The organism is Bacillus cereus ATCC 14579, assembly GCF_000007825.1.
In the GTDB taxonomy this organism is placed as follows: domain Bacteria; phylum Bacillota; class Bacilli; order Bacillales; family Bacillaceae_G; genus Bacillus_A; species Bacillus_A cereus.
Genome location: NC_004722.1, coordinates 412,844 through 510,000 on the forward strand (window position 1 = coordinate 412,844; position 97,157 = coordinate 510,000).

Consider the following 97,157-nt stretch of genomic DNA (forward strand, 5'->3'; position numbering starts at 1 on the left):
AAGATGTGCAGCAAAGAATTATAGATACATTAACAGGCTACTTTAATGATATATGTGAAGAATGGTTACAGCGTATACAGGCCGTAGCTGGTGATCTGGGAGAAGAGTATCTTGGGATGAGCGAAGAAGAATTTATGTTCATCAGTTCTAAGATGGATACGATAATTCATTGCGGTGCAGATGTAAGACATTTTGGAGATGTAAAACAATTTGAAAATATAAATGTCCAAGGAACTAGCCGTATGCTAACATTAGCGGAGAAAGGTGCTACATTCCATTTTATTTCTACAATTGGTATCCCGTTAGAATTAGCGGTAGATCAATGGGATACATACATGAAAACTGGTGATTTTAATTACAGTGTAGACTTAGAGAATGTATATTCAAATAGTAAACTACAAGCGGAAAACATTGTTCGTGAAGCAATGAAAAATGGTTTGCGTGGAAATATTTATCGTGCAGGTAATTTAGCATGTCATTCAGAAACAGGTTCGTTCCAACAAAATATTGAAGGAAACGCATTTTATCGTCTTATTAAAACAATGCTATTAATTGGGAAAGCACCAAATGTGAAGTGGAAAGTTGATTTCACACCAATTGATTTTGCTAGTAAATCAATTGTATCGTATTTGCAAGATGCGCAAATTATAGGAGAGACGTTACATATTTGTCATCCACATCAAATTGAGTTTGAACAATTTATACAGATAATTGGAGAGTGTGGATACAATCTTGAAATGGTTCCACTTTCAGAATATGTAAATACCGGACTTGCATTAGCGAAGGGAAATGAAGTAATAGCAGAGTTAATTGCTTCTCAAGTTGCAGGAGATGGAGCGCAGCAATCTGAAATTGTAATGGGTACGCGTAGAACGAATAAATGGATTAAGAAAAAAGAATTGATAGTACCAGCAATTAATAAAGAATTTATTCAGCAGTTATTAGCTCATGGTGAAAAAGTTGGTTATTTTCCAAAAATAATGAAATGATTATGCATGCTTTTGTTTGTTCAATAAAATAAATCATGCTACAATGAAAACGAATTAAGGACCGGGGAGCCAATTGGCTGAGAGGATGTAAGTAAACATCGACCCTCAACCTGATCTGGATAATGCCAGCGTAGGGAGTTACTTAAAGTGATGTAGCATATGTTATTCTGTAATAACTTGCATACAAGGCTTTCCTACGCAGTAGGAAAGCCTTTTCTTATTTTTGAAATTTATTTTTATAAGGGGGATTTTATTATGTCACAACAAGTTACAATGTCATTTTCAGTAGTACCACAAGCAAAAACGAAAGATGTATATTCTGTTGTCGATAAAGCAATTGAAGTTGTGCAACAATCGGGAGTTCGTTATGAAGTAGGGGCCATGGAAACAACTTTGGAAGGAGAATTAGATGTACTTCTTGATGTCGTTAAACGTGCGCAACAAGCTTGCGTCGATGCTGGAGCAGAAGAAGTGATTACTTCTATTAAAATCCATTATCGTCCAAGCACTGGTGTAACGATAGATGAAAAGGTTTGGAAGTACCGTGATGAATATGCAAAACCAGAAGCAATCTAAACTTATTACAACTATTTGGCTTATCCTTCTCATTGCGATATGGGAAGGATCTGTTTCATTATTTAAAATCGAACCGTGGATTTTACCAAAGCCTTCTGCCATTGTTCAAGAATTAATTGGGATGAAAGATTTACTATTACCAAATACGATGCAAACACTGCAGGAAGTTATAATTGGACTATTCTTTGCAATTTTATTGGGGACGAGCATCGCAATTATTATGGACGTTATACCGTTATTTCGTATTTTAATAAATCCATTGCTCGTTATTTCGCAAACAATTCCAATTGTTGTACTTGCACCGCTATTTATTATTTGGTTTGGATATGGGATGTTGCCGAAAGTAATGGTCGTAATACTCGTTTGTTTCTTCCCAATTGCGCTTAGTATTTTAGAAGGTTTTCAAACAGTAGATAAAGACATGCTGAAACTGTTACAAACAATGAAGGCGACAAAATGGCAAGTTTACCAGAAAGTAAAATTTCCAGCAGTGCTTCCATACTTTTTCTCAGGTTTAAAAATTGCAGTTACATATAGCGTAATGGGGGCAATTATCGGAGAATGGCTCGGTGCAAGTGAAGGATTAGGCGTTATGCTTACGAGGGCTACAAAATCCTTTTTGACTGCCCGAGTATTTGGTGTTGCAGCAATCATCGTTATGGTGACATTATGCCTGTATTTTATCGTAGAGTTTATGGCAAGAATAACAGCACCATGGATATATAGAAAGGACGGCAGAAAATGAAAAAAGGTTTGAAAGTTATGTTAGCTGCCTTAGTAGCGGTAGGTGTGGCTGGATGTAATCCGGCGAAGAAAGAAGAAAGTGCAAGTAAAGATCAAAAAGTAAAAGTAGTATTAGATTGGTTTCCAAATACGAATCATACTGGCTTGTATGTAGCGCAAACGAAAGATTATTACAAAAAGCAAGGATTAGATGTAGAAATTATTCAACCAGGTGACAATGTAACAGCAGAGCAAATGATAGCATCAGGAAAAGCAGACTTCGCAATAAGCGCACAAGAAAATGTAACGTTAGCTCGTGTGGAAGGAATTCCTGTTGTATCTGTAGGAGCGATTATTCAGCATAACACTTCAGCGTTTGCATCGCTTAAGAAAGATAATATGACGTCACCGAAAGATTTTGAAGGTAAACGTTACGGCGGCTGGGGAGGACCAGCGGAAGAAGCGACATTAAAGACGATTATGGATAAACATCAAGCTGATTTTAATAAAGTTGAAAAAATCATCTTAGGACAAACAGATTTCTTTAAATCAATCGGTCGTGATGCAGATTTCGAATGGATTTATTACGGTTGGGATGGTATTGAAGCAAAGCGCCAAGGAAAAGAGTTAAATACGATTATGGTGAAGGACTTAGATCCAGCGCTTGATTTCTATAGTCCTGTTATTATTACGAGTGAAAAACATACGAAGCAAGATAAAGACTTTGTGAAAAAGTTTATGAGTGCAACGACAGAAGGTTATAATTTTGCAATTAAGGACCCGAAAGAGGCTGCTGATATTTTAATTAAAGCTGTTCCAGATGTAAATAAAGATTTAGTTCAAGAAAGCCAAAAATGGTTAAGTACGAAGTATCAAGATGATGCTAAAGCATGGGGAGTACAGAAGGAAGAAATTTGGACGAATTACATGAATTTCTTATATGACAACAAAGTTATTAAAAAGAAAATCGATGTAAAAGATGCTTTTACAAATGAATTCCTTCCAAGTGAAAAATGAGCGGATTACAAATAAAAAATATAGTGAAATCTTTTGACGGAAAGAATGTATTAGAGAATATTAGTGCCTCTATACAAGAGGGAGAGTTTGTTTCCTTTGTAGGACCGAGTGGTTGCGGGAAAAGCACATTATTAAACATGATTGCAAATGTTGAAAAACCAACAAGCGGGAACGTAACGTATAACGATAAGCAAGTACAAGAGCAAGATGTTGTTAGTTATATGCCACAACAAGATTTATTACTACCGTGGCGATCAGCTTTGCAAAATATCGTTCTTCCGTTAGAAATTGAAGGAAAGCCGAAAAAACAAAGGCTGACAGAAGGAATGGAAGCATTAAAGCAGTTCCAACTAGATGAATATGCAGACCATTATCCAGATGAATTATCTGGTGGTATGCGTCAAAGAATTAGTTTTCTGCGCACATATTTATGTGAAAAGCCAATTATGCTGCTGGCTGAGCCTTTTGGTAAATTAGATGCATTTACAAAAATGGAAGTACATAGCTGGCTTTTAAACTCTTGGCATCAAGAAAAGCAAACAATCGTTATGGTGACACATGACTTAGATGAGGCAATCTTGCTTTCAGATCGCGTATTTATTTTATCTCAAAGACCAGCGTCAATAGTTGGCGAGGTACAAGTGAAATTACCTAGGCCGAGAACGATGGATATGTTAACATCACTCGAATTAAAAAAGGATAAAGAAGAGATTTTAAGTGTGTTAGCTCCTTATATGAAAAAATAGAAAAAGCTGATGTTTTAATTTTAGACGAACCGACTAATCATTTGGATGTAGAAACTAAGATGGCTTTACAGGAAGCGTTACAACAATACAAAGGAACGGTTTTAATTGTCTCACATGAACCTTCTTTCTATGAATCGTGGATAACAAAAGTATGGAATATAGAAGATTGGAATACTGAACAATATGAATAAAGAAAAGGCATTAGCTTTTAGGAGCTAATGCCTTTTCTTTGTGATTAACATGATTTTCGAGAACTCTTACATGAGAATTGTATGAAGAAGCACTCTTATGGTGCGCTTATAAGCGTGCTTTTTCTTTTGTTATATTTATAATACGAAAGCCTTTCCCTAACAGGTGACTATCTTTCTTTATATATATAGATAGTTCAAAATGGAATGAAAATAATTCCTTTATGTAAAGGATAATATGGATATTATAGGAAGACAATAGAAATTAAAGGAAATTCATGTAAAATTCAAATGAACTTCATATAAACTTCATATTAGAAATTAAATATAATTATAATAGGTTATTATGATATTTTTGATTTTTCGTAAAATTAAAAGTTTGAATTTAGGAGGTATTGCTCAAACCTAAATTCAAACTTTAGTGAATTAATTAATGGATATTACGTCTAGTTTTCGCTAATGACGGTATTTAAAAGTTCGGCAGGATTACCTGTTCCTGCACCGCCAATTGTAATAGATCCACCAGGAGGAATTTCACCATTCCATCCTGCATTCGTAATTACATAATGATTATTTGTTTTACTACTAATTTTAGAATCCCAAACTTGTGTTAAATTACCGCTATAATCAAATTCTAATTTCCAATTTTTAATAGGAGTCGTTCCATTATTTTTGATTATAATCGAGAAGTTATAACCGCTGCCCCAATTCGAAGTGACTGAAAATGTAGCAGTACCATTTCCATCAGGAGGTGTCGTATTAGCTTCATCCGTTTTGACAGTAAGAGCGGTAGGTTGTGATTTATTTCCAGCAGCATCTTTGGCAATTATTGAAAATGTGTATTCCGTATTAGGTTTTAAGTTTTTAATTGTAATGCTATTTGTTGTTGTACTCCATTTCTCTTCTCCAGCAGTAATTTCATATTCCGTAACCCCTACGTTATCAGTAGATGCAGTCCAGTTTAATTGAACTGAGTTTGAATTTTTATTCGTAACTACAATATTTTTAACATTCGTTGGTGGCTCAGTATCTTTTTGACTAATAGGTCCACCAAGTAATTCTTTTACTAGCGTATCAAGTAATTTTGGACCACTACAACTATATTTTGGACTTGTACGGCAATCCCCGCTTAGTTCCCAAAACATTGCTCCACTTAAACCCTTCGTCTTTATATAGTCTGTTTTATATTTCATAGATTCATTGTCATCGTAGCTAATAAATGTGCCTGTAGTCGCATTATATAAGTAAGGTACTTTAGCTGTGTCATTCCAGTAGCGTACAAAACCATTTTTATTAACGTAATTGGCTGCTAAATCACCGTAATCATACACACCTGTGTCACCGGTAGAATAATCATCCCAAGTACCTTTAGAAGCAAGTTTCCCATCGCTACCTGGTTTGCAAGGTTGATATTGTCCGTTATTTTCTTTGCCACAACTTTTCCAGCCACGTCCGTAAAAGGGTACGCCTAATACTAGTTTATCGACTGGAACACCTTCATTTGTATAAACATTTATAGCACCATCTACGTAAAAATTCGTATTTGCTGCTGGGTCATTTGGATCCTTATATAGAGCTGCATTATGATTAGAAGTAGCTTCCCATCCGCCGTGGAAATCATATGTCATAATATTAATCCAATCGAGTATTTGAGAAATTTTCTTTAGCTCTGTATGATCAGCGTAGCGTTGGCTTGCGCCTGAAGCGATTGTTAGTAAATATTGTTTGCCATCTTCAGCACCTGCTTTATTCAAAGCATTTCGGACATCTTGAAGAAGGAGAGTGAAATTTTGTTTATCTTCAGGACGATAACTACCACCAGGAATCGTTTCAACGCCCGGATATTCCCAGTCTAAATCTACGCCATCAAACCCATATGCGCGAAGAAAAGCTACTGTAGATTCAGCAAATACTTTTCTTGTTTTTTCATCAGCGGCCATATCAGAAAAGCGGTTAGACCAAGTCCAGCCACCAACGGAAATAATTGTTTTTAAGTGAGGATATTTAGCTTTTAATCGTTTTAGTTCCCCGAAATTTCCGCAACGGGCATATTTATCGCAATCTTCCCAAGTTGTCCCTGAGCCAGGATACGATTTGGTAACATCAGCCCATGGTTCACCGAGTACGAGAGTACCATTAGGAACCTCTTTATTTTGCAATGGTACACCAGATTCTTTACAGTTCCACGTTTGTTTATTTGGATTATCAGGATGAGTAGAAGGGTTTCCATGTTTTCCATTCCAACAAATATCCGCGAAAGCATAGTTAAGGTGAGTAAGCTTTGATGCATCAATGTCAGCAACTTGATAATTACGTCCGTAAACGCCCCACGAAGGAAAGTACCCAACAATTTTTTGACTTTGCTTTGGTGAATCTGCTAATGCGAGATTTGGAGTAATAAAATTTGTGAGAAAAAGAGGTAAGAAAAGTAGTAGAGATAGTAATAGCAGTGTGAATTTTTGAGACCTCATAGCCATTTCTCCTTTCAAAATAAAAGATATATTTAAAGGCATACGCCAATAAACCAAAATGAATCTAGACGTATGAAACGTCTAGATAAAATGATCAGACATCACGAAGTCTATACAAGGGAGCTGGGGGTGATTAAATCGTAACAAATGTAAGATTTAGTGTAAACGCTTTATTAAGTTGAAAAAGACTTTCTCAATACAAAAAGGCTTGAATACAAACTATATATGAAAACGAAAGATTGGTATGGGAAGAAAAAGCTCATTATAAATAAATTTGAGAAAAAATTGTATGGAGCCAATTATTAAAGACGTAGAAAGATAAGGAAATATCATGTAAAATAATAGTAAAAATATGTAAAGGAGGGAATGGTGTGGATGTGTTTTTGAACATTGCTGAAGAAAAAATTCGACAAGCAATACGGAATGGTGATCTTGATTATCTTCCGGGAAAAGGAAAACCACTACAATTAGAAGATCTTTCAATGGTACCTCCAGAACTTAGAATGAGTTATAAAATTTTAAAAAATGCGGGAATGATTCCACCAGAAATGGAACTACAAAAAGATATATTAAAAATAGAGGATTTAATTGCTTGCTGTTATGATGAAGAAGAGAGAAAGAAATTACGAGAAGAGTTAACAGCAAAAACTCTTCGTTTTCAGCAGGTAATGGAAAAGAGAAAGATTAAAGATAGTTCAGCTTTTCGTATGTATCAAGGCAAATTATTTCGTAAATTACGCTAAGAGGGATAAGATGACTACATTTAAAACGATAGAAGAATTAGCGACCTATATCGAAGAACAACAATTGGTACTTCTGTTTATTAAAACGGAAAATTGTGGTGTTTGTGATGTTATGCTAAGAAAAGTAAATTGCGTATTAGAGAATTATGATTACGTAGAGAAAATAGAAATATTACTACAAGACATGCAAGAGATTGCGGGGCGATATGGAGTATTTACAGGGCCAACAATTTTATTATTTCATAATGGAAAAGAAATTCTTCGTGAATCACGCTTCATTTCACTTGAAAATCTAGAGAGGATCATTCAATTATTCGAGGAATAGGGGAGGCTTTTATATGGGATTTATTATTGTCATACTATTATTTGTTGTAGTTGGAATAATCGTAACAGCAGTTCGATCGAACAAAAAGAAGGTGAACTTGGCGAAACAAAATAACATACATAATTCATCTAACAGCTCATCACCATTATTTTTCTTTGCTGGATCGGATAATGATAGCTCGCATGATGGCGGTTCACATGATTGTGGAGGCTCTTTTGGGGGAGATAGCGGAGGAAGCTGCGGTGGCGGTGGGGATTGATGAAAATGCGCCTTATATAGGCGTATTTCTTTTTAAACAAACGTTTGATTAGTCGGCTTACATATACATAAACACAGTTAAACAAACGTTTGATTAATATTTTTAACATACTAAGGGGAATGGAAATGAAAAGGGAACCGAAAGTGAAAAATAAGGGGAAAGTAGTGTTATTTTTATTAGCTGCGGGAGGCGTATTTCTTGTTAAATTAGCATTTAAATTTGGAACAATACATATGATTCGAACTTGGTTTGAAAGTACGTTTTCTTAAATAAGGAATATAGCCTCTTGCGATAGAGGTTTTTGATTTGTTATTATTAGACTGAACGGTCGGTTTAAAGAGGTGTGAATATGAGAAGAAGCGCAGAAGAGATAAAGAAAGAAATTGCATACAAAGCAGAAAGTCTATTTTCACAGAAGGGCTACGCAGCTACATCTATGGAAGAGATTTGTGAAATTACAGAGCGAAGTAAAGGAAGTATTTATTATCACTTTAAAAGTAAAGAAGAATTATTTTTATTTGTAGTGAAACAGCATACGTATGATTGGCTTGAAAAATGGAATGAAAAAGAGAAGTTGTATAGCACTAGTACTGAAAAACTATATGGTCTCGCGGAATATCATGTAGAGGACATACAGCAACCAATTTCAAATGCCATAGAGGAATTCTCTATGAGTCAAGTTGTAAGTAAAGAGATTTTGGAGGAACTATTAGCTTTAACTAGAGAATCATATGTTATGTTTGAGAAATTAATTGAAGCAGGTATACAGTCTGGAGAGTTCCGTGAAGATAATACTCGTGATCTTATGTATATTGTGAATGGATTATTATCAGGGCTTGGAGTACTTTACTACGAGCTAGATTATAAAGAGTTGAAGCGTATTTATAAAAAGGCAATAGATGTATTGTTAAAAGGAATGGCAGCTGAATAATAGGTCAGTTGCTTTTCTTACAAAATAAATTAGACTGAACGGTCGGTTTGTGAAAGGGGAATGAAAATGAACGCTTTATTTAAAAACCGAGCATTTATGCTCGTTATGGCGTCTGATATTTTACAACAATTTGCAATTTGGATCAGAAATATGGCTCTTTTGTATTTTATAATGGAGCGAACGAATAATGATCCGGTTTCTGTTTCTTTGTTATCAGTTATGGAATATGCACCTATTTTTATTTTCTCGTTTATCGGTGGTGCGCTAGCTGATCGCTGGAATCCGAAAAGAACAATGGTCACTGGAGATGTGTTGAGTGTACTGTCTATTATAGGAATTGTCCTGTTGTTAAAGCTGGATTATTGGCAGGCTATATTTTTTGCAACACTCATTTCCGCGATTGTAGGTCAGTTTTCTCAGCCCTCATCTTCGCGTATATTTAAGCGCTATGTAAAAGAAGAACAGGTAGCAAATGCGATTGCATTTAACCAAACATTACAGTCATTATTTCTAATTTTTGGACCAGTGGTAGGATCACTTGTGTATACACAACTTGGTTTATTTACGTCACTATATAGCTTAATCATTTTATTTTTGTTATCTGCTATCGCCCTTTCATTTTTACCAAAATGGGTTGAAAAAGAGCAAGTGGCGAGAGATTCATTAAAAAATGATATAAAAGAAGGTTGGAAGTATGTTCTTCATACGAAAAATTTACGTATGATTACGATCACTTTCACCATTATAGGCTTAGCTGTTGGATTAACAACTCCATTAGAGGTGTTTCTTGTAATAGAACGCCTTGGAATGGAAAAGGAAGCAGTTCAATATTTAGCTGCAGCTGATGGAATAGGTATGTTAATTGGTGGTATTGTTGCTGCAATTTTCGCTTCAAAAGTGAATCCGAAAAAAATGTTTGTATTCGGTATGGGCATATTAGCAATGTCATTTTTAGTAGAAGGGCTATCTACATCATTTTGGATTACTAGTTTCATGAGGTTTGGAACAGGTATTTGTTTAGCTTGTGTTAATATTGTTGTCGGTACGCTTATGATTCAACTTGTACCAGAAAATATGGTTGGAAGAGTAAATGGGACGATTTTACCACTGTTTATGGGGGCAATGCTAATTGGAACTTCACTAGCTGGAGGATTAAAGGAACTAACTTCACTAGTTACTGTGTTTTGTATAGCAATGGCACTTATTTTATTAGCGATAGGGCCAGTTCTACGTATGCAAATAAAAAAAGAAGATGTTGCTAATAAAGAGGCACTAACAAATTCGTTAGCTTCGAAATAACTATTGTAAGGGAGCAATATTGCTCCCTTTTTCTTTGAGGAACTTTTGACAACTATATGAGCCAATTATATACTGATGTTGTAAAAACGATTTTACAGGTTAGGAGCAATGGTGTGAAAAATCAAATCTATGAATTACGCACTGAAAATAATATTTCACAAGGCGCATTAGCTGATAAATGTAAGGTTTCTAGACAAACGATAAATGCAATTGAGAATAATAAGTATGATCCAAGTTTAGCGTTAGCATTCCGTTTAGCTGAAGTATTAGGAACAACTGTTGATAAATTATTTTTGTACAAGCAGTAGAGTCGTTCATTATAAGTCGCACCTTTAAAAATAAAAAAGATCCTCTTCTTATGAGAAGAGGATCTTTTCTTATAGCGTTTTAGTCTTTGGACTAGGTGGTGTAACGGATGTATTATTTTCTGGAACTCTAGTTAGTAAAAATCCTCCGATAATAAACAGAACAATAATACTAAGAACACCAGCGTTTGTTTTTCCTGTTAATTGGGTTGTAACACCGACTAATACCGGACCCATAATTGCGGCAAACTTGCCAAATATATTATAAAATCCGAAGAATTCATTAGCAGATTCTTTAGGTACTAGTTTTGCAAAGTATGAACGACTTAGTGCTTGAATACCACCTTGAGATGTAGCAACTAACATTGCTAAAATCCAAAAATCAAGTGTCGTTTTTAAAAAATAAGCATATGTGCAAATAATGATATAAATAATGATACCGACATATAACATTTTTTTACCAGTAAATGTTTCAGATAATTTTCCGTATAGTAAAGCAAATGGACAAGCGACAATTTGTGTTACAAATAATATAATTAATAGATTCGTTGCACTAATACCGAGATCGGTTCCGTAAGCGGTAGACATAGTAATAATTGTGTCGACTCCGTCAATATAGAAAAAGTAAGCGATTAGAAACATAAATACAGTTTTATATTCTTTAATATTTTTAAAAGTATCAGCAAGACGTTTGAAGCTCATTCTAATAGGTCTTGGATGACGCTCAATATAGTGTGTTTGCTCTACGTTTTTTAGCATTGGAATTGTAAATAATCCCCACCAAAGAGCTGTTATTGCAAAGGAAATTTGACTAGCAATGCCGACCGATAAGGGAATAGTTCCTTTTTGGGAAAGAATAATAAGAGCGATACAACCGATAAAAGGAATTGTACTCCCGATATAACCTAATGCAAATCCTCTTGTAGAAATTCGGTCCATTCTATCTTCAGAAGTGACGTCTACTAAAAATGCATCATAGAAAATATTTGCTCCAGCAAAGCCGATTAAGGCGAGCATATAGCACCCTAGCAATAAGTACCACTGAGAGGTTGGAACGACTGCTAACATACTTGTAAATACGATACCGAGTCCAAAGAAGAATGTGAAAAAACGTTTTTTAAATCCTTTATAATCAGCAACTGTGCCAAGAATAGGAGCAAGTATAGAAATTAAAAGTGTTGCGAATGAGTTTGCATATCCCCAATATGCTGTTGAAGTTGCCCCAGATAGTCCAGCTTCTTTTGCAGCTGCTTTAAAGTAAATTGGAAATAATGCAGTTGTAATGACGAGCGAGTATACAGAGTTCGCCCAATCGTATAATATCCAGCTTTTTTCTTGTCTGGACATTTTTTTCATATAATGTTCCCCCTTAAATTTGTTTTACTAACAGTGTACAAAAATAAAAATTATAAAAAGAGAAACAGTGATGAATTTTACATAACTTTTACATATATACACTGTTCTTTACAATTGGAGTAAATCCTCTACAATTGCTCCGTCTGTTTCACCTAAGTGTAAACCGAGTAGTCTAGCGATAGTTGGACCTTCATCAATAAGTCTCATATACGGGACGGTAACGCCACTTTTTATTCCTTTCCCAGCAGCGATAAAAATTGTTTCATAGTTAGGTTTTGTTGGAGAGTATCCATGCGTACCAAATGTATATTTTTTACTAAGCGTAACATCTTTTTCGGTAATTTCTTTTATAAAATCTCCTGTATAGTTTTCAGTGAAATAATACCCTTCTCGTGCTTCTAACATGAATAAACAATTACCGTCTGCACCGCAGTCTTTCGCAGCTTCATCATGAAGTATAAATTCAATTCCGTTTTGTTTATTTTGAAGTAGCTCTTCAAGGAGTAGTTGTACCTCCCGAATTGTATCCGTATCATTTTTGTCCTTTACATATACATAGGCAGAGCCGTCGCAACTTTGGCAATAGGCTTTCCAGTCTACTAATTTTCTTTTTTTATTAAGGGATATAAGTCCTCTTTGATGGAATAGCACATTTAATTGTATGGATTTGTTTTCACTTAAAGCGCTATGATCACCAAGGGCAATAATTGTACTTTCTTCGTATAAGTCACTTTCTTTTAGTGCTTGAATAATTTTCCCTAGACGTTCGTCGTGTCTCTGGATAGCAGCTATTGTTTCGTTAGATTCAAAGCCGTGATAGTGTCTTTGTGTGTCTAGATCGGTGAAATGTACGAACATGATATTAGGCTTTTTCGTCTGGATTGTATGCACAGCAGAGGCGAGGACGAAATCATCCAGCTCTGGTTGTGATAAACCATTTCTTATATGGCCGAAACGACGATTTAAATCTAATTGGTATAGTGGGCTACCGCTAAATAAGGAAACTAACACTTGATTTTGCCAAGGTCTATTTGGAAAAATTTCTGGTAAATTGTAATCGATGTTCGCTCTTCCAGTAACAGGCCATAGAAGGGCAGCTGTCGTTAAATTTGCTTTGCGCGCTTCATCATACAATGTTGTTCCTTTTATTGATTTTCGGTACCAATGCCAATCAGGTGATTCACGCCCTGGTTGAAGTAACGTATTGCTAACAACACCGTGCTTGTTAGGGTAATTACCGGTTACGATTGTTGAGTGGCTTGGATATGTTACAGAAGGATAAATTGGTTCTACTTTTTCGACAACCGTGCCCTTTTTTATTAGAGATTGGAAATGAGGTAGTTTTTGTAGTATAGGAAAATCTAAAGCTGATAAACAGTCGAATGATAAAATAATGACATGGTTTGTTAATGCTTTATCCATAAAGTTACCTCCTGATTATATAAAACCTATTCTTATATATTACTATTAATACCTAGTAATAAAAATATATTTTTATGTGAAAATTTATTATTTATTTTCAGAAAAATTAAACATATAATTAAGTATAAGGGAATCTATGGAAGGAGGAAACACTATGGATTGGTTAGATGGATTTGGTATCTTTTACATCATTGGCGGAATCACGATTATCCTTGTATTTGCTATTTCATATTTACTAAAGAAACGGTTTCCAGACAAACAGTTCGATATTATATTTGCACTTAGTTTAATACTTCTTTGCTTAGCGTCCTTTCCCGTTACAATGATTGTTATTGGTGGGTGGGAAGGAATGGGATATGGATTTATTGGTTTCTTCGTCCTACTTGGTACACTTATCGGTATGATTGCACATCAACTTGTGAAAATTACGCGGAAAAGCTACGTATAAAACTGCAAAAAATGAAAAGAATATATAAAAATAAGAAAATTAGCTATTGTTTTAAAAAAGAATTTGTATTATGATAATCAACAAATTTATTTCGTTATAACGATGAAAAAGGACTAGTACATGTTCAACCTTTTTAGCAGAGAGAGAATCCGTCAGGCTGAAAGATTCTTAAAAAGGCAATATGGAACCTGCCTTTGAGTTCTGCATATGCAGCGGGAATTTCCCGTTATCAAAAAGAGAGCATGCGCAATTTTTGTGCATGAATCAGGGTGGTAACGCCGACAAAGCTCGGTCCCTATTTAGGGACGCGGGCTTTTTTGTATTTTCTAGAAGGAGGAAGACTGACTATGGCAAAAGAACAAGTGCAAGCCATTACGAAGATGGAAGAGGACTTTGCGCAGTGGTATACCGATATTGTAAAAAAAGCCGAACTTGTTGATTATTCAAGTGTAAAAGGATGCATGATTTTACGTCCGTATGGTTATGCCTTATGGGAGAATATGCAGAAGGTGATGGATGAGAAGTTAAAAGAAACTGGCCATGAAAATGTATATATGCCAATGTTTATCCCAGAGAGTTTATTGCAAAAAGAGAAGGATCATGTTGAAGGATTTGCTCCTGAAGTAGCATGGGTTACGCATGGTGGAGATGAAAAGTTAGCGGAAAGACTTTGTGTACGTCCTACATCTGAAACTTTATTCTGTGAGCACTTTTCAAAAATTGTGCAATCCTATAATGATTTGCCAAAGTTATATAATCAGTGGTGTTCAGTAGTTCGTTGGGAGAAGACAACTAGGCCGTTCCTTCGTACGACTGAATTTTTATGGCAAGAGGGTCATACAATCCATGAAACGGCAGAAGAATCGCAGGCTGAAACATTAAATATTTTAAACTTATATGCTTCTTTCTGTGAGGATTATTTAGCAATACCAGTTATTAAAGGACAAAAAACAGAAAAAGAGAAGTTTGCTGGAGCAAAGGCAACTTATACAATTGAAAGTTTAATGCATGATGGAAAAGCACTTCAAACAGGAACCTCTCATAACTTTGGGACGAATTTCTCAGAAGCATTTGATATTAAGTTTTTAGATCGTAACGGTAAGTGGCAATATGTGCACCAAACATCTTGGGGTGTATCAACAAGAATGATAGGCGGGCTAATAATGGTTCATAGTGATAATAATGGACTTGTACTGCCACCAAAAGTCGCTCCAGTGCAAGTTGTTATTGTACCAATTGCTCAGCATAAAGAAGGAGTTTTAGCAAAAGCAACAGAGTTACAAGCACATATTCAAAAGGTTGCACGAGTAAAAATAGATGCTAGTAATAAAACACCAGGCTGGAAATTTAATGAGTATGAAATGAAGGGGATCCCAATTCGATTAGAAGTTGGCCCTAAAGATATTGAAAAGAATCAAGTTGTACTTGTAAGAAGAGATACGAAGGAAAAAGAGTTTGTACCAATGGATCAATTAGAAGAACGTATTCCAGCATTACTTGAAGAAATTCATATTGCTTTATTTAATAAAGCAAAAGCATTTCGCGATGAGAATACGTATGTTGCGACAAATTTCGAAGAGATGAAAAAAATAGCTGATGAAAAGCAAGGCTTTATTAAGGCAATGTGGTGCGGGGAATTAGCTTGTGAAGAAAAACTAAAAGAAGAATTTGGCGTATCTTCACGTTGTATGCCTTTTGAGCAAGAGCATTTAGCTGAAGAATGTATTTGTTGTGGTAAAGAAGCTAAACAAATGGTGTATTGGGGAAAAGCGTATTAATACTTTTTCTGATAGGTGATAAAAGGACTTTGGGCTGCATAATAAAATGTAATCCAAAGTCCTTTTTAGTTTTATACAGTATTTCATGTACTTTTTAGATGGAAGGATGTTGTTCTTATTTTACGTTTTTACGACGAATAAACAGTAACATACCAATTAGGAATGTTGAAAGCCCCATTAAAATAGATATAGGGTAATGCGTTGCAGTATTAGGTAATTTATCACCTTGTTTTTTCGTATTATCTTTTACATTACCCCCTTGAGAACCGGTGCCCTCCTGAGAATTGCTATCGCCTTTAACACGATTGCCACCTTGAGAGCCATTACCCCCTTGAGAACTGCTATCACCTTTAACACGATTGCCGCCTTGAGAGCCATTGCCGCCAGAACCGTTACCACCAGAACCGTTACCACCAGAACCGTTACCGCCAGAACCATTGCCACCAGAACCGTTACCGCCAGAACCATTGCCACCAGAACCGTTACCGCCAGAACCATTGCCACTAGAGCCATTGCCGCCAGAATCGTTACCGCCAGAACCATTGCCACCAGAGCCATTGCCGCCAGAACCGTTACCGCCAGAACCGTTGTCACCAGAGCCATTGCCGCCAGAGCCGTTGCCACCAGAACCATTGCCACCGGAACCGCTGCCGTCAGAGCCACTACCACCAGAACCGTTACCGCCGGAACCGTTGTCACCAGAACCGTTACCGCCGGAACCGTTGTCACCAGAACCGTTACCGCCGGAACCGTTGTCACCAGAACCGTTACCGCCGGAACCGTTGTCACCAGAACCGTTACCGCCGGAACCGTTGTCACCAGAACCGTTACCGCCGGAACCGTTGTCACCAGAACCGTTACCGCCGGAACCATTGCCACCAGAGCCACTGCCACCAGAACCGTTACCGCCGGAACCATTGCCACCAGAACCATTGTCACCAGAACCAGTATCGTCCTGAGAACCGTTATTTCCTGGAGGTATATTATTATCCTTTGAGTTTCCTTCTGCAAAATGATCGCTATTTTGTACAATGGCGTTTGTTAATGGTTGGAAATTTTCAGTTGTAGTATTACCGATATTTAAACCGCTAAAAAAAGATAAAGAGAGTGTTGATGCTAAAATGAAGATTTTCGTCATGGTTTTCCTCCTAAGAAATTAATGTTCCATCTAAAATACATCCCTTTGTAATATTTCTTAGGAAAAAGAGTTTTATGCAAAAAAAACTATATATAGAAAAAGGTGGTGTATTTGTCAAAGCAGAAAAGAGTTAATGTAGATTTCCTACAAATAGTAGAGGGGGAGAATTTACATTCATAACGGTAGAGGAAGTGGCAGCAGATGAAAGAGTATATAGCGTTTGATATTGGCGGTACGCAAATTAAGTATGGTATTGTTTCAGAAATAGGGAGAGTATTAAAGCGTCAAACAGTTGCAACAGAAATTCATTTAGGCGGAGAACAAATTATTCAAAAACTTATATATGTATCCAAAAAAATAATGAATGAACATACTATTACCGGAATCGGTATTAGCACTGCGGGAATTGTTGATATTAATAAAGGAATTGTGACGGGAGGTGCGGATCATATTCCGGGATATAGTACTATTCCTATTATTGATAGATTGCAAGAGATATTAAAAGTTCCAGTATCGATTGACAATGATGTGAATTGTGCAGCGTTTGGAGAAAAGTGGAATGGTAGTGGAAGAGAGAAAGATAACTTTATTATGCTCACCCTTGGAACAGGGATTGGGGGAGCAATTTTTATAGATGGAAAATTGTACCGAGGACATTCATTTAGTGCTGGTGAATGGGGGAATATGTTAATAGAAGAAAAAACGTTTGAAGAGGTTGCTTCGATTTCAGGATTAATTCGACTTGTAAGCAAATATAAAGGCAAAGGCAAGTGGAATGGGAAAAGAATTTTCGAGTTGTATGATAAAGGAGATCGGGAAGTTGCTCAAGCAGTTGGGATTTTCTTTAAACATTTGGCAATCGGAATTAGTAATCTTGCTTATATTTTTAATCCAGAAACGATTATTATTGGTGGAGGAATTACCGATAGAGGAAATGAGTTTTTAAAAGAAGTAAAAGAAGAGGTCAGTAAATACTTAAATCAAGAGATTTATAATAATTGTGAGATTGAACTTGCGCAAAACGGTAATTGTGCAGGAATGATTGGTGCTATTTACCACTTCTTACATCATCATAAGTAAATTATATGAATGTTTTCATATAACTGAGAATTTATCCTTTTTATCGCTAGGTAAATAATGCTACAATATAAGAGAAGAATACAATATTTTCCGATTCGGAAAATGCTTTGTAGAAAGGGAGAAACTTCATGCCTATTATTTTAGAAAAAGGTCAAAAGATCGATTTAACGAAAGGACAACCAAAAGTAGCAAAACTACAGGTTGGCTTAGGCTGGGATCCAATTGGGCAATCAGGTGGATTTCTGTCTTCATTATTTGGAAGTAAACCAAATGTAGATTGTGATGCATCTGTTGTTATGTTAGAAGGAAATCGTTTTTTAAACAAAAATGATTTAGTTTACTTCGGAAATAAACTTTCTACTTGTGGTAGTATTATTCATTCAGGAGATAATTTAACAGGTGAAGGCGCTGGTGATGACGAAACAATTTTCGTAGAATTACATAAAGTTCCAAGCCGTATTAATCGTTTAGTATTCGTTGTAAATATTTATGACTGTGTAAATCGTCGTCAAGATTTCGGGATGATTCGTAATGCATATATTCGTATTCAAAACCCGCAAACTGGTGAAGAATTAGCACGCTATAATTTATCGGATAATTATGCTGGCAAAACAACTCTAATTGCAGGTGAAATGTATCGTCACGGAAGTGAATGGAAGTTTTCAGCAGTTGGAGAAGGCACGCAAGATAAAAACTTAAGTGAGATTGTATCACGTTATCAATAAAATAACCGAGGAGGAATTGTATATGGCATCAATTTCATTGAAAAAGGGACAAAAGGTAGACTTAACAAAAACGAATCCAGGTCTTTCGAAAGTTCTTGTAGGACTTGGTTGGGACACGAATCGTTATGACGGACAAAACGATTTCGACTTAGATGTTAGTATTTTCTTAGTAGGCGCGAATGGTAAAGTTTCAGGAGCTGAAGATTTCGTTTTCTATAATAATCCAAAAGGTGCGAATGGTGCTGTAGAGCATTTAGGAGATAACCGCACTGGTGAAGGTGAAGGCGATGACGAAGCGATTAAAGTAGATTTGAAAAATGTTCCTGCTCACATCGAACGTATTTGTTTCACAATTACAATTTATGATGGAGAAGGCCGTAGCCAAAACTTCGGACAAGTTTCTAATTCTTTCGTACGTATTCTTGATGAAGAAAAGAATGCAGAATTAATTCGTTACGATTTAGGAGAAGATTTCTCTATTGAAACAGCCGTAGTAGTAGGTGAATTATATCGTCATGCAGGTGATTGGAAATTCAATGCAATCGGAAGTGGATTCCAAGGTGGATTAGCGTCTCTATGTAATAACTTTGGTTTAGATGTAGAGTAATAGATTTGATTTATATATCCATCGGTGAAATGTATGTTTACTGATGGATATATTTTTAAAGATAAAAATATAGAGGTGAATATAGATGGTTATTCAATTACAAAAAGGCCAGAAAATCGATTTAGGTAAGACAAGCCCTGGTTTAACAAAAGCAGTAATTGGTCTTGGATGGGATATTAAATCTTATGACGGCGGAGCCGATTTCGATTTAGATGCATCTGCCTTTTTATTAGATGCAAACGGAAAATGTACGAAGGAAACTGATTTTATCTTCTATAATAATTTACAGTCTCCTTGTGGATCTGTTTTACATACAGGAGATAACCGTACAGGTGAAGGTGAAGGTGACGATGAGCAACTTGTTGTGGATTTGAAGAAAGTTCCAGCAGATGTGCACAGAATTGCTATTACAGTTACGATTTATGATGCAGAAGGCCGTAGTCAAAATTTTGGGCAAGTAGGAAATGCGTTTGTTCGTTTAGCGAATGAAGAAACGAGTGAAGAAGTTCTTCGTTTTGATTTAGGGGAAGATTTCTCCATCGAAACAGCAGTTGTCTTTTGTGAATTATACCGTCATAATGGACAGTGGAAGTTTAATGCAGTAGGAAGTGGATTCCAAGGTGGTTTAGGTGCGCTTGTAAGAGCGTATGGCTTGGATGCATAGAAAGGAAACGATATTCGTTTCCTTTTTTTGACCTTTCTATAAATCTAGCAAAGAATAGGGGATAAAGGTAAGATGAGTATTTTGCAAGGAATCCTTGATACGTATGCTCAGTTTTTCGACTTGGACATGTGGATTAAAGTGTTGCAGGATCCAGTATCTTGGGGATTAATTGGTACACTTGTTGTACTTGAAGGATTATTATCTGCTGATAACGCACTTGTGTTAGCGGTAATGGTAAAACATCTTCCGGAAGAAAAACGTAAAAAAGCATTATTCTATGGACTTATTGGAGCTTATGTGTTCCGCTTTATTGCGATTGGAATCGGAATGTTCTTAATTAAATTATGGTGGGTAAAACTTCTTGGTGCACTTTACCTTGCTTGGTTATCAGTAAAATACTTTATTGATAAGCGTAAAGGTGCAAGTGAAGAAGACGAAGCTCACGGTATGAATCAAAATAGTATTCTCTTTAGAATGTTTGGTGTCTTCTGGGGAACAGTTGCGATGGTTGAATTAATGGATATCGCATTCTCTGTAGATAGCGTACTTGCTGCATTTGGTGTATCTAATGAAGTTTGGATTTTACTATTAGGCGGAATGCTAGGTATTTTAATGATGCGTGGTATTGCTGGTGTATTCTTAAAATTGTTAGAGCGTATTCCAGAGCTTGAAACGACAGCATACATTTTAATCTTAATTATTGCAGCAAAAATGTTACTGTCTTTAATCGAGATTGAGATTAGTCATACACTATTCTTTATTATTTTAGTTGTAGCATTTGGAGCAACATTTATACTTCACTACATGAAGAATTCTGGACAAGCTAGAGAAGAAGTTGCAGCTACTAAAGAAGACAATAAATAATTGAAATGGGTTTGCTCGTTTTGCGAGCGCCCATTTTTTATAACCAAAAATAGTTTATAATAGAAGAAGGACTTAGAAAAAACGTAAATGTTTTTGGAGGTGAACTGTTGTGTTTTCACGTTTTACACTTCAACCATATGCATTAAAAGACGAATCAGATTTAAAGCAATTTGAAACGCTTTTAGAAAAACGCCCACAATATGAGCTGACAGAGAATGAGATGAAATTTAGTTATATAGCATGTCGAATCCTTGGCGTTCCTAATGATGTAGATGAATATTTTAATGAACTGTTTGATTATAGTGAAGCGAAAGGAATCGAAGTTTTACACGAACAAAATTTAAACAAAGTGATTGATTCGGAAAAGCTTCGTCATATTCAAGAAGTGTTCGGATTACATCAAGAAGCACCAAATGGTCTGACAGTAAATAGGCTAGTTGCACACTTATCTGGGAAACAACTTTTACCGAAAGTAGACAATCCTGATTTACAGCATTACATACATACGACGTTTATTTCACTATTGAAATTATATGAGAAGCAACATAATCAGTCGTTAAAGACAGAAGGCTTCCGTCGTTTCTTAATCGACATAATTAAACTAAGCGAAAATTACGTAGCGAAGTGGTTCTCTACGATTAATTATAAGAAACAAATGCCGCGTATCATTTGGTACGGTGATGCACAGGAAAGCCGTATATATTTCTTATACTTTCTTATTATGCTCGGTTGTGATGTGCTTTATTATCACCCAGAAGGAAAAGATGGATTTGAAAATATTGATGAAGAGGGAAGAACTTTTGTTGTATCTCATTCAAGTCGCATTTCGCTTGAACCATTCCCTGATCGTCGCCGTGAGCGTGTTGCAACAGTAGCGTATCAAGCTTCGAAAGAAATTGAACAAGTACTTCACCACGATAATTCACTGCTGTACAAGCCGTGGCAATTCCGTTCCTATACACCTGTAGCACGTACGTTAAAAACGACATATGATGAACTCTTTTTAATTACGAAAGAAAAGGCATTTGTACGCCCAACATTCTTTGTTGAAAATAAACATATTTATATTCCTTCTTTATTTGCGAAAATATCAGGCGTTTCAAAGAATGATAAAGAATATTTTCAACGATTAAAGGCTGTTACATCATTTGATAACAGTTTACTAATTAATACATTCCCATTTACGAAAGAGCAAAAAGCAAACTTCCAATATCATTATCGAGATGCATTGGACCGAGCTGGAAAATTGCATCCTGATCTAATTATGAATAGCCATTGGTGGCCGCATAAGCGTTTACCGGAAGGTTTACAGCATGGGATTGCAGAGGCGATTATCCATACGTGCGAAAGTGAAATGTGCAAACCAATTGCGAAAGAGACGAAACAAGATGTAGCGCTATATGTTTTCGCACAACTTTCTCAAATACCACCGAATATTTTAGAACAGCTTGAGAAATTTGATTATTCACAAGATGTACCGAAAATTGTTATATTTAATAATGAGAAGAGCGGAGAATTAACTCGTTCTGACGCTGTTTTATTACTATTTTTGAATCAAATTGGAGTAGATGTATTCCATTTCAATCCAACGGGAAGAAACGATATTGAACCGTATATTGAAGCGGGGGCATTTGATTCACATTGGCTTGAAGAGGTTAATTTCGATCTTGAGTTTCATGGTTCATCAGCCTATAAAAATTTATCAAAAACAATAAAAGGACTATTTCGTCCATTTTTATAAGGAAAGGGAGAATACCATATGAATAACCCAGTCGTACTAGATCCGAAAACAGAATTAAATGAACAAACAGCACAAGATGTTCGCTTACAACTTAGACAAGATGCGGATGTACAACGTATTTATAATGCGGTAGATATTAAAGATCAATTAGAATTAATTGAACTTGGAAAAGAACCTTCTATGGAAATTTCACGTTTTGCTGATCAAATTTTACATACAATGTCATTATCAAAGATAGAAGATTCTGGTGAATTATTAAAACAGCTTGGTAAAATTATGGACCGATTTGATAGTAAAGACTTTGCGGAAGAAAAAAGTGGTTTCTTCTCACGTATGTTCAAAAAAGCGGATAAAATGATAGAACAAATCTTTAGTAAATATCAAACGATGGGCCGCGAAATTGATAAAGTTTATGTGGAAATTACGAAGTACCAAGATGAGATGAAAAAATCAATTGGTACGTTAGATGGCTTGTATGAGCAAAACTTAAAATATTATTTAGACTTAGAGAAGTACGTAGTAGCAGGAGAAATGTTATTAGAGCGTTTAAATACAGAGTTAGTTCCGATGTATGAAGAGCGTGTACGTAATAATGATCAATTAGCAGGTATTGAATTAGAGTCGCTTAAAAACTCTGTTGAAATTTTAGAACAGCGTATTGACGATTTAGAAAAAGCACGTATGGTTGCGTTACTTACAGCACCACAAATTCGTATGATTCAACGTGGTAATAATAAATTAATTGGTAAAATCAATACAGCATTTATTACAACGATTCCTATCTTTAAAAATGGTATCATTCAAGCGGTAAATGCCAAGCGCCAAAAGCTTGTTGCAGATTCTATGGCTGAACTGGATCGCCGTACAAATGAATTACTTAAGAAAAATGCACAAAATATCGCAACGCAAAGTGTAGAAGTAGCGAGATTATCAGGTTCTTCTAGTATTAAGATGGAAACACTTGAGGAAACTTGGAACATTATTTCAAGAGGTATGCAAGAAACACAACAAATTGAAGAACAAAATAAACGTGAGCGTGAAGAAAGCCGCAAGCGTATGGCTACATTAACAGAGAATATCAAAAAAGAATTACAAGGATAAAGTGAAACTTTAATCAGTGGGGTTTTGTTCATCACCACCGATTATTAGCCTTCACCAATTGGACACTTATGGGCAGTTAATCCATCACCTAACTTCTTTGCTCAAACTGAATTTTGAGGTGGGAGTTTTACTGCACGGAAAATAGCAGGATAAATGAAAAGGCAATGAGGAATATTCCTCATTGCCTTTTAGTTTTTCTTCACTAATTTAATGATTTCATTCACAACAAGCGGAATGATACTTAATAAGAGAACAAATCCCCAATCTCGCATCGTTAATGCATGTACACCGAATATATTTGCAAGGGGCGGGATGGAGATGATACAAACTTGCATAAGAACACCGATAAGGAGGGAGAAGACTAAATATTTATTTGTAAAGATCCCAATTGAAAAAATCGATTTCGTTCTTGAACGCAAGTTAAATGAATGAACGAGCTGAGAAAAACTAAGAACGACAAATGCCATCGTTTGAGCGTGTAATAGAGCATCGTCATCAATTCGCTCTGGGAAAAGAGGAAATAAATTTGTATCTCCAGTATAGAATTTTGCTCCGGCGATAAAAGCTATTAGCGTTAAAAGTCCAATGATAACTCCATTGAAAATCAGGAAAGGAACGCTGCCGCTAAATAAGCTTTCTTTTGCATGTCGTGGTTTTTCCTTCATCACATCTGGGTCTTCAGGATCAACCCCAAGTGATAATGCAGGCAGTGTATCTGTAATTAAATTCACCCACAAAATGTGAATAGGTCGTAGTGGTGTTGCCCAGCCGAGTAAAATGGCTAAAAATAAAGCGATAATTTCTCCGAAGTTACAAGAGAGTAGGAAGAGAATTGATTTTTTTATGTTGCGATAAATATTTCTACCTTCTTCAACGGCTTTCACGATAGATGAGAAATTATCATCTGTTAACACGACATCTGCTGCCCCTTTTGCAACGTCTGTTCCTGTAATGCCCATCGCTACGCCAACATCAGCTTGCTTTAAAGATGGTGCATCATTGACACCGTCACCAGTCATAGAAACGATATTTCCTTTCGCGCGTAATGCCTTTACAATTTTCACTTTATGCTCAGGAGAGACTCTAGCGAATACATTTAAATGATTAATTTTGCTAGCTAGTTCTGTATCAGAAACGTTATCTAATTCAGTTCCAATCATAATTTCCGATATTTCTTCAGCAATGCCAAGTTCTTTGGCAATTGCAAAGGCGGTATCTTTATGGTCACCAGTAATCATAACTGTGCGAATACCGGCTTTTTTACATTCTTTAATTGAATCTTTCACTTCAGTTCGTGGTGGATCAATCATACCGACAAGACCAATAAAGATAAGATTTTCTTCAAGATGATTTATATCCACATCGTTTGAATCGTATTGTTTAAATGCGAATGAAAGTACTCTTAAAGCTTCTTGAGACATTGATCCGGCAGCTTCTAATATTTGATTTTTATCAGAATCAGTTAAAATCTCGATTTTGCCGTTTTTAAAAATATGGGTACATCGAGGTAAGAGCTTATCAATAGCGCCTTTCGTCATGCTATAGTAACTTTCATTGTACATATGTACGGTTGACATCATTTTACGATCTGAATCAAAAGGTACTTCGTTAACACGTTCATGTATTTTTTCTAAATGATCTTTTTGCATGTTAAAAGTGGTTCCAGCAACGAGAAGTGCAATTTCAGTCGGGTCTCCCGTTTGTGATTCGTTATTGTAAGACGCATCATTACATAGCACCATATTTTCTAACAATAGACGTTGCGCATCATTATTTACATTTAAACTTTCTAAGCGATCATATGTGTTATCACTATAAAAGTGAGTAACGGTCATTTTATTTTGCGTTAACGTACCTGTTTTATCTGAACAAATAATTGTGACAGAACCGAGGGCTTCAACAGCTGGTAGTTTCCGAATGATAACGTTTTGTTTAATCATACGTTGCACACCAATTGCAAGAACGATGGAAACGATAGCTGGCAAGCCTTCTGGAATAGCTGCGACAGCTAAACTAATAGCAGTCATAAACATTTCTAACGTATCCCGGCCTTGTAAAAAACCGATGAGAAACATAACGATACAAATAGCTACAGCAACAAAGCCTAAATATTTTCCGACTTGTGCTAAGCTTTTTTGAAGTGGTGTCATATCATCGTCTGCTTCATGTAAAAGGGTAGCAATCTTACCAATTTGTGAGTTCATTCCAGTTTCAACAGCAACACCGACGCCTCTTCCATATGTGACAAGAGTAGACATAAAGGCCATGTTTTTTTGATCGCCGAGTGGTACTTGCTCATCACTTCGCATAGAAGGGTGGTAGATTGCATCTTTATCAACAGGGACAGATTCACCAGTTAGAGCAGATTCTTCAACTTTTAAATTTGCGGTTTCAATAAGGCGTAAATCGCATGGGATATATCGTCCGGCGTCGAGCATAACGATATCCCCTGGAACGACGTGCTCAGATGGAATTTCTTTTAGTTCACCATTTCTCTTGACGATAGCTTTAGGTGTTGCCATCTTTTTCAATGCCTCTAAAGCTTGTTCTGCTTTCGATTCTTGGACAACACCGATAACAGCATTTAAAACTACAACAAGCGCGATAATACTGGCATCCGCCCATTCACCTACAAAGGCAGAAATAAGGGCAGCAATAATAAGGACATATACGAGGACGTCATTAATTTGGGCGAAAATACGCTGCCATAAAGTGCGTTTTTGTTTTGTAGCTAATTCATTAGAACCGTATTGCTTTAAACGTTCACTTACAATCTCATCTGTTAAACCGTTTTGTTCGTTTGTTTCTAGGTCAATCAATGTTTGATCTTTCGTCTTACTGTACCAATTGCTCATAAGTAAGCACCTCCAGTAAAAACAGTTAGCAATGGTAGTGTTGCTATTATTTGTGAGTAGTATGTATGGAGAAAAAATCTAAGGTGAGGTTCTACTTCTATTGTACAATATTTTACAGTTGGTTGAGGGAAAGAGAAGAGTTGTCATGAATTTGTTGGAAATAAAAAAGAGCCTCATAATAAGAGAGGCTTTTTTACTTTTTAATTAATGTACCTAATTCTTCTGTAATAGCTTGCATTTCACTAATGCTGAATGTTTCACGTTTCATAACATGATCATAAATGTCACGTAAATCTTCGTACATTTCTTCGTTAAAACTAGCAGCTCTCATCGCTCCAGCATTAACCATACGTAATTTTTCTTTAATAGCTTCGACCATGTATTCAACGTTTTCTTCTGACTTTACGGATAAATCCACCGAAGTGTCCCCCTTTAAAATAACATAAGGCTATCTTAACATTTTTTATCATTTTCGTTAATGAATCTTTTCAATCCCATTAAATTAGTAGGGATTTCCTTTATATTTAATAATTGGTTGTTTATACTATAAGTATATATTAAGAAATGCACCAAGAAGGGAAGAAACAAAAATATGGTTCAAGTATTGTTTGTTTGTCTTGGGAACATTTGCCGTTCTCCGATGGCAGAAGCGATTTTTCGAAATCTTGTCGTAAAAGAGGGACTTGAAGAGAAAATTGTCATTGATTCTGCAGGAACTGGAGATTGGCACGTTGGCCATCCGCCACATAAAGGAACACAAAAAATTTTAAAAGAAAATGCAGTCACTTTTGAAGGAATTAAAGCAAGGCAAGTAGAAAAAGAAGACTTAACAAAGTTTGATTATATTATTGCCATGGACAACAAGAATATAGCAAATTTAAAAAGTTTAGGTAAAACTGGAGGCTATATTGGTAGGCTGTCCGACTTTGTTCCAGACGGTGGCTGGACAGACGTTCCTGACCCTTACTATACAGGGAATTTCCAAGAAGTATATGACCTTGTAACAGAAGGGTGTGCAAAGCTATTAGCTTTCATTCGAAATGAACAAGGAATATGAGGAAGCTTAGAAAGAAATACTTTCTAACATAAGAAATGAAAGGGTGAAGGAATATGGCAAAGAAAAATAATATTGCTCGAAACATTGCGATTGGTGTAGCTGCAGGTGTAGCTGTATCCATGTTAAAGAAAGAAAACCGCGAAAAAGTAAAAAATACAGCAGAAAAAGCAAAAACAAAGATGATTGAAATTGGTGAAAATGCAAAGATCAAAGAAAAAGTGCAAACTGTTACAGATAAAGGACGCGAACTTGCTGATTTCAATGTGGTAAAAGCGAAAGTAGCAGAAATTAAAAAATTAACGCCATCTGTTGTAGAGACGTTAAAAGAAACGAAAGAAATTTTTAGTAAGAAAAAAGTTGAACCAGAAGAAAAGCCAGAAACGATTGAAATTCAAGCTGTATCTCCAAAGGTAGATGAGTTGAAAGTAGAAGAAGAGCCAATAGTTGCTGAAGATGGTGGTATGAAAGAAGCGCGTGAATTATTTATGAAAGACTCAAATGCAGTGGAAAAAAAAACTGAAGCGTACATTGAGTTAAAGCAAGATAAAGAAGAGAAGAAAAGCGTTTAAACATATATGAGAAAAATTTTAGAAAAGGTGAGAAGAAATCGTACTTATTCGTTTGGTAAAGATTTATATGACCGGACGATGCGCGATGATGTAGCGGGCTTGGCAGCACAGCTCGCTTATTTCTTCTTGCTTGCAATTTTTCCTGGGCTCGTTTTCTTAATTACGCTTCTTGGATTTATTCCCATTCAAACAGAGGATGTGCTTAGTTTATTAGAGGTTTATGTACCAGATGATGCAATGAACTTAATTGAGGTAAATGTAGATAAAGTTGTAAACCAGCAAAATGGTGGTTTATTATCATTTGGTTTATTATCCATGTTATGGTTTGCCTCAAATGGTGTTAATGCGGTTATGAATGCTTTTAACCGCGCTTATGACGTAAAGGAAACACGTTCTTTTATTACAACAAGAGCGTTATCAATTGTGTTTACATTAGCTATTATTTTTATGATTGTCTTTGCGTTAATTGTTCCGGTATTCGGACAAGTTATTGGAGCAGCAGTGTTTAAAGCACTCGGTTTATCAGATAGTTTTTCTTTCGTATGGAGCATTACACGATTAGTAGCGAGTTTCTTCGTACTATTTGCTTTGTTTAGTTTCTTATATACATTTGCACCAGATCGAAAGTTAAAAAGAAGAGAAGTTATTTCAGGGGCGTTATTTGCTACTGTAGGATGGATTGTGGTGTCTTACTCATTTGCTTATTATGTAGATAAGTTTGCGAATTACGCCAATACATATGGTGGTCTCGGTGGTATCATTATTTTAATGTTATGGTTTTATTTAACTGGATGGGTAATTTTACTTGGCGGTGAAATTAATGGTTTACTCCACCATTATAGAACCGGTGACAATAATTCCCGTAATGAATAATGAGTTCTTGTTCCATAATAAAAAGGAACAGGGGGGATATTTCATGAGTAATAATAAAAAGAACCATAATAATAAAAGTAATAATAAACAAAAGAGCAGTTCGCATCCAAAGCATAAAACGAGTAGCAGTGCGAACGGTCATAATAGCTATCACTAAAAAAAACGGGTCCTCTATGAGGGACCCGTTTTATTTGCTTCCTTTTAGTAATCGTAAGCCATTCAAAATGACAAGAATCGTACTTCCTTCATGACCAATAACACCGAATGGAAGAGCTAAAAATTGCAAGAAGTTTGAACAAATTAGCATGGCAATAACGGCTAGCGAAAAGATTACGTTTTGCTTCACAATACGGTTCATTCGTTTTGATAAACGAATTGCTTGGGAAAGGCGAGATAGTTCGTTCTTCATCAGTACAACATCTGCAGTTTCTAAAGCTACATCTGTTCCTTCTCCCATTGCGACACCAATGCTAGCAGTAGCTAGGGCAGGTGCATCATTTATACCGTCTCCAACCATTGCTACTGTACCGTATTTTTCTTTTAACTTTTTAATCGTTTCAACTTTTGTTTCTGGTAAGCATGATGCGTAATATTCCTTTATATTACTTTCAGAGGCAATTGCTTTTGCCGTTTCTTCATTATCTCCAGTAATCATAATTGCTTCGACACCAATGCTTTGTAAATCACGAATAGCAGCTATTGTTTCTTGGCGAAGCGTATCTTTTAAAGCGATAAGTCCAAGAATGCCTCCCTCATCACTAATATAAACGACAGTTTTACCTTCTTTTTCAAGTGAGGCAGAAATACCATTATGAAATGTCTTTGTTTCTTCACCGATAAAATCAGCTTTACCTATTTTATAAGCGTTGTTTTCCAATATTCCTTTTAGACCAAAACCAGTTACATCTTCAACCTTTTCTGGTTTTTTTAAAGTAATGTCGTACGCATGTTGTGCATATTTAACAATGGATTCAGCTAAAGGATGTGTAGAGTGACTTTCAATTGATGCTGTAATATAAAGTACTTCTTTTTCTGTTATATTTTCTCGAACATATACATCTGTTACGGTAGGTTTACCTTCTGTTAATGTTCCTGTTTTATCAAACGCGATTGCTTTCACAGAAGCAAGGCGTTCTAAATGTATACCGCCTTTAAAGAGAATACCGTTTCTCGCTCCGTTAGAAATGGCTGATAACGTAGCTGGTGTAATGGCAGCTACGAGCGCACAAGGAGATGCGACTACAAGTAAGATCATAGCGCGATAAAACGTTTCATTCCAGCTCCAGTCAAGTAAGAAATGAGGAACGAACATCATAAGCGCAACAACGAGTAGTACACCTTTTACGTATGTTCCTTCAAACTTTTCAATGAATAGTTGTGATGGTGATTTTTCACTTTGTGCACTTTGGACGAGACGGATAATCTTTTGGAATAATGTTTGATCGCTCGGCTTCGTAATTTTAACTTCGATAGCACCACGTAAATTTACAGTACCTGCAAATACTTCATCGCCATGTCTTTTCTCATTTGGAATAGGTTCTCCTGTGATTGCTGCCTCATCGATATTTGTTTCACCGTTATGAATCGTACCGTCAGCAGGAACACGTTCACCGGGTTTAATTAAAATAATGTCGTTAATTTGTAACTCTCCAACAGGAACACGTTCCTCAGTTCCGGTGGAAATACGTAATGCTTCTTCAGGCTGTAAGTCAAGAAGAGCGGAAATTTCTTTTTGGCTCTTACTTAACGTATAAGATTCCATAGCACCGCTGAGTGCAAAGATGAAGATTAAAATAGCCCCTTCTGCCCAGTAGCCAATAATTGCAGCACCAATAGCTGCAAAGAGCATTAGCATTTCAACATTTAGCTCTTTTTCTTCAATCGTATCTTCAATTCCTTCTTTTGCTTTTGCATATCCACCAACTATATAAGCAAGGATATAGCAAGTAATACCTACATTCATTGCATCGTTCTTTGTAAATAACCAACCAACTAAAATAAAAATACCAGATGCTACTGCAAATACAAGTTCATAATGTTTTTTTAATGTGTCCCATAAAGAGGGATGAGAAATTGTTTCTTTTGCGTGTAACGTTTTTACTTCTGAGTTCATTACTACTCGCTCCTTTCGAATTCTTATTGAGAAAAATAATCAAAATCGAAACCCCTATAAAACGACGAAAGCTGCCATCCATAATGGATAGCAGCATTTCTGTTGAATCTGTTTTTAATAGTTATTATGTTGTAATTATTCTATAGTATATCATATGTTTTTATGAGATGGTACGGTTTTGTTTCAAGTATAAACGGAAAACTTGTGTTTTCGCAATTCCTTTGGTATATATGAATATTGTTCATAAAAAGGTCGGAAAGGAAGACAACAAGTGAAGACAGAGAAATTTTTTACCCATCCGATTGGCGTATTTATTGCTGCAATAGTAGCAACTTTTTTATGGGGAAGCGCATTTCCTTTTATTAAATTAAGTTATGTTGAACTTGGAATTCAACCACAAGAAGTTGGAGAGCAAATATTATTTGCCGGTTATCGTTTCTTTTTATCTGGATTCATGCTCTTATTATTCTTTAAAGTGTTAGGAAAAGATATGAGCTTCAAAAAAGGAACGGGGAAACAGTTAATACAAATTGGTTTATTCCAAACGTTTCTTCAATATATCTGTTTTTATATTGGAATGAGTTATAGTTCGGGAATTGAAGGAGCTATCATTTCAGGGACATCATCATTCTTTCAAATTTTACTCGCCCATTTTTTATATAAAGATGATGCCCTCAATATGAGAAAAATAATTGGCGTATCGATTGGCTTTTGTGGCGTCGTTTTAGTAAATATGCCGAGTGATGGTAGCTTATCATTTCATTTTGGAATCGGAAGCTTATTACTTCTTAGTGCAGCAATGCTGTATTCATATGGAAACATATTAGCGAAAGAAGGTAGTAAAACGTTAGATGTTGGCTATATGACAGCATACCAAATGATGTTTGGTTCTATAGGATTATTATGTATAGGGGCTTTACAAGTTGGAGTAATGCCATTTACATTTAGTCTACATGCACTACTTATGCTGATTTATTTATCTTTCTTATCTGCAGCTGGTTTTTGCATTTGGAATACAATTATGAAGTACAATAAGGTTGGAAAAGTATCTATGTATATGTTCTTTATACCCGTATTTGGTGTGTTATTATCGAGCATGATTTTAGGTGAAGCAATTCATTCATTTGTGTTACTCGGTTTAGCATGTGTAGCCGCGGGAATTATTGTGGTAAATCGGACGCCAGCTAAGCAAAAAATAGAGAAAGAAAAACAAGTAGCATAGAAAGCAGAAAAGCGATTACAATGGAAGAACAGTACTGTTCTTCTTTTTTTATAGAAAAAGGATAATAGACTAAGTGTAACGAAAAAAGATACAAAAAGCATTTATTGAGGAGAACATATTATGAATCTACTTTACGTGGTGTTAATTGGGCAAATACTTCTTTTTTTAATTGGTGCAATTTATGCAATGCGGCAGACAAAAAGAACGAAAGATAATATGCCGTTACCTTTAGCAATCCGTCTTATTCTTAGTTTTTCTTTAACAGGTAGTGCAATTTGGATATGGTTACAAGATCCATCTGTAGAGTATAGTACGTGGGTTGCACTTGGTATGACTTTATCGACTGTGGGAGATTTGTTTATGGCTGGGCTGATTCCAATTGGTCACAGGTTAATTGGTGGGATGGTTACTTTCGCTCTTGCTCATTGTTTTTATGTAAAAGCATTTTTGCAAACAGGAATTTCGTGGAATGGTTTTTGGATTGGCTTACTCGTATATGGGCTCTTTCTAATTGTAGGATGGTTCTTCTTTATCCGAAATGATAAACAGGATAAATTGTTTACGATAGGAGCTCTAATTTACGGATTGTGGGTTGGAGGAATGGCTTGCTTTGCATTCGCCTTATATTATGAAAATACAGGAATATGGTGGATACCAGCGTTTGGTGGTTTACTGTTTGTGATTTCTGATTTTATTATTGGCGTGACAGATATCGGAGGGCGTAAATTGAAGTATGAGCCACTTTGGATTTGGTTTACATATGTAGCTGCTCAAATGTGTATTGTATATGTGGGATTATAAAAAGATACTCTCAAAATAGTGAATAGACTATTTTGAGAGTATCTTTTTTGCTTGTTTAATTTGATCAGTATTACCATTTTGAAATTTCTAATATTATAATTTTATAATTCAGAATTTTGTAGAAAAATATCGGTTGTATTATTTATAATAAAAGTAAAAAGATGATGAGATGGTGAAATGATGCAAAAGAAAAAACGTTGGCGTGAATTCTTTGGAACTATTGCAATTGCATGTTTATTGGTGTTTTTGGCGAAAATTTTTGTGTTTTTCCCTACGACTGTAAAAGGAGCATCTATGAGGCCAACGTTGCAAGATGGAGATAAGGTAATTGTTAATAAGTTAGCAAAACAATTTGAAAGCTATGGGAGAGAAGATATTATTGTTATGAAAACAGATAATTTTTATGTCAAAAGAGTGATTGGATTACCTGGAGATATAATTGAGATGAGAAATGATCAATTATATGTAAATTCTGAAGTGAAAGATGAAGAGTATTTGGATAGTAATAAAAAACAAGCAGAAAAAAAACTTATGAATTTAACAGAGGACTTTGGACCAATTACAGTTCCCGAAAATAAGATTTTTGTTATGGGAGATAATCGCTTAATAAGTAAAGATAGTAGAAATGGTTTAGGTTTTATTGATAGAGAAGATGTGTTAGGAAAGTTAGCAGGCATTTATTATCCGTTTGAACATATGAAAATAATAAAGTAAAAAACCAAGCAAATTTTAGTTTGCTTGGTTTTTTTTGTTAAACAGTAGGAGATTCGTTTGATACAAAAATATCTTCATGTTTCTTTGTAGTACTTAAAACGAATTTATGTTGTAGCAATTGTAGTTTAAATAACGCCAAAGGATCATGATATGTTTCTGGATTGCTTCTTAGCGTTGCTAATGTTTGCTCGTCTTCCTTTATCTCAAGTTGAGCTGCATCTACATTTTGTTTCAATATATTAAGTGGATCTTTGAAGAACATCATGATATCACGTTCTAATGCACCTTCAAATACTTCAAATTGAAGGAAGAATTGTTTTGAAATTGTGTGAGCAATTTCTGTATAGTCTTCTGTTTCAATATATTGTTTATATTTGTTGGCGAGCATAGATTGGTTTTTTTGCATATTACCAAATAATTTTCCGGCACTTTTTAAGAAAAACTGTGTCGGTGTAAAGCGTAATAAAATATTGATGTTCGTTACTGTAATTCGATTTGTCATTCGTACAACATCTCGATTCCAATCATCTAATAATTTGAAATCGCAAGGAAGTTTCATACGTTCTTCTTTATATAATTTATTAAACGTTTCACTCATTTCATCTAAATAAGCTTGAGCTTGAATAAATTCATTATGTGCTGTTTCAATCCATTCTTGAATAGACCCAGTAAATTTAGGAAGAAGTACCTGTTGTACATGCTTTTGAACTCGTTCATTCATTGCAGCATTTAATTCTTCATGAACTAATTTGAAATCACTATCTTCTTGAACAAGATCAGAGCAGCTCTGTAATAATTCAGGAATTTGAGAATGTATATCTCGTGTAATTTCTTCTTTCGTTAAAAGATAGGATTCGGTAATAGAACGAATTTTATCTTTTTCAAGAGCAGTAAGGTTATTAATAAATCCAGTAAGTTTCACTGAGATGTGTTTATTCCAGCGTACGGATTTTACTAATGTATTTTCTAATTCCACACGTTCATTTATGAGATAAGCAATGGTCTTTTGCGTAAACCATATTAGCTTTTCTATACGTTCTTTTTCTATATCGCGTTTTGCAAGATTAGAAAGAATAGATTCTGTTACATCTCCAAGTTGCTGGCTACTCTCTTGCGAAGGAGAGTATGGGAAGAATTGTGCATCTGGAAAATGTACTTTAAGTTTACTAATTAGTTTTTCATCAGTAGTCGTATTATTTGTGTGTGATACGAAGTGAATTTGTAAGTTTGGTACTTGTTCACGTAAATAAATTAACGTATCAAATTCTTGACTATGCAATGGTGAAGAAGAATTTAATACGTATACAAGGCTATCTGCTGCTTGTAAGTATTCAAAGTATGCATTGTTTTTATCCAATTGTCCTTGAATAGATGGTGTAATAAGAAATGTAAACTTATTTTTTCTTAAAAACCTACTTGGTAGCTTAATTTCTATACATTTTTTCTCAAGTTCTGACTGAGCAGATGTAGCCGTTATTTGATGGAATTCATCAAGGTTAGGGATATTTCTTATATCTAACTCGGTAAATTCTGTTATTTCAGTTTGACTAGCGTCTTTAAATAGAATAGGAGTTGTTAAAGTTTCAGTTAAGATGTTCTCTCCCAATATTGAATTAACAAATGATGTTTTATCATGGTCACTAGTTCCAGCTATTAGTATTGGTGTGACATTTAAATCACATAGTTCATGGACGAGTAGCGTAAATTGATGACTTAAATCTACATCATTTTTCTCAGCCCATACAGCGATTGTTTCGAATAAATGAGAAACTGTTTCCATATTTACATCTGCTTCAGCTGATGTATTAGAAAGTAAGGATCCAGCACTTTTTACGAGTAATGATTCTAAAGTTGTAGGTGAGACTTCATTCCATGCTAACACTGCTGCAGAGACAACTAGAGAATCTTTTGCTTTCGTTAAACTGAACCAATTTGTTAATAAATTTGGTACAAGTCCGTTTAATTCATGCATAAAATGATTTCCGGTAATTAATGCAAAGTATGTTTCTTGGTAGCGAGTAGAGATTTCATTCCAATCGTCATTATTGTCTGTTTCAATATGCAAGAATAAATGATTAATACTTTGAATCCAAGGAAGGTATAAGGATTCATGTTGATAGCTATTCCAAAGAGCAATAACAAGTTCTTTAAATTGAGCTTGATCAACAGCATATAGAGCTTTTAAAGACTCATAGAAATATTCAGGCTTAATATTTTTTGTAAATCCTTTGTTTATGTAAGTTATTAACGTATCAAACCAGTGTAAAGATTGTGTTCGGATACCTTCTTGAACAGCTAGTTCGATAGCGTTGTTCCAATCTTCTTGTTTTTCATAGAAAGAACGTGCAATTGCAGTAATATTTGGGTAATCCGGTTGGAATGCAACAGCTTCACTAATCGTCTTAAAAGCGAGTCCTAAACGATCTTGTTCGATATAAAGAGAAAGAAGTTGTAAGGAAACCTCCATCGTAAGAGTCGTATCTTCCGTTTGGATAGATTGATAAATTTCTTCTGCCTTTGGTAAGAATCCTAGTTCAAAATAAGCATCTGCAATATTTTTTGTCGCCCAAAGTGCAAGAGCATTATTTACTTTTTCCCATTTAAATATAGCTGCTTCAAAATCTTTATTTTGATAATAAAATTCACCTTGAGCAAATCGAATATTAGAAATGTTGGAGAATTCATTTTTAGATTCATTTATATATGCTTCACCGAGTACTTCCGATGCAGGAGTAGAAGTTTCTTCTGTTAAAAATGTTTTATAGTAAACTTTTTGAATAAATTGATTTTCAATGGTCATGTTCGTTCCCCCCTGTATAATTTAGAAAAATGATGTTGTATGTAAAAGGGTGTATGTTCTTTTAATAGGTAGAAGTTGCATTATATAGACCAAACTATGTTTTTGCTAGATATATCATTTTTCTTGAGAGTTAAACCGTTGCGAAAAGTAACTTTCCTTTATTGTAACAAAAAAACACGCATATGAATTTTTATTTTTTATCGGGTTATTTGCGGGCAATAAGAATCTAATCTCAAAATTGGTGAATGTAAGTGAGTTATGTGGAGTCGGGATGTCTGTAAAAGCAAGATTGGCATAGGTTAATAATTAGTAGAGGATGAACAAAACTCCCACTGAGTAAAGTTTTTCTTTATCTCTGTTAAAGGAAAGAATAGAAGTAGAGTTCATTATAAAAACAATGTATAGTGAATATGTATACCATGTTTGCCTTAAAGATAGAAAGGGTACAATGTGGAATAACGACCGTGCATAGGATGTGTCTTCCGAATGGAACAACATATTGGCGAGTTAATCGCGCATTATGGCTATTTTGGAATTGTTATAGCTTTGGCTGGTGGGATTGTCGGATTACCGATACCAGACGAGTTTTTATTGACCTTTGTTGGTTATAATGTTTCAAAAGGAGTTATGTCAGGAACTGCTGCTTTTTTAAGTGGGCTGGCTGGTGCGATGTTAGGGATCACGTTAAGCTACATATTAGGTTTAAAACTTGGGCTCCCTGTTTTAAAGAAATATGGGCCGAAAATTAGAATTAAAGAACATCACATTGAAAAAACACATATTTTATTTGAAAAATATGGGCCATTTCTTTTAATGATTGGTTATTTTATACCGGGCGTACGTCATTTAACAGCATATTTTGCTGGGGTATCAAATTTGACACTTTGGCGTTTTTGTTTGTACGCTTACGGTGGTGCGCTCATTTGGATAAGTGTTTTTATTGGGCTTGGCTGGAAGTTAGGCGAGAAGTGGCGCTTCGTTGAGTATAGTTTACATCATTATGGAATATGGATTTTATTAATTTCAGCAGTTGTTACATGTTTTGTATGGTTGTACATAAAGAAAAAGAAAAACCGCTAATAGCGGTTTTTTTAGCTGAAAGCAATAAATAATACACCAGCTGTAATAAAGACTACACCAACGCCGGTCATAAAGTTTAACTTTTCACCGAGGATAATCATAGCGAGAATGATAGAAAATACGACGCTTAATTTATCGACAGGAGCTACTTGTGAAACCTTTCCTGTTTTGAGGGCAAGAAAATAAAATAGCCATGAAGAAGCACCTGCAATCCCACTTAATGTGATAAATAGCAGTGCTTTTTTATTTAGTAGTACGTCGCCGATATTTTGAAATTTACCTTGTATGATAATAACGCCTATCATAAATAATGCCATAATAATAGATCGAATTGTTGTTGCAACGTTTGCATCGATGCCGTCTAAACCAAACTTTCCAAAAATCGATACAAGGGCAGCAGCAATTGCTGATAATAGTGCAAATAAGAGCCACGAACTCATAGTAAAATTCCTCCAATCTTACAGTATTATACATGAAAATGATTCTCATGTATAAAGTTGAAGCAATTGAGCTTATAGGAAGCACGACTTCAACTTAACTCCTTGCTCCACCTGAATTTTAAGGTGGGAGTTTTACTGCCTGTAAATAGTGGGCTAAATAGCGAAATAATCCCCACCTTATATTTTTAATAAGGTGGGGATTATTATACTACTCTGCAATTTCCTCATATAAAAAGTACGTTACATTATAAATATGTTCTACTTCATCGTCTGTCATAAACAGTAATTCGTCACGCTCAATCCCTTTTTTCTTTTCAATAAACTCAATCATGTTTTTGCGTTCTTCTCTCTTCATCAATTTTATTTCTCCTCTCAATCTGTTTTAATACAGTTTATTTAAGTTAATGCTATTATATAACAGAATCTTTAGAAAGTTCCACCTATTTTATTGTTTTTTTCAAAAGAACTTTTCGACAAAACAAGCCCACCTAAGGGGGGGCTTGTTTTATTTTATAGTCGTAAAAACTCAGGCTCCGTCGTACCGGCACCATCGATGTAATAAATTGTGTCGGGGTTGATTTTTATCAATACGTAATTAGGGTCTTCAGGGCCGAGTAACCAACGTTTTAAGCTATTATTCCAAAACTTGTTTTTTAATGTCGAGTCTTCCTCAATTGAAGCCAATCCTTCAACTTCAATATAATCTTCATCTAATTTTTTCCCTTCTCGTCCGAGTAGTACATGGACATTAGGATTTTGTTCAATATCTGTTATCTTTTTTGATTGTCGATCTGTTGCAACATACAGTACAAAATCTTCATGGAAAAACATCATAAAGGCGCTATGAGGTTTCTCATTTCGTACTGTAGATAATACACCAGTACGTTGACCTTGAATAATAGTTGCGATTTTTTCTTTTAAGTGCATAATTTTAACCCCTTTTCACAATTTATAATTCTGTCTGTTTAAACAAGATAATTTAAATATCTTTCATACTGTTTTCTTCAATCCGATTTTTTAAACGTAATTGTGATGAAATCGGACAAGTTAGGAGAAGAATAATAATAATATTGAGGAGAAATACATACGATGGAAGGATGAAAAACATGTTTAATAAAATATTTCTTATAGTAGCGCTTATAGGTGTACCACTATCTGTACTTGGAAAAACACTTCATTGGCCAGAAACAATTATGTTCGCTGTGTATTGTGTTACGATTATCGCATTAGCTGGTTTTATGGGTAGAGCAACAGAGAGTCTAGCAATTGTTTCTGGTCCTAGAATAGGCGGATTATTAAATGCTACTTTCGGTAATGCTGTTGAACTTATCATTTCAATTTTTGCACTTCAAGCAGGGTTAATTGAAGTGGTGTTAGCTTCTTTAACGGGATCTGTACTTGGAAATTTATTATTAGTAGGAGGGTCATCCTTCTTTGTTGGAGGTCTTAAATACAAAAGACAAAGTTTTAATGTATATGATGCAAGGCATAATTCAGCTTTATTAATATTTGCTGTTGTTGTGGCCTTTGTTATTCCAGAGATCTTTTCAATGAAGATGGACGCTGGCAAGACGTATCAATTAAGTATAGGTGTTTCTATTATTATGATTATCATGTACCTTGCTGCATTACTATTTAAGTTAGTTACGCACCGTGGTGTATATCAACATAAAAGTGACGAAGTAGCGCATGAAGAAGAGCCAGAGTGGTCGAAAGGGAAGGCGCTACTTATTTTAGCGATAGCAACACTAGCGGTAGCTTATGTGTCAGAGGCACTCGTGCATACTTTTGAAACTGTTGCAAAGTCATTTGGCTGGTCAGAGTTATTTATAGGGGTTATTATCGTTGCAATTGTTGGGAATGCAGCGGAACATGCGTCTGCAATTATTATGGCTTATAAAAATAAAGTAAATATTGCAGTTGAAATTGCAATAGGCTCTACATTACAAATCGCCATGTTTGTTGCTCCTGTATTAGTATTACTATCTATGTTCTTCGCGCAAAGGATGCCTTTAGTATTTACCATACCAGAACTTGTGTCTATGATTACAGCCGTTTTCTTAACGATTGCGATTTCCAATGATGGAGATACAAACTGGTTTGAAGGAGGCACTTTACTAGCGGCGTATGTCATTATGGGAATTGGTTTTTATTTATTATGAAAAATAGGCATAACAATTGCGCTCAGAGAAAACAATAAACGAAGTAGTATATATACCTACATAGGAAGGAGCCAGACAGGTGAAACGAGTATACAGCATATGTCTTTCAACTATGGTCTCGTTTATTTTATTATTTCCTAACATGAGTTTTGCAAAGACAACAGTAGGAACAAAAATGCCTTCATCTGTTTTAAATATTTCAAAAGACAATACATTTCCAAATGATGCGCAAGATTTGCCACGTTTACAACCAAGTAAATTTGCTCAAGAGCTATTGAAAACGGCTAATATTAAAATTGAAAATCCAGACTTAATTCGGATGTTTAATGAAACGACAATTTCAAATGCGCCACTTGCAGTAGGGTATCGGGCAAAAATTTATTTAGGTCAATGGGCCTTACATTATGAATCAGTAGACACATCGATTAATTGGGAATATAAACAAGTGAATCGAAATGTGTATGATAATCGCGGAGGAGACCGTTTATATCCACTTCGCTATAAGCAAGAAACACAAAAGACGGTTGAAGGCGATTTAACAGCAGATATGAAAGATGCTGCAGATGTGAAAAAAATGATGCTTCTCAAAGCACTTGAAAAAGTACAATTACCTCTTTCGTTTAAGACAACTATTGGTTATGGTACTGGACATGAGCGTGTGTATAATATTAGTCCGAGTCAACTTGGATATTTATACGCTTATACACCAGCAGTAAATGAAAAGGGAAAAGTAACATTTGGAGAAGTGTATCTTGTATTAAAGGGAAATCAAAAAAGACTTGTTGTGAAAAATATTACTTCTCAAGGAATTGGAGCGGCAATTCCAATTCATGATCATTTGTTTTTTAAATTTATTTCTTCTTCTCACTCGCAATAACATAAAAAACGTCAGCTTATAAGCTGACGTTTTTTTTATAATGTAATGTTTGCTGTTTTTGATAAGAAATCTTCTGTCGGATAGTAGCTGTTTTTTACAAGAACATTTGGTCCAAGACATTTTACTGCAGGACAGTGGCAGCTTAATGATTTTGCTGTTTTTGAAGTGCTCCATTTTTCATACGCTTCTTGTAATGTGTTTGTTTGTATGTTTCCTAGAAGTGGAACATCACCAAAGTCCGTCACAATAATATTTCCATCGAAAATATTTACATTTAAACGAGACCGGCCATCTGGATCATTACGAACAGTTACATTTTTGCTCTCTTGCAATTTTTTAAATGTAGCTATGTCTTTTTCGTCATCGCTACAAGCATAGAAAGGTAACGTTCCAAATAACATCCATACATTTTCATCACGAATTTCTAGTAAATGCTCAATCGCATCACGAATTTCAGCTTTTGTTAAAATCTCTAGATTACTCGCGAAGTCACTTGGATACATTGGATGAACTTCATGACGTTTACAGCCCATCTCTTCGACGATTTGGCGGTGAATATGTTCAATATGTGGTAGAGTTCTTTTGTTTAGCATTGTTTCGGCCGATACAAGTACACCTGCATCTGATAGAGCCTTACTATTTGTAATCATTCTTTCAAATAATTTTGCACGTTGTTCGTAAGTAGGCTTACGCTCCATCATTGCAAATCCGCCTTCAACGAAGTCATCAATTGTTCCCCAGTTATGAGATATATGCAATACGTCTAAATAAGGAATAATCTGTTCGTAACGTGCTAAATCTATAGTTAAGTTAGAGTTGATTTGAGTGCGAACGCCTCGTTCATGGGCATATTTTAAGAGTGGTGTTACATAGTTGTCGACGGATTTTTTTGAAAGCATAGGTTCGCCGCCAGTAATACTTAAAGAACGTAAATGAGGAATCTCATCTAATCGTTTTAATAAAAGATCCATCGGAAGCGGATTTGGGTCTTTCGGCTGTAACGTGTAACCAACAGCGCAATGCTCACAGCGCATGTTGCATAACGTCGTCGTTGTAAATTCAACATTTGTTAATAGTAGTTTGCCGTACTCTTCAAGGTCCATATACGCTTCCCATGGATCGTAAGAAGGAGTAATCGGCTTCATTTTTTGTGATATCGTCATATGAAATACTCCTTTGACTATTGAAATAACAATTTGTCCATTCTCTATAATAGAAGAATATGTGCTTTTTATAAAGTGAAACTTTTTAGCATGGAAAGAGAGAGGGCTTACATTATAGTGGATGACTGTGACAAAATTGATGAAATTTCATGCCCATAGCAATCGTTTTTGCGGTATAATAAAAGCAACTCGAATTAAAAGGAGAGTGCCTTCATGGGAAAAGCAATTCAAGATAAAGATACACAATTAGTATATTTAAAAGAACGTTTAAATATGTTCATTGAAGTAATTGATACAATTGAACCTGAAGAAGTAGAATTAGAAGATGTAGATCGTCTTCTTGCAATGTTAGATGAATTAGAATTAAAATGTGAGCAATTTAAAAAAGACGAATAATATATTAAAAAGGCTACCAATTCCAATTTGGTAGCCTTTTTCTGTTCGGGTAATAGAAGGACGATAGAAAAAGAGGTATAATCAAGTTGTGAAAAATTTCATTTATGCTCTAATAGCGTGAAACAAATAAATAGCTAAAGAGCATAACAATTGAATTTTCAGCTCATAACGTTTTGGTAGCGTTCACAATTGAGGGGGAAGTAACAATGGAAAAGCTTCAAGAAAGCATGTATCAACTAATTGTTGAAACGTCAACGAACTTACCGAAAGATGTTCGTCGTGCGATTCAACAAGCGAAAGAGCGAGAAAATGCAGGGACTCGTTCTGCGATGGCACTTGGCACAATTACAAATAATATTAAAATGGCTGATGATAACATCTCGCCGATTTGCCAAGATACAGGGATGCCAACGTTTAAAATTTATACACCAGTTGGTGTGAATCAATTAAAGTTGAAGGAAGCTATCTATAATGCGCTTGAGCGGGCGACAAAAGATGGTAAACTTCGTCCCAATTCTGTTGATTCTCTTTTTGGAGATAATAGTGGAAATAATTTAGGACCAGGTACACCGGTGATTAAGTTTGAACAATGGGAAAAAGATTATATTGATGCACGTTTAATCCTAAAAGGTGGTGGCTGTGAGAATAAAAATATTCAATATAGCTTACCGTGTGAACTAGAAGGACTTGGACGAGCTGGCCGTGATTTAGAAGGGATTCGTAAATGCCTTCTTCATGCAGTGTATCAAGCACAAGGGCAAGGATGTAGCGCTGGTGTAATTGGTGTTGGTATCGGGGGAGACCGCACATCAGGTTATGAATTGGCAAAAAATCAATTATTCCGTACATTAGATGATGTCAATCCAGTACCAGAGTTACAACATCTTGAAGAGTACGTATTAGAAAATGCGAATAAGCTTGGCATTGGTACGATGGGATTTGGCGGAGAAACAACTTTACTTGGTTGTAAAATTGGCGTCTATAATCGTTTGCCAGCTAGTTTCTATGTATCTGTTGCGTATAATTGCTGGGCATATCGTCGCCTTGGTGTGAAAATCCATCCTGAAACAGGAGACATTATGGATTGGCTATATCAAGAAGGTGAAGATACACTTCAGCATGAAGTACAAGAAAAAACAGAGCAACGTGAGATTGTATTACAAGCACCAATTACAGAAGAGCAAATTCGTGAACTTCGCGTTGGTGATGTTGTAACAATTAATGGCATGATGTATACAGGTCGTGACGCAATCCATAAGCATTTAATGGATAATGATTGTCCAGTAGATTTAAATGGACAAATTATTTACCACTGTGGTCCAGTTGTTGTGAAAGATGAAAATGACAATTGGCAAATTAAAGCGGCAGGTCCAACGACAAGTATTCGTGAAGAACCGTACCAAGGCGATATTATGAAGAAATTCGGTATTCGCGCTGTCATTGGAAAAGGCGGTATGGGTGCGAAAACATTAGCGGCTTTAGAAGAACACGGCGGTGTATATTTAAACGCAATCGGTGGTGCAGCGCAATATTATGCTGAATGTATTAAAGAAGTGAAAGATGTTGATTTCTTACAATTTGGTATTCCAGAAGCAATGTGGCATTTACGTATCGACGGGTTTAAAGCAGTTGTAACGATGGACTCGCATGGTAATAGCTTACATGCAGATGTTGATAAAACATCACTTGAAAAATTAGCTAGCTTTAAAGAGCCAGTATTTAAGTAAATAAAAAATGCATCTCGAATGATTCGAGATGCATTTTTTTGGTATATATAGAAAAACATGTTCAGCATGAAAGAATGCGTAGCAACAGAAACTACAAGTACGATTATATATGGAAAGGAGACTATTTATGAAATATAAATGGTTATATATGGGTCTCATTTTTTCAATTATGATGGCACTTGTTCCAGTTTCAGCACTGGCTTATACAAATACTCCACATAACTGGGGAATCCCGCGTCCTAAAAATGAAACAGTACCAGATGCAGGAAAGTTATATACAGATTTACTACAAAAAAATGGCGGGTTTTATTTAGGAGATACGAAGAAAAAAGATATTTATTTAACATTTGATAATGGATATGAGAATGGATACACAGGGAAAATATTAGATGTATTAAAAGAGAAAAAAGTACCAGCAACTTTCTTTGTAACGGGGCATTACATTAAAACGCAAAAAGATTTATTGTTAAGAATGAAGGATGAAGGACACATTATTGGAAACCATTCTTGGAGTCATCCTGATTTTACAGCGGTAAATGATGAGAAACTTCGTGAAGAATTAACGAGTGTAACGGAAGAAATTAAAAAAGTAACTGGGCAAAAAGAAGTGAAATATGTACGTCCTCCGCGCGGTGTATTTAGTGAAAGAACGTTAGCTCTTACGAAAGAAATGGGCTATTATAATGTATTTTGGTCACTTGCATTTTTGGATTGGAAAGTGGATCAGCAAAGAGGATGGCAATATGCGCATAATAATGTTATGACGATGATTCATCCAGGATCTATTTTATTACTTCATGCAATATCAAAAGATAATGCAGAAGCACTTGCGAAAATCATTGATGATTTGCGCGAGAAAGGGTATCATTTTAAAAGTCTAGATGACTTAGTAAAAGGCAATCAACCGTAAGCATGTATGCTTACGGTTTTCTCATGCTATAATGATGTGTAAAAAGGATGGGGAAACGTATGTGGAGCGAACATGTTACGTTAGAGTATCCGTATCATTTTGAAGAAGTATTAAAACGTTTATCTTTTGATCCTCTTAACGTCATTCAATTAGATGAGAAAGTTATTTATATCCCGCTTTGTATAGACGAGGAACAGGTTGTTGTTCGCTTACAAGGGATTGGTACTGTTCAAAATCCACAGTTTTGGATTTCTAGTCAGACAGGAGATCCAGAGAAAGTCATGAAACGAATGAGGGCCATTTTTCATTGGAATGAACCGTTTCAAGATATACAAAATCATTTTTTAAACACATCATTACGTCCACTATTTGAAACATATGCTTATACTCCAATTATTTTAGAATTTGATTATTTTGCTTGTCTGCTTCGCTGTATCATTCACCAACAAATAAATTTGAAATTTGCTACTGTGTTAACAGAACAATTTGTGAAACGGTATGGAACAGAGAAGAACGGTGTATTCTTTTTCCCCACTCCGGAAATAGTAGCAAATATTTCAATAGAAGAATTGAGAGAGCAGAAGTTTAGTCAGCGAAAGGCTGAATATATAGTAGGATTAGGTCGAAGTATTGTCAGTGGTACATTAAATTTAGCGAGTATAGAAAATGGGACGGAAGAAGACATTTCAGCACAATTGTTGCCAATTAGGGGAATTGGTGCATGGACAGTGCAAAACTTTTTAATGTTTGGGCTTGGACGGAAAAATATGTTCCCGAAAGCGGACATTGGGATTCAGCGTGCAGTGCAAGGTATATTTCAATTAGATGATAAACCTGATGATGCATTTTTAGAAAAAGTGAAACAAGAGTGTGAACCATACTGCAGTTATGCAGCGTTATATTTATGGAAAAGTATAGAGTAGAGGTGTAATAATGATACAAAAGCAACATGAGAGTAAGTTGGAAGTTGGTCAAACGTTTCCTGTGACAATTAAACGTCTTGGGATTAACGGAGAAGGCGTTGGTTATTTTAAGAGACAAGTTGTTTTTATTCCAGGGGCATTACCAGGAGAAGAAGTTGTTGCAGAAACAACGAAAATTCAGCGTGGCTTCGCTGAAGCGAAAGTGAAAAAAGTTCGTAAAGCTTCACCGCATCGTGTGAAAGCACCGTGTCCAGTATATGAGGAGTGTGGCGGTTGTCAGCTGCAACATTTAGATTATAAAGAACAATTGAATCAAAAGCGTGATATCGTTGTACAAGCATTTGAGAAGTACATGAAAAATAGTATGGAAGAGAAAATTCGCCCAACGCTTGGCATGGAAAATCCATGGCATTATCGTAATAAGAGTCAATTACAAGTGGGGCGTAAAGACGAAAAGGTTATTACAGGGCTGTATAAACAAAACTCACATCAGTTAATTGATATCGCTCACTGTATGATTCAACATAAAGCAACGAATGAAGCGACAAAAGTTGTAAGACGTATTTTAGAAAAATTAAATGTTTCTATTTACAATGAGAAAAAACAAAAGGTTTAGTACGCACAATTGTAACACGTACTGCAGTTCAAACAGGGGAAGTACAAGTTACACTTATTACAACAAAAGAAGAATTACCAAATAAAGAACAATTTATTGCAGAAGTACAAAAACAGATGCCAGCGGTTAAATCAATTATGCAAAATGTAAACTGGCGTAAAACATCTGTTATTTTTGGCGACAAAACATTTAAATTAGCTGGAAAAGAAGTCATTCAAGAAACACTTGGCGATTTATCATTTGAATTATCAGCACGTGCATTCTTCCAGTTGAATCCAGAGCAAACAGTTGTTTTGTATAATGAAGCGAAAAAAGCAGCTGCGTTAACAGGAAACGAGAACATTGTGGATGCGTACTGTGGTGTTGGTACAATCGGTCTTTGGCTTGCAAATGATGCAGCGGAAGTACGTGGTATGGATGTAATTCCAGAAGCAATTGCAGATGCAAGAAAAAATGCAAAGCGTCACGGATTTACAAATACGAAATATGAAGCAGGTAAAGCTGAACAATGGTTACCGAAATGGGTAAAAGAAGGATGGCGTCCAGATGTAATTGTTGTCGACCCACCACGTACAGGTTGCGATGATAAATTACTGGAAACAATTTTAAAAGTGAAGCCGAAACAAGTTGTGTACGTGTCTTGTAATCCTTCTTCATTAGCACGTGATGTACAAGCATTAATGAAGAGCTATGAAGTGGAGTATGTGCAACCAGTTGATATGTTCCCGCATACTGCGCATGTTGAGAATGTACTTAGATTAAATTTGAAATAAAAAGGATTAAAAATGTTGATGTGGTTAACTACATCAACATTTTTTGTTATGTTAGTAGATAAATCACGTTACGTAATCAATATCCATACTTTCTGTATGGATTATATGAAATTATTTGCTGCACTCAAAAAAAATTTGTAAAAATATACAGTGTTCAGATTGTATAGACCACTCTGTATTAATAAATTACAATATGGATGTAACATAGCAAATTTGCTATAGAAAATAAGCTAAAAGGGAGAAGATTTATGAAAAAATGGTTGGCATTATTTGTTTTTGGGATGGTTTCTTTATTTGCAACTTCTGCACATGCGGAATCATATGAAACAACAAAAACATTAAAAGTATATGAAAGTCGTAGTTTTAATTCGCCTGTGAAAAAAGAACTGCAGCCAGGAGAAAGGGTTTATGTTACAAATCAACATCCTAGTGGATGGTGGAAGATAAGTGGTGGATTTATCGCACCAGAGGGCGCTAAAGTAGAAATTAATCGAACTTTTGAAGCTTTTGATTGGATTAATATGGACAGTGCGAAGTACGTATTTAGTCCTCAAACTGTTATTGCACGTGATGGTACACTAAGAGGTGAAATTTTGATTGATACATATTTGGGGCAGAAGTGGACAAGTGTAAATGGAATGCCACAAATAATGAAGCAGAATTTTGCAGCATACAGTAGCCCTGAAGCTAAAAATCCAGATGCTTGGTTCGCTCCACAAACGGTTAATATTTTGCAGACAAAAGAAAACGGTTGGTCTTTAATTAATACGTATTTAGGGCCAAAGTGGATTGTTCGTTATCCACACGTGGAACATATTAATCGTGATTTTTATGCATACAATGAACCTAAGTACATGCATCATGGTGTGAAATTCTCAGCCCAATCTGTAAGAGTACTTCAACAAGGAGAAAATGGTTGGAAGAAAATTAAGGCTGAGGTTGGAGAAAAATGGATTGCGCCACAAGGGTCTTATTACCATGTCCCAAATGTGTTTACAGCATTTGATCAACCTTTCGGTAGAGCAATCGGCACTTTTGCACCACAAACGGTATTTGTAGTTGAAGAATCTACAACATCATTTGGTTGGTTAAAAATTAGAACATACTTAGGAGATTCCTGGATTCGAACGAATCGTAATTAGTAAATAGATTACTTTATTCCTTTTAGAATGAAGTAACAATATGTTATAGTTCCCTCATATGGAAAAGCTGTATGAGGGATTATATTTTTAGGTCAATAAGACAAGGAGAATACGATGCATAATTATAAATTAACGATTCAGTACGACGGCGCACGTTTTAAAGGATGGCAACGTCTCGGTAATAACGATAATACAATTCAAGGAAAAATCGAAAGTGTCATATCTGAAATGGTCGGAAAAGAAATTGAAATTATCGGTTGTAGTAGAACAGACGCTGGTGTACATGCTTTGAATCAAGTTGCTAACTTTCAAAGTGATGAGAAGTTAGTGGAACATAAAGTGAAAAAATATTTAAATCAATATTTACCTAACGATATTAGCATTACGAATGTGGAAGAAGTACATGATCGTTTCCATGCTCGTTACAATTCTAAAGCAAAAACATATCTGTATAAAATTTGGAATGAAGAGCATACAAATCCATTTATGCGTAAATACAGCATGCATGTGAATAAAAAATTAAATGTGAAAAGCATGAAAGCAGCTGCAAAACATTTAGTTGGTTCACATGACTTTACTGCTTTTTCAAATGCGAAATCAAAGAAAAAATCTATGGTTCGAGAAGTATATACACTTGATGTGATGGAAGAGGCAGGGTTTGTACAAATTAGAGTAAGTGGTAACGGCTTCCTTCATAATATGGTAAGAAAAATTGTCGGGGCATTAATTGAAGTTGGATTAGGACAATTAGATGCTGAAGCAATTCCAAACATTTTAGAGGAAAAGCAGCGCAATCAAATTAATTGTCTTGCTGAGGCAAGTGGGTTGTATTTAGAGAATGTTGAGTTTTAATGGCAAATAAAAAAATCGGGCTAAGTAGCTCGATTTTTTTAGTATTAAGAAGATTTTTCGTTTTTTATACGTATCTTCAAATTCCAAAAAGCAGCAAGCATAATAGCTGCAAAGGAGCTAAAAATTGTTCCTAATAGCTTTGCATAAGGAGAGCTGCTTACATCGGCATTAATGAATAACATCATACAGAGCATGGCAGGGAAAAAGTATAAGTATTGTAATAACTTTAATTTTTTATCATTACTCATATATATAGCCCCTTTCTAGCATGTTATATGTTTATTATAACATATTTTACCAAGTCATTTTTACACTTGGAGACATGTTTATTTCATATGTGTAAATGCAGTTTTTTAATTCGATATTGTAAGTTTTGCCTACTTAATCCTAAAAATTTTGCAGCTTGTGAGATGTTGCCATGATTCTCTTTAAGAATTTGGTTAATGTAGTTCTTTTCCATTTTTTCTATTGTGTGTTTTAAAGTTTTAGGTGCATCAGTATTGTGAGTAGTTAGTGCATGTTGCATATTGAATTCTGTTTTTATTCGTTCGCGAAAGCGAGTAGGAAGATGAAACGCTGTAATGATGGTTTCATCTTCTATCAAGTTCATGGAACCTTCAATTATATGTTCCAACTCCCGTACGTTTCCAGGCCAATCGTAGGCATAGAAAAATTCTCTTACATTTACATCTACATCGGTTACGTTGAGCCCGAATTGAGTATTATATTTTTCAATAAAGTGCTGAACAAGAGCTGGAATATCTTCTTTTCTTTCACGTAAAGGCGGAAGACATAAAGTAACGACGCTTAATCGGTAATATAAGTCTTCCCTTAATCGATTATGTGCGATGGCTTCAAAGGGATCTTCATTGATAGTTGCTATAATGCGAACATCAATTTCTTTTTCGTGTGTACCTCCGATTCTTCGTATTGTTTTTTCTTGTATAGCCCGCAGCAACTTAGCTTGAAGTATTGGGCTTAATGAATTGATTTCATCTAATAACAAAGTTCCTCCGTTTGCTTCTTCGAATAAGCCTGATTTATCTATTGCTCCTGTAAAGGCACCTCGATTTGTGCCAAATAGTAGGCTTTCCATTAAGGTATCAGGTATAGCGGCACAGTTTTGTGAAATAAAGGGTTTTGTTGAACGCTGACTTTCATTATGGATGCTTTGTGCAAATAGTTCTTTACCAGTGCCTGTTTCTCCTACTAGAAGTATGGAGGAAGATGTACGAATTACTCTTTTTCCTTCTGTAATGATTGATTGAATGGCTTCAGAATCACCAATTATGTGATCAAAGGTAAATTTAGTGCTTTGTTTTCGAGAAGGACCTATTTTTATCGTTTGCTTTAAGTTACTAATTTCTTTTGATATTTCAATAGCGCCTTTAATTTTTCCATTTTCTATTATAGGGAAAGTATCGTTAATCGTTGTAATTTCTTGTCCTTTATTGTTAAAATACGTTTGTTTTATATTTTTCTTTGTTTTTCCAAATTTTAATGCCTCTATAAGAGTACTATTTTTATTTTCCTCAAATGCGAATACTTCTAAAGGACTTTTATATAGCACATCTGAGCGCTCCATTGATTCAATTTCCATCATTTTGCGGTTATAGATAATCGTCTTACTTTCCTCATTAATAATATGAATTCCGATGTCGAGTTCATTGAGTAAAGTTTCATATAGCATATTCATTTCAATGATCTGTTTTAAATTAATTTCTTCTGTACGCATAGATTATCTTCTCCTCATTCCACCCTATGAAGACTGACTTTTTATAATTTTATTAAAATTCTTATAAAATCGCAAAAATTTTTTGCTATTTTCCTTTTAAAATCTCTGAAATGATAGAAAAATTTTGCGGTTATGAAGTTTTTTTTTTGAGAAACCTTCATTTTAAATAGGAATTGGAGATTGGTACGCATTTTGCATAAATAATAATTGATATATCTAAAGGAGGGATATGCAACGTTTCAGTACCAACTAATAAGAAGGAGGAGTGTATAAAGTGAAGACGGTTATAGAATGCGTGTATAGTCCTTGTTACGGGAAAGTAGAGAAGTTATTTGTTACGGAAAGTTCTTACGTATATGAGTGGGAGAAATTAGCATTAATTGAAACAATAGATAAACAGAAAGTAGAAATTAAGATAGGGATCAGTGGTTATATTGAATCATTAGAAGTAGTAGAAGGACAAGCTATTGCTGATCAAAAGTTATTAATAACAGTAAGGGATGACCTTTTAGTAACAGGCAGTGATTAATGTAAGTGACGTGTATTTTTGCTCTTTTAAATCATTATTTTTACGGTGAATAATTTTAAAAACGCTTACATTAAATGGGTTTACAAAGTGAAAAGGGGGGATTTATATGATGAATCAAAATCAAGGATTAAAAAGAGAATTGAAAAGCAGGCACATATTTATGATTGCACTTGGAGGCGTTATTGGTACCGGTCTTTTTTTAGGATCTGGGTATACAATTCATGAAGCTGGGCCTGGAGGAGCGATTGTAGCATATCTTGTTGGAGGATTTGTTATGTATTTAACGATGCTCTGTCTTGGAGAGTTAGCTGTTGCAATGCCTGACGCAGGATCTTATCAAACGTATGCGACAAAGCATATTTCTCCTGCAGCAGGTTATGTAGTTGGATGGATGTCATGGTTAAACTGGTCAGCTACGATAGGGATTGAACTAATTGCAGTTAGTATTTTAATGAAACGATGGTTTCCTGATGTACCTTCATGGATTTGGTGCGTAGTGTTTGCGGTACTCCTCTTTGCTATTAATGCGTTATCTTCAAGAAGTTTTGCGGAAGTTGAATTTTGGTTTGCAAGTATTAAAGTAATTACGATTACTGCATTTATTATTTTAGGTGGGGCAGCAATGTTTGGTTTTCTAGATATGAAAGGAAATGAGCCAGCACCGATGTTCTCTAGTTCTATACTGAGTATGGTGGATTGTTCCCCAATGGATTATCAGCCATTTTAATTACGATGATTGCAGTTAATTTCTCTTTCCAAGGAACAGAATTAGTTGGTATTGCAGCAGGTGAGAGTGAAAATCCAGAGAAAACAATCCCGAAGGCAATTAACAATACAGTTTGGCGTATACTTGTTTTCTTTGTACTATCTATTTTTATTCTTGCTGGACTATTCCCTTGGCAACAAGCGGGAGTAATTGAAAGTCCATTTGTAGTTGTATTTGATAAAATTGGTATTCCTTATGCAGCAGATATTATAAATTTTGTTATCATTACAGCAGTGCTATCCGTTGCGAATTCAGGGTTATATGCAACTTCTCGTATGCTATGGTCTATGTCTAATCAAGGAATGATTAGTCCGATTTTTGGTAAGTTATCTAAAAACGGTGTTCCTATTTATGCATTGATTGTAAGTACAATTGTAGGTTGCCTTTCATTACTATCAGGTATTTATGCGGAAGATACAGTTTATTTATGGCTACTTTCTATTGCCGGGTTCGGGGCGATATTAGTTTGGGCATCTATTGCTCTATCTAACTTATTAGCTAGGAGGTCATACATAAAGCAGGGCGGGGATGTGAAAGAATTGAAATTTAAAACACCTCTGTATCCATTCGTACCACTGCTTGCACTAGTATTAAATGTAACAGTAATTATTGGTATGGCCTTTATTCCAGAGCAAAGAATGGCATTGTATTGCGGAATTCCATTTATGATTGTTTGTTTACTGTTTTACCGTGCGACAAGAAATAAGGCACGTAAAGTAGAACATATTGAAAAGACAAATACGACGGAAGTAGAGAGCTTCTAATATGAATTAATTTGGAGACTGTAAGATTTGTAAACAGTCTCTTTTTTTGTGAAAATAAAGTTGGAAACATACTACGTATGTAAAGGGGAATTAGCGATGAATCCAGAAGTTTCGCAGTTGTTAAAACAAATAGATTCAAGGAAAGAGGAATTGTTAGAACTTACAAAAATATTAATTCGTTTTGAAACACCAGCACCACCAGCGAGAAATACAAATGAAGCGCAAGAATTTGTTGCAGATTTTTTAAGAAAACGAAATTTTAGTATTGATAAATGGGATGTATATCCTAATGATCCGAACGTTGTTGGTGTGAAAAAAGGGGCAAAAAGTGACTCATATAAAAGTCTTATTATTAATGGACATATGGATGTAGCTGAAGTATCGGCAGATGAGGCGTGGGAAACAAATCCGTTTGAGCCATTTATAAAAGATGGTTGGTTAGTTGGACGTGGTGCAGCTGATATGAAAGGGGGACTAGCTGGAGCGCTATTTGCTATTCAGCTATTACAAGAAGCTGGTATTGAATTACCTGGAGATTTAATCTTTCAATCCGTAATTGGAGAAGAAGTTGGAGAAGCTGGTACACTTCAATGCTGCAAAAGAGGTTATGATGCTGATTTTGCAGTCGTAGTGGATACGAGTAATTTACATATGCAAGGACAGGGCGGCGTAATTACTGGCTGGATTACTGTGAAAAGCCCTCAAACGTTTCATGATGCAACGCGTAGGCAAATGATTCATGCTGGAGGACGTTTATTTGGAGCGAGTGCAATTGAAAAAATGATGAAAATTGTGCAAAGTTTGCAAGAATTAGAGCGTCATTGGGCAGTTATGAAAACATATGAAGGCTATCCGTCTGGAACAACAACAATTAATCCAGCTGTTATTGAGGGTGGAAGACATGCAGCTTTTATTGCGGATGAGTGCCGGTTATGGATAACAGTGCACTTTTATCCGAATGAAACACATGAACAAATAATAAAAGAAATTGAAGAGTATATCGGTAAAGTAGCAGCTGCCGATCCATGGCTAAGTGAAAATCCACCACAATTTAAGTGGGGCGGAGAATCAATGATTGTGGATCGTGGCGAAATTTTCCCTTCTTTAGAAATAGATAGTGAACATACAGCTGTAAAAACGCTTAGCTCAGTACATGAATCAATTCTTTCTAAAAATGCAATTTTAGATATGTCTGCAACGGTAACGGATGGTGGTTGGTTTAGTGAATTTCATATTCCAGCGATTATATATGGACCAGGTACATTAGAAGAAGCACATTCTGTAAATGAGAAAGTTGAAGTTGAACAGTTAATTGAATTTACAAAAGTGATAACAGCATTTATATATGAATGGTGCCACACGGAAAAATAGATTTGTACAGTAAAATCGTACGAGTATGTATACTTGTACGATTTTTTATTGAACTATTTCAGTGTTGAATATAAACAACTGAAATAGTTCTTTATTTTTCTATGTCTTTCGTTTTAGTTCAATTAATTTCTCTTTCGCTAATTCAACGGCAATCGCATCATCTAAATAGCCAATTGGAAAGAGATAGTCGGGAATAATATCTGTCGATAATATGAAATAAAGTAATGCGCTCCCAAGAACTGCACGTTCTTCTTTTGAAATGGTTTCATTACAAAATTGTTGATACATATCTGTTAATTGTTCAATAAAAGGACCAGCACTATCAATTTGCTCTAATTTGCTTGCAAAACTGTCATGAATACGTTTTTCGCCTTCTGTTGTCTGGGCATAGCGTTCGTAATTTTCGAGTTCTTGTTTTACGCGAGTTGTAGTGTAATCGAAATCGAATAAGTTAGAGGATTGCAGAGTTTGCTGAATGGTATCAAGAGATGTGTACATATCCGTCTTTTCTTTATTAATGTGAGGAGAATCAGGATACATTTCATCAAATAACAATTGGGGTGGAACTTGTAGACATTCTGCGAATTTTTGTAGGTGTTTTTGTTTTGGCGGTTGTTTGCCATTCATAATTCTTGAGATTGTTGCGGGATCAATATTTGTAAGCATTCCGAGTTGGCGCATAGATAAGGCACGTTCTTTTAAAAGTTTTTTTATTAATCTACTAAGCCGCTCATTTGGATTTTCTTTAGGCATAGCGAAGGCACTCCTTTTTATTGTTGAAAAAATGTTGAGCATTTATTACATGTATATGAAACAGACAGGCACAGTTGCTCAACATTTTCATAAGATGCATGGAAAAGTGAGGAAAAGGGGTGGCTATTTATGAGTACGGCAGGTCTATTTTCAATTTTTTTAATCGGGATTGCTTCTAATTTAGATAATGCAGGTGTTGGGATTGCATATGGCATTCGTAAAATTAGAATTTCGTGGTTCAACAATTTTATCATCGCATTTTTTGGGTTTTTATTTACTTTATTAGCTGGATTTTTTGGGAACTGGATTGCGTTATTTATTTCAGAGTTTACAGCAAACCTGATTGGAGCGATAGTTTTAGGGATAATCGGGGTGTTTATTTTGTGCCAGCCTTTCTTGGGGCAAAGAAATACCGTAGGCTCTAAAGATGGTAATGTACTTATGGGAATTTTACGTGATCCAGAAAAAGCAGATTTTGATGGTTCTAAAACAATTAGTTTTTCAGAAGCAATTGTATTAGGGATTGCGTTGTCTATTAATAATATTGCAGGTGGATTTGATGCTGGGATAACAAATTTAAATCTTTGGCTTACAGCGACTATTTCTGGGGTGTTTAGTTTTATTTGTATTAGTGGTTTTGCGTATGTAGGAAAACGATTTTTAGCAGAATACTTAGGGAAATGGGCGACAATTATCGCAGAAGTATTATTAATTCTTATTGGGATCGATCAGTTGTTGTAAGGAGAGTAGAAAACAAGGTTCGAGTATTTCCTTGGAAATACAGCAAGGGATTGCATATATCGACGTACTTTTCTCCATACTAATACGGATTTCTTTTAAGAAAGGGGGATTTGTATGGGACGCGGGAAAGCATTTGATCATAAGAAAAAAGGGCATGATCATCAACCACCTAAAGGTGCGTTCATTCATAAAGATGTAAATGAACATACTTTGGAAGAGGAAGAGCTACCAGTAAATATTGAGGCGTATAAAAATAGTTTAAAAAAACATTAAAAGCACCTACATAGGTGCTTTTTTACCGTATATCTTCAATTAATTGTTCCGATTCTTCATGCATACTGTACTCACTTAATACTTGAATGCAAAGCCATTTTAATTCCTCAATCGTATGCTCAAGTTCTTCAGGAAGCACGTGATAAATGTCTTCAAGTCCCATCCCGAAATGAATAAGTTCAAGTACTTGATCATCGATGTTCCGATCCATTAATAATTCAAGTACTTCTAAATTGAATATGTATCGGTGAGCTTCGTCGAGTGAAACAACTTTTAACTTCAAGCTTTCTACAATACTCAATATAAAAAGAAGGATTGTTTTTTCAAGAACAGGTTGTTTTCCCATTTGAAATATTAGTTTCATCTTTCACACCTCCACATATAGCGCTAGGTTGTACTATATTATTCAGGAGGGGGGAACAAATATGCATGATATAGAGAAACTTTCAGCACTGTTTTTATAAGAAGATTGATAACTCGCAAAATTGAGGTTTTGGCGAAATAAAAAATCCTGCTAGTATAGCAGGATAACTCGCGATTAAAAAATGCTCCAACCTTCTTGAGCAGAAAGAAGTTCAAGAATTTTAAAACCAGCAATACTATTTCCGTTTGCATCTAAAGCTGGTCCGAAAATACCGATTCCCATGTCTCCTTTTACGCAGCCAAAAATACCACCGGCTACACCGCTTTTTGCAGGAATACCAACACGAATTGCAAATTCACCAGATTCGTTATACATACCACATGTGACCATAAATGTTTTGCAAATTTTTGTAATATGTTTAGGGATGATTTGTTTCTTTTTATATGGATCATATCCATCCATTGCAAAAATTAAGCCGATACGTGCTAAATCGATGCAGTTTACTTCAACTGCGCATTGACGAGTATATAAATCCATAAGTTCTTCAATATCACAATCGATAATTCCGTTTTGTTTCATATAATAACAAAGTGAACGGTTTAGGTAAGCTGTCTCTAGTTCTGAATCGGCAACTTTAGAGGAATAATTAATAGTAGGATTATCTGTTATTTCACGTACAAAATGAAGAATACGTTCCATTTTTTCCTCGTTATCTTTTCCTTCTAACATGCTTGTAATAGCTAATGCTCCTGCATTTATCATTGGATTAAGGGGTTTGGACGGACTTGTCGTTTCTAACTTAATAATAGAATTAAATGGGTCACCCGTTGGTTCCATTCCAACTTTAGAAAATACATATTCTTCACCACGGTCTAAAAGGGCAAGGGCAAGTGTAATTACTTTGGAAATACTTTGAAGAGTAAATAGTGTTTGTGAGTTGCCTGCATGGATATATTCTGTTTCTTTATGGAAAATGGCAATCCCTAAATCGTCTGGATTTGCATTTCCTAGTTCGGGGATATAAGTAGCAAGTTTTCCTTTTTTTGTATATGGTTTTACTTGTTCTAACAACTGTTGTAAGTTGTTTGTTTCAATGCACTGCATAGTACCAACGCTCCTATTTTGAATTAACTAAGTTTACTTTTCCCGATATGCTCGGAAATAAATAATAACATGAAAAAGTGGAATGATAAAACGAAAGTTCAATGTGCTATAATAGGTCTTTCGTTTCGAGTATTCTGTATTTTAAAAAGGAGAATTTTCCTTTTATATAACAGTTTGGAAATAGGAGATTTATCCATAAAAAGTTCGGAAATAAAAACTACACATCTATACAACTATATGTTATTATGGTTATGTAATAGAAAGCGTTTTCTAAAGCGCACTTATAATGATAACGATTTCATAAATTAAATTAGGGGGAATTAAAATGTTGCAGTTTTTACAACGTATTGGTAAAGCTTTAATGCTTCCGATCGCAGTACTACCAGCAGCAGGATTATTGCTTCGTTTAGGGCAACCAGATGTATTTGATATTCCTGTTATGGCACAGGCCGGCGCAGCAGTTTTTGATAACTTAGCACTTATTTTTGCAATTGGTATTGCAATCGGTCTTTCAGTGGATGGTAGTGGTGCAGCAGGTCTTGCAGGTGCAATTGGTTATCTTGTTATGAAAAATAGTATTGATGCACTTAGCAAAGGGTATTCAACTGCTGAATTACAAGGTAAATTAGGTAAAGTCCAAGATTTAATAGGTAATAGCGCAAATGTAGATCCATCTAAGCTTGCGGATACAATGACACAAGTATCTAAGGCTGCTGAATTATCGACTAAAGTAGATATGAAAGTTTTAGGTGGTATTATTGTTGGTGTTATAGCAGGACTTCTTTATAATAAATTCCATAAGATTAAACTTCCAGAATGGTTAGGTTTCTTTGCTGGAAAACGTTTCGTTCCAATTGTTACATCAGTTGTGATGCTGATATTAGGAATTCTATTTGCACAAATTTGGCCAACAATTCAAAATGGTATTGATGCATTAGCTCATGGAATTGTTAATTTAGGTGCAATTGGTTCAGGATTATTTGGTTTATTAAACCGTTTATTAATCCCAATTGGTTTACACCACGTAATGAACACATACTTCTGGTTTGTATTTGGGGACTTTACAAATGCAGCAGGTAATGTTGTTAATGGTGATATTGCTCGTTTCCTTGCAGGTGACAAAACAGCAGGTATGTTTATGACTGGTTTCTTCCCAGTTATGATGTTCGGTTTACCAGCAGCATGTTTCGCAATGATTGCAGCTGCTAAACCAGAAAAGCGTAAAGCAGTTACTGGTATGTTAGCTGGTCTAGCATTAACTTCATTCTTAACTGGTATTACAGAGCCTATTGAATTCTCATTCATGTTCTTATCACCAGTATTATATGGTATTCATGCTGTACTAACAGGTCTTTCTTTATTCATTACAACATCACTTGGCATTCATGATGGTTTCTCATTTAGTGCCGGTGCAATCGATTATGCTTTAAACTTCGGTATTGCAACAAAACCAGTCTTACTAGCAGGTATCGGTTTAATTTACGCAGCAATTTATTTCATAGTATTCTACTTCTTAATTAAGAAGTTCGATTTAAAAACTCCTGGTCGTGAAGATGACGATGAGTTAGTTGAAGATGGTGATGCACCAGTTGCAGGTTCAATTGGTGAAACTTACGTAGCAGCTTTAGGCGGAAAAGAAAACTTAACAGTTATTGATAACTGTGCAACACGTCTACGCTTACAAGTAAAAGATGCTGGTCAAGTAAATGAAGCAGCATTAAAACGTGCTGGTGCAAAAGGTGTTATGAAATTAAGTAATACTAGTGTACAAGTTATCGTAGGTACAAATGTTGAATCTGTTGCCGATGATATGAAAAAACACGTATAAATAATGAGATAAGAGGATGTCCCAAAAGATTGATAACATCAATTTTTTAGAGGATATCCTCTTTTTTTTGTTAATAATTTAACGGGAATCTTACTTTTGTAAATTTTCTTTTTCTTTTTTGTACATATAGGTTGGTAATATGTGCAGTGCGTGATAAAGTAGGGATGATATAGAATGGATTATCCATAATCTACTAAAACGAATCTTTAGTAGAGGAATTAAATTATTGGTGAGTAAGGGGAAAAAAGCAATTATGGATCAGGAAAAAAATAATGCGAATGGGAAAGCACATCGGCCGATTGTATACATAAAAAGAACAATCATTCTCGTCTTACTATTATCACTTGTATATTTCATGTATACAAAAATTGTTGCGCATAATAAGAAAGAAGAAACTTTAAAAGCGGCAGCAGAAATGAAGAAACAAGAAGAGTTAAAAAAGAAAGAAGAAAAAAAGAAACAAGAAGTACAGAAGCAAAAACAAAAAGAGCAGGAAGAACAAATGAAGCAAGCGCAAGCAGCGGAGAAACCTGCTGAAGGACCACCTCAAGAAATTAATGAAAACGCTCAATTGGACCAGTATTTACAAAACGCAGGATTTAGCGGGACAGCTGTTATTGTGAAGAACGGAAAAGTTCTTCTGAATAAAGGGTACGGTATGGCAAATAAAGAGCAGCAAGTACCGAATAATTCAGAGACGACTTTTTATATTGGTTCTATTTCAAAGGCGTTTGTAGCAACTGCTATTATGCAATTGAAAGATCAAAATAAATTACAAGTAGAAGATACTGTTGCGAAGTATATTCCAGATTTTCCACAAGGTAATAATATTCAGCTAAAACATCTATTAACACATACATCAGGGATTCCCGAATATGAGCAGGGAAAAGAAGATATTTCTCATGAAGAACTGATAAAGCGGATAGGAAATCAAAAGCGTATTGGTGGTCCGGGAGAGAAGTGGAAGTATTCTGATTCGAACTACTCTATACTTGCTTATATTGCAGAGAAGGTAAGTGGGCAGTCACTCGAAGAATATATTAAACAACATATTTTTGCTACTGCGGGTATGAAACATTCTGGCTTTGGCACAGCGTTAGAACAAACAAGATTCCCATCAACGGGTTATAAAATAGTAAATAATAATATGACAACACCTAATATTCCAAGCATGTCACAACTTTATGGTTGTGGTGATATATATACGAGTGCACATGATTTATATTTATTTAATGAGGCGTTATACTCTGGAAAATTAATTTCAAAAGAGAGTTACGATCAAATGTTTACGGGTGGAAAAAAGGATTACGGGTTTGGATGGTACGTAGACCCAGGAAGCTATTCGAATCATGGTGTAATGCCAGGTTGGAATTGCTTAAACGGATTTAGTAAAAATGGTAGTGTATATGTTGTTTTATTATCTAACATTCAAAATAATATTAAATCATTTGGTAAAGTGAATAATGACATTTATTCGATATTGCGGAATATTGAAGTGTAAGAAACTATCCTTTTGGATAGTTTTTTTTTATGCTCTGAAACAAATATTTCTTTTAGAAAATGTATGTCTTACCTATCACAAAAATATCCATTTTGTATACATTAAGATGTATGGATGTAAAATTTTATAATCTAAAAATAATAGGAGGAGAAGTGTATGTGTCTGTTCAGAAAATATTGGCATAAATTATCAAGATTGTTTAATAGACAATTAGATTATTTTTTAGATAATAAGTTATTGCCTGCTGTGGAAAGACTTTTATTTTCACAAAACTTCGCGAGGTTTATTCAAAGAAACTCTAAGCAAGCTACGGAAGAAGTTATTGAATCAAGTAGATTTCAATCTATTATTTGTAACATTTTAAAAGAATGCAATACATCACCTTTTAAAGAAATTGCAAAGCAGTATTTAGGTAAAAACGTAGAAATTACGGTGACAGTTGGACAATTAACAGGTGTTATTGTAGCAGTTGGTGATGACTTCTTAACATTGCAAGAAGGAATAGGAACAGAGGTTTTATTACCATTTATAAGTATTATATCAATTAAAGAAGCGTAAGAAAGGAGACTTATATATGTTATTTACTGATGAATTACGTAACCATGTTGGCGAACTAGTGCAAGTTGTGACAGCTGTAGAAATCATTGCAGGCGTTCTTTTATCTGTGACGGATGGGGCAGTAATTGTTCGTACTTCTCCTTCTTATGGACCACCAGAAGATGTAGTTGTGCGTATTCCTATTATTGCTTATGTTCGCTTGGAAGGGTAAGAGTGATACAAGTATGAGAGTGTCAGTTGTTATTCCAGTGCATAATGAAGCAAGTACTTTATCAAAAGTTTTAGTAGAGGTAAGAAAACTCGAACCATATGAAGTTATCATAGTAGATAATGGATCTACAGATGGGACGAAGGAAATAGCATTACAGCATAATTGCCGTGTGATTTATTATAGAGATTCTCTTGGTAATGATGTGGGACGGGCAATTGGTGCTAGAGAAGCAAAAGGTGAGATTGTTTTGTTTTTAGATGGTGATATCGTCATGAAAAGTGAAGAATTATACAATTTTATTAAAGGAATACGACAAGGGCATGAGATTGTTTTAAATAATTTAACATGGTCCGTTTACTTGAAGATGAGACCGCATTATACGACGGTTGGAAAATATATGTTAAATCGTTATTTGAACAAGAAAGAGTTTGTTGTAGGATCTTTAATTGCAATACCACATGCGATAAGTCGTAAAGTGATTGAAAAACTGGGGTGGTGGAATTTAGCAGATCCAGCATTATTTCAAGCGATGGCGATGTCTAGAGGAGTAGATATTTCTGATATGGCTTCAGTTGATGTCATCTACACAAATAAAGTTCGACCTGTGCATACTGGTACATCACCTGGCTCTCCTTATCCGAAAGCGACTAGTCGTATTATGGGTGATCATTTGCGAGCTTTACAATACGTAATCGAAACATATGGTAAACGCGGTGGTTTTTCAGAGAACAATAGAGATAGAGAGTTTGTAGGAAAGTATAAACCAGTTTTATTACAAAAGAATAAAGCGAAATATAGTGCCATTATCCCAGTATCAGAAGAGAAAATAACCATAAGGTCTGTTATAAAAGAAGTGAAAGAAGCAGGTGTAGATGAAATTATAGTTGTCGCGAATGGAGCAGATGTTGAGACTGTTAAACAGGCAAAGCTAGAGAATGTTATTGTTGTTGAATTTACGAAGGCGCTTGGACATAATGTAGCACGAGCAATAGGTGCCATGCATGCTACGGCAGATATTTGTTTATTCGTTGATAGTGATCTTGTTATTCCAGCAAAAAAACTCACTCTATTTTTACATGCTGTTGAAGATGGAAATGACGTGGTGTTAAATGATTTACAATGCTTATTAGATATGTTTCATCCAGCAGATCCAATTAGTATGGGAAAATACTTTGTGAATTTGATAGCGAAACGACCAGATTTATGGAATAACTCACTAACTGCTGTACCACATGCCATTCATAAGAAGGTAATAGAGAAAATAGGATATGATTCCCTTATCATTCCGCCATTAGCACAAGTGAAAGCTATTTTAGAAGGATTCTCTATTACAACAGTAGAGTTAGTAGATGTTATAAAAACAAATCGCGTACGTCCAGAGCAACACGAATTTGTAAATGGGCGTATTTCAGCATTTGATCGTATTTTCGGTGATCAACTTGAAGCGGTTGCGTATTTATTACAATGTACGGACGAACGTGGTGGTTTTACAGATGGAGATAGAGATAGAGATGTAATTCAACAATTGAGAAGGGAAGAAGAGAATACAAATGAATAGTAGTAAAGTAGCTATTATTGGGCTAGGGTATGTTGGCCTTCCTTTAGCGGTACATTTTGCAGAAAGAGGGCATACAGTACTTGGATTAGATAAAGATATTAGAAAAATAGACTCAATTATAAAAGGAGAAAGTTATATTCCGGATGTTTCTTCTAAAGAGTTACAAAGTTTATTGACGAAAAAAAAATTAACAGTAAATACACCGGATCAAGGCATTGCTGATTTTCAAAATAGTGATTATGTTATTGTCACTGTCCCGACTCCAATTAATGAACAAAGAGAACCAGACTTAAGTGCCCTCATTTCAGCTTCGCATTATATACAACAAAACCTTCAAAAAGGACAAACCTTCATTTTTGAAAGCTCCACATATCCAGGCACACTTGAAGAAGTCATCCTACCTATTATTTCTCAAAATGGTAAAAAGGTAGGGGAAGATTTCTATATCGGATATTCCCCTGAGAGAATTGATCCAGCAAATAGTCAATATTCAGTTCAAGCTATTCCAAAAGTTATTAGTGGACAAACAGAAAAGTGTAAACAAAAGGTACAGGATTTATATAGTACCATTTTTGACGAAGTTGTACCTGTTAGCTCTCCGAAAGTAGCAGAGATGTGCAAGCTATTTGAAAATATTCAGCGCTTAGTTAACATTTCTTTAGTAAATGAACTAAACACACTATGTGAAAGTTTAGGCATTGATTTTTATGAGGCCATTGAAGCGGCATCTACAAAACCATTTGGGTTTACTCCGTATTGGCCAGGGCCAGGGATAGGGGGACACTGTATTCCCGTAGACCCTTTATATTTTCAATGGAGAATAAAAAAGAATGGGGCAATTAGTCAATTAATTGAGGCTGCACATATAATTAATGAAGAAATGCCAGAGAAAATGGTCCGGAAAGTAAAAAGTGTGGTGCAATTACCTGCAACGGTGTTAATTGTAGGGATTGCGTATAAAAAAGATGTAAATGATTTGAGAGAATCACCAGCGTTACCGATTATTCAATTATTAAGAAATCAAGGATACGAGATAGAATATCATGATCCTTATATTTCTTCCGCAGAAATTGGAGATAAGGTGTACCAATCTGTTTCTTTAGATGAAGAAAAAGTTAAAAAAGCGGATTGTATTTTAATTTTAACGGATCATTCTAATATTGATTGGAAGCTTTTTAAAGGAATGGATCGAGTAATAGATACACGCGGGATTGTAAAGAAGGTGAGTAAATGAGTAAGAAATGTTTAATTACAGGTGGGGCCGGATTTATCGGGTCGCATTTAGCTGAAGAGTTGATGAGAAGAGGTTATGAGGTCACTGTTGTGGATAACTTTTATAAAGGTAAAAATAAGTACCATAAAGAGTTAATGAAAGAAATCCGTGTTATTCCAATAAGTGTTTTAGATAAAAATTCTATTTATGAATTAGTAGATCAGCATGATGTCGTGTTTCATTTAGCAGCAATTTTAGGTGTGAAAACAACAATGGAAAAAAGTATAGAGCTCATAGAAACGAATTTTGATGGGACAAGAAATGTTTTACAAGCAGCGTTAAAAGGAAAGAAGAAAGTAGTTTTTGCTTCTACTTCAGAAGTATATGGTAAGGCCAAGCCGCCTTTCTCTGAAGAGGGAGATCGATTGTACGGGGCAACTTCTAAAATTCGTTGGAGTTATGCAGTTTGTAAAACGTTGGAAGAGACATTATGTTTAGGGTACGCATTAGAAGGTTTACCAGTAACGATTGTTCGATACTTTAATATTTATGGTCCAAGAGCGAAAGATGGTCCATATGCAGGAGTAATCCCGCGATTTATCCGCGCGGCACTGCAAGGAGAAGACATTCTCGTATATGGAGATGGAAAGCAGACACGTTGTTTTACGTATGTAAGTGATGCGGTAGAGGCAACGATTCGGGCAATGGATGAGAAGGTAAATGGTGAGATTATTAATATAGGTTCTGAGAATGAAAAGAGCATAAAAGAAGTAGCAGAAGTAATTAAAAAATTAACGAATTCTTCTTCGAAGATTGTCCAAGTGCCTTTTGAAGAAGTATATCCTCATGGTTTTGAAGAAATTCCAAATAGAAGACCAGATGTAACAAAATTAAAAGAGCTTGTTCAATTTCAGGCGAAAGTAACGTGGGAAAACGGATTGAAGGAAACAATTAAGTGGTTTCGTGAACAAAACAATGGCTAAGTCATTATCTGTTATTATTCCTGCATGTAATGAGGTCGATACGATTTCAGACGTTATTCAATCGGTAAGACCATTAAATCCAGTAGAAATCATTGTAGTAGCAAACGGTTGTAATGATGGAACAGAAGATGTTGCAGATCGTTTAGGGTGTAAAGTAATCAAGCATACAGAGCTACTAGGGAACGATGTTGGACGTGCAGTCGGCGCAAAACATGCGATAGGTGATGTATTACTATTCATAGATGGTGATTTTGCTATTCCAACTTCAAAATTAAAATTATTCCTTAATCCGATTTTATACGATCAGGCAGATGTAGTTTTAAATAATTTGGATGCATTATTTTTAAAAAGGCAAAAAACCACTTCTATTACAGTATGGCGCCAAATATTAAATGCAATGTTAGAGCGTGAAGAATTAAAAATGAATTCTTTATTAGATGTACCTCATGCGCTGACGAAAGAAGTCGTTCAAAGCATCGGATATGAATGTTTTGTTAATCCTATTGTGGCTCATTTACGCCTAGTTCAAAGTAAATGGAGAATTAGTCGTCATTGTGCTATTGACGTTATTACGCCGAATAAATTTCGTCCATTCCAGCATGCTGCATATGGGACAAATCTTTCCCAATCTGAAAAAAGAATGATAGGTGATCATATAGAAGCAGTAGCAGAACGGATATTAAGCAGTGATGAGCGCGGAGGATATTATGATGGAAATAGGAAAAGGGATAGTGTCTATCATACTTTAAGTTTTGAAGAGTTTTATCAAGGGTGGGGTGTTACATCTGATTTCTATAAAGGAAAGCAACTATCGGTTGTTATTCCCGTACAAGATGAAGAGAAAACAATTGGAAACGTTATAGAAGAGCTTCGCAAAATTGAACCCTTCGAAATTATCGTTGTCGTAAATGGTTCGTCAGATAAAACGAAAAAAATTGCAAAAGACAAAGGGGCAACGACAATTGTATATAAAGAAGCACTCGGAAATGATGTGGGGCGCTCACTTGGAACGTATTTTGCAAAAGGAGAAATTGTGTTATTTATAGATGGCGATTTTGTTATTCCAGCGAGTGAGCTATATCCTTTTGCGAAAGCTATTGCAGATGGAACAGATGTTGCATTAAATGATCTAAATCATTATTTAGATTTAAGAGTACCGCTTCATCTTGTAACTGCATTTAAATATGCATTAAATTTAGCTTGTGATAGAAAAGATCTAGGCGTAGGCTCTCTTATCGCTGTACCGAATGCGTTTAGCCGTAAGTGTTTGAAAGAAATTGGGTATAGATCTTTACTGGCGCCGTGTGTAGCCCAAGTGAAAGCTATTCTTTCAGGATTTGAAGTTGCATGTGTAAGTCGTGTTGAGGTCGATAAGATGAACCGTATTCGTCCCAGTGAACATTTTGCTAAAATAGGTCATCCACCAGCTGTACTTCGAATTATAGGTGATCATATAGAAGGACTAGATCAAATAATTGCATTAACAGACAATCGTGGCGGATTCTATGATGGCAATAGAAAAAGAGATGTTTTATAGAAGTAACAAAAAAAGTGTACAACATGTGTACACTTTTTTGTTCTGTTATAAAAACTATAACAGATTAGGAGATAAGAGTATTACAGCTCTACAATGGGTATTGTTCTTATATTACAAAATAGGACTCGTATATAAGGATACCAAAAAAATACAATTAAGGAAAGGGTTAATTTTAAAGACTTTTAAATGAAGTTAACACTATATATATAGTAGTTTGCTCAACATTTCACAAACATGTCACAACTATTTCGTTCACTTTCGTAAAAAAGTAGTATTCTAAGTGTGTAAGCTGTTATATAAAAAATCTTAGTCCTGTACTAATCAAAAATGGAGGAGATTAGGATGACTCAAGTATTAGAAAATGTTAAAAACGCATGGGAAAACTTTAAAGGTGAAAAATGGAAAGCAGAGATTGATGTTCGCGATTTCATTTTAAATAATGTAAACGTTTTCGAAGGGGACGAATCTTTCTTAGCAGAAGCAACTGAAGCAACGAAACAACTTTGGGATCAAGTAATGGATTTAACAACGAAAGAACGTGAAAACGGTGGCGTTCTTGATATGGATACAAAAATTGTTTCTTCTATTACATCACATGACCCAGGATACTTAAATAAAGATATTGAAAAAGTAGTCGGTTTCCAAACTGATAAACCATTTAAACGTTCTTTACAACCATATGGTGGTATTCGTATGGCAGAACAAGCTTGTGAATCTTATGGATACGAAATGGATAAAGAACTTAGTCGTATTTTTAGAGAGTGGAGAAAAACTCATAACCAAGGTGTATTTGATGCATACACACCAGAAATGAGAAATGCACGTAAATCAGGTGTTATTACTGGTCTTCCAGATGCATACGGACGTGGACGTATTATCGGTGACTATCGCCGAGTAGCGTTATATGGTATTGATCATTTAATTGAAGCGAAAAAAGCTGATTTGAATTTAACTGGTGGTGTAATGAGCGAAGATACAATGCGTTTACGCGAAGAGTTATCTGAGCAAATGCGTGCACTTCAAGAGTTAAAAGAAATGGCTGCTTCTCATGGCTTCGATATTTCTAAGCCAGCAACAAATGCACAAGAAGCATTCCAATGGTTATACTTCGCATACCTTGCAGCGATTAAAGAACAAAACGGAGCTGCAATGAGTCTTGGACGTACTTCTACATTCTTAGATATTTACATTGAAAGAGATTTAGCAAATGGTACTTTAACAGAAGAAGAAGTACAAGAAATTGTCGATCACTTCATTATGAAATTACGTCTTGTGAAATTCGCAAGAACACCTGATTATAATGAATTATTCTCTGGTGACCCAACTTGGGTAACTGAATCTATCGGTGGTATGGCATTAGATGGTCGTCCATTAGTAACAAAGAACTCATTCCGTTTCTTGCATACATTAGATAATTTAGGACCAGCTCCAGAACCAAACTTAACTGTTCTTTGGTCTAAACAATTACCAGAGAACTTTAAAAACTACTGTGCGAAAATGTCTATTAAAACATCAGCAATTCAATATGAGAATGATGACATTATGCGTCCTGAATACGGCGATGATTACGGTATTGCATGTTGCGTATCTGCAATGAGAATCGGTAAACAAATGCAGTTCTTCGGAGCTCGTGCAAACTTAGCCAAAGCATTATTATATGCGATTAACGGTGGCAAAGATGAAAAGTCAAAAGCACAAGTTGGTCCTGAGTACGCACCAATTACTTCTGAAGTATTAAATTATGAAGAAGTTATGCATAAGTTTGATATGACAATGGAATGGTTAGCGGGTCTATATTTAAACACATTAAATGTTATCCATTACATGCATGATAAATATAGCTATGAACGTATTGAAATGGCACTTCATGATACAAACGTTCTTCGTACAATGGCAACAGGTATCGCTGGTCTATCTGTAGTAGCAGATTCATTAAGTGCAATTAAGTACGCAAAAGTAAAACCAATTCGTGATGAAAATGGTATTGCAGTTGACTTCGAGATTGAAGGAGATTTCCCTAAATACGGTAACAATGATGATCGTGTAGATGAGATTGCTGTAAATCTTGTAAAAACATTTATGAATAAACTTCGTAAACATACAACATACAGAAACTCTGTTCATACAATGTCAATCTTAACAATCACATCTAACGTTGTTTACGGTAAGAAAACTGGTAATACTCCAGATGGCCGCCGTACTGGAGAACCATTTGCACCAGGTGCGAACCCAATGCATGGACGCGATACAAAAGGTGCATTAGCTTCATTATTATCTGTGGCTAAATTACCATATGAAGATGCACAAGATGGTATTTCTAATACATTCTCTATTATTCCGAAAGCACTTGGTAAAGAAGATGATGTACAAGTACGTAATTTAGTATCAATGCTTGATGGCTATGCAGTAAAAGAAGGGCACCACTTAAATATTAACGTATTTAACCGTGAAACATTAATGGATGCAATGGAACATCCTGAGAAGTATCCACAATTAACAATTCGTGTATCTGGTTATGCTGTAAACTTTATTAAATTAACTCGTGAACAACAAATTGATGTAATTAACCGTACAATGCATGAAAGCATGTAAATGAAAAAAGGTGTCCCTTTACTCTTAATATATAGCGAAGGGAGGCTGTTTCAATAAAGGAGGAAGTAACATGGTAAAAGGAAGAATACATTCTGTAGAGTCTTGTGGTACTGTTGATGGCCCGGGGATTCGTTATGTCATATTTACACAAGGGTGTTTATTACGTTGTCAATATTGTCATAATGCTGATACGTGGGAAATCGGTAAAGGTAAAGAAATAACAGTTGAAGAAGTGATGCAGGATGTGACATGTTACCTTCCATTTATTGAAGCTTCCGGAGGCGGTATAACAGTTAGCGGTGGAGAGCCATTATTACAGCTAGACTTTTTAATTGAGTTGTTTAAAAAGTGTAAAGCGGCTGGTATCCATACAACAATCGATTCTTCTGGTGGTTGTTATTCTGAGGAACCAGAATTCCGAAATAAGCTAGATATTTTAATGGATTATACAGATTTAGTTTTATTGGATCTGAAACATATCGATTCCAAAAAGCATCGTAAATTAACAGGGAAACCAAATGAACATATTTTACAATTTGCTCGTTATTTATCGGATAAGAATAAACCGATTTGGGTACGACACGTATTAGTTCCTGGTGTTACGGATAATGAAGAGGATCTACAAAAACTATCTAGCTTTATTCAAAGTCTGTCTAATGTTCAAAAAGTTGAAGTGTTACCATATCATAAGCTTGGTGTATATAAATGGGAGGCGCTTGGACACAAGTATCCACTCGCAAATGTAGAACCACCTACTGAGAAAAATGTAGAACATGCTAAATATATTTTACAAGCGGTCTAATCCAAATATTGGATTAGGCTTTTTGCTTTCTTTACAATAAAATCTAGAGTATATATTGATAAAAGAGTATACTGAAAGTAGAATATCCATAATTTTGTACGGAATAAATGGAGAAATTTACATAATTGTAAAGGGAAATCAAAATAGTAAAAAGAATTAAGAAGTAAAAGAGTGAGTATCATGGAATAGAGAACATTTGTAAGTTATTGCGAAAGCTCTTATAGGAAAGTATAATGTAAAGATATGAGCACAGATAGGATTAAGGGGTCAATCTTATATGCTTTGCATATCCACGACAGGTACATAGCTGAAAGGGAATTATTAGAATCTGTTTATGTAATTTTTAAGGAAAATGTTTTTCCTATTGTCGTATATGCAATATGGAGAAACAAAAAGCTAGGAGTGGATTTGTTTGATAAAAAACCCCAAGGTTTTAATATTAACTGCACATTACGGTAATGGTCATGTGCAAGTAGCAAAAACATTAGAACAAACATTTCGCCAAAAAGGAATTGAAGATGTTATTGTATGCGACTTGTTTGGAGAATCACATCCATTTATAACTGACATTACAAAATATCTATATTTAAAAAGTTATACAATAGGAAAAGAATTATATCGTTTGTTTTATTACGGGGTAGAAAAAATTTATGATAAGAAAATAGCATCTTGGTATGCGAACTTTGGAAGAAAACGTTTGAAAACACTATTACAGGTGGAGAAACCAGATATTGTAATTAATACATTTCCAATTATCGCTGTACCAGAATTGAAGAAACAAACAGGTATTTCAATTCCTGTCTATAACGTATTAACGGATTTTTGCGTGCACAAAATATGGATTCATCGAGAAGTAGATCGTTATTTTGTTGCAACGGATCATGTGAAAGAATTGATGGTTGATATCGGTGTACCTGCGGAACAAATTGTTGAAACAGGAATTCCAATTCGGAGTAGTTTTGAGTTAAAGGTAAATCCAGAAATCATATATACTAAATATCAGTTATGTAAGAATAAAAAGATTTTACTAATTGTAGCAGGTGCTCATGGGGTATTAGGAAATGTAAAAGAACTATGCCAATCATTTATGTCAGTGCCTAATTTACAAGTAGTTGTTGTTTGTGGGAAAAATGAAGCTTTAAAACAGGATTTATTAAGTTTACAGAAGCAAAATTCCGATGCATTAAAAGTGTTTGGGTATGTTGAAAATATTGATGAATTATTCCGTGTTACTTCTTGTATGATTACGAAGCCAGGCGGAATAACATTAAGTGAAGCAGCAGCGTTGCAAGTACCTGTCATTTTATATAAGCCTGTTCCAGGACAAGAAAATGAAAATGCGATGTACTTTGAAAGAAAGGGAGCAGCAGTTGTCATTCGCGATGATAGTGAGGTTTTTGCAAAAACAGAGGCATTATTACAAGATGATGTGAAGCTTCTTCAAATGAAAGAAGCAATGAAAAGCATCTATCTTCCAGAGCCAGCTGGTCATATTGTAGATGCAATTTTGGCAGAAAATCATGCAGAACCGCGTCATATACCTATTAAATCACCTGCTCTTGCACAATCTTTTACTTAATATGAAACCCTCTTTGTATATGTAAAGAGGGTTCTTTATTATTTTTAAAGAAAATTCAGCCAGTTATCCACAAAAGGATTGCGCTTTCATTAAACAGTAAAGTCGGAATATTAACAACTATATCCACATTGTCCACAATTTTTAGAAAAATATCCACAATTAAAACAGCTGATATATGCTTTAATATAGAAAAATATTAAATGTTTTTGAAAATTACTAACAATTCTGTTGGTTTTGTGGATAAAGTTGTCCACAGCAAAAAAAGCCCCTTATGTATAAGGGGCTTTTTTGCTTACTTTTATCAATCGAGAAAATTATGTAATGAAAATGAATAATTAGGGGGGAAACTTCTAATTATTCATTTTCACTTTAAATGCTTTTCGAGCGATATCCTGCTGCACGATCTGCTTTTTGAAATTCGCGTTGATAGAGAACTTCTTGTGTACTAGATAATGTGTTTTTTGCTTTATCACGTTTCTTTTTATCCATTACAAATCACCTCGTGTCTTAAAGTTACTATTTATCGTTTCCAAAGACATGAGGGGATATACGCATATGGAAAATGTTAATGATTGATTATCATTTCAGAAAATTTAGATTATGCTTCTTTTAATTGATGAGCATCTTGGAAGGTTGTATCTCGCATTGTAGCAAGTGTGTATTGATCTTTTGGAATTTCATATAAGTTATATACTTCTTCGTTTGCGTTAATTTCATCATATACGGCTTTTCTTGTTTCGTTTGCTAGATTCACATATTGCAGTTTTTCTGCAGCTTTAATAGAACGAATATTTATTTTACGAATACGCATGAAAATTGTTTCAATATCTAATTCATAGAAAAGTTCACTAAAAAATGAATCTTTTGCCAATTTATTATAGCCTTTTCCATGATATGGTTTACCAAGCCATGTCCCGAGAAATCCAGCTTTTTCTTGCACATCAAATAAAGTAATTGTTCCGATAGGGTTACCCCATTCATCTAAAATTGTGCGTGAAATTAATTCACCACGCTCTTCAGCTTCAATCGTTTGTTTTGTTAAGAATAAATATTCTTCATAAGAATAAGCCTTTTGACGCACAAAAGGGAAGACAGCTGGATCCACCATTAACTCGTATAGAACGTGGCTGTCGTGTAAGTCGCGTTTTTTCAACATACTAACTCCTCCTCACACGAGGGTAGCATGACGAAAAAACACCCCACCCTCAGAAATTTTTATATCAATCTTTAAAAAATTTCGGGGTGGGAATCGAACCCACTAGAACCAGTTTCTAACGCTGGTGGCGCACCATTTGCCTTCCCCATTCATCAATTTGAAAATGATAATCACGACACAAATTGATTATGGTTTCATTCAGTTTATAATCGTATAATACTTTATCTAGTCAAAAAAATAAACTAGTTTTTTTTATTTTTTTTGTAAATTATTTTTCCATCAATCATAGTTAGTACAGGCTTGGCTAAATAATGGAAAGGATGATGAGTCCATAACACGAGATCGGCGTCTTTTCCAACCTCGATGCTTCCAATTCTATCCTCTAAACGCAAATTTCGCGCTGGGAATATGGTAATTCCTTCTAGTGCTGTTTTCTCGTCTAATCCTTCTCTTACTGCGACAGCGGCACAAATATTTAAATATTGAATGGGTGTATAAGGATGATCTGTTGTTATAGAAACTTCCACACCATTTTTAGATAATATATGGTAAGTATCCCATGTCTTGTTTTTTAGTTCGATTTTAGAACGACGTGTCAGAGTGGGACCAACTGAAACCTTCAAATTATGTTTCGAAAGCTCTTCAACAAGAAAGTGTCCTTCTGTACAATGTTCAATACGTAGATCGAGGTTGAATTCCGTTGCAAAGCGTAGCGCAGAACTAATATCATCTGCTCGGTGAGCGTGGATACGTACGGGTATTTCACGACGTAATGCTTTTAAAATAGGAAGCATTCGAAAATCAGCTTCGTGCCCGTAGTGTTGTGCTTCATAGAATGATTCCCGAAGTAACCCCATAATCCCCATACGTGTAATGGATTCTTTTGTTCCATTACTATGGACTTTTTTAGGATTTTCTCCAAAGGCAATCTTTAAACCAGCAGGTTCTTGAATAATCATATGATCAATACAAGTTCCAGCTGTTTTTATTACACAAGTAGTCCCCCCGATAATATTTTGACTGCCAGGCATAACGTGGACGGTTGTAATTCCGTTTTGTACAGCGTCTTGAAAGGCGATATCCAAAGGGTGGATTCCATCTAAAGAACGAATATGTGGTGTTGAAACTTCAGATGTTTCATTGGCATCATTTCCAGCCCAACCAGTGCCTTCATCATAGAGACCAAGGTGAGTATGGACATCAATAAAGCCAGGTAAGAGATGGAGTGCTCGTGCATCTATAACGGTCATATCTTGAGTAGGTTGAATAAAAGGTTTGACCTCGGTAATTCGCTCTCCTGTAACGAGTACATCGCCTTGAAACTTTTGAGATGTAATAGGGTATACAATGGCTTGTTTGAGCAATATTTTCATAGGTACCTCATTTCTGTTACTTTATAATGCTAATGGAAGTTAAGGGAAAGTAACTGAAAGGTTATTTGTATGGTAATGCTTCGGATCCTAGAAAATGAAAGTTTTGAAAGAGCCCATGTAAAATTGTGTTTTAGAAGTACTACATTGTATGCGAAAGTATATTTTGTAATGCATGGTCTATTGCCGGAAATGTGTATTGGTATCCATGTTCAATTGCCTTAATGGGTAATACACGTTGCCCTTCTAGTACAAGTATGCTCATTTCACCTAATAAAGTTTGAATGATAAATGAAGGTACAGGCAACCAATGAGGCTTGTTCATTATAGTTGCAATGTTTTCTCCAAATTCCTTCATTCTTATGGGTGTTGGTGCTGTCATATTAAGAGGACCATCAATTTCTTTTTTGTGTATGATGAAATCCATCATACGAACGACGTCGTCTATATGAATCCATGATAACCATTGCTTCCCAGAACCAATGGTGCCGCCGATATAGAATTGATAGGGAAGTAGCATTTTTGGAAGAGCTCCTCCATTTGCACCTAATACGACTCCAAATCTTGCGTAGATTGTTCGTATTCCGAGAGAACGTGCTTTAGATGCTTCTTGTTCCCATGAATATACTGTATTTGCTAAAAAGTCATTTCCAGGAGTCTCATGCTGTTCTGTAAAAGACTCTATTTCAGATGTTCCGTAGTATCCAATAGCACTTGCGTTAATAAATGTGTGTGGCTTTGTATGGAGTCCCTGCAATTGTTTAATGAGTCCTTTTGTTGTTTGAATTCTACTGTTTAAAATGGCTTTCTTTTGTTGCTTTGTCCATCTACTATTAATAGACTCTCCGGCTAGATTAATAACTACATCAATAGAAGAGAGGGGGAAGGTTTGTAAATCTGGTGTCCATTGAACATACTGAAGGTTAGGGTCGGAAGTTTCAGTAGTTTTTTTTCGTGTGAGAATGTAAACAGTATATCCTTTTTGAATAAAAAAAGTAGAAAGGGATTTACCGATAAAGCCTGTACCACCAGAAATTGCGATTTTCACAAGTATTTCCTCCTCATTATATATATTCTTGAAAAGAAAAAATGTTCCTCGACTATGTTAAAATAATAGAGAGGTGAGAGTATGGCTGTCATTACAAAAATAGAAGTACAAAAACGATCGAAAGAACGATTTAATATTTATATTGATAAAGGTCAAGGCGAAGAGTACGGATTTAGTGTGGATCAAGTAATCTTAATAAAACATGGATTACAAAAGGGCTTAGAAATTGATGAAATCGAGTTAGGGAATATTTTGTACAATGAAGAAGTACAAAAAGCATATTTACAAGCAATCTCCTATTTATCCTATCAAATGAGAACAAAACAAGAAATAGAAGATTTTTTACGAAAAAAAGAAGTGGGACAGGCCATCATCTCTGAAGTCGTTTCGAAATTATTACATGACCGATATATTAATGATAAAGAGTATGCTGTTTTATATACGCGAACGCAAAGTAATGTGAATCGAAAAGGTCCAACTGTTATTAAAAGAGAGTTATTAAATAAAGGTGTTCAGGATTTAATTATTACACATAGTTTACAAGAATATCCGAAGGAAAAGCAAATTGAGAATGCCTTGTTTCTCATAGAGAAGAAGAAAAAATCTTATCAAAAACATTCTTTTTTACAAATGAAACTAAAGTTAGATGAGATGCTTGTTCGAAAAGGATATTCTAGAGAAGTAATTCAAATTTGTTTGGAAGAATTGAAAGACGAAAAAGATGACGAAAAGCAACAAGAAGCGTTACACTATCATGGGAATAAATATTATGAGAAATATAAGAAGCATGATGGATGGACATTTGAAAACAAGATGAAACAAGCGTTATATCGAAAAGGATTCTCTATTGATGAAATCGAGATATTTTTGCAAATGAAACGCGAAGAGGAATGAGGAGAATAAGATGAATATGCCAAAACGCTACAGTGAAATGACACCGCATGAGCTAAGGGAAGAAATTGGCGCTTTGAAGGAGCAAGCAGTAAAAGCTGAGCAACTTGGGATTGTCAATGAATTTGATGTATTAATGAGAAAAATGGCAATGGCTCGTGCTTATATGACGGATATAAACAAGTTCCATATTGGTGAAACATATGAATTAGTAGAAGAACCTGGTGTATTATTTAAAATTACGTATTTCAATGGGGTATTTGCTTGGGGATATAAGCAAAATGATAATGAAGAGATTGGCATACCAATTTCCTTATTGCAAGAAAAATAAAAACCAGAGAGCACATATCTCTCTGGTTTTCATCTTTGGTAGGCGTTAAAGGAGATAGGAGATTCTAAAATTGGCGTTTTTTACATTCATTTGCCAATATAATGAGAGACTGGGTTTGTTGCGTCTGTCCGTTAACTTGCGCTTTCGCATGTTTTGGACGAGTCCACGTATGGTTAAATAATTCAGAACGACTATCTAAGCGATCACGGTAGCTCATCTTTATCACCTCGTGTAGGAAGTTAATTTAATTTGTACTACTCTTCCTGCTGATTTGCAGCACGCATACGTTCTTGTGGGTGCGTGTTAATTGTGCCGTTAGGTCGTTTCGAAGCGAAGCGTGATTTCGCTTTCGGTTGACCGTCGATTTTGCTGTTGTTTTTTGACTCAGACCAAAATTCGGCTTGTTTACCCATTGCGAACGCCCTCCTCATTATCGGTTGATACCTTTTTAAGAAGTATCAATTATAGAATGTGCAAAATTGAAGAAACTATCCTTTAGAAATGAAGGGATAAATAGGTAAAAGGAGATTATAATATGAATGATATTTATGAAACATTAACGAAAGAATTATTAGACAAGAATGACAAGCTTTCTTACGCACAAGCTCGTGCGTGGGTTGAGTTACTATGGGAAGATTTTCAAACAACTTATGCAAAATCAGGTCGTTATCAAGGCGATGAAATGACGGAACAAGTGGTACGATCATGGATTAATAATCATGGTGTACGCCTTCATGAAATGCGGACAAATAATCCGAAGTATAGTCATTTAATTAATCAAGAAGATCATTTGAAACATTAAAAAAAGCGACTTAAGTCGCTTTTTTTAATGTGGAAGTAATTCCAGTTTTTTTCGAAGCTTTTCTTCACTAAAGATCCATCCTGTATAGGAATTAATAATATTTAAATTGTGGTCGAGCTGAACGATTGCAACAAATGGATAATAATCTTTACTTCGATATCGTAAATCAATGAATCGTACTTCATAATAATGGTCATGATCAAAAATATCCCAGCGATATACAGGAGAGAAAGATAGGAAGGCTGAGATGTTTTCATCTTGTTTAGCTGCTCGCATAATATTGTTGTCTGGGAACGGTACCCGATCGAACTTGTCATATATCATGATGTTACCACGGTGCCATCTCGCAACGTAGTAATAATCAGCCGTAACGACTGCTAAATGGTAATGATAAAATCGGTAAGAAGGAGAAATGATAATCTTTTCGACATTTTTGAAACGTTTGTGTACAACGCTTCTTATATTTCTGTGCATCATAATCCGTCCGATATAGTAAACAATCATTAATATATATGCCGCTAAAGCTGTATATCCCTTATGAGAACCGACGAGCATGCAAGCAATTGCAAGTATATGGATAAAGAAAATTACGGTATCGAATGTATTAATTATGCCAAGTGCGACCCATTTTTTTGTGAAAGGTCGTAATGCTTGTGTACCATAGGCGTTGAAAATATCTACAAAGACGTGAAGAAAGACGGCAATAAATGACCAAAGTAGTAGATGAAGATATGGAGCTTCTGAAAAGAAGGCGAAAGAGATGCCACTTATAAGGAATGACCAAAGAATTACCGCTGGAATAGAATGAGTAATCCCACGATGATTTCTTATATATTTAGCGTTATTACGCAATTTTAGAACTGTGTCAATGTCAGGAATGTTGGAACCAGCAATTGTAGCAAGCATAACAGCTTGGGGGCCAATATCACTTTGTGCTATGGCTGGATCTAATGTTGCTAAGCTACCTAAAGTGATACCCATAACAAGGTGAGTGGCTGTGTCCATAGAAATCCACCTCCGTTTTTTATTAATGTAACTCTTTTTATTCGATACCTCAAGTCCTTTGCCTTCTATTTCCTATGTCATCTTACTTAAATTTTTTCCTAAAATCTTTATAATAGTACTTATATGCAAAAAAATGAGGGGGATCAAGTTTGACACTTGAAATACTAAACAATTTTAATATAGAGCAGTTTCAAAATGATTTAATTGGTTGGTTTGAAGAAGAACAGCGTGACTTACCGTGGAGAAAGAATAAAGATCCATACCGTGTTTGGGTTTCTGAAATTATGTTGCAGCAAACAAGAGTAGAAGCTGTAAAACCATATTACGCAAATTTTATGGGGAAGTTTCCTACACTTGAAGCGTTAGCGAACGCAGATGATGAAGAAGTATTAAAAGCATGGGAAGGTTTAGGATATTATTCTAGAGCACGTAATTTACATGCGGCAGTAAAAGAGGTAAAAGAAGTATACGGCGGGGTTGTACCAAGTGATGTAAAGAAAATTGAAAAGTTAAAAGGAGTAGGACCATATACAAAAGGTGCTATTTTAAGTATCGCATATGGTATACCAGAGCCGGCAGTTGATGGAAATGTTATGCGTGTATTATCTCGTATTTTATCAGTATGGGATGATATTGCAAAACCAAAGACTCGAAAAGTTTTTGAAGAGATTGTGCGTGAAATTATTTCAGTAGAAAACCCATCTTATTTTAATCAAGGATTGATGGAATTAGGTGCATTGATTTGTATTCCTAAAAATCCATCGTGCTTACTTTGTCCTGTGCGTGAGCATTGCAGAGGATATGCTGAAGGTGTTCAAAAAGAATTACCAGTAAAAAGTAAAGCGAAAGCTCCTAAAATGGTACCTATTGTTGCAGGCGTACTTCAAACTGAAGACGGTCGTTACGTTATTAATAAACGTCCAAGTACAGGTTTGTTAGCTAACATGTGGGAGTTTCCTAATGCTGAACTTGGAGAAGGTATTCGAAATCAGAAGGAACAGCTTATAGATTATATGAAAGAAAAATTTGAGCTCGAGGTTTCTATTGATGAATACGCAATGAATGTACAACATACGTTTACACATCGTACTTGGGATATATTTGTATTTTACGGAAAAGTAACCGGTAATATTGTTGATACAGATACATTAAAATTTGTATCGAAAGAGGTATTTGAGCAATTACCTTTCTCAAAATCACACCGTACTATTTATGAAAATTGTGTGGAGAAAATTACAATGCAATAAATAAAAAAGTGTTCCCAATCTAGGGAACACTTTTTTAATCGTAAGAAATTTTTGTCCCATGAGTCCAACTAGCTTCACCTTCTTGTAAGCCGCCTCTTGATTCAATTTCTACTACAATTTCTTTGTAAATACTCTGCCCTTCTACATTTAAATAAGGCAGAACCTGTTGTAGTGAGTGATGAAAATAAGCTAATTCATCTTCTTTCCATTCATTTTTTGAAATCATCGTTAGTTCAGTCATATCGCGTCCTATATACATATTTCCACCTCCATTTCTTATAGTTTGAATAAGTAACAAAAGATATATGCGGAAATTATTCAAAAGAAAATTACGGATAGCTTCTAAGTGAATTGGTTACATTATTGATTGTGGAGGTGAGAAAGATGAGTAAAAAACAACAAGGTTATAACAAGGCAACTTCTGGTGCTAGCATTCAAAGTACAAATGCTAGTTATGGTACAGAATTTGCTACTGAAACAAATGTACAAGCAGTAAAACAAGCAAACGCACAATCAGAAGCAAAGAAAGCACAAGCTTCTGGTGCACAAAGTGCAAACGCTAGTTATGGTACAGAATTTGCAACTGAAACAGACGTGCATGCTGTGAAAAAACAAAATGCTAAGTCAGCTGCAAAACAATCACAATCTTCTAGCTCAAATCAGTAATGAAAGAAAAACACTTCTCTAATTCGGGAGAAGTGTTTTCTTTTTGCGTGGATCGTTGTAATGAAAAGAAAGTGAACGACATAACTTCTAATAAGTCAACAAATGTAGTCAAAGGAGAAGGAAGTTAACAATTAGAATTATGTAATTAGGAATAATAACTGATGAATAAGTCCAAAAGGGGGTAAGTAATGAACGATTTTGATAAGTTGGTAGGGGAGCAATTAGAAACGATGGATGAATTGTTAAAGTTACAAGCACATCTAGAGAAGTATCAACAAATTGAAATGAATGAAAAAGATACGTGCGATAAAAAAGAACTGCATTTTATCCGCCAGGAAATATATAGAACAGAAGTAGCGTTGAAGATGTTACATGAGAAATTTGAAGAGCAAACGAATAGTGTAATTCAATCTTTTGCAACTGAAAAAATGATTTCAAATTTAGGATAAGATATATTGTTATCTTTAGGTGAAAAGTCCTTCTTTGTATGGAAATAGAGAAGGGCTTTTTCTATTACATGTCCTCGCTTATAAATAATACAGTACAATCCTTTTATCTCCTAAGAAGCGGTGGGGCATAGTATTCAACGATAAACCTCCTACATATTCAGTTTGAAAAATAGAGTCTTATCCCTTTAGTTTTAAAATTTCGACAAAAAAGTTATAATAGAAAAAAAGTGAATGCCGTTCAAAGGGCATTTGCAGTTGAAAGAAGGGAGCATATATGGGATTTCCCAAAGAAGGAGAAAAAGTACAAATACATAGTTATAAACATAATGGCTCCATTCATAGAATGTGGGAAGAAACAACAATTTTAAAAGGGACACAGAGTCTTGTAATCGGAGCGAATGATCGTACAGTAGTTACAGAATCGGATGGCCGAACATGGATTACTCGTGAACCAGCAATTTGCTATTTTCATGCCAACTATTGGTTTAATGTGATTGGGATGCTTAGGGAAGATGGCGTATATTATTATTGTAATTTAAGCTCACCTTTTGCGTATGATCCTGAAGCATTAAAGTATATTGATTATGATTTAGATATTAAAGTATATCCAGATATGACATATACGCTTCTAGATGAAGATGAGTATGAAAAACATAGTGAAATTATGCAGTATCCACCTGTTATTGATACAATTTTAAAACGAAATGTAGCACATTTAACACAGTGGATTCATCAAAGAAAAGGTCCATTTGCACCAGATTTCGTAGATATGTGGTATGAACGATATTTAATGTACAGAAATTAAAACAAACCTGCAGGGGGCTTCCCGGCAGGTTTGTCCTATTAGAGGGGGGATTATGTGCAAGGCATAAAAAGATATTTACAATTTGTTAAACCATATCGGTGGCTTATTGCTATTACAATTATTATTGGACTAGTTAAGTTCGGTATCCCACTTATTATGCCGTGGTTATTAAAGTATATTATCGATGATGTAATTCAAGGCGCTGGCTCACTTCAAGATAAAACATCTCAATTAATAACAGCGATTGGAATTGCTTTCTTTATTTTTGCGGTATTAAGACCACCGATTGAATATTATCGTCAATATTTCGCCCAACGTATCGCAAATACAATACTGTATGATTTGCGGAAGCATATTTTCGGTCACTTACAAAAGTTAAGTTTACGTTATTACTCCAATACAAAAACAGGGGAGATTATTTCGCGTGTCATCCATGATGTAGAACAAACGAAAGATTTTGTAATTACTGGTTTGATGAACGTCTGGTTAGATACTGCAACAATTGCTATTGCTATCATTGTTATGTTTTCTATGAATATAAAATTAACATTTGTTGCGTTATTGATTTTACCTATTTATGTAATTGCAGTGAAATATTTTTTCGGGCGTCTTCGGAAATTGACGAAAGAGCGTTCACAAGCGTTAGCGACGATGCAAGGGTATTTGCATGAACGTATTCAAGGAATGCAAGTGACACGTAGCTTTGCGTTAGAAGAGTATGAGGGGAAGCAGTTTGAAAAAAGAAATAATGAATTTTTAACGAAAGCATTAACCCATACAAGTTGGACGGCAAGAACATTTTCGGCAGTAAATACGTTAACCGATTTAGGTCCGTTACTTGTGATTGGTTTTGCAGCATATGAAGTAATTCAAGGACAGTTAACGCTAGGAACGATGGTAGCTTTTGTTGGATATATGGATAGTTTATATAGTCCGCTTCGCCGCCTTGTTAATTCATCTACAACATTAACACAATCTTTTGCATCGATGGACCGTGTGTTTGAACTGTTAGATGAAAAATACGATATTGTTAATGTGCCAAATGCGGTACAAACGAAAAAATTAAATGGAGAAATTGTATTTGACAATGTTTCTTTTCGTTATAATGTAGATGAAAAAGAGATATTACACAACTTGTCATTAACTATGCAGCCTGGAGAGAAAGTAGCGCTTGTAGGAGCAAGTGGGGGAGGAAAGTCATCTCTTGCTAGTTTGATCCCGCGTTTCTATGATGTTTCTGAAGGCACGGTTTATGTAGATGGCATAGATGTAAGAAAGTATAATATGAGAAATTTGCGTAGTCATATTGGAATTGTACTGCAAGATAATTTATTGTTTAGCGATACAATTGGAGCTAATATTTTATATGGAAATCCGAAGGCTACAGAGAAAGAGGTTATTGCAGCTGCTAAAGCTGCGCAAATTCATGATTTTATTATAGACTTACCAGATGGTTATAATACTGTCGTTGGAGAACGTGGTGTGAAGCTATCGGGCGGGCAAAGACAACGCGTGGCAATTGCACGAGTGTTTCTAAAGAATCCTTCGGTACTTATATTAGATGAAGCAACTTCAGCATTAGATTTAGAAAATGAAAGGTATATTCAAGAGGCGCTTCAGACGTTAGCTGCTGACCGGACAACGATTATAATTGCACATCGATTAGCGACGATTACGCATGTTGATACGATTATTTACATTGAAGACGGTGAGATTAAAGAGACTGGTTCTCATGAAGAGTTAATGCAAAAAGAGGATTTTATTACAATTTATATCAACTTCAACATATAACAGAAACAGCTCCTTTAGCATAAAAGGAGCTGTTTTTTTATTCGTCTTCTTTTTTATCATCGATTTGGAGTTCTTTTTCTGGTTTATGGTATGTGTAGAAGCTATCTACAAGCAAATCTAAATGCTCTACTTCTTCACTATAGTTAATGATGGAAGAAATAAGAGGGAAGAGATGTAACCATGTTTTATATGCTTCTTCATCGTCTTTATTTTGATATTCCATAAAGATATCAATTAATTCTTGTTTACCTGTTTCAACTTCATCAAGCATTTCGACTGATTGTTGTTTTTTTGCTTTACCAATAAATTTTAATAAAACTTGTTCATGATAATGCGTTAATGAGTCAAGTTCGTTTTGGATAGATTCCTGAAATTCTTCCGGCATATAGCGCAGTTCATTTTCAGTACGGTGTAATGATTTTAACGTACTTAAAGCACGGCTTGTTGTCGCTAACATTTGTCTGAATAAAACGAGCTTACGAATTTTTGCGAACTTTACTTTTTTCGTGTAGCTTCTTTCTTCTTTATACAGCAAATAGTAATGGTTTAGTTTGATCATTTTTTCTTTCATACGATCAATATCAGTTTTTAGCGTTGTAAAATCAGAAGCCTGCCTGCTATTCATTCGAATCCATTTTACAATTTCTTCTGTATTATCAACGATACGATGATAAAGTTTTGTTTCATATTTTGGCGGCATAAATACTAAATTTACAAGTGAAGCCGCAATAATACCAATCATAATCGTCGCAAATCGAAGTAAGGCAAAACTAAAGAAATCTTCGCCTTGATACTCCATAATGGCGATAACTGTTACTAAAGCAATTGATATTGTGTTTTCTAATCGTAATTGTAATGTAAGAGCAATTACTAATATACATGTTAATCCAATAATAAAAGGATTATGTCCAAAAGCAGTAGCAAATGCGATAGCAAATATCGCACCAATTACATTTGCTTGAATTTGTTCAAGTGCTGTTAAATAAGAACGGTATACAGACGGTTGAACAGCAAAGATAGCTGAAATTCCCGCAAATACCGGACTCGGTAATTGAAGTAAAATACAAGCAAATAAAGCTAACGTGATGGCAATACCCGTTTTTAAAATGCGAGCACCAAGTTTCATACCCTTAATAAGATCCTTTCTCTTGTCATAATGAATGTACAACATGATACTATACATTCATTACAATATGTTAGCAAGTGATATTTTAGTGACGTTAAAAGAAATTAGTGTTCATTTTATCCCGCTAATTGTGAGTAGTAAGATTCGCGCCTCAAAATTCAGAAGCTGGATGCCGGTAAACGTCCGATTGGAGTAGGCTAATTAAAGTTTCACTTTATAATTTTTCCTAATTCCTTTTAAACATCAGTTTTTAGTAAAAAAACCTGCTGAATTTCAGCAGGTCTCAAATTGTTACTATAGATTACTATGAGAAGCGTACTTCGTCAATTTTTTCTTAATAATGAAAATTACTCATTTTACTCTGTTGAGATAGATGGATCTGCCTGTTCTTTTTTCGGGATAATCTCAAAAAACTTGTTCTGTATATCATCTAATAATGGTGTTAACAAAGCAACTTCCTCATATTGCTCGTGCTCGTTTAGTACACGAATATAGTCTAGCAATAATTCAGTTACATCTTTCAAACCATTTTTACTAATTGGTTGTAATGTAACATTTGCGCCTTTTGCGATTCTTCTTTTTAAGGCCTGTTCTGTTAAGCCTAAGTTTGAATCACGACGCAAATAAACAACACCGCCAGTCATGCCAGCGCAAATCCATGGACCAGGGTCACCTAAAACAAGCGCTCGCCCGTTTGTCATATATTCAAAAGCAAAACCTTTAATATTGGAGTATGCACCTATATTTCCTTGCTCTTTTTCACGGAGTGGTTTTGTTATTCTACCTCCAATTATCATGTCTGCCCCAGAAAGGCGAATGCCAGCGCGAGCATCAGCGTTCCCTTGTACGTATAGTGCCCCTTTTTGTGCACCATATCCAAATCCTTTTCCGACAGAACCGTTATAATATACTCCGTCTTTTCCTTTTGATTTCGTTATATAAATCCCACCACCAAAGGAAGTTTTACCAATGCCATCTTGTGCGCCGCCATTTACGTGTATAAATAAATTTTCACTATTGTAAGCACCTAACCCATTTCCGGGAATAGAACCATTCGTATACTTTAATGTAAGTGGTTCAAGTTGAGTAGCTTCATATAGTTTACTGCGAACGCGATAACATGATTCTAGACCACCCATAACGCGTTGCTCTACACCAACGCCTACCAATTCTTTTGAGTCAGCGGAATGAACTGTCTTAAATTGTTTTTCCGATACGCCTTCTGTTGTTGTAACAGATGGATGTTCTATTATTTGTAGTAAATTACGTAAGTTTAATAAATTTTCGCCTCGAACTTGCTCTAATAAATCAGAACGCCCAACAATTGCTTGTAAATTTGTATAACCAAGCTGTCCTGTTAATCGTTTTAGTTCTACACCGAAAGAGGTGAATAAATTTAGCAGGCCAGCAACTGCGCTTTCTAATTCGCGTGGGACGAAGCGGCGTAACCCGTGTTCTTTTGCTTGTGCTTCAGACTCGATTTGTGTCGCAATTCCAACATGGCAAGTATCTAGATGGCACCCACGGCAAGTAGTACAGCCGATTGCAATCATTGATAGTGTGCCAAATCCAATACGGTTTGCTCCGAGGAGCATGATTTTCAAGGCATCATTTACACTTCGAATACCACCATCTGCCCAAATCTCTACTTTATGTCTCATGCTTGCTTCTAATAAAGCGTTGTGAGCGGCTTTAACACCAATTTCTACAGGGAGACCTACATGCTGCAATGCGTGAATACGTGCAGCGCCTGTTCCGCCATCGAATCCGCTAATGTTAATAAAATCAGCGCCAGCTTTGGCGATACCGACAGCAATTGTTCCGATATTAGGAACAACAGGGACTTTCACGGCTACTTTGGCAAGTTGATTAGCTGTTTTAATTTCTGTAATCATTTGAGCTAAATCTTCAATTGAATAAATATCATGGTTATTAGAAGGCGAAATTAAATCTGAGCCGATTGTCGCATTACGTGCTTCAGCGATTTTGGCTGTCACTTTTGAACCAGGTAAATGCCCACCTTCCCCAGGCTTTGCGCCTTGACCGATTTTGATTTCAATTAAGTTTGATGAGTTTAGTAGTTCGGCATTTACTCCAAATCGCCCAGATGCTACTTGTTGTCCACGTGTATGTGGATATTTTCCAATCATATCTTTAATTTCGCCGCCTTCACCGTTCAAGCTAATCATATTTAGCTGATCGGCTGCTTCTGCATATGCGCGAAAGGCAATTTCGTTTTGAGAACCAAATGACATAGAACTAATAATAAATGGTAAATTATGATTTTTGATGCCGATAGATACTTCTTCAGTTGGAACGACATGTTTTGTTTGTTTCGTTTGAACAAGGTGTCTGATTGCGATTGGATTATTCTCTTCTAGTTCACTTAACTTGTCACGGTAATCATCATAAGAATTTCCTTTTGCAACATCGCCGATGGCTTTCCAAATTCGCGGGAATATATGAAATGATTTTCGCATTCTAATTTTAGGATTGTTATAATCCTCTGCTCGTATTTTTGCATCTTCAACAAGTGATTCAAGTGAAAAGGCTAAATCATTTGAACCGAAGAAATTTGTAATCTGTAATATATTTGCGATTTCTTCATGTAATCCAATAGATGAATAGAGACGTCCGTAACCACGTAACTCATGAATTCCAATTGTTGAAATGACTTTTTCTAATCCTTTATTAAGTGCAGTATATAGATTCGTAATTGGTGTTTTTGTTCCATCATTTACAGTCGCGAATAATAAATATGGATTAATACCATCTGCTCCTAATCCATATAGCGTGACAATGTCATGTAAGGAGCGAAGAGCACCAGAACGTATAACGAGAGAACAATTGCGGCGTAATTTATTTTCACTTAATGCTTGATGTACTTTAGCGGTAACTAAATGTGGATCAATCCACAATCGTTCATTTAGATGGGCTTTTGCGTCATCTAATACTAGTAGGGAAGCGCCATTGTTAACAGCAGCTATCGCTTCAGAACTAATGCGGCTTAATGCGCATTGCAGAGTTTCTGACGAGCTGAATGTAGCAGAGATTGTGGCGATAGAGTTATGAGTCTTAAATAGCTCTATGAGTTGTTCGTACGTAATTGTGTGTAATTCCTCTGCAATAGGTTGTGCCACGCTGCCTTCTAAAATAATTGGTGAAAGCATTTCAACTACAAATGGCCGTTTTGCGCCGCTTAATAAACTTGGACGCTCTCCAAGTACAGTACGTGTAGAGAAGTGTTCAATTTCACGGTCACGGTCAATTGCAGGGTTTGTAACAACAGCTACACTTTCTTTAATAAAGTCAGCGATATTTCGTCTATCAGTATCGAGTGCGGCAAGTGGTGAGTCATGCCCAAGTGAGCGTATTGGCTCAACGCCTTTTGTTGCCATCTGTTCAAGAAGTTGAATATGTTCTCGGTCCCATCCGAAAGCGACGTATTCTTTCGTTTCAACTTGAACAGAATCACATAGCCCTTGGATTTTTTTCGTTTCAGGGATAGATAAATTTAAATGGTAATTGGTAGTATCAATTCGCTTTTTAAAACGGTTATATACTTGGATTTGATATTTGTCATATTCATAAAGAACAAGTTCATCTTGTTCATTCCATTTTAATCCGACTTTTTCTCCAGGAGCGAGTGGTTTTGGTTCTGCTACATATTTAGTTGGTGATACAACTCCAGGTTCAGAAGAGAAAATATAAGAGCTCTCTGTCTCTACTTTCCATACTGGGCGTAATCCAAGGGAATCAACGCTGAAAACAGCTTCATCTTTAAAACGGGAAATGATGCCAGCTGGTCCTTGTGCAAAATGTCCCCATGCTTCACGTATATACGTATATAAATCTTGTAAAGGTGTTTCATAAAGTTTAATTTCATTAATAATTGGTGGGAATAGAATTTCCATTGCTTCAAATAAGCTGTAGCCGTATTGAACAAGTAGGGTTTCTAAGGTGCGGTTTAAATCTTGAGAGTCACTGCCTCCTGCAGTAAGTGGTACATCAATCATTTCAGCTTGATCGCGTAATTTCGCAATTGTGTTAATTTCACCATTATGTCCGAGAATGCTAAATGGTTGTACACGAAAAAAATTAGATAATGTATTAGTAGAGTAGCGGTTATGTCCTAATGTCATAGTTGAAGCGATAAGCGGATGTTGTAAATCATTATAGTAGGCAACAAGCGTATCACCAGCACCTAGAACTTTATATACAACATGATCATGACTTAATGAAGCAACATGAATTGCTTCGTTTTCCTCTATTTTTATTGTGACAGAAAATAATGTTTGCTCAATATTTATAATTTCGTTTTCTGCGATAAGGGCAACTTGCCAAAATAAAGGTTCTTCTTGTTTACCAAGTGGACCGAGCGCATCTGAGTTTGTTGCATCGTCACTTTCGAAAATAATAGTAAAGTTTTTGTTGTTTAATTGCGTACGAATATAATCTTTTAAGGCAGTAATGTTTTCTTTTTTATTTAGAAAAAAATGTCCAACGATAAAGTGGGGATGATCCACAATCGTTGGATTATATCCGCTACTTTTTAGTTTTTCATTCCAAAGTGTTTTTGGTATATCAATGTGAATGCCGATGCCATCGCCCTCGCCATTAATGAAACCAGCTCTATGATTCATTTTGACGAGTGATTGTATGCAAAGGTCAATGTTTTCTTTTGTAGCAATTTTTCGTTTCTCCATAACGGAAACGATTCCACACGCATCATGTTCTGCATTTCTATAATCTCGAAATAAAGACGGTGTCCATGTATTTTTTTTATTGAGCATCCGTCAATCCCCCCTCTTGTAAAAGTTAGAATAATCTTACTATTTAAGGCGCAAATCACCTTGTACACAGAGATAGTAATGCTGTAAAAGAATATAAAACAGATAATTATGAATAATTATACTATTAATACGTAATTTATGAAATAGAAAAAAGGAAAAAAGAAAGGTGAGCTTTCTTTTTTCCTTTTAATGACGGGATTATTTATTGTCTGCTAGGGCAGCAAATGCTCTGCCGACAGCTTCGATTGTATATTCAATATCTTCTTTTGTATGTTCTGTAGTTAAGAACCATGCCTCGTATTTAGAAGGTGCTAAGTTAACTCCTTCTTGAAGCATAAGCTTGAAGAATTTACCGAACATTTCACCGTCTGTATCTTGTGCGGCATCGTAATCTTCAATTGTATTAGTTGTGAAGTATACAGTTAAAGCCCCTTTTAGACGATTTAATGTAATGTCGATATTATGTTTCGCTGCTTGCTCTAAAATTCCTTTTTCAAGCATTGCACCAAGTTCATCTAATTTCTCATAAAGCCCTTCTTGTTGAAGTACTTCTAGACAAGCGATACCTGATGCCATAGAAGCAGGGTTTCCTGCCATTGTACCAGCTTGGTATGCAGGTCCAAGCGGAGCAACTTGTTCCATAATTTCTTTCTTACCACCGTAAGCACCGATTGGTAAGCCACCGCCAATAACTTTACCAAGCGCTGTTAAGTCAGGTGTAACACCAAGTAAGTCTTGAGCACCGCCGTACATAAAGCGGAAAGCAGTAATAACTTCATCATAAATTACTAGTGCGCCAGCTTCGTGAACAAGTTCATTCACTTTTTCAAGGAATCCAGGTTTAGGCTCTACAATACCGAAGTTTCCAACGATCGGTTCTACAAGGATAGCTGCTACTTCATGACCCCATTTATCTAAAGCTTCTTTTAAAGTTTCTACATTGTTAAATGGAACGGTAATAACTTCTTGTGCAATACTTTGTGGTACGCCAGCTGAGTCAGGAGTTCCTAAAGTAGAAGGGCCAGATCCAGCTGCCACAAGTACTAAATCAGAATGACCGTGGTAACAACCAGCAAATTTCATGATTTTTGTGCGACCTGTATAAGCACGAGCAACACGAATCGTTGTCATCACTGCTTCTGTACCAGAGTTTACGAAACGGACTTTATCTAATGCAGGCATTGCTTCTTTTAACATTTTTGCGAATTTTACCTCTAGCGCTGTTGGTGTTCCATAAAGTACCCCATTTTCAGCAGCTGTTGTAATTGCTTTTGTTATATGCGGATGAGCATGTCCAGTAATAATAGGACCGTATGCTGCTAAATAATCGATATATTTATTTCCGTCTACATCCCAGAAATAAGCGCCTTTCCCACGTTCCATAGCAACAGGAGCGCCGCCGCCAACTGCTTTAAAAGAACGAGAAGGACTGTTAACACCGCCAACGATATGCTCTAAAGCTTCTTTATGTAATGCTTCTGACTTTGTGAAATTCACTACAATTCATCTCCTTACAAAAATCTATGTATTATTCTAACATGTTTTTCGAAAAGACGTATTGTTTGTGATAGCGAAGGCAGTTGGGTAAACTATTCGTTGTGACATTTAGGAGGGGGGTCCGATTATGAAATCGGTAATTGAGGTACAAGGGTTACGTAAAGAGTTTACAGCCTATTCAAGTCGTCCGGGCTTAAAGGGTGCATTTCGCGATTTATTAAATCGTAATTATAAAATAGTACCAGCAGTAAATGATGTATCTTTTACTGTAAAGCAAGGTGAAATGGTTGGTTATATCGGTGAGAACGGTGCTGGTAAATCAACAACAATTAAAATGCTTACGGGGATTTTAACTCCGACATCAGGGCAAATCACAGTAAATGGAATGAACCCACATAATCAAAGAGAAGAATTTGTAAGAACAATTGGTGTTGTTTTTGGACAGCGTTCGCAACTTTGGTGGGATATTGCAGTACAAGAATCGTTTCGTTTATTAAAGAAAGTGTATGGTGTATCAGACGCTCAGTATAAGGAGCATATGGAGCACGTAATTGAAACGTTAGATATAGGGCCCTTATTAGATAAACCAGTTCGAAAATTATCTCTTGGTCAAAGGATGCGTTGTGAATTAGCGGCAGCCTTAATTCATAATCCACCGTTATTATTTTTAGATGAGCCAACAATTGGGTTAGATGTACTTGTGAAATTGAAAATACGTGAATTTTTAAAAGAAATGAATGAACGTTATAAAACAACAATTTTATTAACAACACACGATATTACTGATATTGAAGCTTTATGTGAGCGCGTTATCATGCTGGATGAAGGAAATATTATGTATGACGGTTCTTTAAATAATCTTCGTACGCAGTGGGGAGCGGAGAAGGAAATTCACTTTCAGTTTGTTGCACCAGTTTCCTATCAGGCTTTATCAATGGTTATGCCAGATAATCATGTCGTTTGGTCGAAAGCAAAAGAGGAAAATGCATGGGTTGCAAAAATTCCGAATGAAGAAGTTATTATTTCAATGCTTATTTCTAAAGTAGTACAAGCCTTTCAAATTAAAGATTTAAAAATTAACGAAGTGTCTACAGAGGAAATTATTCGTAACATTTATGAAGAGGGTATTACGCATGGGTAAGTATATTGAAATGATTCGAATTCGCTTTTTAATGATGCTTGCGTATCGTACAAATTACTATAGCGGGATTTTAATTTATACGATTAATATCGGTGCTTACTATTTTTTATGGCAAGCAATTTATAGCGGAAAAGAGAATATTGAAAGTTTATCTATTTCGCAAATGACCACGTATATCGCAATCGCGTGGATGGCACGTGCCTTCTATTTTAATAATATAGATAGGGAAATTGCGATGGAGATTCAAGAAGGACGTGTGGCTGTAGAATTAATTCGTCCGTATAACTATTTGGGAATGAAAGTTATGCAAGGTCTTGGCGAGGGAATATTCCGTTTTGCCTTCTTTTCCATTCCAGGCATGGTTATCGTTACGTTATTATTTTCGTTGCAAATTACAACAAATTTTCAAACTTGGTTATATTTCTTCTTATCTTTAATATTTAGTTTTATTATTAATACACAAATTAATTTAATGACGGGAATGCTTACGTTTTTCCTATTTAATAATAGTGGGATTATGTATGCAAAACGCGTTGTTATTGATTTATTTTCAGGTCTATTATTACCAATTAGTTTTTATCCGCTATGGGCCCAAAAAGCAATGATGTTTTTACCGTTTCAGGCTATTAGTTATATTCCAAGTATGATTTTTTCTGAAGGTATACAGGGGAGTAAGTTGTATGAGGCTTTAGTATTTCAAGTGATTTGGGCGATTGTACTTATTATTCCAATTGTACTCATGTGGAGAACGGCGAGAAAACGTCTAATTGTACAAGGGGGATGATGAGATGCTATATATAAACTTATTTTTACAATATGCAAGTCAATATATAAAAACAAAATTGGAGTATCGAGGCGATTTTATCGTTGGTTTACTTTCTGATTTATCGCTTCAAGCAGTTAATTTAATATTTATTCTCGTTGTATTTGGGCATACACAAGCATTGAAGGGATGGAGTCGAGAAGAAGTAATCTTTATTTATGGTTTCTTTTTAGTACCATTTGCCATCTTTTCAGCTTTCTTTAATATATGGGATTTTAATGATCGATACATTATTAAAGGGGAGATGGATCGTGTATTAACGCGGCCGATCCATAGCCTATTTCAAATTATATTAGAAAGAATGGAACTTGAATCTTTAATTGGAGCTATTACAGGGATTGTTGTAATGGGATATGCAGCTGTGGAGTTACAATTATCTTTTTACTGGTATGATTTCTTCTTATTTATATTGATGGTAGGAGGAGGAGCACTTGTATATGGAGGGATATTTGTTACGCTGGCGAGCCTTGGTTTTTGGTCGGATGCGAAAAGTTCAATTATGCCTCTTATGTATAACATAGGTAATTACGGGCGCTATCCTGTTAATATTTATAATCGTGTAATTCGTTTCATTTTAACGTTTGTTTTACCGTTTGCGTTTGTTGGAGTATATCCAGCGGCATACTTTTTAAGAAAAACAGAATGGAATAGTTATGCATTTGCGACGCCAATTGTTGGTGTTATCTGTTTTACGATTGCAATCACCCTCTGGAACCAAGGGGTAAAAAGGTATCGTGGCGCGGGTAATTAATTATAGAAGCTTGTTCGTTTCTAAGGGATAAATCAGTTCTCCACCTCATACATATAAAATGAGGTGGAGGACATGTTATGGGGATTTATTCTATTAATTGCAGCAATCGCTATTTTGAAAAGTGTCCAATTATTATGGAGTTCCTATTCGGATTCAACGCGTTTTTTTTCGCTCTATAATTTGGCCACATTATTTTTAATCTATACAACAGTACTAATCGCATTTGGATTAAGTTACGTTGTATTAGAGGAAATGGGTTTCGCAGTTTTGAAAGAGGACGGAGAAAGTTTGAACGCTCATTCTTTTCAACTCGTCGAAGTTTGTTTATATTTTAGCGCAGTTACTCTATTGTCTGTTGGATATGGTGACATATCTCCGATTGGAATTGGGCGATGGATTGCAATCGCAGAAGCGCTAATTGGATATACACTCCCTTTTGCTTTTGTGATGAGGTCTGTAATAGACAATGAAAAATAAGGAAGCATTTGTTATAGTAAAGGAAAAGAGTAGGAGTGATAACTATGATTACAGTAGGAGAAATGGCACCAGAATTCACATTAGAGGGAAGTAACGGAGAAGAAGTTCGCCTAGCTGATTTCCGCGGTAAAAATGTAGTTCTCTATTTTTATCCGAAAGATATGACGCCAGGATGTACAACTGAAGCATGTGATTTTCGTGATGCGTATGGAGTATTTCAAGAGAAGGATACGGTTATTCTTGGAGTAAGTCCTGATTCAGCGAATAGACATTTGAAATTCATTGAGAAACATGAATTGCCATTTACACTTTTAGTAGATGAAGATCATAAAGTAGCAGAGTTATACGATGTTTGGAAGTTAAAAAAGAACTTTGGGAAAGAGTATATGGGAATCGAGCGTTCTACATTCCTTATTAATAAAGACGGTGAACTTGTAAAAGAGTGGCGTAAAGTGAAAGTGAAAGGACATATTGAGGATGTTCTTTCTTATATAAAATAAATCTACATTGGAGATAAAATATGCAGAAACAAGGCAAGTGTCTATACATATTTTACTGCCTTACATAAAGTGGAAGTGTAGGGCATACCTCCTCAGATGATAGTATTCCAAGTGCGATTATGTCGCACTTTTTTCTATGGAATATATGAAGAAAAAAGGGAAAGATACATAAAAACAAGTCCTGAATATAAAAATAAACTACATACTTATAGTAGAAATATTGACGATTTATAAGAAAAGGAGTACACTCTTTATAAGAATTATAAAATAATAATCCGTATAGAATCGGGGTGCATGACGGTGGTCAAAGAAGAATTAAAAGAAGCGCTAGAAATGCTGAAAAATACGGGTGTACGCATTACTCCACAGCGTCATGCTATTTTAGAGTACCTTGTGGAATCAATGACGCACCCAACAGCGGATGATATTTATAAAGCATTAGAAGGTAAGTTTCCAAATATGAGTGTTGCAACTGTCTATAATAACTTACGTGTGTTTAAAGAGGTTGGACTTGTAAAGGAATTAACTTATGGAGACGCTTCAAGTAGATTTGATTATGTTACAAGTCAACATTATCATGTGATTTGCGAAAAATGTGGTAAGATTGTTGATTTTCCTTATGGAGGCTTGGAAAAGCTGGAAGAGGAAGCTGCGAAAACGACAGGCTTCGTTATCAATAGTCATCGCTTAGAAATTTATGGCGTTTGTCCAGAGTGTCATAAGGCGTAATATATAATAAAGAAAGAGGCTGACGGCTATACGTCAGCCTCTTTCTTTATTATATAAGGATTAGCGTGAGGTTAATCGGGATTTACAGTGCTAAGTTAGTAAGAAGGGTTAGATAAAAGTTTGTCGAATTTACTTTGTATTGGTGGAAATGAATTCTTGGAGGGGACATTTTGAAGAAATATGAGATTAAAAATAACATTCCAACATTGGAAGAATATAAATATTTATGTGATTCTGTGGGATGGACTAACTATATGAACTTTGAGGTGGCGGAAATATCACTTCAAAATTCGATTTACTGTATAACAGTCAAGGATAATAATCAAATCATCGGCATGGGGAGAATTGTTGGTGATGGGGCTATCTATTTCTATATTCAAGATATAGTGGTTCATCCAGATTATCAAAAGAATGGTATTGGAAAGAAAATAATGAATACTTTAGTAGAATACTTAAATGGGAATACTCCAGATAAAGCATTCATTGGTTTGTTTGCGTCGCAAGGTAAAACATCATTCTACGAAAAATATGATTTTAAAGATTATTCGCCTAATATGACAGGGATGTTTACTGTTATTTCGAAAAAATAGGTGTAATAAATTTAATAAAACAATTAAAAAGTTGATTTTTTAAGAAATCAACTTTTTAATGAGTTGAAACGTTTGTAGTGTTGCAAATTCGTATTTCCCTTGATACTTATGATTTATAACTCTTCTTATTATACTTTTCATCAAATTCTTTTCCTTCTAGATCTCGATCTAGTGTTAAAGGTTGATTGCAGTGCATACATGCATCGACACGGCCGAGCATTTTGGTTGGCTTATCACAGCTTGGACAAATAATTTGGATAGTCTTAGTAGATAACATACCAATCCAAAAGTAAACGACAGTGCTAGCGATAACAGCTAAAAAGCCAACCATCATAAACGTTGTCATAATAATAATGTTTTCGCGGAAAAAGACACCTAAGTATGCAATGAAGAGGCCGATAAATACTAAACTTAATGCAAAGGTCCGGATTTTATTGATTTTGTTTGAATACTTAATGCTCATTCTCACCACGCTCCTATACTAATAATATAACATAAAATTTAGAATTTTCACTCTCGTGTAAATTGATAAAGAGGTAAGATATGAAATGAATAGGAGGAAAGCCAAGAATGAATGGATGCTATAATGATTTTTACAGCGGTTTTTAAGTTTTTAACGGGATGTGAAATTTTTTTATAAAAAGTATTGACCCTGTATATACTGCATGATATATTAATAACCGTCGCTGATGCGGAAACGCAGAAAACGACAAAAAAGAAATTAAAAAACTTAGTTGACATTGAAAAATGAAGATGTTAACATAAGGAAGTCGCAAATGAGCGACTAAGTAGTTCTTTGAAAACTGAACGAAACAAACAACGTGAAACGTCAATTTTTATTTTAGA

Annotated in this window: 95 protein-coding genes, 5 pseudogenes, 1 riboswitch and 1 other annotated feature (1 of these 102 cut by a window edge); of the genes and pseudogenes, 71 read left to right on the top strand and 29 right to left on the bottom strand. The window is 35.4% G+C overall.

Annotated features, from left to right (window positions below):
• From BC_RS02135 to BC_RS02160, 6 genes and pseudogenes are all read left to right on the top strand, one after another.
• On the top strand, window positions 1-989 hold the end of the coding sequence (locus BC_RS02135; RefSeq protein ID WP_000761478.1) for a non-ribosomal peptide synthetase. It extends 2,593 nt beyond the left edge of the window; 989 of the gene's 3,582 nt are visible here — the last part of the coding sequence; its start codon lies off the left edge, out of view; the stop codon is at window positions 987-989.
• A 52-nt stretch (window positions 990-1,041) separates the two neighbouring features.
• Window positions 1,042-1,143, top strand: a riboswitch (TPP riboswitch).
• Window positions 1,144-1,244: 101 nt separating this feature from the next.
• Window positions 1,245-1,565 carry an MTH1187 family thiamine-binding protein gene (locus BC_RS02140; protein ID WP_000082906.1) on the top strand — a complete coding sequence of 107 codons (321 nt, stop codon included), beginning with the start codon at window positions 1,245-1,247 and terminating at the stop codon, window positions 1,563-1,565.
• Entirely contained in the window at window positions 1,537-2,310 is a 774-nt protein-coding gene (locus BC_RS02145; protein WP_001057163.1) for an ABC transporter permease, read from the top strand. Before BC_RS02140 ends, BC_RS02145 begins: the two co-directional genes overlap by 29 nt.
• Window positions 2,307-3,305, top strand: coding sequence for an ABC transporter substrate-binding protein (locus tag BC_RS02150; protein WP_000715571.1), 999 nt, complete (start codon window positions 2,307-2,309; stop codon window positions 3,303-3,305). Before BC_RS02145 ends, BC_RS02150 begins: the two co-directional genes overlap by 4 nt.
• On the top strand, window positions 3,302-4,051 hold the full coding sequence (locus BC_RS02155; RefSeq protein ID WP_000016086.1) for an ABC transporter ATP-binding protein: 750 nt from the start codon (window positions 3,302-3,304) through the stop codon (window positions 4,049-4,051). The genes BC_RS02150 and BC_RS02155 overlap by 4 nt, the downstream gene beginning before the upstream one ends.
• Window positions 4,048-4,242: pseudogene (locus BC_RS02160) on the top strand (ABC transporter ATP-binding protein); the annotation flags it as partial. The gene BC_RS02155 and the pseudogene BC_RS02160, both read left to right, overlap by 4 nt.
• 443 nt (window positions 4,243-4,685) lie before the next feature.
• On the opposite strand, the gene BC_RS02165 reads toward BC_RS02160, so the two are convergent.
• Window positions 4,686-6,710 (bottom strand): glycosyl hydrolase family 18 protein, encoded by a 2,025-nt coding sequence (locus BC_RS02165; protein WP_001257485.1) that lies wholly within the window; start codon window positions 6,708-6,710, stop codon window positions 4,686-4,688.
• 371 nt (window positions 6,711-7,081) lie between these two features.
• Between BC_RS02165 and BC_RS02170 the strand changes: the two genes are divergently transcribed.
• The 7 genes from BC_RS02170 (at window position 7,082) to BC_RS02200 (ending at window position 10,575) form a co-directional block, all read left to right on the top strand.
• On the top strand, window positions 7,082-7,453 hold the full coding sequence (locus BC_RS02170) for a DUF1992 domain-containing protein (protein WP_000382376.1): 372 nt from the start codon (window positions 7,082-7,084) through the stop codon (window positions 7,451-7,453).
• 10 nt (window positions 7,454-7,463) lie between these two features.
• Window positions 7,464-7,778, top strand: a complete 315-nt coding sequence (locus BC_RS02175) for a thioredoxin family protein (protein WP_000206515.1) — start codon at window positions 7,464-7,466, stop codon at window positions 7,776-7,778.
• A 13-nt stretch (window positions 7,779-7,791) separates the two neighbouring features.
• A complete protein-coding gene (locus BC_RS02180) occupies window positions 7,792-8,037 on the top strand; it encodes a hypothetical protein (protein WP_000505774.1) in 246 nt (81 codons plus the stop codon).
• A gap of 125 nt (window positions 8,038-8,162) precedes the next feature.
• Window positions 8,163-8,306, top strand: a complete 144-nt coding sequence (locus BC_RS02185) for a hypothetical protein (protein ID WP_000817981.1) — start codon at window positions 8,163-8,165, stop codon at window positions 8,304-8,306.
• Between the two features lie 80 nt (window positions 8,307-8,386).
• Window positions 8,387-8,968, top strand: coding sequence for a TetR/AcrR family transcriptional regulator (locus tag BC_RS02190; protein WP_001254439.1), 582 nt, complete (start codon window positions 8,387-8,389; stop codon window positions 8,966-8,968).
• Between the two features lie 66 nt (window positions 8,969-9,034).
• Window positions 9,035-10,267 carry an MFS transporter gene (locus tag BC_RS02195; RefSeq protein ID WP_000992579.1) on the top strand — a complete coding sequence of 411 codons (1,233 nt, stop codon included), beginning with the start codon at window positions 9,035-9,037 and terminating at the stop codon, window positions 10,265-10,267.
• A gap of 56 nt (window positions 10,268-10,323) precedes the next feature.
• Window positions 10,324-10,575, top strand: a complete 252-nt coding sequence (locus tag BC_RS02200) for a helix-turn-helix transcriptional regulator (RefSeq protein WP_002023181.1) — start codon at window positions 10,324-10,326, stop codon at window positions 10,573-10,575.
• Between the two features lie 69 nt (window positions 10,576-10,644).
• On the opposite strand, the gene BC_RS02205 is transcribed toward BC_RS02200, so the two are convergent.
• The gene (locus BC_RS02205; RefSeq protein ID WP_000738812.1) at window positions 10,645-11,928 is read right to left on the bottom strand and encodes an MFS transporter; all 1,284 of its coding nucleotides are present in this window, start codon (window positions 11,926-11,928) and stop codon (window positions 10,645-10,647) included.
• A gap of 108 nt (window positions 11,929-12,036) precedes the next feature.
• Complete coding sequence (locus BC_RS02210) at window positions 12,037-13,350, bottom strand: ectonucleotide pyrophosphatase/phosphodiesterase (RefSeq protein ID WP_000356408.1); 1,314 nt, start codon at window positions 13,348-13,350, stop codon at window positions 12,037-12,039.
• 154 nt (window positions 13,351-13,504) lie between these two features.
• Between BC_RS02210 and BC_RS02215 the strand changes: the two genes are divergently transcribed.
• Both BC_RS02215 and proS read left to right on the top strand, forming a co-directional pair.
• On the top strand, window positions 13,505-13,798 hold the full coding sequence (locus tag BC_RS02215; RefSeq protein ID WP_000383850.1) for a YesK-like family protein: 294 nt from the start codon (window positions 13,505-13,507) through the stop codon (window positions 13,796-13,798).
• A gap of 93 nt (window positions 13,799-13,891) precedes the next feature.
• Window positions 13,892-14,098, top strand: a binding site (T-box leader).
• A gap of 47 nt (window positions 14,099-14,145) precedes the next feature.
• Window positions 14,146-15,576 carry a proline--tRNA ligase gene (gene proS / locus BC_RS02220; protein WP_001040972.1) on the top strand — a complete coding sequence of 477 codons (1,431 nt, stop codon included), beginning with the start codon at window positions 14,146-14,148 and terminating at the stop codon, window positions 15,574-15,576.
• 115 nt (window positions 15,577-15,691) lie between these two features.
• Here the strand turns inward: proS and BC_RS02225 are convergent, their stop codons facing one another.
• Entirely contained in the window at window positions 15,692-16,714 is a 1,023-nt protein-coding gene (locus BC_RS02225) for an LPXTG cell wall anchor domain-containing protein (protein ID WP_000161209.1), read from the bottom strand.
• Window positions 16,715-16,915: 201 nt separating this feature from the next.
• Between BC_RS02225 and BC_RS02230 the strand changes: the two genes are divergently transcribed.
• The 7 genes from BC_RS02230 (at window position 16,916) to BC_RS02260 (ending at window position 23,496) form a co-directional block, all read left to right on the top strand.
• On the top strand, window positions 16,916-17,794 hold the full coding sequence (locus tag BC_RS02230) for an ROK family protein (RefSeq protein ID WP_000666119.1): 879 nt from the start codon (window positions 16,916-16,918) through the stop codon (window positions 17,792-17,794).
• Between the two features lie 128 nt (window positions 17,795-17,922).
• Entirely contained in the window at window positions 17,923-18,519 is a 597-nt protein-coding gene (locus BC_RS02235; protein WP_001121595.1) for a TerD family protein, read from the top strand.
• A 22-nt stretch (window positions 18,520-18,541) separates the two neighbouring features.
• Window positions 18,542-19,126, top strand: coding sequence for a TerD family protein (locus BC_RS02240; RefSeq protein WP_000146726.1), 585 nt, complete (start codon window positions 18,542-18,544; stop codon window positions 19,124-19,126).
• Between the two features lie 85 nt (window positions 19,127-19,211).
• Window positions 19,212-19,790: a TerD family protein gene (locus BC_RS02245; protein ID WP_000236643.1), complete on the top strand. Its 579-nt coding sequence runs from the start codon at window positions 19,212-19,214 to the stop codon at window positions 19,788-19,790.
• A gap of 72 nt (window positions 19,791-19,862) precedes the next feature.
• Window positions 19,863-20,654, top strand: a complete 792-nt coding sequence (locus BC_RS02250; RefSeq protein ID WP_000025704.1) for a TerC family protein — start codon at window positions 19,863-19,865, stop codon at window positions 20,652-20,654.
• Between the two features lie 109 nt (window positions 20,655-20,763).
• Window positions 20,764-22,395 (top strand): YceG family protein, encoded by a 1,632-nt coding sequence (locus tag BC_RS02255; protein ID WP_000492858.1) that lies wholly within the window; start codon window positions 20,764-20,766, stop codon window positions 22,393-22,395.
• 18 nt (window positions 22,396-22,413) lie between these two features.
• Window positions 22,414-23,496, top strand: a complete 1,083-nt coding sequence (locus BC_RS02260) for a toxic anion resistance protein (RefSeq protein ID WP_001064409.1) — start codon at window positions 22,414-22,416, stop codon at window positions 23,494-23,496.
• Between the two features lie 188 nt (window positions 23,497-23,684).
• Here the strand turns inward: BC_RS02260 and BC_RS02265 are convergent, their stop codons facing one another.
• Window positions 23,685-26,351 carry a cation-translocating P-type ATPase gene (locus tag BC_RS02265; RefSeq protein ID WP_000073726.1) on the bottom strand — a complete coding sequence of 889 codons (2,667 nt, stop codon included), beginning with the start codon at window positions 26,349-26,351 and terminating at the stop codon, window positions 23,685-23,687.
• Between the two features lie 193 nt (window positions 26,352-26,544).
• Window positions 26,545-26,769, bottom strand: coding sequence for a DUF1128 domain-containing protein (locus tag BC_RS02270; protein WP_000366196.1), 225 nt, complete (start codon window positions 26,767-26,769; stop codon window positions 26,545-26,547).
• A gap of 174 nt (window positions 26,770-26,943) precedes the next feature.
• Between BC_RS02270 and BC_RS02275 the strand changes: the two genes are divergently transcribed.
• Genes BC_RS02275 through BC_RS02285 form a run of 3 tightly spaced genes read left to right on the top strand, consistent with a single transcriptional unit; the run spans window position 26,944 to window position 28,850 of the window.
• Window positions 26,944-27,408, top strand: a complete 465-nt coding sequence (locus BC_RS02275) for a low molecular weight protein-tyrosine-phosphatase (RefSeq protein ID WP_000250917.1) — start codon at window positions 26,944-26,946, stop codon at window positions 27,406-27,408.
• Window positions 27,409-27,461: 53 nt separating this feature from the next.
• Window positions 27,462-27,977, top strand: a complete 516-nt coding sequence (locus BC_RS02280; RefSeq protein ID WP_001085389.1) for a DUF4075 domain-containing protein — start codon at window positions 27,462-27,464, stop codon at window positions 27,975-27,977.
• A gap of 6 nt (window positions 27,978-27,983) precedes the next feature.
• On the top strand, window positions 27,984-28,850 hold the full coding sequence (locus BC_RS02285) for a YihY/virulence factor BrkB family protein (protein WP_001226536.1): 867 nt from the start codon (window positions 27,984-27,986) through the stop codon (window positions 28,848-28,850).
• A 187-nt stretch (window positions 28,851-29,037) separates the two neighbouring features.
• Here the strand turns inward: BC_RS02285 and BC_RS02290 are convergent, their stop codons facing one another.
• Entirely contained in the window at window positions 29,038-30,963 is a 1,926-nt protein-coding gene (locus tag BC_RS02290) for a heavy metal translocating P-type ATPase (RefSeq protein ID WP_001083755.1), read from the bottom strand.
• A 271-nt stretch (window positions 30,964-31,234) separates the two neighbouring features.
• On the opposite strand from BC_RS02290, the gene BC_RS02295 reads away from it, so the two are divergent.
• The 3 genes from BC_RS02295 (at window position 31,235) to lepB (ending at window position 33,700) form a co-directional block, all read left to right on the top strand.
• Window positions 31,235-32,185: a DMT family transporter gene (locus BC_RS02295; RefSeq protein WP_000845702.1), complete on the top strand. Its 951-nt coding sequence runs from the start codon at window positions 31,235-31,237 to the stop codon at window positions 32,183-32,185.
• Between the two features lie 120 nt (window positions 32,186-32,305).
• Window positions 32,306-32,986 (top strand): lysoplasmalogenase, encoded by a 681-nt coding sequence (locus BC_RS02300; RefSeq protein WP_001051080.1) that lies wholly within the window; start codon window positions 32,306-32,308, stop codon window positions 32,984-32,986.
• Between the two features lie 177 nt (window positions 32,987-33,163).
• Window positions 33,164-33,700, top strand: a complete 537-nt coding sequence (gene lepB / locus BC_RS02305; protein ID WP_000983306.1) for a signal peptidase I — start codon at window positions 33,164-33,166, stop codon at window positions 33,698-33,700.
• A 37-nt stretch (window positions 33,701-33,737) separates the two neighbouring features.
• Here the strand turns inward: lepB and BC_RS02310 are convergent, their stop codons facing one another.
• Window positions 33,738-36,500 carry a tetratricopeptide repeat protein gene (locus BC_RS02310; RefSeq protein WP_000151416.1) on the bottom strand — a complete coding sequence of 921 codons (2,763 nt, stop codon included), beginning with the start codon at window positions 36,498-36,500 and terminating at the stop codon, window positions 33,738-33,740.
• A gap of 486 nt (window positions 36,501-36,986) precedes the next feature.
• On the opposite strand from BC_RS02310, the gene BC_RS02315 reads away from it, so the two are divergent.
• Window positions 36,987-37,580: a DedA family protein gene (locus BC_RS02315; protein WP_000434872.1), complete on the top strand. Its 594-nt coding sequence runs from the start codon at window positions 36,987-36,989 to the stop codon at window positions 37,578-37,580.
• An 11-nt stretch (window positions 37,581-37,591) separates the two neighbouring features.
• On the opposite strand, the gene BC_RS02320 is transcribed toward BC_RS02315, so the two are convergent.
• From BC_RS02320 to BC_RS02330, 3 genes are all read right to left on the bottom strand, one after another.
• The gene (locus tag BC_RS02320) at window positions 37,592-38,020 is read right to left on the bottom strand and encodes an EamA family transporter (protein ID WP_000100295.1); all 429 of its coding nucleotides are present in this window, start codon (window positions 38,018-38,020) and stop codon (window positions 37,592-37,594) included.
• 208 nt (window positions 38,021-38,228) lie between these two features.
• Window positions 38,229-38,375, bottom strand: a complete 147-nt coding sequence (locus BC_RS02325) for a BH0509 family protein (RefSeq protein WP_000817786.1) — start codon at window positions 38,373-38,375, stop codon at window positions 38,229-38,231.
• 155 nt (window positions 38,376-38,530) lie between these two features.
• Window positions 38,531-38,947: a pyridoxamine 5'-phosphate oxidase family protein gene (locus tag BC_RS02330; protein WP_000550220.1), complete on the bottom strand. Its 417-nt coding sequence runs from the start codon at window positions 38,945-38,947 to the stop codon at window positions 38,531-38,533.
• 179 nt (window positions 38,948-39,126) lie between these two features.
• On the opposite strand from BC_RS02330, the gene cax reads away from it, so the two are divergent.
• Window positions 39,127-40,182, top strand: coding sequence for a calcium/proton exchanger (gene cax / locus BC_RS02335; RefSeq protein WP_000482138.1), 1,056 nt, complete (start codon window positions 39,127-39,129; stop codon window positions 40,180-40,182).
• Between the two features lie 79 nt (window positions 40,183-40,261).
• On the top strand, window positions 40,262-41,059 hold the full coding sequence (locus tag BC_RS02340; protein ID WP_002083605.1) for a YfkD famly protein: 798 nt from the start codon (window positions 40,262-40,264) through the stop codon (window positions 41,057-41,059).
• Between the two features lie 35 nt (window positions 41,060-41,094).
• Here BC_RS02340 and yfkAB read toward each other — a convergent pair whose 3' ends face one another.
• The gene (gene yfkAB, locus BC_RS02345) at window positions 41,095-42,222 is read right to left on the bottom strand and encodes a radical SAM/CxCxxxxC motif protein YfkAB (RefSeq protein ID WP_000156016.1); all 1,128 of its coding nucleotides are present in this window, start codon (window positions 42,220-42,222) and stop codon (window positions 41,095-41,097) included.
• 213 nt (window positions 42,223-42,435) lie between these two features.
• On the opposite strand from yfkAB, the gene BC_RS02350 reads away from it, so the two are divergent.
• The 7 genes and pseudogenes from BC_RS02350 (at window position 42,436) to truA (ending at window position 49,561) form a co-directional block, all read left to right on the top strand.
• On the top strand, window positions 42,436-42,618 hold the full coding sequence (locus tag BC_RS02350; protein WP_000513558.1) for an SE1561 family protein: 183 nt from the start codon (window positions 42,436-42,438) through the stop codon (window positions 42,616-42,618).
• 206 nt (window positions 42,619-42,824) lie between these two features.
• Window positions 42,825-44,345 (top strand): class I fumarate hydratase, encoded by a 1,521-nt coding sequence (gene fumA / locus BC_RS02355; RefSeq protein ID WP_000413523.1) that lies wholly within the window; start codon window positions 42,825-42,827, stop codon window positions 44,343-44,345.
• Window positions 44,346-44,472: 127 nt separating this feature from the next.
• Complete coding sequence (pdaA, locus tag BC_RS02360) at window positions 44,473-45,255, top strand: delta-lactam-biosynthetic de-N-acetylase (RefSeq protein WP_000875972.1); 783 nt, start codon at window positions 44,473-44,475, stop codon at window positions 45,253-45,255.
• Between the two features lie 59 nt (window positions 45,256-45,314).
• Complete coding sequence (locus BC_RS02365; RefSeq protein WP_000269422.1) at window positions 45,315-46,178, top strand: DNA-3-methyladenine glycosylase family protein; 864 nt, start codon at window positions 45,315-45,317, stop codon at window positions 46,176-46,178.
• A gap of 10 nt (window positions 46,179-46,188) precedes the next feature.
• A pseudogene (gene rlmD, locus BC_RS02370) lies at window positions 46,189-47,567 on the top strand (23S rRNA (uracil(1939)-C(5))-methyltransferase RlmD).
• A gap of 248 nt (window positions 47,568-47,815) precedes the next feature.
• The gene (locus BC_RS02375) at window positions 47,816-48,709 is read left to right on the top strand and encodes an S-layer protein (protein WP_000758930.1); all 894 of its coding nucleotides are present in this window, start codon (window positions 47,816-47,818) and stop codon (window positions 48,707-48,709) included.
• Window positions 48,710-48,823: 114 nt separating this feature from the next.
• Window positions 48,824-49,561, top strand: coding sequence for a tRNA pseudouridine(38-40) synthase TruA (truA, locus tag BC_RS02380; protein WP_000553118.1), 738 nt, complete (start codon window positions 48,824-48,826; stop codon window positions 49,559-49,561).
• A 44-nt stretch (window positions 49,562-49,605) separates the two neighbouring features.
• Here the strand turns inward: truA and BC_RS02385 are convergent, their stop codons facing one another.
• A complete protein-coding gene (locus BC_RS02385) occupies window positions 49,606-49,809 on the bottom strand; it encodes a hypothetical protein (protein ID WP_000063864.1) in 204 nt (67 codons plus the stop codon).
• 83 nt (window positions 49,810-49,892) lie between these two features.
• On the bottom strand, window positions 49,893-51,296 hold the full coding sequence (locus BC_RS02390; RefSeq protein WP_001258445.1) for a sigma-54 interaction domain-containing protein: 1,404 nt from the start codon (window positions 51,294-51,296) through the stop codon (window positions 49,893-49,895).
• Between the two features lie 274 nt (window positions 51,297-51,570).
• Between BC_RS02390 and BC_RS02395 the strand changes: the two genes are divergently transcribed.
• The 3 genes and pseudogenes from BC_RS02395 (at window position 51,571) to BC_RS02405 (ending at window position 54,726) form a co-directional block, all read left to right on the top strand.
• Complete coding sequence (locus BC_RS02395; RefSeq protein WP_000859480.1) at window positions 51,571-51,825, top strand: biotin/lipoyl-containing protein; 255 nt, start codon at window positions 51,571-51,573, stop codon at window positions 51,823-51,825.
• Window positions 51,826-51,931: 106 nt separating this feature from the next.
• Window positions 51,932-53,355: pseudogene (locus tag BC_RS02400) on the top strand (amino acid permease).
• A 48-nt stretch (window positions 53,356-53,403) separates the two neighbouring features.
• On the top strand, window positions 53,404-54,726 hold the full coding sequence (locus tag BC_RS02405; RefSeq protein WP_100655091.1) for an acetylornithine deacetylase: 1,323 nt from the start codon (window positions 53,404-53,406) through the stop codon (window positions 54,724-54,726).
• Window positions 54,727-54,825: 99 nt separating this feature from the next.
• On the opposite strand, the gene BC_RS02410 is transcribed toward BC_RS02405, so the two are convergent.
• Window positions 54,826-55,479 carry a helix-turn-helix domain-containing protein gene (locus tag BC_RS02410; RefSeq protein WP_001123715.1) on the bottom strand — a complete coding sequence of 218 codons (654 nt, stop codon included), beginning with the start codon at window positions 55,477-55,479 and terminating at the stop codon, window positions 54,826-54,828.
• A gap of 129 nt (window positions 55,480-55,608) precedes the next feature.
• On the opposite strand from BC_RS02410, the gene BC_RS02415 reads away from it, so the two are divergent.
• Window positions 55,609-56,220 (top strand): manganese efflux pump, encoded by a 612-nt coding sequence (locus tag BC_RS02415; RefSeq protein WP_000100722.1) that lies wholly within the window; start codon window positions 55,609-55,611, stop codon window positions 56,218-56,220.
• 114 nt (window positions 56,221-56,334) lie between these two features.
• Window positions 56,335-56,493, top strand: a complete 159-nt coding sequence (locus BC_RS27495) for a hypothetical protein (protein ID WP_000532409.1) — start codon at window positions 56,335-56,337, stop codon at window positions 56,491-56,493.
• 22 nt (window positions 56,494-56,515) lie between these two features.
• Here BC_RS27495 and BC_RS02420 read toward each other — a convergent pair whose 3' ends face one another.
• Entirely contained in the window at window positions 56,516-56,857 is a 342-nt protein-coding gene (locus BC_RS02420; protein WP_000766604.1) for a DUF3969 family protein, read from the bottom strand.
• A gap of 174 nt (window positions 56,858-57,031) precedes the next feature.
• Window positions 57,032-57,961, bottom strand: coding sequence for a glutaminase A (gene glsA, locus BC_RS02425; RefSeq protein ID WP_001149861.1), 930 nt, complete (start codon window positions 57,959-57,961; stop codon window positions 57,032-57,034).
• A 69-nt stretch (window positions 57,962-58,030) separates the two neighbouring features.
• On the opposite strand from glsA, the pseudogene BC_RS28265 reads away from it, so the two are divergent.
• The 13 genes and pseudogenes from BC_RS28265 (at window position 58,031) to BC_RS02485 (ending at window position 72,323) form a co-directional block, all read left to right on the top strand.
• Window positions 58,031-58,145, top strand: a pseudogene (locus BC_RS28265) (transcriptional regulator).
• A gap of 141 nt (window positions 58,146-58,286) precedes the next feature.
• Window positions 58,287-59,789: an N-acetylglucosamine-specific PTS transporter subunit IIBC gene (nagE, locus tag BC_RS02430; protein WP_000938900.1), complete on the top strand. Its 1,503-nt coding sequence runs from the start codon at window positions 58,287-58,289 to the stop codon at window positions 59,787-59,789.
• Window positions 59,790-60,042: 253 nt separating this feature from the next.
• Entirely contained in the window at window positions 60,043-61,290 is a 1,248-nt protein-coding gene (locus tag BC_RS02435) for a serine hydrolase domain-containing protein (protein ID WP_000371812.1), read from the top strand.
• Window positions 61,291-61,446: 156 nt separating this feature from the next.
• Window positions 61,447-61,848 (top strand): hypothetical protein, encoded by a 402-nt coding sequence (locus tag BC_RS02440; RefSeq protein ID WP_000335530.1) that lies wholly within the window; start codon window positions 61,447-61,449, stop codon window positions 61,846-61,848.
• Between the two features lie 16 nt (window positions 61,849-61,864).
• A complete protein-coding gene (locus tag BC_RS02445; RefSeq protein ID WP_000899469.1) occupies window positions 61,865-62,059 on the top strand; it encodes a hypothetical protein in 195 nt (64 codons plus the stop codon).
• A 13-nt stretch (window positions 62,060-62,072) separates the two neighbouring features.
• Window positions 62,073-63,617: a glycosyltransferase family 2 protein gene (locus BC_RS02450; protein WP_001266466.1), complete on the top strand. Its 1,545-nt coding sequence runs from the start codon at window positions 62,073-62,075 to the stop codon at window positions 63,615-63,617.
• On the top strand, window positions 63,610-64,851 hold the full coding sequence (locus tag BC_RS02455) for a nucleotide sugar dehydrogenase (RefSeq protein WP_001088925.1): 1,242 nt from the start codon (window positions 63,610-63,612) through the stop codon (window positions 64,849-64,851). The genes BC_RS02450 and BC_RS02455 overlap by 8 nt, the downstream gene beginning before the upstream one ends.
• Complete coding sequence (locus tag BC_RS02460; protein ID WP_000037020.1) at window positions 64,848-65,813, top strand: NAD-dependent epimerase/dehydratase family protein; 966 nt, start codon at window positions 64,848-64,850, stop codon at window positions 65,811-65,813. The genes BC_RS02455 and BC_RS02460 overlap by 4 nt, the downstream gene beginning before the upstream one ends.
• Window positions 65,806-67,350, top strand: a complete 1,545-nt coding sequence (locus BC_RS02465) for a glycosyltransferase family 2 protein (RefSeq protein WP_013141734.1) — start codon at window positions 65,806-65,808, stop codon at window positions 67,348-67,350. The genes BC_RS02460 and BC_RS02465 overlap by 8 nt, the downstream gene beginning before the upstream one ends.
• Window positions 67,319-67,540 (top strand): hypothetical protein, encoded by a 222-nt coding sequence (locus tag BC_RS02470; RefSeq protein ID WP_002094217.1) that lies wholly within the window; start codon window positions 67,319-67,321, stop codon window positions 67,538-67,540. Before BC_RS02465 ends, BC_RS02470 begins: the two co-directional genes overlap by 32 nt.
• A 152-nt stretch (window positions 67,541-67,692) precedes the next feature.
• Window positions 67,693-69,942, top strand: coding sequence for a formate C-acetyltransferase (pflB, locus tag BC_RS02475; protein WP_000195472.1), 2,250 nt, complete (start codon window positions 67,693-67,695; stop codon window positions 69,940-69,942).
• 70 nt (window positions 69,943-70,012) lie between these two features.
• A complete protein-coding gene (gene pflA / locus BC_RS02480; protein ID WP_000238461.1) occupies window positions 70,013-70,744 on the top strand; it encodes a pyruvate formate-lyase-activating protein in 732 nt (243 codons plus the stop codon).
• Between the two features lie 412 nt (window positions 70,745-71,156).
• On the top strand, window positions 71,157-72,323 hold the full coding sequence (locus BC_RS02485; RefSeq protein ID WP_000594691.1) for a diglucosyl diacylglycerol synthase: 1,167 nt from the start codon (window positions 71,157-71,159) through the stop codon (window positions 72,321-72,323).
• 369 nt (window positions 72,324-72,692) lie between these two features.
• Here BC_RS02485 and BC_RS02490 read toward each other — a convergent pair whose 3' ends face one another.
• The 4 genes from BC_RS02490 to BC_RS02505 form a co-directional block, all read right to left on the bottom strand.
• Window positions 72,693-72,812 carry a YfhE family protein gene (locus BC_RS02490; protein WP_000358482.1) on the bottom strand — a complete coding sequence of 40 codons (120 nt, stop codon included), beginning with the start codon at window positions 72,810-72,812 and terminating at the stop codon, window positions 72,693-72,695.
• A 109-nt stretch (window positions 72,813-72,921) separates the two neighbouring features.
• Window positions 72,922-73,479, bottom strand: coding sequence for a GNAT family N-acetyltransferase (locus BC_RS02495; RefSeq protein WP_000914737.1), 558 nt, complete (start codon window positions 73,477-73,479; stop codon window positions 72,922-72,924).
• Between the two features lie 242 nt (window positions 73,480-73,721).
• Window positions 73,722-74,852: an amidohydrolase gene (locus tag BC_RS02500; RefSeq protein ID WP_000698319.1), complete on the bottom strand. Its 1,131-nt coding sequence runs from the start codon at window positions 74,850-74,852 to the stop codon at window positions 73,722-73,724.
• A 139-nt stretch (window positions 74,853-74,991) separates the two neighbouring features.
• On the bottom strand, window positions 74,992-75,897 hold the full coding sequence (locus tag BC_RS02505; RefSeq protein WP_000684382.1) for a TIGR01777 family oxidoreductase: 906 nt from the start codon (window positions 75,895-75,897) through the stop codon (window positions 74,992-74,994).
• A gap of 81 nt (window positions 75,898-75,978) precedes the next feature.
• On the opposite strand from BC_RS02505, the gene recX reads away from it, so the two are divergent.
• Both recX and BC_RS02515 read left to right on the top strand, forming a co-directional pair.
• Window positions 75,979-76,791: a recombination regulator RecX gene (gene recX, locus BC_RS02510; protein WP_000268502.1), complete on the top strand. Its 813-nt coding sequence runs from the start codon at window positions 75,979-75,981 to the stop codon at window positions 76,789-76,791.
• Window positions 76,792-76,801: 10 nt separating this feature from the next.
• Entirely contained in the window at window positions 76,802-77,119 is a 318-nt protein-coding gene (locus BC_RS02515) for a YfhH family protein (RefSeq protein WP_001057020.1), read from the top strand.
• A gap of 64 nt (window positions 77,120-77,183) precedes the next feature.
• Here BC_RS02515 and BC_RS02520 read toward each other — a convergent pair whose 3' ends face one another.
• Window positions 77,184-77,336, bottom strand: coding sequence for a YpzG family protein (locus BC_RS02520; RefSeq protein ID WP_000122093.1), 153 nt, complete (start codon window positions 77,334-77,336; stop codon window positions 77,184-77,186).
• A 37-nt stretch (window positions 77,337-77,373) separates the two neighbouring features.
• Complete coding sequence (locus tag BC_RS02525; RefSeq protein ID WP_000517891.1) at window positions 77,374-77,532, bottom strand: small, acid-soluble spore protein K; 159 nt, start codon at window positions 77,530-77,532, stop codon at window positions 77,374-77,376.
• A 122-nt stretch (window positions 77,533-77,654) separates the two neighbouring features.
• Here BC_RS02525 and BC_RS02530 point away from each other — a divergent pair, with 122 nt between their 5' ends.
• Window positions 77,655-77,921 (top strand): YfhJ family protein, encoded by a 267-nt coding sequence (locus tag BC_RS02530; RefSeq protein ID WP_000998166.1) that lies wholly within the window; start codon window positions 77,655-77,657, stop codon window positions 77,919-77,921.
• Window positions 77,922-77,945: 24 nt separating this feature from the next.
• Here the strand turns inward: BC_RS02530 and BC_RS02535 are convergent, their stop codons facing one another.
• On the bottom strand, window positions 77,946-78,926 hold the full coding sequence (locus tag BC_RS02535; RefSeq protein ID WP_000379111.1) for a metal-dependent hydrolase: 981 nt from the start codon (window positions 78,924-78,926) through the stop codon (window positions 77,946-77,948).
• A gap of 149 nt (window positions 78,927-79,075) precedes the next feature.
• Here BC_RS02535 and mutY point away from each other — a divergent pair, with 149 nt between their 5' ends.
• On the top strand, window positions 79,076-80,173 hold the full coding sequence (mutY, locus tag BC_RS02540; RefSeq protein ID WP_000171397.1) for an A/G-specific adenine glycosylase: 1,098 nt from the start codon (window positions 79,076-79,078) through the stop codon (window positions 80,171-80,173).
• 34 nt (window positions 80,174-80,207) lie between these two features.
• Here the strand turns inward: mutY and BC_RS02545 are convergent, their stop codons facing one another.
• Window positions 80,208-80,432, bottom strand: coding sequence for a hypothetical protein (locus BC_RS02545; protein WP_000275436.1), 225 nt, complete (start codon window positions 80,430-80,432; stop codon window positions 80,208-80,210).
• 125 nt (window positions 80,433-80,557) lie between these two features.
• Between BC_RS02545 and BC_RS02550 the strand changes: the two genes are divergently transcribed.
• The 4 genes and pseudogenes from BC_RS02550 (at window position 80,558) to BC_RS02565 (ending at window position 83,907) form a co-directional block, all read left to right on the top strand.
• Window positions 80,558-80,839, top strand: coding sequence for a gamma-type small acid-soluble spore protein (locus BC_RS02550; protein WP_000039035.1), 282 nt, complete (start codon window positions 80,558-80,560; stop codon window positions 80,837-80,839).
• Between the two features lie 188 nt (window positions 80,840-81,027).
• Complete coding sequence (locus BC_RS02555; RefSeq protein WP_000997575.1) at window positions 81,028-81,288, top strand: YgaB family protein; 261 nt, start codon at window positions 81,028-81,030, stop codon at window positions 81,286-81,288.
• 274 nt (window positions 81,289-81,562) lie between these two features.
• Window positions 81,563-82,093, top strand: a complete 531-nt coding sequence (gene ntdP / locus BC_RS02560; RefSeq protein WP_000506622.1) for a nucleoside tri-diphosphate phosphatase — start codon at window positions 81,563-81,565, stop codon at window positions 82,091-82,093.
• Window positions 82,094-82,147: 54 nt separating this feature from the next.
• Window positions 82,148-83,907 (top strand): annotated as a pseudogene (locus BC_RS02565) (ABC transporter ATP-binding protein).
• Between the two features lie 14 nt (window positions 83,908-83,921).
• On the opposite strand, the gene BC_RS02570 reads toward BC_RS02565, so the two are convergent.
• The 3 genes from BC_RS02570 to hemL form a co-directional block, all read right to left on the bottom strand.
• Window positions 83,922-85,010, bottom strand: coding sequence for an aromatic acid exporter family protein (locus BC_RS02570; RefSeq protein ID WP_000765787.1), 1,089 nt, complete (start codon window positions 85,008-85,010; stop codon window positions 83,922-83,924).
• Window positions 85,011-85,366: 356 nt separating this feature from the next.
• Window positions 85,367-89,803, bottom strand: coding sequence for a glutamate synthase-related protein (locus tag BC_RS02575; RefSeq protein WP_000932762.1), 4,437 nt, complete (start codon window positions 89,801-89,803; stop codon window positions 85,367-85,369).
• Window positions 89,804-90,001: 198 nt separating this feature from the next.
• Window positions 90,002-91,300 (bottom strand): glutamate-1-semialdehyde-2,1-aminomutase, encoded by a 1,299-nt coding sequence (gene hemL, locus BC_RS02580; RefSeq protein WP_001011863.1) that lies wholly within the window; start codon window positions 91,298-91,300, stop codon window positions 90,002-90,004.
• 127 nt (window positions 91,301-91,427) lie between these two features.
• Between hemL and BC_RS02585 the strand changes: the two genes are divergently transcribed.
• The 7 genes from BC_RS02585 (at window position 91,428) to BC_RS02615 (ending at window position 96,311) form a co-directional block, all read left to right on the top strand.
• On the top strand, window positions 91,428-92,441 hold the full coding sequence (locus BC_RS02585; protein WP_000843667.1) for an ABC transporter ATP-binding protein: 1,014 nt from the start codon (window positions 91,428-91,430) through the stop codon (window positions 92,439-92,441).
• Window positions 92,434-93,225 carry an ABC transporter permease gene (locus tag BC_RS02590; RefSeq protein ID WP_000521519.1) on the top strand — a complete coding sequence of 264 codons (792 nt, stop codon included), beginning with the start codon at window positions 92,434-92,436 and terminating at the stop codon, window positions 93,223-93,225. The genes BC_RS02585 and BC_RS02590 overlap by 8 nt, the downstream gene beginning before the upstream one ends.
• Before the next feature lie 4 nt (window positions 93,226-93,229).
• Complete coding sequence (locus tag BC_RS02595; RefSeq protein WP_000965773.1) at window positions 93,230-94,015, top strand: ABC transporter permease; 786 nt, start codon at window positions 93,230-93,232, stop codon at window positions 94,013-94,015.
• Window positions 94,016-94,087: 72 nt separating this feature from the next.
• The gene (locus tag BC_RS02600) at window positions 94,088-94,492 is read left to right on the top strand and encodes a potassium channel family protein (protein WP_000964343.1); all 405 of its coding nucleotides are present in this window, start codon (window positions 94,088-94,090) and stop codon (window positions 94,490-94,492) included.
• A 44-nt stretch (window positions 94,493-94,536) separates the two neighbouring features.
• Window positions 94,537-94,992 carry a thioredoxin-dependent thiol peroxidase gene (bcp, locus tag BC_RS02605; RefSeq protein WP_000633710.1) on the top strand — a complete coding sequence of 152 codons (456 nt, stop codon included), beginning with the start codon at window positions 94,537-94,539 and terminating at the stop codon, window positions 94,990-94,992.
• 300 nt (window positions 94,993-95,292) lie between these two features.
• Entirely contained in the window at window positions 95,293-95,721 is a 429-nt protein-coding gene (gene perR, locus BC_RS02610) for a peroxide-responsive transcriptional repressor PerR (RefSeq protein ID WP_000237829.1), read from the top strand.
• Window positions 95,722-95,891: 170 nt separating this feature from the next.
• Window positions 95,892-96,311: a GNAT family N-acetyltransferase gene (locus BC_RS02615; RefSeq protein WP_000759735.1), complete on the top strand. Its 420-nt coding sequence runs from the start codon at window positions 95,892-95,894 to the stop codon at window positions 96,309-96,311.
• Window positions 96,312-96,417: 106 nt separating this feature from the next.
• Here BC_RS02615 and BC_RS02620 read toward each other — a convergent pair whose 3' ends face one another.
• Window positions 96,418-96,774: a YgzB family protein gene (locus BC_RS02620; RefSeq protein WP_000025058.1), complete on the bottom strand. Its 357-nt coding sequence runs from the start codon at window positions 96,772-96,774 to the stop codon at window positions 96,418-96,420.
• Window positions 96,775-97,157: the final 383 nt, after the last annotated feature.

What these genes read in the sequence shown, in the direction of transcription:
- BC_RS02140 (WP_000082906.1), top strand. Translation starts at nt 1,245, where the DNA reads ATGTCACAACAAGTTACAATGTCATTTTCAGTAGTACCACAAGCAAAA.
- pdaA (WP_000875972.1), top strand. Translation starts at nt 44,473, where the DNA reads ATGAAATATAAATGGTTATATATGGGTCTCATTTTTTCAATTATGATG.
- BC_RS02190 (WP_001254439.1), top strand. Translation starts at nt 8,387, where the DNA reads ATGAGAAGAAGCGCAGAAGAGATAAAGAAAGAAATTGCATACAAAGCA.
- BC_RS02200 (WP_002023181.1), top strand. Translation starts at nt 10,324, where the DNA reads ATGAGCCAATTATATACTGATGTTGTAAAAACGATTTTACAGGTTAGG.
- BC_RS02525 (WP_000517891.1), bottom strand. Translation starts at nt 77,532, where the DNA reads ATGGGTAAACAAGCCGAATTTTGGTCTGAGTCAAAAAACAACAGCAAA.
- BC_RS02585 (WP_000843667.1), top strand. Translation starts at nt 91,428, where the DNA reads ATGAAATCGGTAATTGAGGTACAAGGGTTACGTAAAGAGTTTACAGCC.
- BC_RS02285 (WP_001226536.1), top strand. Translation starts at nt 27,984, where the DNA reads ATGAGAAAAATTTTAGAAAAGGTGAGAAGAAATCGTACTTATTCGTTT.
- BC_RS02265 (WP_000073726.1), bottom strand. Translation starts at nt 26,351, where the DNA reads ATGAGCAATTGGTACAGTAAGACGAAAGATCAAACATTGATTGACCTA.
- lepB (WP_000983306.1), top strand. Translation starts at nt 33,164, where the DNA reads ATGATGCAAAAGAAAAAACGTTGGCGTGAATTCTTTGGAACTATTGCA.
- BC_RS02545 (WP_000275436.1), bottom strand. Translation starts at nt 80,432, where the DNA reads ATGTATATAGGACGCGATATGACTGAACTAACGATGATTTCAAAAAAT.
- BC_RS02410 (WP_001123715.1), bottom strand. Translation starts at nt 55,479, where the DNA reads ATGCCTAAAGAAAATCCAAATGAGCGGCTTAGTAGATTAATAAAAAAA.
- BC_RS02600 (WP_000964343.1), top strand. Translation starts at nt 94,088, where the DNA reads ATGTTATGGGGATTTATTCTATTAATTGCAGCAATCGCTATTTTGAAA.
- BC_RS02455 (WP_001088925.1), top strand. Translation starts at nt 63,610, where the DNA reads ATGAATAGTAGTAAAGTAGCTATTATTGGGCTAGGGTATGTTGGCCTT.
- BC_RS02620 (WP_000025058.1), bottom strand. Translation starts at nt 96,774, where the DNA reads ATGAGCATTAAGTATTCAAACAAAATCAATAAAATCCGGACCTTTGCA.
- BC_RS02450 (WP_001266466.1), top strand. Translation starts at nt 62,073, where the DNA reads ATGAGAGTGTCAGTTGTTATTCCAGTGCATAATGAAGCAAGTACTTTA.
- BC_RS02320 (WP_000100295.1), bottom strand. Translation starts at nt 38,020, where the DNA reads ATGAGTTCGTGGCTCTTATTTGCACTATTATCAGCAATTGCTGCTGCC.
- BC_RS02290 (WP_001083755.1), bottom strand. Translation starts at nt 30,963, where the DNA reads ATGAACTCAGAAGTAAAAACGTTACACGCAAAAGAAACAATTTCTCAT.
- BC_RS02310 (WP_000151416.1), bottom strand. Translation starts at nt 36,500, where the DNA reads ATGACCATTGAAAATCAATTTATTCAAAAAGTTTACTATAAAACATTT.
- ntdP (WP_000506622.1), top strand. Translation starts at nt 81,563, where the DNA reads ATGGGATTTCCCAAAGAAGGAGAAAAAGTACAAATACATAGTTATAAA.
- BC_RS02150 (WP_000715571.1), top strand. Translation starts at nt 2,307, where the DNA reads ATGAAAAAAGGTTTGAAAGTTATGTTAGCTGCCTTAGTAGCGGTAGGT.
- BC_RS02490 (WP_000358482.1), bottom strand. Translation starts at nt 72,812, where the DNA reads ATGGATAAAAAGAAACGTGATAAAGCAAAAAACACATTATCTAGTACA.
- BC_RS02440 (WP_000335530.1), top strand. Translation starts at nt 61,447, where the DNA reads ATGTGTCTGTTCAGAAAATATTGGCATAAATTATCAAGATTGTTTAAT.
- BC_RS02575 (WP_000932762.1), bottom strand. Translation starts at nt 89,803, where the DNA reads ATGCTCAATAAAAAAAATACATGGACACCGTCTTTATTTCGAGATTAT.
- BC_RS02420 (WP_000766604.1), bottom strand. Translation starts at nt 56,857, where the DNA reads ATGAAACTAATATTTCAAATGGGAAAACAACCTGTTCTTGAAAAAACA.
- BC_RS02470 (WP_002094217.1), top strand. Translation starts at nt 67,319, where the DNA reads ATGATGGCAATAGAAAAAGAGATGTTTTATAGAAGTAACAAAAAAAGT.
- glsA (WP_001149861.1), bottom strand. Translation starts at nt 57,961, where the DNA reads ATGCAGTGCATTGAAACAAACAACTTACAACAGTTGTTAGAACAAGTA.
- BC_RS02315 (WP_000434872.1), top strand. Translation starts at nt 36,987, where the DNA reads ATGGAACAACATATTGGCGAGTTAATCGCGCATTATGGCTATTTTGGA.
- BC_RS02185 (WP_000817981.1), top strand. Translation starts at nt 8,163, where the DNA reads ATGAAAAGGGAACCGAAAGTGAAAAATAAGGGGAAAGTAGTGTTATTT.
- BC_RS02175 (WP_000206515.1), top strand. Translation starts at nt 7,464, where the DNA reads ATGACTACATTTAAAACGATAGAAGAATTAGCGACCTATATCGAAGAA.
- BC_RS02595 (WP_000965773.1), top strand. Translation starts at nt 93,230, where the DNA reads ATGCTATATATAAACTTATTTTTACAATATGCAAGTCAATATATAAAA.
- BC_RS02495 (WP_000914737.1), bottom strand. Translation starts at nt 73,479, where the DNA reads ATGTTGAAAAAACGCGACTTACACGACAGCCACGTTCTATACGAGTTA.
- BC_RS02500 (WP_000698319.1), bottom strand. Translation starts at nt 74,852, where the DNA reads ATGAAAATATTGCTCAAACAAGCCATTGTATACCCTATTACATCTCAA.
- BC_RS02225 (WP_000161209.1), bottom strand. Translation starts at nt 16,714, where the DNA reads ATGACGAAAATCTTCATTTTAGCATCAACACTCTCTTTATCTTTTTTT.
- BC_RS02515 (WP_001057020.1), top strand. Translation starts at nt 76,802, where the DNA reads ATGAATATGCCAAAACGCTACAGTGAAATGACACCGCATGAGCTAAGG.
- BC_RS27495 (WP_000532409.1), top strand. Translation starts at nt 56,335, where the DNA reads ATGGGACGCGGGAAAGCATTTGATCATAAGAAAAAAGGGCATGATCAT.
- BC_RS02180 (WP_000505774.1), top strand. Translation starts at nt 7,792, where the DNA reads ATGGGATTTATTATTGTCATACTATTATTTGTTGTAGTTGGAATAATC.
- BC_RS02435 (WP_000371812.1), top strand. Translation starts at nt 60,043, where the DNA reads ATGGATCAGGAAAAAAATAATGCGAATGGGAAAGCACATCGGCCGATT.
- recX (WP_000268502.1), top strand. Translation starts at nt 75,979, where the DNA reads ATGGCTGTCATTACAAAAATAGAAGTACAAAAACGATCGAAAGAACGA.
- BC_RS02330 (WP_000550220.1), bottom strand. Translation starts at nt 38,947, where the DNA reads ATGCACTTAAAAGAAAAAATCGCAACTATTATTCAAGGTCAACGTACT.
- BC_RS02195 (WP_000992579.1), top strand. Translation starts at nt 9,035, where the DNA reads ATGAACGCTTTATTTAAAAACCGAGCATTTATGCTCGTTATGGCGTCT.
- BC_RS02235 (WP_001121595.1), top strand. Translation starts at nt 17,923, where the DNA reads ATGCCTATTATTTTAGAAAAAGGTCAAAAGATCGATTTAACGAAAGGA.
- truA (WP_000553118.1), top strand. Translation starts at nt 48,824, where the DNA reads ATGCATAATTATAAATTAACGATTCAGTACGACGGCGCACGTTTTAAA.
- BC_RS02145 (WP_001057163.1), top strand. Translation starts at nt 1,537, where the DNA reads ATGAATATGCAAAACCAGAAGCAATCTAAACTTATTACAACTATTTGG.
- proS (WP_001040972.1), top strand. Translation starts at nt 14,146, where the DNA reads ATGGCAAAAGAACAAGTGCAAGCCATTACGAAGATGGAAGAGGACTTT.
- BC_RS02445 (WP_000899469.1), top strand. Translation starts at nt 61,865, where the DNA reads ATGTTATTTACTGATGAATTACGTAACCATGTTGGCGAACTAGTGCAA.
- fumA (WP_000413523.1), top strand. Translation starts at nt 42,825, where the DNA reads ATGGAAAAGCTTCAAGAAAGCATGTATCAACTAATTGTTGAAACGTCA.
- bcp (WP_000633710.1), top strand. Translation starts at nt 94,537, where the DNA reads ATGATTACAGTAGGAGAAATGGCACCAGAATTCACATTAGAGGGAAGT.
- BC_RS02375 (WP_000758930.1), top strand. Translation starts at nt 47,816, where the DNA reads ATGAAAAAATGGTTGGCATTATTTGTTTTTGGGATGGTTTCTTTATTT.
- BC_RS02550 (WP_000039035.1), top strand. Translation starts at nt 80,558, where the DNA reads ATGAGTAAAAAACAACAAGGTTATAACAAGGCAACTTCTGGTGCTAGC.
- BC_RS02215 (WP_000383850.1), top strand. Translation starts at nt 13,505, where the DNA reads ATGGATTGGTTAGATGGATTTGGTATCTTTTACATCATTGGCGGAATC.
- BC_RS02260 (WP_001064409.1), top strand. Translation starts at nt 22,414, where the DNA reads ATGAATAACCCAGTCGTACTAGATCCGAAAACAGAATTAAATGAACAA.
- BC_RS02570 (WP_000765787.1), bottom strand. Translation starts at nt 85,010, where the DNA reads ATGAAACTTGGTGCTCGCATTTTAAAAACGGGTATTGCCATCACGTTA.
- BC_RS02325 (WP_000817786.1), bottom strand. Translation starts at nt 38,375, where the DNA reads ATGAAGAGAGAAGAACGCAAAAACATGATTGAGTTTATTGAAAAGAAA.
- BC_RS02240 (WP_000146726.1), top strand. Translation starts at nt 18,542, where the DNA reads ATGGCATCAATTTCATTGAAAAAGGGACAAAAGGTAGACTTAACAAAA.
- BC_RS02460 (WP_000037020.1), top strand. Translation starts at nt 64,848, where the DNA reads ATGAGTAAGAAATGTTTAATTACAGGTGGGGCCGGATTTATCGGGTCG.
- BC_RS02165 (WP_001257485.1), bottom strand. Translation starts at nt 6,710, where the DNA reads ATGAGGTCTCAAAAATTCACACTGCTATTACTATCTCTACTACTTTTC.
- BC_RS02415 (WP_000100722.1), top strand. Translation starts at nt 55,609, where the DNA reads ATGAGTACGGCAGGTCTATTTTCAATTTTTTTAATCGGGATTGCTTCT.
- BC_RS02280 (WP_001085389.1), top strand. Translation starts at nt 27,462, where the DNA reads ATGGCAAAGAAAAATAATATTGCTCGAAACATTGCGATTGGTGTAGCT.
- BC_RS02535 (WP_000379111.1), bottom strand. Translation starts at nt 78,926, where the DNA reads ATGGACACAGCCACTCACCTTGTTATGGGTATCACTTTAGGTAGCTTA.
- BC_RS02465 (WP_013141734.1), top strand. Translation starts at nt 65,806, where the DNA reads ATGGCTAAGTCATTATCTGTTATTATTCCTGCATGTAATGAGGTCGAT.
- BC_RS02300 (WP_001051080.1), top strand. Translation starts at nt 32,306, where the DNA reads ATGAATCTACTTTACGTGGTGTTAATTGGGCAAATACTTCTTTTTTTA.
- nagE (WP_000938900.1), top strand. Translation starts at nt 58,287, where the DNA reads ATGTTGCAGTTTTTACAACGTATTGGTAAAGCTTTAATGCTTCCGATC.
- BC_RS02245 (WP_000236643.1), top strand. Translation starts at nt 19,212, where the DNA reads ATGGTTATTCAATTACAAAAAGGCCAGAAAATCGATTTAGGTAAGACA.
- BC_RS02530 (WP_000998166.1), top strand. Translation starts at nt 77,655, where the DNA reads ATGAATGATATTTATGAAACATTAACGAAAGAATTATTAGACAAGAAT.
- BC_RS02210 (WP_000356408.1), bottom strand. Translation starts at nt 13,350, where the DNA reads ATGGATAAAGCATTAACAAACCATGTCATTATTTTATCATTCGACTGT.
- BC_RS02350 (WP_000513558.1), top strand. Translation starts at nt 42,436, where the DNA reads ATGGGAAAAGCAATTCAAGATAAAGATACACAATTAGTATATTTAAAA.
- pflB (WP_000195472.1), top strand. Translation starts at nt 67,693, where the DNA reads ATGACTCAAGTATTAGAAAATGTTAAAAACGCATGGGAAAACTTTAAA.
- BC_RS02205 (WP_000738812.1), bottom strand. Translation starts at nt 11,928, where the DNA reads ATGAAAAAAATGTCCAGACAAGAAAAAAGCTGGATATTATACGATTGG.
- BC_RS02365 (WP_000269422.1), top strand. Translation starts at nt 45,315, where the DNA reads ATGTGGAGCGAACATGTTACGTTAGAGTATCCGTATCATTTTGAAGAA.
- pflA (WP_000238461.1), top strand. Translation starts at nt 70,013, where the DNA reads ATGGTAAAAGGAAGAATACATTCTGTAGAGTCTTGTGGTACTGTTGAT.
- BC_RS02385 (WP_000063864.1), bottom strand. Translation starts at nt 49,809, where the DNA reads ATGAGTAATGATAAAAAATTAAAGTTATTACAATACTTATACTTTTTC.
- BC_RS02520 (WP_000122093.1), bottom strand. Translation starts at nt 77,336, where the DNA reads ATGAGCTACCGTGATCGCTTAGATAGTCGTTCTGAATTATTTAACCAT.
- BC_RS02230 (WP_000666119.1), top strand. Translation starts at nt 16,916, where the DNA reads ATGAAAGAGTATATAGCGTTTGATATTGGCGGTACGCAAATTAAGTAT.
- BC_RS02250 (WP_000025704.1), top strand. Translation starts at nt 19,863, where the DNA reads ATGAGTATTTTGCAAGGAATCCTTGATACGTATGCTCAGTTTTTCGAC.
- BC_RS02275 (WP_000250917.1), top strand. Translation starts at nt 26,944, where the DNA reads ATGGTTCAAGTATTGTTTGTTTGTCTTGGGAACATTTGCCGTTCTCCG.
- BC_RS02155 (WP_000016086.1), top strand. Translation starts at nt 3,302, where the DNA reads ATGAGCGGATTACAAATAAAAAATATAGTGAAATCTTTTGACGGAAAG.
- BC_RS02390 (WP_001258445.1), bottom strand. Translation starts at nt 51,296, where the DNA reads ATGCGTACAGAAGAAATTAATTTAAAACAGATCATTGAAATGAATATG.
- BC_RS02590 (WP_000521519.1), top strand. Translation starts at nt 92,434, where the DNA reads ATGGGTAAGTATATTGAAATGATTCGAATTCGCTTTTTAATGATGCTT.
- BC_RS02555 (WP_000997575.1), top strand. Translation starts at nt 81,028, where the DNA reads ATGAACGATTTTGATAAGTTGGTAGGGGAGCAATTAGAAACGATGGAT.
- cax (WP_000482138.1), top strand. Translation starts at nt 39,127, where the DNA reads ATGTTTAATAAAATATTTCTTATAGTAGCGCTTATAGGTGTACCACTA.
- yfkAB (WP_000156016.1), bottom strand. Translation starts at nt 42,222, where the DNA reads ATGACGATATCACAAAAAATGAAGCCGATTACTCCTTCTTACGATCCA.